The organism is Ruegeria sp. THAF57, from assembly GCF_903914075.1.
GTDB lineage: Bacteria > Pseudomonadota > Alphaproteobacteria > Rhodobacterales > Rhodobacteraceae > Ruegeria.
Map to the genome: position 1 here is coordinate 55749 of NZ_CAIWNQ010000003.1, position 113233 is coordinate 168981.

The 113233-nt window shown below is 58.0% G+C and carries 109 protein-coding genes and 1 riboswitch (1 of these 110 running past the window's edge); of the genes, 67 read left to right on the plus strand and 42 right to left on the minus strand.

Annotated features, from left to right (window positions below; translation table 11 throughout):
* Positions 1-17 precede the first annotated feature (17 nt).
* The 17 genes from miaB (at position 18) to trpB (ending at position 17977) form a co-directional block, all read left to right on the plus strand.
* Positions 18-1337, plus strand: a complete 1320-nt coding sequence (miaB, locus tag RUESEDTHA_RS08195; protein WP_180886061.1) for a tRNA (N6-isopentenyl adenosine(37)-C2)-methylthiotransferase MiaB — start codon at positions 18-20, stop codon at positions 1335-1337.
* Between the two features lie 179 nt (positions 1338-1516).
* Entirely contained in the window at positions 1517-2281 is a 765-nt protein-coding gene (locus RUESEDTHA_RS08200) for an outer membrane protein (RefSeq protein ID WP_255431658.1), read from the plus strand.
* Between the two features lie 160 nt (positions 2282-2441).
* Positions 2442-3464, plus strand: a complete 1023-nt coding sequence (locus RUESEDTHA_RS08205) for a PhoH family protein (RefSeq protein ID WP_171121773.1) — start codon at positions 2442-2444, stop codon at positions 3462-3464.
* Between the two features lie 36 nt (positions 3465-3500).
* On the plus strand, positions 3501-3995 hold the full coding sequence (gene ybeY / locus RUESEDTHA_RS08210; protein ID WP_180886063.1) for an rRNA maturation RNase YbeY: 495 nt from the start codon (positions 3501-3503) through the stop codon (positions 3993-3995).
* 37 nt (positions 3996-4032) lie between these two features.
* The gene (locus RUESEDTHA_RS08215) at positions 4033-4920 is read left to right on the plus strand and encodes a hemolysin family protein (protein ID WP_180886065.1); all 888 of its coding nucleotides are present in this window, start codon (positions 4033-4035) and stop codon (positions 4918-4920) included.
* The gene (gene lnt, locus RUESEDTHA_RS08220) at positions 4917-6413 is read left to right on the plus strand and encodes an apolipoprotein N-acyltransferase (protein WP_180886067.1); all 1497 of its coding nucleotides are present in this window, start codon (positions 4917-4919) and stop codon (positions 6411-6413) included. The genes RUESEDTHA_RS08215 and lnt overlap by 4 nt, the downstream gene beginning before the upstream one ends.
* Positions 6414-6455: 42 nt before the next feature.
* Positions 6456-6504: riboswitch (SAM-SAH riboswitch) on the plus strand.
* A 5-nt stretch (positions 6505-6509) separates the two neighbouring features.
* Entirely contained in the window at positions 6510-7691 is a 1182-nt protein-coding gene (gene metK / locus RUESEDTHA_RS08225) for a methionine adenosyltransferase (RefSeq protein ID WP_180886069.1), read from the plus strand.
* A 126-nt stretch (positions 7692-7817) separates the two neighbouring features.
* Positions 7818-8528 (plus strand): tRNA (guanosine(46)-N(7))-methyltransferase TrmB, encoded by a 711-nt coding sequence (locus RUESEDTHA_RS08230; protein ID WP_180886071.1) that lies wholly within the window; start codon positions 7818-7820, stop codon positions 8526-8528.
* Between the two features lie 69 nt (positions 8529-8597).
* The gene (gene aroA, locus RUESEDTHA_RS08235; RefSeq protein ID WP_180886073.1) at positions 8598-9944 is read left to right on the plus strand and encodes a 3-phosphoshikimate 1-carboxyvinyltransferase; all 1347 of its coding nucleotides are present in this window, start codon (positions 8598-8600) and stop codon (positions 9942-9944) included.
* Entirely contained in the window at positions 9941-10558 is a 618-nt protein-coding gene (gene cmk, locus RUESEDTHA_RS08240) for a (d)CMP kinase (protein ID WP_180886075.1), read from the plus strand. The genes aroA and cmk overlap by 4 nt, the downstream gene beginning before the upstream one ends.
* Positions 10559-10664: 106 nt before the next feature.
* Positions 10665-11180: a hypothetical protein gene (locus RUESEDTHA_RS08245; protein WP_180886077.1), complete on the plus strand. Its 516-nt coding sequence runs from the start codon at positions 10665-10667 to the stop codon at positions 11178-11180.
* A 238-nt stretch (positions 11181-11418) separates the two neighbouring features.
* Positions 11419-13104, plus strand: a complete 1686-nt coding sequence (locus RUESEDTHA_RS08250) for a tryptophan halogenase family protein (RefSeq protein ID WP_180886079.1) — start codon at positions 11419-11421, stop codon at positions 13102-13104.
* Positions 13105-13398: 294 nt separating this feature from the next.
* On the plus strand, positions 13399-15075 hold the full coding sequence (gene rpsA, locus RUESEDTHA_RS08255; protein ID WP_170462358.1) for a 30S ribosomal protein S1: 1677 nt from the start codon (positions 13399-13401) through the stop codon (positions 15073-15075).
* A gap of 272 nt (positions 15076-15347) precedes the next feature.
* Complete coding sequence (ihfB, locus tag RUESEDTHA_RS08260) at positions 15348-15632, plus strand: integration host factor subunit beta (RefSeq protein ID WP_037310872.1); 285 nt, start codon at positions 15348-15350, stop codon at positions 15630-15632.
* Between the two features lie 6 nt (positions 15633-15638).
* Positions 15639-15989, plus strand: coding sequence for a lipopolysaccharide assembly protein LapA domain-containing protein (locus RUESEDTHA_RS08265; protein WP_180886856.1), 351 nt, complete (start codon positions 15639-15641; stop codon positions 15987-15989).
* Positions 15990-15998: 9 nt separating this feature from the next.
* On the plus strand, positions 15999-16640 hold the full coding sequence (locus RUESEDTHA_RS08270) for a phosphoribosylanthranilate isomerase (protein ID WP_180886081.1): 642 nt from the start codon (positions 15999-16001) through the stop codon (positions 16638-16640).
* A gap of 89 nt (positions 16641-16729) precedes the next feature.
* The gene (gene trpB / locus RUESEDTHA_RS08275; RefSeq protein WP_180886083.1) at positions 16730-17977 is read left to right on the plus strand and encodes a tryptophan synthase subunit beta; all 1248 of its coding nucleotides are present in this window, start codon (positions 16730-16732) and stop codon (positions 17975-17977) included.
* Positions 17978-18074: 97 nt separating this feature from the next.
* Here the strand turns inward: trpB and RUESEDTHA_RS08280 are convergent, their stop codons facing one another.
* The 7 genes from RUESEDTHA_RS08280 to RUESEDTHA_RS08310 form a co-directional block, all read right to left on the minus strand.
* Complete coding sequence (locus tag RUESEDTHA_RS08280) at positions 18075-18449, minus strand: DUF2237 family protein (protein WP_180886085.1); 375 nt, start codon at positions 18447-18449, stop codon at positions 18075-18077.
* Between the two features lie 9 nt (positions 18450-18458).
* Positions 18459-19622: a serine hydrolase gene (locus RUESEDTHA_RS08285; protein WP_180886087.1), complete on the minus strand. Its 1164-nt coding sequence runs from the start codon at positions 19620-19622 to the stop codon at positions 18459-18461.
* Between the two features lie 82 nt (positions 19623-19704).
* Positions 19705-20397 carry an aminoacyl-tRNA hydrolase gene (gene pth, locus RUESEDTHA_RS08290; protein WP_180886089.1) on the minus strand — a complete coding sequence of 231 codons (693 nt, stop codon included), beginning with the start codon at positions 20395-20397 and terminating at the stop codon, positions 19705-19707.
* A gap of 139 nt (positions 20398-20536) precedes the next feature.
* A complete protein-coding gene (locus RUESEDTHA_RS08295; protein WP_171125779.1) occupies positions 20537-21196 on the minus strand; it encodes a 50S ribosomal protein L25/general stress protein Ctc in 660 nt (219 codons plus the stop codon).
* 246 nt (positions 21197-21442) lie between these two features.
* A complete protein-coding gene (locus tag RUESEDTHA_RS08300; RefSeq protein WP_180886091.1) occupies positions 21443-22609 on the minus strand; it encodes an alpha-hydroxy acid oxidase in 1167 nt (388 codons plus the stop codon).
* 161 nt (positions 22610-22770) lie between these two features.
* Positions 22771-23562, minus strand: coding sequence for a tryptophan synthase subunit alpha (gene trpA / locus RUESEDTHA_RS08305; protein WP_180886093.1), 792 nt, complete (start codon positions 23560-23562; stop codon positions 22771-22773).
* A 79-nt stretch (positions 23563-23641) separates the two neighbouring features.
* A complete protein-coding gene (locus RUESEDTHA_RS08310; RefSeq protein WP_180886095.1) occupies positions 23642-24127 on the minus strand; it encodes an acyloxyacyl hydrolase in 486 nt (161 codons plus the stop codon).
* 197 nt (positions 24128-24324) lie between these two features.
* On the opposite strand from RUESEDTHA_RS08310, the gene ychF reads away from it, so the two are divergent.
* Positions 24325-25422, plus strand: coding sequence for a redox-regulated ATPase YchF (ychF, locus tag RUESEDTHA_RS08315; RefSeq protein WP_180886097.1), 1098 nt, complete (start codon positions 24325-24327; stop codon positions 25420-25422).
* Positions 25423-25502: 80 nt separating this feature from the next.
* Here the strand turns inward: ychF and RUESEDTHA_RS08320 are convergent, their stop codons facing one another.
* Positions 25503-25721, minus strand: a complete 219-nt coding sequence (locus tag RUESEDTHA_RS08320) for a tautomerase family protein (protein WP_180886099.1) — start codon at positions 25719-25721, stop codon at positions 25503-25505.
* A 313-nt stretch (positions 25722-26034) separates the two neighbouring features.
* Between RUESEDTHA_RS08320 and RUESEDTHA_RS08325 the strand changes: the two genes are divergently transcribed.
* The 5 genes from RUESEDTHA_RS08325 to RUESEDTHA_RS08345 all read left to right on the plus strand — a co-directional run bounded on the left by RUESEDTHA_RS08325 (position 26035) and on the right by RUESEDTHA_RS08345 (position 32892).
* On the plus strand, positions 26035-26916 hold the full coding sequence (locus tag RUESEDTHA_RS08325) for a LysR family transcriptional regulator (protein WP_180886101.1): 882 nt from the start codon (positions 26035-26037) through the stop codon (positions 26914-26916).
* Between the two features lie 85 nt (positions 26917-27001).
* Complete coding sequence (locus RUESEDTHA_RS08330) at positions 27002-28705, plus strand: NAD(P)H-dependent oxidoreductase subunit E (protein WP_180886103.1); 1704 nt, start codon at positions 27002-27004, stop codon at positions 28703-28705.
* A gap of 14 nt (positions 28706-28719) precedes the next feature.
* Positions 28720-31503 (plus strand): formate dehydrogenase subunit alpha, encoded by a 2784-nt coding sequence (fdhF, locus tag RUESEDTHA_RS08335; RefSeq protein WP_180886105.1) that lies wholly within the window; start codon positions 28720-28722, stop codon positions 31501-31503.
* A 95-nt stretch (positions 31504-31598) separates the two neighbouring features.
* Positions 31599-32387, plus strand: coding sequence for a cyclase family protein (locus tag RUESEDTHA_RS08340; protein WP_180886107.1), 789 nt, complete (start codon positions 31599-31601; stop codon positions 32385-32387).
* Positions 32380-32892 carry a thioesterase family protein gene (locus RUESEDTHA_RS08345; RefSeq protein WP_180886111.1) on the plus strand — a complete coding sequence of 171 codons (513 nt, stop codon included), beginning with the start codon at positions 32380-32382 and terminating at the stop codon, positions 32890-32892. Before RUESEDTHA_RS08340 ends, RUESEDTHA_RS08345 begins: the two co-directional genes overlap by 8 nt.
* On the opposite strand, the gene RUESEDTHA_RS08350 is transcribed toward RUESEDTHA_RS08345, so the two are convergent.
* The 3 genes from RUESEDTHA_RS08350 to RUESEDTHA_RS08360 all read right to left on the minus strand — a co-directional run bounded on the left by RUESEDTHA_RS08350 (position 32889) and on the right by RUESEDTHA_RS08360 (position 40152).
* The gene (locus RUESEDTHA_RS08350; protein ID WP_255431659.1) at positions 32889-36878 is read right to left on the minus strand and encodes a translocation/assembly module TamB domain-containing protein; all 3990 of its coding nucleotides are present in this window, start codon (positions 36876-36878) and stop codon (positions 32889-32891) included. The genes RUESEDTHA_RS08345 and RUESEDTHA_RS08350 overlap by 4 nt on opposite strands.
* An 86-nt stretch (positions 36879-36964) precedes the next feature.
* Entirely contained in the window at positions 36965-38707 is a 1743-nt protein-coding gene (locus tag RUESEDTHA_RS08355) for an autotransporter assembly complex family protein (RefSeq protein WP_370456775.1), read from the minus strand.
* 221 nt (positions 38708-38928) lie between these two features.
* Positions 38929-40152 carry a urate hydroxylase PuuD gene (locus RUESEDTHA_RS08360; RefSeq protein ID WP_180886117.1) on the minus strand — a complete coding sequence of 408 codons (1224 nt, stop codon included), beginning with the start codon at positions 40150-40152 and terminating at the stop codon, positions 38929-38931.
* A 96-nt stretch (positions 40153-40248) separates the two neighbouring features.
* Between RUESEDTHA_RS08360 and RUESEDTHA_RS08365 the strand changes: the two genes are divergently transcribed.
* Positions 40249-41163, plus strand: coding sequence for a LysR family transcriptional regulator (locus RUESEDTHA_RS08365; protein WP_171125758.1), 915 nt, complete (start codon positions 40249-40251; stop codon positions 41161-41163).
* A 4-nt stretch (positions 41164-41167) separates the two neighbouring features.
* Here RUESEDTHA_RS08365 and uraH read toward each other — a convergent pair whose 3' ends face one another.
* Positions 41168-41524: a hydroxyisourate hydrolase gene (gene uraH / locus RUESEDTHA_RS08370; protein WP_180886119.1), complete on the minus strand. Its 357-nt coding sequence runs from the start codon at positions 41522-41524 to the stop codon at positions 41168-41170.
* 209 nt (positions 41525-41733) lie between these two features.
* Between uraH and puuE the strand changes: the two genes are divergently transcribed.
* From puuE to RUESEDTHA_RS08385, 3 genes are all read left to right on the plus strand, one after another.
* Positions 41734-43152: an allantoinase PuuE gene (gene puuE / locus RUESEDTHA_RS08375; protein ID WP_180886123.1), complete on the plus strand. Its 1419-nt coding sequence runs from the start codon at positions 41734-41736 to the stop codon at positions 43150-43152.
* The gene (locus tag RUESEDTHA_RS08380) at positions 43149-43631 is read left to right on the plus strand and encodes an ureidoglycolate lyase (RefSeq protein ID WP_180886126.1); all 483 of its coding nucleotides are present in this window, start codon (positions 43149-43151) and stop codon (positions 43629-43631) included. The genes puuE and RUESEDTHA_RS08380 overlap by 4 nt, the downstream gene beginning before the upstream one ends.
* Positions 43632-43693: 62 nt before the next feature.
* A complete protein-coding gene (locus tag RUESEDTHA_RS08385) occupies positions 43694-45121 on the plus strand; it encodes a nucleobase:cation symporter-2 family protein (protein ID WP_180886129.1) in 1428 nt (475 codons plus the stop codon).
* Between the two features lie 36 nt (positions 45122-45157).
* On the opposite strand, the gene RUESEDTHA_RS08390 is transcribed toward RUESEDTHA_RS08385, so the two are convergent.
* The 3 genes from RUESEDTHA_RS08390 to RUESEDTHA_RS08400 form a co-directional block, all read right to left on the minus strand.
* Positions 45158-46144, minus strand: coding sequence for a type I glyceraldehyde-3-phosphate dehydrogenase (locus RUESEDTHA_RS08390; RefSeq protein ID WP_180886131.1), 987 nt, complete (start codon positions 46142-46144; stop codon positions 45158-45160).
* A 54-nt stretch (positions 46145-46198) separates the two neighbouring features.
* Positions 46199-46522 (minus strand): hypothetical protein, encoded by a 324-nt coding sequence (locus RUESEDTHA_RS08395; protein ID WP_171121807.1) that lies wholly within the window; start codon positions 46520-46522, stop codon positions 46199-46201.
* Between the two features lie 89 nt (positions 46523-46611).
* Positions 46612-47445, minus strand: coding sequence for a bifunctional allantoicase/(S)-ureidoglycine aminohydrolase (locus RUESEDTHA_RS08400; RefSeq protein ID WP_180886134.1), 834 nt, complete (start codon positions 47443-47445; stop codon positions 46612-46614).
* A gap of 173 nt (positions 47446-47618) precedes the next feature.
* On the opposite strand from RUESEDTHA_RS08400, the gene RUESEDTHA_RS08405 reads away from it, so the two are divergent.
* On the plus strand, positions 47619-47975 hold the full coding sequence (locus tag RUESEDTHA_RS08405) for a hypothetical protein (protein ID WP_171125921.1): 357 nt from the start codon (positions 47619-47621) through the stop codon (positions 47973-47975).
* A 7-nt stretch (positions 47976-47982) separates the two neighbouring features.
* Here RUESEDTHA_RS08405 and RUESEDTHA_RS08410 read toward each other — a convergent pair whose 3' ends face one another.
* Positions 47983-48918 carry a glyoxylate/hydroxypyruvate reductase A gene (locus tag RUESEDTHA_RS08410; protein WP_180886137.1) on the minus strand — a complete coding sequence of 312 codons (936 nt, stop codon included), beginning with the start codon at positions 48916-48918 and terminating at the stop codon, positions 47983-47985.
* Positions 48919-49158: 240 nt separating this feature from the next.
* On the opposite strand from RUESEDTHA_RS08410, the gene RUESEDTHA_RS08415 reads away from it, so the two are divergent.
* The 3 genes from RUESEDTHA_RS08415 (at position 49159) to RUESEDTHA_RS08425 (ending at position 51614) form a co-directional block, all read left to right on the plus strand.
* Positions 49159-49965, plus strand: coding sequence for a thioesterase family protein (locus RUESEDTHA_RS08415; protein WP_180886139.1), 807 nt, complete (start codon positions 49159-49161; stop codon positions 49963-49965).
* Positions 49966-50037: 72 nt separating this feature from the next.
* On the plus strand, positions 50038-50685 hold the full coding sequence (locus tag RUESEDTHA_RS08420) for a DUF1007 family protein (RefSeq protein WP_180886141.1): 648 nt from the start codon (positions 50038-50040) through the stop codon (positions 50683-50685).
* Entirely contained in the window at positions 50670-51614 is a 945-nt protein-coding gene (locus tag RUESEDTHA_RS08425; protein ID WP_180886143.1) for a nickel/cobalt transporter, read from the plus strand. The genes RUESEDTHA_RS08420 and RUESEDTHA_RS08425 overlap by 16 nt, the downstream gene beginning before the upstream one ends.
* Here RUESEDTHA_RS08425 and truA read toward each other — a convergent pair.
* A complete protein-coding gene (truA, locus tag RUESEDTHA_RS08430; protein ID WP_180886145.1) occupies positions 51607-52383 on the minus strand; it encodes a tRNA pseudouridine(38-40) synthase TruA in 777 nt (258 codons plus the stop codon). The two genes, RUESEDTHA_RS08425 and truA, sit on opposite strands and share 8 nt — an antisense overlap.
* A gap of 107 nt (positions 52384-52490) precedes the next feature.
* On the opposite strand from truA, the gene RUESEDTHA_RS08435 reads away from it, so the two are divergent.
* The 7 genes from RUESEDTHA_RS08435 to RUESEDTHA_RS08465 all read left to right on the plus strand — a co-directional run bounded on the left by RUESEDTHA_RS08435 (position 52491) and on the right by RUESEDTHA_RS08465 (position 60357).
* Positions 52491-53903: a YcjX family protein gene (locus RUESEDTHA_RS08435; protein ID WP_180886148.1), complete on the plus strand. Its 1413-nt coding sequence runs from the start codon at positions 52491-52493 to the stop codon at positions 53901-53903.
* Positions 53900-54355, plus strand: coding sequence for a GNAT family N-acetyltransferase (locus RUESEDTHA_RS08440; protein ID WP_180886150.1), 456 nt, complete (start codon positions 53900-53902; stop codon positions 54353-54355). Before RUESEDTHA_RS08435 ends, RUESEDTHA_RS08440 begins: the two co-directional genes overlap by 4 nt.
* Positions 54348-55337, plus strand: a complete 990-nt coding sequence (locus tag RUESEDTHA_RS08445) for a YcjF family protein (protein WP_180886152.1) — start codon at positions 54348-54350, stop codon at positions 55335-55337. Before RUESEDTHA_RS08440 ends, RUESEDTHA_RS08445 begins: the two co-directional genes overlap by 8 nt.
* A 54-nt stretch (positions 55338-55391) precedes the next feature.
* On the plus strand, positions 55392-56102 hold the full coding sequence (locus RUESEDTHA_RS08450; RefSeq protein ID WP_180886154.1) for a VIT1/CCC1 transporter family protein: 711 nt from the start codon (positions 55392-55394) through the stop codon (positions 56100-56102).
* A gap of 235 nt (positions 56103-56337) precedes the next feature.
* Positions 56338-59241: an isoleucine--tRNA ligase gene (gene ileS / locus RUESEDTHA_RS08455; protein ID WP_180886156.1), complete on the plus strand. Its 2904-nt coding sequence runs from the start codon at positions 56338-56340 to the stop codon at positions 59239-59241.
* 117 nt (positions 59242-59358) lie between these two features.
* Entirely contained in the window at positions 59359-59814 is a 456-nt protein-coding gene (locus RUESEDTHA_RS08460) for a methylated-DNA--[protein]-cysteine S-methyltransferase (RefSeq protein WP_180886158.1), read from the plus strand.
* Between the two features lie 75 nt (positions 59815-59889).
* A complete protein-coding gene (locus RUESEDTHA_RS08465) occupies positions 59890-60357 on the plus strand; it encodes a hypothetical protein (RefSeq protein ID WP_170386204.1) in 468 nt (155 codons plus the stop codon).
* Here RUESEDTHA_RS08465 and RUESEDTHA_RS08470 read toward each other — a convergent pair.
* The 4 genes from RUESEDTHA_RS08470 to fsa all read right to left on the minus strand — a co-directional run bounded on the left by RUESEDTHA_RS08470 (position 60342) and on the right by fsa (position 63602).
* On the minus strand, positions 60342-61055 hold the full coding sequence (locus tag RUESEDTHA_RS08470; RefSeq protein ID WP_180886160.1) for a phosphatidylcholine/phosphatidylserine synthase: 714 nt from the start codon (positions 61053-61055) through the stop codon (positions 60342-60344). The two genes, RUESEDTHA_RS08465 and RUESEDTHA_RS08470, sit on opposite strands and share 16 nt — an antisense overlap.
* A 70-nt stretch (positions 61056-61125) precedes the next feature.
* Positions 61126-62046 (minus strand): tyrosine recombinase XerC, encoded by a 921-nt coding sequence (locus RUESEDTHA_RS08475; RefSeq protein WP_180886162.1) that lies wholly within the window; start codon positions 62044-62046, stop codon positions 61126-61128.
* Positions 62043-62750, minus strand: coding sequence for a DUF484 family protein (locus tag RUESEDTHA_RS08480; RefSeq protein WP_171121823.1), 708 nt, complete (start codon positions 62748-62750; stop codon positions 62043-62045). The genes RUESEDTHA_RS08475 and RUESEDTHA_RS08480 overlap by 4 nt, the downstream gene beginning before the upstream one ends.
* A 198-nt stretch (positions 62751-62948) precedes the next feature.
* Positions 62949-63602, minus strand: a complete 654-nt coding sequence (gene fsa / locus RUESEDTHA_RS08485) for a fructose-6-phosphate aldolase (RefSeq protein ID WP_170332816.1) — start codon at positions 63600-63602, stop codon at positions 62949-62951.
* Between the two features lie 59 nt (positions 63603-63661).
* Here fsa and RUESEDTHA_RS08490 point away from each other — a divergent pair, with 59 nt between their 5' ends.
* From RUESEDTHA_RS08490 to RUESEDTHA_RS08505, 4 genes are all read left to right on the plus strand, one after another.
* Positions 63662-65887 carry a primosomal protein N' gene (locus tag RUESEDTHA_RS08490; protein WP_180886164.1) on the plus strand — a complete coding sequence of 742 codons (2226 nt, stop codon included), beginning with the start codon at positions 63662-63664 and terminating at the stop codon, positions 65885-65887.
* A gap of 73 nt (positions 65888-65960) precedes the next feature.
* Entirely contained in the window at positions 65961-67193 is a 1233-nt protein-coding gene (locus RUESEDTHA_RS08495) for an MFS transporter (RefSeq protein ID WP_180886166.1), read from the plus strand.
* A gap of 64 nt (positions 67194-67257) precedes the next feature.
* Positions 67258-68130 (plus strand): 50S ribosomal protein L11 methyltransferase, encoded by an 873-nt coding sequence (locus RUESEDTHA_RS08500; RefSeq protein WP_180886168.1) that lies wholly within the window; start codon positions 67258-67260, stop codon positions 68128-68130.
* A 104-nt stretch (positions 68131-68234) separates the two neighbouring features.
* Positions 68235-68579: a hypothetical protein gene (locus RUESEDTHA_RS08505; protein ID WP_180886170.1), complete on the plus strand. Its 345-nt coding sequence runs from the start codon at positions 68235-68237 to the stop codon at positions 68577-68579.
* A gap of 112 nt (positions 68580-68691) precedes the next feature.
* Here the strand turns inward: RUESEDTHA_RS08505 and RUESEDTHA_RS08510 are convergent, their stop codons facing one another.
* Positions 68692-68904, minus strand: coding sequence for a DUF1127 domain-containing protein (locus RUESEDTHA_RS08510; protein WP_171121827.1), 213 nt, complete (start codon positions 68902-68904; stop codon positions 68692-68694).
* Between the two features lie 334 nt (positions 68905-69238).
* Here RUESEDTHA_RS08510 and ruvC point away from each other — a divergent pair, with 334 nt between their 5' ends.
* From ruvC to RUESEDTHA_RS08600, 18 genes are all read left to right on the plus strand, one after another.
* Positions 69239-69736: a crossover junction endodeoxyribonuclease RuvC gene (gene ruvC / locus RUESEDTHA_RS08515; protein ID WP_171121828.1), complete on the plus strand. Its 498-nt coding sequence runs from the start codon at positions 69239-69241 to the stop codon at positions 69734-69736.
* Positions 69733-70404, plus strand: coding sequence for a Holliday junction branch migration protein RuvA (ruvA, locus tag RUESEDTHA_RS08520; protein WP_180886172.1), 672 nt, complete (start codon positions 69733-69735; stop codon positions 70402-70404). Before ruvC ends, ruvA begins: the two co-directional genes overlap by 4 nt.
* Before the next feature lie 4 nt (positions 70405-70408).
* Positions 70409-71428 carry a Holliday junction branch migration DNA helicase RuvB gene (gene ruvB, locus RUESEDTHA_RS08525; RefSeq protein WP_180886174.1) on the plus strand — a complete coding sequence of 340 codons (1020 nt, stop codon included), beginning with the start codon at positions 70409-70411 and terminating at the stop codon, positions 71426-71428.
* A gap of 61 nt (positions 71429-71489) precedes the next feature.
* Positions 71490-72113 carry a hypothetical protein gene (locus RUESEDTHA_RS08530; protein ID WP_180886176.1) on the plus strand — a complete coding sequence of 208 codons (624 nt, stop codon included), beginning with the start codon at positions 71490-71492 and terminating at the stop codon, positions 72111-72113.
* Complete coding sequence (gene ybgC / locus RUESEDTHA_RS08535; RefSeq protein WP_180886178.1) at positions 72110-72493, plus strand: tol-pal system-associated acyl-CoA thioesterase; 384 nt, start codon at positions 72110-72112, stop codon at positions 72491-72493. Before RUESEDTHA_RS08530 ends, ybgC begins: the two co-directional genes overlap by 4 nt.
* 110 nt (positions 72494-72603) lie before the next feature.
* A complete protein-coding gene (gene tolQ, locus RUESEDTHA_RS08540; protein WP_180886180.1) occupies positions 72604-73299 on the plus strand; it encodes a protein TolQ in 696 nt (231 codons plus the stop codon).
* Between the two features lies 1 nt (position 73300).
* Positions 73301-73777, plus strand: coding sequence for a protein TolR (gene tolR, locus RUESEDTHA_RS08545; RefSeq protein WP_180886182.1), 477 nt, complete (start codon positions 73301-73303; stop codon positions 73775-73777).
* A 9-nt stretch (positions 73778-73786) separates the two neighbouring features.
* Positions 73787-74872, plus strand: a complete 1086-nt coding sequence (locus tag RUESEDTHA_RS08550; RefSeq protein WP_180886184.1) for an energy transducer TonB — start codon at positions 73787-73789, stop codon at positions 74870-74872.
* Positions 74869-76188 (plus strand): Tol-Pal system beta propeller repeat protein TolB, encoded by a 1320-nt coding sequence (gene tolB / locus RUESEDTHA_RS08555; RefSeq protein ID WP_180886187.1) that lies wholly within the window; start codon positions 74869-74871, stop codon positions 76186-76188. Before RUESEDTHA_RS08550 ends, tolB begins: the two co-directional genes overlap by 4 nt.
* A gap of 88 nt (positions 76189-76276) precedes the next feature.
* Positions 76277-76786, plus strand: a complete 510-nt coding sequence (gene pal, locus RUESEDTHA_RS08560; protein WP_180886189.1) for a peptidoglycan-associated lipoprotein Pal — start codon at positions 76277-76279, stop codon at positions 76784-76786.
* 4 nt (positions 76787-76790) lie between these two features.
* Positions 76791-77618 carry a tol-pal system protein YbgF gene (gene ybgF, locus RUESEDTHA_RS08565; RefSeq protein WP_180886191.1) on the plus strand — a complete coding sequence of 276 codons (828 nt, stop codon included), beginning with the start codon at positions 76791-76793 and terminating at the stop codon, positions 77616-77618.
* Complete coding sequence (gene tilS / locus RUESEDTHA_RS08570; RefSeq protein ID WP_180886193.1) at positions 77615-78868, plus strand: tRNA lysidine(34) synthetase TilS; 1254 nt, start codon at positions 77615-77617, stop codon at positions 78866-78868. The genes ybgF and tilS overlap by 4 nt, the downstream gene beginning before the upstream one ends.
* A gap of 76 nt (positions 78869-78944) precedes the next feature.
* Positions 78945-80861, plus strand: coding sequence for an ATP-dependent zinc metalloprotease FtsH (ftsH, locus tag RUESEDTHA_RS08575; protein WP_171121839.1), 1917 nt, complete (start codon positions 78945-78947; stop codon positions 80859-80861).
* Between the two features lie 96 nt (positions 80862-80957).
* Positions 80958-81533, plus strand: coding sequence for a sulfurase (locus tag RUESEDTHA_RS08580; RefSeq protein WP_180886195.1), 576 nt, complete (start codon positions 80958-80960; stop codon positions 81531-81533).
* Positions 81534-81719: 186 nt separating this feature from the next.
* The gene (locus RUESEDTHA_RS08585) at positions 81720-83396 is read left to right on the plus strand and encodes a formate--tetrahydrofolate ligase (protein WP_180886197.1); all 1677 of its coding nucleotides are present in this window, start codon (positions 81720-81722) and stop codon (positions 83394-83396) included.
* A 58-nt stretch (positions 83397-83454) separates the two neighbouring features.
* Positions 83455-83760: a chorismate mutase gene (locus tag RUESEDTHA_RS08590; RefSeq protein ID WP_180886199.1), complete on the plus strand. Its 306-nt coding sequence runs from the start codon at positions 83455-83457 to the stop codon at positions 83758-83760.
* Positions 83761-83807: 47 nt separating this feature from the next.
* Entirely contained in the window at positions 83808-84698 is an 891-nt protein-coding gene (gene folD, locus RUESEDTHA_RS08595) for a bifunctional methylenetetrahydrofolate dehydrogenase/methenyltetrahydrofolate cyclohydrolase FolD (RefSeq protein ID WP_180886201.1), read from the plus strand.
* Between the two features lie 215 nt (positions 84699-84913).
* Entirely contained in the window at positions 84914-85663 is a 750-nt protein-coding gene (locus RUESEDTHA_RS08600; RefSeq protein ID WP_180886203.1) for a LytTR family DNA-binding domain-containing protein, read from the plus strand.
* 4 nt (positions 85664-85667) lie between these two features.
* Here RUESEDTHA_RS08600 and pdeM read toward each other — a convergent pair whose 3' ends face one another.
* The 15 genes from pdeM to RUESEDTHA_RS08675 form a co-directional block, all read right to left on the minus strand.
* A complete protein-coding gene (gene pdeM, locus RUESEDTHA_RS08605) occupies positions 85668-86330 on the minus strand; it encodes a ligase-associated DNA damage response endonuclease PdeM (protein ID WP_180886205.1) in 663 nt (220 codons plus the stop codon).
* A gap of 41 nt (positions 86331-86371) precedes the next feature.
* On the minus strand, positions 86372-88783 hold the full coding sequence (locus tag RUESEDTHA_RS08610) for a ligase-associated DNA damage response DEXH box helicase (RefSeq protein ID WP_180886207.1): 2412 nt from the start codon (positions 88781-88783) through the stop codon (positions 86372-86374).
* A gap of 40 nt (positions 88784-88823) precedes the next feature.
* Positions 88824-90131: an ATPase gene (locus RUESEDTHA_RS08615; protein WP_180886209.1), complete on the minus strand. Its 1308-nt coding sequence runs from the start codon at positions 90129-90131 to the stop codon at positions 88824-88826.
* 118 nt (positions 90132-90249) lie between these two features.
* The gene (locus RUESEDTHA_RS08620) at positions 90250-90795 is read right to left on the minus strand and encodes a prepilin peptidase (protein WP_180886211.1); all 546 of its coding nucleotides are present in this window, start codon (positions 90793-90795) and stop codon (positions 90250-90252) included.
* A 3-nt stretch (positions 90796-90798) separates the two neighbouring features.
* The gene (locus RUESEDTHA_RS08625; protein ID WP_180886213.1) at positions 90799-91650 is read right to left on the minus strand and encodes a lipopolysaccharide assembly protein LapB; all 852 of its coding nucleotides are present in this window, start codon (positions 91648-91650) and stop codon (positions 90799-90801) included.
* 28 nt (positions 91651-91678) lie between these two features.
* Positions 91679-92191, minus strand: a complete 513-nt coding sequence (locus RUESEDTHA_RS08630) for a tetratricopeptide repeat protein (protein WP_255431660.1) — start codon at positions 92189-92191, stop codon at positions 91679-91681.
* Between the two features lie 85 nt (positions 92192-92276).
* Positions 92277-93257, minus strand: a complete 981-nt coding sequence (locus RUESEDTHA_RS08635; RefSeq protein WP_180886217.1) for a type II secretion system F family protein — start codon at positions 93255-93257, stop codon at positions 92277-92279.
* Positions 93258-93267: 10 nt separating this feature from the next.
* Entirely contained in the window at positions 93268-94236 is a 969-nt protein-coding gene (locus tag RUESEDTHA_RS08640; protein WP_171121852.1) for a type II secretion system F family protein, read from the minus strand.
* A gap of 12 nt (positions 94237-94248) precedes the next feature.
* Positions 94249-95694, minus strand: coding sequence for a CpaF family protein (locus RUESEDTHA_RS08645; RefSeq protein WP_180886219.1), 1446 nt, complete (start codon positions 95692-95694; stop codon positions 94249-94251).
* A 24-nt stretch (positions 95695-95718) separates the two neighbouring features.
* Entirely contained in the window at positions 95719-96954 is a 1236-nt protein-coding gene (locus tag RUESEDTHA_RS08650; RefSeq protein WP_180886221.1) for an AAA family ATPase, read from the minus strand.
* Between the two features lie 195 nt (positions 96955-97149).
* Positions 97150-97773 (minus strand): OmpA family protein, encoded by a 624-nt coding sequence (locus RUESEDTHA_RS08655; RefSeq protein WP_171121855.1) that lies wholly within the window; start codon positions 97771-97773, stop codon positions 97150-97152.
* A gap of 17 nt (positions 97774-97790) precedes the next feature.
* Positions 97791-99197: a type II and III secretion system protein family protein gene (locus RUESEDTHA_RS08660; RefSeq protein ID WP_180886223.1), complete on the minus strand. Its 1407-nt coding sequence runs from the start codon at positions 99195-99197 to the stop codon at positions 97791-97793.
* Positions 99198-99388: 191 nt separating this feature from the next.
* Complete coding sequence (gene cpaB, locus RUESEDTHA_RS08665) at positions 99389-100264, minus strand: Flp pilus assembly protein CpaB (protein ID WP_180886225.1); 876 nt, start codon at positions 100262-100264, stop codon at positions 99389-99391.
* Positions 100265-100411: 147 nt separating this feature from the next.
* Positions 100412-100618 carry a hypothetical protein gene (locus tag RUESEDTHA_RS08670; protein ID WP_171125691.1) on the minus strand — a complete coding sequence of 69 codons (207 nt, stop codon included), beginning with the start codon at positions 100616-100618 and terminating at the stop codon, positions 100412-100414.
* A 79-nt stretch (positions 100619-100697) separates the two neighbouring features.
* Positions 100698-100907: a Flp family type IVb pilin gene (locus RUESEDTHA_RS08675; protein WP_180886228.1), complete on the minus strand. Its 210-nt coding sequence runs from the start codon at positions 100905-100907 to the stop codon at positions 100698-100700.
* A 355-nt stretch (positions 100908-101262) separates the two neighbouring features.
* Here RUESEDTHA_RS08675 and RUESEDTHA_RS08680 point away from each other — a divergent pair, with 355 nt between their 5' ends.
* A complete protein-coding gene (locus tag RUESEDTHA_RS08680; RefSeq protein WP_171121860.1) occupies positions 101263-102123 on the plus strand; it encodes a lytic transglycosylase domain-containing protein in 861 nt (286 codons plus the stop codon).
* Positions 102124-102164: 41 nt separating this feature from the next.
* On the opposite strand, the gene RUESEDTHA_RS08685 is transcribed toward RUESEDTHA_RS08680, so the two are convergent.
* From RUESEDTHA_RS08685 to tldD, 5 genes are all read right to left on the minus strand, one after another.
* On the minus strand, positions 102165-102791 hold the full coding sequence (locus RUESEDTHA_RS08685) for a CoA transferase subunit B (protein ID WP_180886230.1): 627 nt from the start codon (positions 102789-102791) through the stop codon (positions 102165-102167).
* Positions 102791-103495 (minus strand): CoA transferase subunit A, encoded by a 705-nt coding sequence (locus RUESEDTHA_RS08690; RefSeq protein ID WP_180886232.1) that lies wholly within the window; start codon positions 103493-103495, stop codon positions 102791-102793. The genes RUESEDTHA_RS08685 and RUESEDTHA_RS08690 overlap by 1 nt, the downstream gene beginning before the upstream one ends.
* A 92-nt stretch (positions 103496-103587) precedes the next feature.
* Complete coding sequence (topA, locus tag RUESEDTHA_RS08695) at positions 103588-106206, minus strand: type I DNA topoisomerase (RefSeq protein ID WP_180886234.1); 2619 nt, start codon at positions 106204-106206, stop codon at positions 103588-103590.
* A 152-nt stretch (positions 106207-106358) separates the two neighbouring features.
* A complete protein-coding gene (dprA, locus tag RUESEDTHA_RS08700) occupies positions 106359-107489 on the minus strand; it encodes a DNA-processing protein DprA (RefSeq protein ID WP_180886236.1) in 1131 nt (376 codons plus the stop codon).
* Between the two features lie 240 nt (positions 107490-107729).
* A complete protein-coding gene (gene tldD, locus RUESEDTHA_RS08705; RefSeq protein WP_180886238.1) occupies positions 107730-109151 on the minus strand; it encodes a metalloprotease TldD in 1422 nt (473 codons plus the stop codon).
* A gap of 175 nt (positions 109152-109326) precedes the next feature.
* Between tldD and coxB the strand changes: the two genes are divergently transcribed.
* The 6 genes from coxB to RUESEDTHA_RS08735 form a co-directional block, all read left to right on the plus strand.
* Positions 109327-110238 (plus strand): cytochrome c oxidase subunit II, encoded by a 912-nt coding sequence (coxB, locus tag RUESEDTHA_RS08710; protein ID WP_171121865.1) that lies wholly within the window; start codon positions 109327-109329, stop codon positions 110236-110238.
* A 73-nt stretch (positions 110239-110311) separates the two neighbouring features.
* The gene (gene cyoE / locus RUESEDTHA_RS08715; protein ID WP_180886240.1) at positions 110312-111268 is read left to right on the plus strand and encodes a heme o synthase; all 957 of its coding nucleotides are present in this window, start codon (positions 110312-110314) and stop codon (positions 111266-111268) included.
* A complete protein-coding gene (locus RUESEDTHA_RS08720; protein WP_162896804.1) occupies positions 111265-111426 on the plus strand; it encodes a hypothetical protein in 162 nt (53 codons plus the stop codon). The genes cyoE and RUESEDTHA_RS08720 overlap by 4 nt, the downstream gene beginning before the upstream one ends.
* Positions 111426-112001 carry a cytochrome c oxidase assembly protein gene (locus RUESEDTHA_RS08725; RefSeq protein ID WP_180886242.1) on the plus strand — a complete coding sequence of 192 codons (576 nt, stop codon included), beginning with the start codon at positions 111426-111428 and terminating at the stop codon, positions 111999-112001. The genes RUESEDTHA_RS08720 and RUESEDTHA_RS08725 overlap by 1 nt, the downstream gene beginning before the upstream one ends.
* Before the next feature lie 22 nt (positions 112002-112023).
* Positions 112024-112839 carry a cytochrome c oxidase subunit 3 gene (locus RUESEDTHA_RS08730; RefSeq protein ID WP_171121868.1) on the plus strand — a complete coding sequence of 272 codons (816 nt, stop codon included), beginning with the start codon at positions 112024-112026 and terminating at the stop codon, positions 112837-112839.
* A 156-nt stretch (positions 112840-112995) separates the two neighbouring features.
* Positions 112996-113233, plus strand: partial view of an SURF1 family protein gene (locus RUESEDTHA_RS08735; RefSeq protein ID WP_180886244.1) — the start only. Its footprint extends 440 nt past the window's final position; only the first 238 of its 678 coding nucleotides appear in the window; its start codon is at positions 112996-112998; its stop codon lies off the right edge, out of view.

Here is a 113233-nt window from a genome sequence, read left to right on the forward strand (position 1 = left end):
ACGCAAAGGCCACACCCATGTCGGAACCCAAAAAGCTGTACATCAAGACCTATGGTTGTCAGATGAACGTCTACGACAGCGAGCGTATGGCCGAGACGATGGGCGGTCAGGGGTATGTCGAAACCAAGACACCTGACGATGCAGATATGATTCTGCTGAACACCTGCCACATCCGTGAAAAGGCGGCTGAAAAGGTTTATTCCGAACTTGGCCGTTTCAAGGGGCTGAAGGCGGAAAAGCCTGATCTGAAGATCGGTGTCGCCGGTTGTGTTGCGCAGGCTGAGGGCGAAGAGATCATGCGCCGGCAACCTCTGGTCGATTTGGTGGTGGGACCGCAAAGCTATCACCGTCTGCCCGAGATGGAGGCCAAGACCCGCGAAGGCGCCAAGGCGCTGGACACGGATTTCCCCGAGGAAGACAAGTTTGAGAAACTGAAAAACCGCCCCAAGGCCAAGCGCGGCCCGACGGCGTTTTTGACGGTGCAGGAAGGCTGTGACAAGTTCTGTGCTTTTTGCGTGGTGCCCTATACCCGCGGAGCCGAAGTCAGCCGCCCCGCCGATCGCATCATCCGCGAAGCGCAGGACCTGGTAGAACGTGGCGTGCGCGAAATCACTCTGCTAGGTCAGAACGTTAACGCCTATCACGGTGCCGGACCGAATGGGGACATGACGCTGGCGGGTCTGATCTGGGAATTGAACAAGGTCGATGGGCTGGAGCGTATCCGGTTCACCACCTCGCACCCCAATGACATGGCCGATGACCTGATCGAGGCGCATGGAACTTGCGACAAGCTGATGCCTTATCTGCATCTGCCGGTCCAGTCAGGCTCGGACCGGATTTTGAAACGGATGAACCGCAGTCATACCGCCGAAAGCTATCTGCGTCTGATCGAACGCATTCGCGCAGCGCGGCCTGATATCATGATGTCTGGTGACTTCATTGTCGGCTTCCCCGAGGAAACGGACGCAGATTTCCAGGCCACGCTGGATCTGGTGGAAAAGGTCAAATATGGATATGCGTATTCGTTCAAGTATTCCACGCGCCCCGGAACCCCTGCCGCCGAACGGTCTCAGGTTGATCCTGAAGTGGCGGATGACCGCCTACAGCGCCTGCAGACCATGATCACGCAGCATCAGCGCGAAATTCAGGATGCGATGGTCGGGCGAAATGTCCGCGTGCTGTTTGAAAAACCCGGCCGGCTGCCCGGGCAGATGGTCGGAAAATCCGAGTATCTTCATTCGGTTCACGTCTCGGATGCCGATGTCGAAGTGGGTGAGTTGAAAGACGTTCGCATCACCAGTTCAGGTTCGAATTCGCTGGCTGGCAGGTTGCTTTGACGCGACATTTTTTGTGTCGTTGCGTCATGGTTGAATCTTATAGAAAAATTTACCCTTGATTTATGTCTTAGAACTATGCTCCGAGAAAAGTCATAGTTTTTAGGGGTATACGGCCCTCGCCGTCCCTGAGGTCGTTTTTGCGTCGCCCAGTATCAAGGGCGTGGCCATGGAGAGTGCGAGTGAAGGTTCTGAATCTTATCAATATACCCAAGTTCAAGCTGCCACTTTCTGTTTTGGTTGCATTTGTGTTTCTTTCCGGCGCGGTAACGGCTGGCAACCTTGAAGAAGGTGTTTCAGATCCTCCTATCGTCAGCCCCAAGCGTTTCGACAGCGACGTCAGTGCGTTTTACCTGGGCTTGACCGGTGGATACGCGACCAGTGGAACGGATCGCTTTGGCCTGACAACACCCACCGACACATTTGCGATCGGTGAATTGGATCTAAGCGGTTCCTATGGTGGTGTACGGGCAGGATGGCGGGGTATTCTACCGGCCAGGCAAGGCCGCGACTACGTCTACGGGTTTGAAATCGGATATGACTTCGGCTCGCTCGATGATGATGTCACGACGCAAATTGGGGGCATCACTGTAAACGGTGGATCCGAAGTCTCGGACGTCGTGTCGATTCGCTTCCGAAATGGCCTTACCAACAAAAGCGGCACGGTGCTGTACTTCCTCTCGGTGGGTTATGTGAACGGTGACGTTGAAACCACGAACAGCTTGTCCCTTGGGCCTACGGTTCAAAGCTTTGCAGAAAGCGACTCGCGCAACGGGTTTTCCGCCAGCATTGGTGCGGAACACAATTTGAACGCCAATTGGTCGATTACAGGCGAATATGAATACGTTCAGTTTGATTCCAAGGACATCGTCTTTGAAAACGGATTTTCCACCAAGTCGACACCGCGGTATCGGGGTTTGCGATTTGGCTTGAATTACCGATTCTGAACAACCGGCTTTTTGCCAGTTTTTTATACCTGCGCTGGTTTTCAGACCGGGCTGTGATCGGCGGTTTCGACATCAGTTACGGAAAATTTGAAACTGTGACTTGCACCCACCAAGATTTGTTGTCTACGCTCAAGGTGAAACGCCAAGACAGGAGAACGTATTGGCCATCGGTGCCCTGAACCCACCGCAAAATGAAATGCCCCAGCGTGAGGCGTTTGTTGAATTCCCAGACAACCGGTTGTTGATTGATCTGTGCGGCGAATATGACCGCAATCTGACTGATATTGAGCATAAATTATCCGTTCAGATCGTGCGACGCGGAAACCAGTTGGTTGTGATGGGCGAGGAAGATGCCCAGAAACAGGCAATTGAGGTCCTTCAGGCCCTGTACACCCGCCTTGAGGGTGGGCGCGAGGTCGAAGCAGCGGACGTGGATCGTGAGCTTCGTATGGGCGGATCTGAAAAAGGCACCGGAAGCCGCGACGGTGACCAGCTTGAAATGTTCAAGGGTGGCACGGTCGAAATCAAGACCCGCAAAAAGCTGGTTGAACCGCGTACCGATGCGCAAAAGGCTTATGTGCAATCCCTGTTCAATAACGAACTGGCCTTTGGGATCGGTCCTGCAGGGACAGGGAAAACCTATCTGGCCGTCGCGGTGGGAGTGTCGATGTTCATTGGCGGCCATGTGGATCGCATCATCCTTAGCCGTCCTGCGGTCGAAGCAGGTGAGAAGCTGGGCTACTTGCCCGGTGACATGAAGGACAAGGTCGATCCGTATATGCAGCCGCTTTATGATGCGCTGAACGACTTTCTTCCCGGCAAGCAATTGGCCAAGCTGATCGAAGAAAAACGAATCGAAATTGCTCCGCTTGCCTTTATGCGCGGTCGAACGCTGGCAAATGCCTTTGTTGTTCTGGATGAGGCGCAGAACGCTACGACCATGCAGATGAAAATGTTCCTGACCCGGTTGGGTGAAGGCAGCCGGATGGTAATCACGGGCGACCGCTCGCAGGTCGATCTGCCGCGCGGGGTTCAATCGGGGCTTGCCGATGCCGAACGTTTGCTGAAGACGATCCCGAACATCAGCTTCAACTATTTCACCTCGAAGGATGTGGTGCGGCACCCGCTTGTCGCTGCGATTATCGAAGCGTATGAGGCTGACTCGGGTCGTGAAACCGGATAGTTTCAAAGGCCCTTCGGGGACTTTGGAAGTGACAGAATGAATCTTGAACTAACGGTTGAGGACACGCGCTGGCAGGGGTTGGAGCCCGTGGCCACGCGTGCTGTGGCCGCTGTGCTGGCCCATCAGGGCGTGGATTCCGAATTGTGTGAGATAAGCCTTCTTGCCTGCGGCGACACTCGTATCGCCGAGTTGAACGCCGAATTTCGAGAAAAACCCACTCCGACTAATGTTCTGAGTTGGCCAGCCGATGATCTGGCGGCTGAGATCGCTGGTCAGGAACCCGCTTGTCCAAGCCCGGATTTCACCGGAGAAATCGCACTGGGCGACATCGCAATTTCCTATGATACCTGCGCACGCGAAGCCAATGAGGCGGGGAAACCATTCGAAGATCACGTGACACATCTGCTTGTTCACGGAACATTGCATTTGCTGGGATACGATCACATTCGTGACCCCGACGCCACTTTGATGGAGGGTGTCGAGGTCGAGATACTTGGCAAACTGGGTATTGATAACCCATATATAGTTTAATACGGGCCCATTCGGGCCGATCATTTGGAATGGGAAAATGGGCGATACAGACGGCAGTTCTATGGCGGCGCAGGGCGCGCAACCAAAGGACGGCGACAATGACATAAGAGAGAAAACGGGTTTCTTTTCTCGAATAGTGGACGCGTTCTCGACCCAGAACGTCGAAGAGGTTGCTGCGGCCAACGGACACGAGGTCGACAAGAGCCAGCCACGGGGCATGATCAACCTGCGGCGTATGCGCGTCGAAGATGTGGCCATCCCAACAGCAGAGATCGTGTCTGTATCCTCGACCATCACCAAAGACGAATTGGCGCAGGTTTTTCGTGACAGCGGGCTGTCGCGGATACCGGTATACGAGGGGACGCTTGATACACCGCTTGGGTTTGTGCACCTCAAGGATTTTGCCCTGACGCATGGGTTCAACGGAACGTCCTCTGAATTTGATCTGGTGTCGATGCTGCGGACCCTGTTGTTTGTGCCGCCGTCAATGCCGATTGGGGTCTTGTTGACCAAAATGCAGACGGAACGCCGGCACATGGCGCTTGTGATAGACGAGTATGGCGGCGTTGACGGATTGCTGACGATCGAGGACCTGATTGAACAGGTGGTCGGTGAGATTGCTGATGAACATGACGCCGACGAAAGCCAGCTCTGGGTTGAAGAAAAGCCAGGTTGCTATGTGGTTCAGGCCCGTGTCCCGCTTGAAGAATTCGAAGCTGAGATCGGGCGCTCGCTGACCAGCCACGAGGATGTAGACGAAGAAGAGATCGACACGCTGGGCGGTTTGGTCTTCATGCTGTCGGGGCGTGTCCCTGCACGTGGCGAAGTTGTTCTGCACCCCGAGGGGCCAGAGTTCGAAGTCTTGGATGCCGATCCGCGCAGGATCAAACGCTTGCGTGTCATGTTGCCGGATATCGTTGCATGAACCCTGCCCAGGGCTTGCCTATTTGGTTGAGATTCTTGTTAGCGGCCATATTGGGCGCGGTAGCTGCGTTTGGTCTGGCGCCATTCGGGTTTTGGGTTGCATCCATTGCAGCGTTACTTGCTTTGGCGCCTCTGTATTTGGCAACGGAAACGCGGGCACAGGCGGCTTGGCTGGGGTGGGCCTTTGCGACGGGCTATTTCGCTCATGCGTTAAGTTGGATCATTGAACCGTTCCTTGTGGACGCGGAACGGCATGCCTGGATGGCACCCTTTGCGCTTGTGTTCATGGCCGGAGGGCTGGCGCTGTTCTGGGCGCTGGCTTTTTGGTTGGCGCGCCGCCCGGCGCAAGGTGCAGTTGATCAGGCTGTGTTTCTGGCCATCGCGATATCCTTGGCAGAGTGCGCGCGCGGTTACGTACTGACCGGATTTCCATGGGCTGGGTTGGCGCAGATTTGGGTCGCCACGCCCTTCGCTCAGGTTTTGGCGCTGGTTGGTCCATATGGGGTAGGCGCTCTGACGCTGTTGGCAACATTGCCTATGGGAGCCGCTCTGACGCAACGATCCTCGTTTGCGTTGCCTGCGTGCCTTTCTGTGGGGGTGGTGTGTTTGGCCCTTGGTTATGTTGCGTTTCGTCCTGATGTTGCCGAAACCGGGCATATCGTGCGTCTTATTCAGCCCAACGCCCCGCAACACCAGAAATGGGATCCGGACTATGCGCCGTTGTTTTTTGCGCGTCAGATTGAGTTCACGGCCGCGCAGCCAAAACCCGATTTGATTGTCTGGCCGGAAACTTCGGTGCCGGCGTGGTTGGGCAGCGCGCAACCTTATCTGGATGTCGTCGCGGATGCGGCACAGGGGACGCCGGTCTTTTTGGGTATTCAACGCGGGGACGGGCCTCGGATCTACAACTCGATGATTTATCTGAACGAGGACGGTCAACAACAAGGGCTGTACGATAAACATCACCTTGCCCCGTTCGGAGAATACGTGCCGCTTGGCGATCTCATGGCGCGACTTGGTATCTATGGCATGGCTGCAACCACCGGCAGTGGCTTCAGCGCCGGGCCGGGTGCTGCCTTGATGGATGCGGGCGCGCTGGGTAAGGCGCTGCCTTTGATTTGCTATGAAGCAGTCTTTACCCAGGATGTTCTGTCCGCTCCGGGACGTGCCGATTTCTTATTGCAGATTACCAATGATGCTTGGTTTGGAACGCGATCAGGCCCCTATCAACATCTGGCTCAAGCCCAAATGCGGGCCATTGAGCAGGGATTGCCCATGATGCGGTCAGCCAATACCGGCGTGTCGGCAATGATTGATCCGCTGGGCCGTATTACTCGGTCGCTTGCTTTGGGTGAGGCAGGGTATGTCGACGCAAACCTGCCAAAGCCTTTTGCGGTCACACTTTATTCAAGGATTGGTGACATACCCATCTTTTTACTGCTGGTCGGGGCGTCTACTCTGCTTTGGCGCAACGCTCGGAGAGAGGGCGCGTAATTTCGGATTGACCCGGTGATTTTGCGGGCGTATCTCATCGAATGCCTGTCACAACGGCTTCCTGGCGTGATGGGGAAATCTTAATGGAGCACTTTCATGTCCCGACAGAACTACACTTTCACTTCGGAATCAGTATCCGAAGGGCACCCGGATAAGGTTTGTGACCGGATTTCCGATGCCGTCCTAGACGCTTTTCTGAATGAAGAACCCGAAGCGCGCGTCGCGTGCGAAACCTTTGCCACGACTGACCGCGTTGTCATCGGCGGAGAAGTAGGTCTGTCTGATCAGGAAAAACTGCACGATTACATGGGCCGTATCGACGAGATCGCGCGCGCCTGTATCAAGGATATCGGCTATGAGCAGGACAAGTTCCACCACGAAACCGTCGAGGTGACGAACCTGCTGCACGAACAATCCGCGCATATCGCGCAGGGTGTTGATGCCTCGGGCGACAAGGACGAGGGCGCGGGCGATCAGGGGATCATGTTTGGCTACGCCACGACTGAAACTCCTGCGCTGATGCCAGCCCCGATCCAGTATTCCCACGCGATCCTGCGCCGTCTGGCCGAGGTTCGCAAAAACGGCACCGAGCCCGCGCTGGGCCCGGACGCGAAATCGCAACTGTCCGTCGTGTACCGTGACGGCAAGCCTGTGGGCGTCAGCTCGGTCGTGCTGTCGACACAGCATCTGGATGAGTCGCTGTCCTCTGACGATATCCGCGCGATTGTTGAGCCCTACATTACCGAAACCCTGCCCGAAGGCTGGCTGTCGACAGAAACCGAGTGGCACGTGAACCCGACCGGTAAGTTCGTGATCGGCGGCCCCGATGGCGATGCGGGCCTGACCGGGCGCAAAATCATCGTAGACACCTATGGCGGTGCCGCGCCTCATGGCGGCGGTGCGTTCTCGGGCAAAGACCCAACAAAGGTGGATCGTTCGGCTGCTTACGCCGCACGCTATCTGGCCAAGAACGTGGTGGCTGCGGGTATGGCGGAACGCTGCACGATCCAGCTCAGCTATGCGATTGGCGTGTCCAAACCTTTGTCGATCTATGCGGATACGCATGGTACTGGCCAGATTTCGGATGCCGAGATCGAAAAAGCCGTCGGTCAGGTGATGGACCTGACGCCGCGCGGCATTCGCCAGCACCTGCAGATGAACAAGCCGATCTACCAGCGCACGGCGGCCTACGGCCATTTCGGTCGTGAACCCGACGCGGATGGCGGTTTCAGTTGGGAACGAACCGATCTGGTGGATGCCCTGAAATCGGCTGTCTGATTGTTATCCAAAGGTGCGCCCTGACGGGCGCGCTCTATTCTGGTGCTTTTTGAGGGTGGCAGGTCTGTTGAGTGGACCGGGCCGCCCTCTTGTGTCCGTGGTGTCTGCGCAGTATGGGCTTCGCCCATGAGCAACCAGACGCCCCAACGCCCCCGCAGAAACTTTTATGGCCGCTTCAAGGGCAAGACCCTGAAGCCCAGTCAAAAGACTTATCTAAGTGAAGACCTCGAGGCGCTGTCACCCGGCGCGGTCGATTGGGAGAGTAACCCCGAACGCGCGCCGCTGGATTTGCAGGCGCTGTTTGGCGGACGGGATGTCTGGCTTGAGGTCGGTTTTGGCGGCGGTGAGCATCTGGTGCATCAGGCTGCCTGCAACCCAGATATCGGCATCATCGGGGCCGAGCCTTACATCAATGGCGTCGCCATGTTGCTGGGCAAGATCCGGCAGGCGGGGGTTGAGAATCTTGCCGTTCATCCCGGTGATGCACGTGATCTGTTTGACGTGTTGCCCGAGGCCAGTATCTCGCGCGCCTTCCTTCTCTATCCTGACCCATGGCCCAAAACGCGGCACCATCGCCGCCGGTTCGTGACGCCGGAACATCTGGAACCGCTGGCGCGGGTCTTGAAGCCGGGCTCGATTTTTCGGGTGGCGACGGATATTCCTGATTACGTCCGCCAGACGCTTGAGGAAGTGCCGCGCGCGGGTTTTGAGTGGTTGGCCGAGGGTCCTGCCGATTGGCGTGAGCCTTGGGGCGATTGGATTTCCACCCGCTATGAACAGAAAGCTCTGCGTGAAGGCCGCACGCCGCATTACCTGACCTTCCGCCGCAAGGGCTGATTGTCGCTGGACCATCTGGCCCCAATTCGCTAAGCGGCTAAGGCACTGATAGCGAAAACAGGAGCCCCCATGTCCGGACACGGTACGCCCATCCCGATGACCTCGCATCCCTGCGGCCCGTTGACCGGTACGGCAGAGGTGCCCGGCGACAAGTCGATCTCGCACCGTTCGCTGATTTTGGGTGCGATGGCGGTGGGTGAGACGAAGATCTCTGGTTTGCTGGAAGGTGAGGACGTTCTGGACACCGCCAAAGCGATGCGCGCCTTTGGGGCTGAGGTCATGGATCACGGCGGAGGAGAATGGACGGTGCATGGCGTGGGTGTCGGCGGCTTTGCTGAACCTGATCAGGTGATTGACTGCGGCAACTCTGGCACCGGGGTGCGGCTGATCATGGGCGCGATGGCGACCTGTCCGATCTCGGCCACGTTTACCGGCGATGCCAGCCTGAACAAGCGTCCGATGGCCCGAGTGACGGATCCGTTGGCTCTGTTTGGGGCGCAGGCCGTTGGGCGCTCGGGCGGGCGTTTGCCGATGACCATCGTGGGCGCGGCTGAACCTGTTCCGGTGCGATATGAAGTTCCGGTTCCGTCGGCGCAGGTGAAATCCGCCGTGCTGCTGGCCGGTCTTAACGCGCCGGGCAAAACCGTGGTGATCGAGAAAGAGGCCACCCGCGACCATTCCGAACGGATGCTGGCCGGGTTTGGCGCGGAAATCACCGTCGAGGATACGGATGAAGGGCGGGTGATCACTCTGACCGGGCGCCCCGAATTGAAACCGCAGGTGATTGCCGTGCCGCGTGACCCGTCCAGCGCGGCCTTTCCTGTTTGTGCCGCGCTGATCACGCCCGGCTCGGATGTGTTGGTGCCGGGCATTGGCCTGAACCCGACCCGCGCAGGACTGTTCACCACGCTGCGCGAGATGGGCGCGGACCTGACCTATGAAAACGAACGCGAGGAAGGCGGCGAACCGGTCGCTGACCTGCGCGCGAAATACTCGCCTAACATGAAGGGCATCAACGTGCCGCCGGAACGCGCGGCCTCGATGATCGACGAATATCCAGTGCTGTCCGTGGTTGCCGCGAATGCGACCGGAACGACGATGATGGGCGGCGTGAAAGAGCTGCGCGTCAAGGAAAGCGACCGGATCGACGCCATGGCCCGCGGGTTGCGCGCCAATGGCGTGACCGTGGAAGAGGGTGACGACTGGTGGTCGGTCGACGGGCTGGGCATTGGCAATGTCCCCGGCGGTGGTACCTGTGAAAGCTTTCTGGATCACCGCATTGCGATGTCCTTCATGGTGATGGGCATGGGCGCGAAAACGCCGGTTTCGGTGGATGATGGCGGCCCTATCGCGACCTCGTTCCCGATCTTTGAACCGTTGATGGCGGCGCTGGGTGCCAAGGTGGACCGCACGTGAGCTTCACGGTTGCCATAGACGGGCCAGCGGCGGCGGGGAAAGGCACGATCTCGAAAGGGGTATCCGCTCATTTCGGGTTCGCGCATCTGGACACCGGCCTGCTGTACCGTGCAGTTGGCCGCAGGACACTGGATGGGATGGAACCGGTCGCAGCCGCTCAGGCTTTGACTGCTGAAGAGTTAGGGCAGGGCGATCTGCGCACCGCCGAAATCGCGCAGGCCGCGTCAAAAGTGGCTGTGATCCCCGAGGTTCGGTCAGCACTTGTGGACTTTCAGCGCAGTTTCGCAACCCGCCCCGGAGGCGCCGTTCTGGATGGGCGCGATATCGGAACGGTGATCTGCCCGGACGCCGAGGTGAAGCTGTTTGTTACCGCCAGCGCCGAGGTTCGGGCAGAACGGCGGTATCTGGAACTTAAGGGCAAAGGATCCGATATGACGCGGGCGCAGGTTCTGGAAGATGTCCGCGAACGCGACGCCCGCGACGCCGAGCGCAGCACGGCCCCTATGAAACCTGCGGAGGATGCTGTGCTGCTGGATACGTCGAACCTGAGTATCGATGCCGCGTTGGCCGAGGCGATTGCCATAGTTGAAGACGCCAAACGCAAGGTGTCCTAGAACCTTGGCAGCTCTCACGATTTTGGGAACGCTCCTCACCAAGCTTTGTTTGGTCAGACGCCTCAAGGCTGCGTAGGGTGAATTGGTAATCCGCAGGAGCGATACCATGATCCGATTGACCTTAGCTCTGATTTTTCTGGCCGGAAGTCTGGCTGCGCAAGAAGTCGAGCCACCCATGACCTATGAGCGTCTTGGGAAGATAATTTTTGCGCTGGATCCTGAAGCGCAACCCCAAGGGCCGGGTTTCCAAATGACTGTCTCGGATGTTTCAGTCTTGGTGATCACGGATATCAACGCGGATCGGATGCGTGCGATGGTTTCCATCAGCAGCGCCGCTGATCTGTCGGCCGCGGACCTTCAACGCATGATGCAGGCGAATTTCGACAGCACTCTGGACGCGCGTTATGCCATCGCCAACGGCACGTTGTGGGCCGCATTTATTCACCCCCTGTCCAAACTGGACAAGGACCAGCTGATTTCGGGGCTGGCCCAGACCGTGAATATCGCCAAGACATATGGCACCCTGTATTCAGGTGGTGCCGCCGAGTTCGGAGGGGGCGATAGCCAGGATCTTCAGCGTGAGCTGATTGATGAACTGCTGAAGAAGGGCGAGGAAATCTAATCCATCTAGGGATTTGTGCTATTCGTAACGCTGGGATTGCCAATAGTTGCCAGCCCGCAATAACGGTTGAAACCGGGGCATGTTTGATGAATTTCACCGGGATCATAGCGGTGATGGGATGGGGGCATCCTCACGGATTGTCACAGCTTTGAACATGCTGGCAACCAAGGCGTCCTAGGCCCTAGCGAGGTATCGGAAAGCTGGTATAGTCCCCTGAATATTGAGGGGGGAGAGCTAAATGAATAACCGTTTGCGTAAAATCACTATCGTCGGCGGCGGCACCGCAGGTTGGATGACCGCGCTGATCCTTGAGATGGTGTTTTCTCGCACGTCAACTCCAAAGGACCGACCGCGTATCTGCCTGATCGAAAGCCCGAATATTTCGACTGTGGGGGTGGGCGAGGCCACCGTGCCCCGCATGCCGGTTACGCTCCGGCAGGCGGGGATTGCCGAGCGGGACTTTTTCCGCGAGACGAACGCGTCGTTCAAACTGGGTGTGAAGTTCTGTAACTGGAACAACGACGCCAAGGGCAATCGCGTCGACTATATGAACCCTTTTGCCCATGGCCAGATGCTGGAAGGGTTGGAGGCGGCCGAGTATTTCCTGCGCTTTGGCAATGGGGATCGGGACTTTACGCAGTCTATCTCGCCGCATGACGATCTGGCCCGCCTGTGTAAAGGCGCGCGGCCACTGGGTGCACCGGAATTCGAACAACGGTTCGGCTTTGCATACCACCTCGACGCGGTGAAGTTCGCTGGGATGCTGACGAAGGTCTGCACCAAGCGCGGTGTCGAACACATTCAGGATGAGGTCCAGTCGGTCGAGCTGGATGAACAGGGCAATGTCAGCCATCTGATGCTGCAGCGCAAAGGCCGCCACGATATCGAGATGGTTGTGGATTGCACCGGGTTCCGGGGATTGATTATCAATCAGGCTCTGGGTGAGCCGTTCATGGATTATTCGGACTACCTGCCCAATGACCGGGCCATGGCCTTGCAGGTCGAACATCCTGACCCCGAAAAGATCGAAAGCGCAACGCGGTCTACGGCACTTGGGGCTGGTTGGACGTGGCGAGTGCCGTTGTTCAATCGTGTGGGCACGGGCTATGTGTATTCCTCTGCGCACCGCACGGATGATCAAGCGGCGGATGAATACCTTGAATGGCTGGGCGACAGCGGCAAAGGATTGACGCCGCGTGTGATCCCAATGCGGGTTGGGCGGGTGCGCAATGCCTGGGTCAAGAACTGCGTGGCCATCGGTTTGTCCGGCGGATTTATCGAGCCGTTGGAAAGCACCGCGATTCATATGATCGACCACGCGGTGCGCTGGTTCGCCGAACATCTGCCGACGCAGGCGATCGAACCGTCCTTGCGGGCGCGGTACAACCGGCAGATGGACAAGCTTTATGACGAGGTGCTCGAATTCATCTGTCTGCACTACCGCTTGGGCAACCGCACGGATGATCAATATTGGATCGACGCCCGGACCGAGATGAAAATTCCCGACCGGTTAGCCGAGAATCTTGAACTGTGGCAGCACCGCTTGCCGATGCAGCACGATGTTGAGTTCGCGACGCTGTTTGATCACCGCGTTTACCAGACGGTGCTTTTGGGCAAACAAGTCTACGATACAGGCTATGGCACCGGCATTCGTGATCGGGTGCGGCCTTTAAAAAAGCCGATCTGGTTCCAGTGGTGGAAGGGCGCGAAAGTAGACCTTGCGCAAATTCTCAAGTCTATGCCGGATCACAAGACTCTTTTGCGTGATATCCGAGGAGAGTTGGAAAAGCCCGCCTTTGGCAAAGCAGTGGCTGCGAAGCCGACGGTCGCGATGCCGGGTGCGAAACCTGCGCCGGTGGCCGTTCAGAACATGCCCAATTTTGCTGAAATCCAAAGCGGCGCAAAGGATTTGCAGTTGTTCTAGATTTTTCCTGTGAGCCGGGCGGTGAAATTCGCCCGGTCGCTGGGCCATTTTTCAGCAGGTATTGCAGGTTATGGCGCCTATCGCCCGTTATAACTTGCGGTGCCTTGGCGAACCCGCTATAGAGCGCGCGTCGACAAGGCGATTTGAGCCATAAAACAATGAGACGAGCAGGGTCGGAAACAACCGGCCCTCTTTGTTTTGCGGCATATGTCAGGTCGTCTGACCAATCCACTAAGACCGGCGGAGACAACCGCTCGGCCAGCAAAAACGTACTGTAAAGGAAAACAACGCCACATGGCTAACGCATCCATGGAGGAATTCGAAGCCCTCCTTAATGAAAGCTTCGAAATGGACACACCCGAAGAGGGTTCTGTTGTCAAAGGCAAGGTTCTGGCGATCGAAGCCGGCCAAGCAATCATCGACGTAGGCTACAAAATGGAAGGCCGCGTTGATCTGAAAGAATTCGCAAATCCCGGCGAAGCCCCTGAAATCGCTGTAGGTGACGAGGTCGAAGTTTACCTGCGTGCCGCAGAAAACGCCCGTGGCGAAGCTGTCATCTCGCGCGAGATGGCCCGCCGTGAAGAGGCATGGGACCGTCTGGAAAAAGCATATGCCGACGACCAGCGCGTCGAAGGTGCAATCTTTGGTCGCGTCAAAGGTGGCTTCACCGTCGATCTGGGTGGCGCAGTTGCGTTCCTGCCCGGTTCGCAGGTTGATGTTCGCCCTGTGCGCGACGCCGGCCCGCTGATGGGTCTGAAGCAGCCGTTCCAGATTCTGAAAATGGACCGCCGCCGTGGCAACATCGTTGTGTCGCGTCGCGCAATCCTGGAAGAATCGCGTGCCGAACAGCGCGCCGAAGTGATCGGCAACCTGTCCGAAGGTCAGACCGTCGAGGGTGTTGTCAAGAACATCACCGAATACGGTGCATTCGTTGACCTGGGCGGCGTTGACGGCCTGCTGCACGTCACCGACATGGCATGGCGTCGTGTGAACCACCCGTCCGAGATCCTGACGATCGGCGAAACCATCAAGGTTCAGGTCATCAAGATCAACAAAGAGACCCACCGCATTAGCTTGGGCATGAAGCAGCTGCAAGAAGATCCGTGGGATCTGGTTGCTGCCAAGTACCCACTGGGCTCGGTTCATCAGGGTCGCGTCACCAACATCACCGACTACGGCGCGTTCGTCGAGCTGGAAGCCGGTGTCGAAGGTCTGGTGCACGTGTCCGAGATGTCCTGGACCAAGAAAAACGTCCACCCCGGCAAGATCGTTTCGACCAGCCAGGAAGTCGACGTCATGGTTCTGGAAATCGACGGCGCCAAGCGTCGCGTGTCTCTGGGCCTGAAGCAGACCATGCGCAACCCGTGGGAAGTGTTTGCAGAAACACACCCCGAGGGCACCGAGGTCGAAGGCGAAGTCAAGAACATCACCGAATTCGGTCTGTTCATTGGCCTCGAAGGCGACATCGACGGCATGGTACACCTGTCCGACCTGTCTTGGGACGAGCGTGGCGAAGATGCGATCCAGAACTACCGCAAAGGCGACATGGTTTCGGCCGTCGTTTCGGAAGTTGATGTCGAGAAAGAGCGTATCTCGCTGTCGATCAAAGCCCTGGGCGGTGACAAGTTCGCCGAAGCCGTGGGCGGCGTGAAGCGCGGTTCGGTCATCACCGTTGAAGTGACCGCGATCGAAGATGGCGGCATCGAGGTCGAATACGAAGGCATGAAGTCGTTCATCCGTCGTTCCGACCTGAGCCGTGACCGCGCAGAGCAGCGCCCCGAGCGTTTCAACACTGGCGACAAGGTCGACGTCCGCGTCACCAATGTCGACAGCAAGACCCGCCGTCTGGGCCTGTCGATCAAAGCACGCGAGATCGCCGAAGAGAAAGAGGCCGTGGAACAGTACGGTTCTTCCGACTCGGGCGCATCGCTGGGCGACATCCTGGGTGCAGCGCTGAAGTCCGGCGACTAAGCCCCGGCCATCAGCCAAAACCTAATTCACGGCCTCGCGCATATGCGCGGGGCCGTTTTTGTTGCGAATCAATATGTTCCAAAATTTGCGGTCAGTTTCCGCATCACGCTCTCATTTCCGGTTCATTTCCCTTAAACCGGCAAAAAATCGTGCGAGTTTTCAGTAAAATTAAGGCTTTGCGCCCAGAGTCAACATTCCCCCAATCAGGGTTTCTTTCTATACTGCCCGGAATGATTGACATGGTTAACCGGTCGCCTGGGAGGGTAGCGCACATGATCCGTTCAGAACTGATTCAGAAAATTGCCGACGAAAATCCGCATCTCTATCAGCGTGATGTTGAGCGTATCGTGAATACCGTGTTCGAAGAAGTTACGGATGCCATGGCGCGTGGTGATCGTGTTGAACTGCGCGGATTCGGCGCATTTTCGGTCAAGCAGCGCGATGCCCGCGTGGGCCGAAATCCCAGAACGGGTGAAACTGTTCAGGTTGAAGAAAAATGTGTTCCATTTTTCAAGACGGGCAAGTTGCTAAGGGATCGTTTGAACGGTAAAGCCTAGGCCATGATGCGCTACCTTCGATATGCTTTTCTGGCGATCCTCGGGATCGTTCTGATTTCGGTTTCTCTTGCCAACCGCGAAACCGTGGAATTGACGCTGATGCCGCAGGCTTTGGCCGATCTGCTTGGGTTCAATTTCAGTGCGTCGCTGCCTTTGTTCCTTGTGGTTCTGGGCGGCGTGGTTGCTGGCCTTGTCATCGGTTTCCTGTGGGAATGGCTGCGTGAGCATAAGCACCGCCGTGATGCGACCGCCAAGACAAGCGAAGTCCGCAAGCTTGAGCGTGAGGTCAAGAAGCTCAAGAAAAAGCAGAACGAAGGTAAAGACGAAGTTCTTGCGCTGCTGGACGAAGCCAGCTGAGGCCATCTGATGCCGGAAATTTCCGTCAAAATCTGCGGCCTGACCGCACCGGATCACGTACGCGCCGCGGCCGAGGCCGGGGCGCGGTACCTTGGGTTCAATTTTTTCCCGAAGTCCCCCCGCTATGTCTCGCCCGCGCAAGCGGCAGCGTTGATGCAGGCCGTGCCGGTTGGGGTGGCTAAAGTGGCCTTGGTGGTGAACGCTTCGGACGAAGAATTGGACAGTATCACCGGGGCGGCCCCGTTTGATATGTTGCAGTTGCACGGGTCCGAAAGCGTTGACCGTGTGCGTGAAATCAAAGCGCGCTATGGTTTGCCTGTGATTAAGGTGATCGGGGTAGCCGATGCCGAAGATTTAGCCGCAATCGACGAATACAGCGACGTTGCCGATCAGCTTTTGATTGACGCCAAGCCACCCAAGAATGCGGTCTTGCCGGGCGGCAATGGGCTGGCCTTTGATTGGCGGTTGTTGGCCGGACGCAAGTATTGGCGCAAACCGTGGATGCTGGCAGGTGGTCTGAACCCGGACAACGTGGCCGAAGCGATCCGCATGACGGGTGCGCGTCAGGTCGATGTGGCCTCTGGCGTGGAAAGCGCGCCGGGTGTCAAGGACCCTGCCCTGATCAGCGCGTTCATCAAGGCCGCTCAATAGCGCCGCTCTGGGTGCCTTGACGTACGTTTTGCCATGGCAAATCCCGCAGCTACCTCCTATGAACAACGGGTACGACGATGGAGACAGCCATGGCCAACGATCTTTTCAATTCCTTTATGTCCGGCCCCGACGAACAGGGACGTTTCGGCATTTTCGGCGGGCGATTTGTCAGCGAGACGCTGATGCCTCTGATCCTGTCGCTGGAAGAGGAATATGAGAAGGCCAAGGATGATCCGACCTTCTGGGCCGAGATGGACGATTTGTGGGCCAACTATGTGGGCCGACCCTCGCCGCTGTATTACGCGGAACGTCTGACCGAACATCTGGGCGGCGCAAAGATTTACCTGAAACGTGATGAGCTGAACCACACTGGCGCGCACAAGATCAACAACGTGTTGGGCCAGATCATTCTGGCGCGCCGCATGGGCAAGACCCGGATCATCGCCGAAACCGGGGCAGGGCAGCACGGCGTGGCCACTGCCACCGTCTGCGCCAAATTCGGCTTGAAATGCGTGGTTTATATGGGCGCCCATGACGTGCAGCGTCAGGCGCCAAACGTGTTCCGTATGCGCCTGCTGGGGGCCGAGGTGATTCCGGTGACTTCAGGCCGTGGTACGTTGAAAGACGCGATGAATGACGCGCTGCGCGACTGGGTGACCAATGTGCGCGACACGTTCTATTGCATCGGCACCGTAGCCGGTCCGCACCCGTATCCGGCGATGGTGCGTGATTTTCAGTCGATAATCGGCAAGGAAGCCAAGGAACAGATGCACAAGGCCGAAGGCCGTCTGCCCGACACGATCATCGCCGCCATCGGCGGTGGGTCGAACGCGATGGGGCTGTTCTACCCGTTCCTTGACGACAAATCCGTCAACATCATTGGCGTTGAAGCCGGCGGTAAAGGCGTGAATGAAAAGATGGAGCATTGCGCGTCGCTGACCGGCGGTCGTCCCGGTGTGCTGCATGGCAACCGCACCTATCTGCTGCAGGATGATGACGGGCAGATTCTTGAGGGCTATTCGATTTCGGCCGGTTTGGATTACCCCGGTATCGGGCCGGAACATTCGTGGTTGAATGACGTTGGCCGCGCCAACTATGTCTCGATCACCGATAAAGAGGCGTTGGAGGCGTTCCAACTGTGCTGCGCGACCGAAGGCATTATTCCCGCGCTCGAGCCCAGCCACGCGCTTGCCCATGTGATGAAGATTGCGCCGGAACTGCCCAAAGATCATCTGATCTGCATGAACATGTGCGGACGCGGCGACAAGGATGTGCAGACCGTGGCGAAATATCTAAACTTCGATATGTCGGATACCGAAGGACGCACGGCAGACTAACCTTTTAGTTCGACTAAGAAACGGCGCGCCATTTGGCCGCGCCGTTTTTTGAATCTGGAATTCATAAAAGTTGGGCAGGCGATCCTTGCCTGACCCGTTAGTCCGGTGCCGCCTGTTCCTGTAAGACGCGCAGCGGCACAACGTCCAACGCCCTTTGATGTGTTGCTTCAAGATGCACCATGGGCGCGCAACCTTCGTCATAGGCTTGAAGAAACCGCCCGGCGCACAGGCACCAGCTATCGCCCGGTTTGAGGCCTGCAAAGTCGAACTCGGGGCGTGGTGTGCTCAGATCGTTACCAACATATTTCGAGTAGGCCAGGAATTCGGCTGTCATGACCGCGCAAACAGTATGGCTGCCCTGGTCCTCGGGGCAGGTGTTGCACGCCCCATCCCGAAAAAAACCGGTCAGGGGATCGCGCGAGCAGGGGGCAAGAACACCCCCAAGCACATTTATACTGCCCTGCTTCTGCATAGCGCCATCTTACAGGCTTTGCGCAATTTTGCGGAACATTTCGATATTTTCTTCGTTCACACCTGGATCGCGGAAGTTACGGTCCGCCCCGGTTGAAACGATCAGGACATCGCGGGCTTGGTCAAAATAGATATATTGGCCATAAACGCCGCGCGCCAGAAACTCTCCTTCATGCGCGCCGACCGGAATCCACCATTGATAGCCATATCCGATTTTCCCGGTCTCAGTCGGTGCGCTGGGCGCGACCGCTTCGGCGATCCATTCGGCAGGGATAAGTTGCTGCCCGTTATGTGACCCATTCTGTAATACAACCTGCCCAAATCGGGCAAAGTCGCGGGTGGTGAAATTCAGCCCACCCAACACGAACGCGACCCCAGCGCCATCCGTCACGTAATAGCCATCCTGCTCCAGCCCAAGCGGTTGCAAGATCCGATCTGTCAGTAATTCGGCGACGCTGCGCCCGGTCGCGCCACGGATCACCATGCCAATGACATGCGTGTCAATCGAAACATACTGCCAGGTTTCCCCGGGGGCGGTGAAGCTGTCCTGAAGCGAGGCTGCAAAGTCGTCCAGCTCGCCACCCAGCGCAAGCACCCGGCCCATCCGGTTAATGTCGGAATCGTAATCCAGATAGTCCTCGTTGAACGTCACGCCGCTGGCCATGTTCAACACATTGCGGATCGTGGCGCCGTCATAAGCCGAGCCCTCCAATTCCGGTGCGTATTTTGTGACCGGGTCATCAAGCGAGTCGATCGCACCTTCGGCCAGAAGGATACCCAACAGGGAAGAGAGATAGCTTTTGGCGACCGACCACGAAATGCGCCGATCATCAGGTCCGGTGTCCAGATAATATTCCTCGAACCGGATCTGCCCATTCTGCATCACCAGCAAAGACGTTACGGTCCGGTCCTCGATCCAGCCGTCGGTGCCTTCGGGCAGATCGAAGCCCGGTCCGTAAGGCAGCTCCCAAGTTGGTCCGTCCCCACGCGGCAAGTCCACTTTTAGAAAAGCTTCGTCCATATGAGAAAAATTGTGGACGATCTTGTCCTCAGCGAACAAGGAGTTGACGGCCATAAGGCGTTGGATTTCTTCGCGTTTCCAGAAGCCAACAACAACCGCCGCCAGCACTAACATCAAAACGATGCGCAGCACCCATTTCAAAAAAGTTCTCATCCAATTCCTCCCATATTCGGGTGGTATTGGAACGCGATTGGGTGGGAACCGCAAATGATACGTTGCGGCAATGTTGGTGTGTCTATTTGAATTTGTCCAACAGCCGCTGCATGGCCGATCGGTCGTCGGGTGTTGGCTGTGATTCTGGTTGCGAAATTGGTTTTGCAGTCGGCTTGGCAGGCCCAGAGGGGGACTTTGAAGACCGTGGCGGGGCTGTGCGCAAGGCGACAGCGTTCATAAACTTGCCGCCCTCTCCGTCAGCCAGATGTCCGGCACCGTCGGATACACCATGCAGGACGTCGTCAAGCCAGTCGCTGTCGGCCTTGGCAAAATCACCCAAAACATAGGGTGAGACCATTTCCTTGCGCCCGGGATGGCCGATCCCGAGCCGCACCCGGTCATAAGCCGGGCTGATATGTTCGTGGATCGAGCGCAGCCCATTATGGCCAGCATGCCCTCCACCTGCTTTGACCCGCACTTTGCCCGGCGCAAGGTCCAGCTCATCATGGAAAACGGTCACGTCGGTCGAGTCGAGCTTGTAAAAGCGCATCGCCTCGCCAACGGACTGGCCCGAGCGGTTCATGAAAGTCTGTGGTTTAATCACAAGAACCTTTTCGCCGCCCAGCCGCCCTTCGGCAATTTCGGCCTGGAACTTTGATTTCCACGGTCCGAAGCCGTGATCATCCGCGATCCTGTCGACAGCCATAAAGCCAATATTATGCCGGTTTCGGGCATATTTTGATCCCGGGTTTCCCAAGCCGACAAACAGCTTCATTCCTACGTCCTTACTTTGCGCACCGATCTGCAATTGGTTGATGGCATGGATCAGGGGCAGTTTTCCAGCCCGATCAGACCAAAAGAAAAGACGGGACCCAAGGGCCCCGTCCGAAAAATCTGGAACTTCGTGTCCGGATTTATTCTTCGGCTTCTTCCTTGCCGACGACTTCGACCTCATCAGGTGCCACTTCGCCCTCTTCACCTTCTTCGTCGTCGCTGGACGACAGACCAGTCGGTGCCGAGATGTTGGCGATCACGAAGTCACGGTCGATGGTCGGCTTGGTGCCTGCAGGCAGGTCAACCGACGAGATGGTGACAACGTCGTTGATGTTCAAACCGGTCAGATCAACAGTGATCTTCTCGGGAATTTCACCAGCGGTACACATCAGCTCGACCTCAGGACGGACAACGGTCAGAACGCCGCCCTTCTTGATGCCGGGCGCTTCTTCTTCGTTGACGAACTCAACGGGGATGAACAGCGCGATCTTGGTGGTCCGACGCAGGCGCATCAGGTCCAGATGGGTCGGCAGGTCTTTGACAACGTCACGCTGTACGTCACGGCAAATGACGCGCACGTCTTCGTGTCCTTCAACCTTCAGGTTCCAAAGAGTTGACTTGAACCGGCCCGCTTTCAGGCGCTTGAACAGAACGTTGAACGGGATGTTGATCGGCAGCGGTTCTTTATCGCCACCAAATACAATGCCCGGAACCATGCCGTCGCGGCGTGCTTGACGAGCGGCGCCCTTGCCTGTCCCCGTCCGTTCCAGAGCTACGAGATCAGGAATCTCACCAGCCATGATATATTCTCCAATGTTAGGGCGGGCATCCTCCAAGGCTGTATGCCCGCGTGAAGCCGCGTCCATAGCTTGATTCACTACAATTGGAAAGGGCTTTTTACGGGATCAGGTTCATTGCGAGGCTCTGCCTCGCGCTCCGGGATATTTAAGGCCAGATGAATGAAGGATCCCTGCTTCATCTGGCTAAAAATATCCCGGGGGAGTCGCCCAAAGGGCGACGGGGGCAGAGCCCCCTAAACCCGATGGTCAGACTTGCCAGCGACCGCCAAAATCCTCGGGGACCAAAAGGTTGTGGCGACCCAAGTCGCCAACGTGGCGCTCGCCGCACAGCGCCATAGTGGTATCAAGCTCTTTATGAATGACATCCAGCGCGGTCGTAACGCCTTTTTGCCCCATTGCGCCCAGCCCATAGACAAAGGCGCGGCCGATATAAGTGCCTTTTGCGCCCAGAGCCAGTGCCTTGAGCACGTCTTGGCCTGAACGAATGCCGCTGTCCAGGTGAACCTCGACATCTCCACCGACCGCATCCATGATTTCGGGCAAAACGCGGATTGAGCTAAGTGCCCCATCCAACTGGCGCCCGCCGTGATTTGACACGACGATTGCGTCGGCCCCCAACTTGGCCGCCATCTTTGCATCCTCGGCGTCCAGTATGCCCTTGAGGATCACTTTGCCGCCCCACTGCTCCATCAGCTTTTCGACTTTTTTCCAGTCAAGGCTGGGGTCAAACTGTTCCGCTGTCCAAGCGCCGAGCGAGGAAGCATCCGACACCCCTTCGGCGTGGCCGACGATATTGCCGAATTCTCGCCGATGTGCGCCCAGCATTTCAATGCCCCATGCCCATTTGGTCATGAGGTTTGCGACGGTTTTCGCAGTCAGTTTTGGTGGAGCAGACAGGCCGTTTTTCAGGTCCTTGTGCCGCTGGCCAAGAATTTGCAAGTCCAGAGTGATGACAAGGGCCGAGCAGTTCGCGTCTTTTGCGCGTTGGATCAGGCGTCCGACATAATCCTGATCTTTCATTGTATAAAGTTGGAACCAGAATGGTTTTGTCGTGTGTTCAGCCACATCTTCGATCGAGTTGATTGACATGGTGGACAGCGTGAAGGGAACGCCGAATTCTTCGGCGGCTTTGGCAGCCTTCATCTCTCCGTCGGCGTGTTGCATCCCGGTCAATCCGACGGGGGCCAGTGCAACCGGCATCGCAACGTCTTGGCCAATCATTTGTGATGCGGTCGAGCGCCCGGCCATGTCCACGGCGACGCGTTGGCGTAGGCGAATATCTTCGAAATCCGAGCTGTTTTCGCGAAACGTTTGTTCTGTCCAGCTTCCGCTTTCGGCGTAGTCGAAAAACATCCGCGGGACGCGTCGTTCGTAGATCCGTTTAAGGTCTTCTATGTTTGTGATGACTGGCATTTGGCTTTGGCCTTTTGAATTGGTTCTTTTTTCTTACCAATTATACGGAGGTGCCGCAACGTCCCAAGTCTGCGGTCTGTTGCCGCGCCGAAGGAACGCAAAAAACCGCGGGTGGAAGAGGCCAGCCGCGGTTGATCATATTTTTGGGTCTGTCAGTGTTTTCAGGCCGAATGGGCCCCGTCGGCCAGCGTTTTTACAAAGCTCAGTACGTCGGAAACCGGTTTGCCAGCGGCGATCTGGCTGACGATCGCGGACCCGACTACCGCGCCGTCTGCCACAGAAGCGATCGCGCGGGATTTTTCGGGTGTGTTGATTCCAAAGCCGACAATGACAGGCAGGTCCGTTGCCGCCTTGATCCGGGCGACCTCGGGACCGACATTCGTTGCTTGGGCTTCGGCGGCGCCGGTGATCCCCGTGATCGAGACGTAGTATACAAAGCCCGACGTATTTTGCAGAACGCGGGGCAGACGCTTGTCGTCGGTTGTCGGGGTTGCAAGGCGGATAAAGTTCAGACCCGCCGCCTGAGCAGGCAGGCAAAGCTCTTCGTCTTCTTCGGGGGGAAGGTCTACGACGATCAGCCCGTCAATACCCGCAGCTTTGGCATCGGCCAGAAACGTGTCGACCCCGCGACTGTAAATCGGGTTGTAGTACCCCATCAGGACGATGGGTGTCGTATCATCCGTCTCGCGGAAGGCGCGCGCCAGATCCAAGGTTCTTTGCAAGGTCATACCGCCGTCCAGGGCACGCTGTCCGGCGGCCTGAATCGTCGGGCCGTCGGCCATGGGATCGGTGAATGGCAGACCAAGTTCGATCACATCGACACCTGCACCCGGCAGTCCCTTCACGATTTCGAGCGAAGTATCGAAATCAGGGTCTCCGGCCATGATGTAGGCGACAAAGGCTTTCTTGTTTTCGGCCTTCAGAGCGGCAAACTTGGCGTCGATACGGGTCATCAGCAGTCCTTGCAAACAGGTTTGAACCTGATGTGCAGAAACTTTGCGCGGAAATCAATCCCGCCGGGGCCAGATTGGCTTAGAACCCGTAGTGATATCGCAGGAACAGGGCATTCACACCGGGGTTGAAGCTTTCGGTGCTGGCATTGGACTTGTGCGTTACAGCCAGAGAAATAGCGTTGCCGCTGTTCAAATTGTAGCCAACCCCCAGAAGGCTGCGAATTTGGAAGCTGCCGCCCAAGTCGTTGTTGTCATTAGATGCGTTGTAGTAGCCGGGCATGACACTGAGTTCGGCAAACCAGCGGTCCGAGAATGAGTAGACGCCAATCAAACCCGCACCGATATGCGTGTCGCCATCGACATCAACCGTCAGTGCTGCCCCCCAGCCCGCACTAAACCGGGTGGCTTGGTGAAACGGACTGTGCTGGTATTCCAGCGAAAAGATGGCCTGATCCTCGCCATTGCTATCGGAAAAATCAGCGTAGCCTGCTCCGAAAATTACGGATTGAGCGTGTGCTGTAGCCGCTGAAAGCAAGAAAGCAGTGAAAATAAGAAGGAATTTCATAAGGCATCTTCGTCAATCTGTTCGCGATAGGTCTGAGAGTGATTACGTTTGGTCAACAAAATCAAGTCGAGATCGAGACACACGCTTTGACAGGGTTGTGATGTTGCAGATCGGACTCGAACCAAGTTGAGCGGTTGGGTTGCGCATTTGCCCTTACCTGAATAGAAGACGCCGTCGTATCGCTTCAGGAGGCCGAGATGGGCTTTAAAATGGGAATCGTGGGTCTGCCGAATGTGGGCAAGTCGACCCTGTTCAACGCGCTGACCAAGACCGCAGCTGCGCAGGCGGCGAATTTCCCGTTCTGTACGATTGAACCCAATGTGGGCGACGTTGCGGTTCCTGATGACCGGCTGGATAAACTGGCGGCGATTGCTTCATCAAAGCAAATCATACCGACACGGATGACTTTTGTGGACATTGCCGGTCTGGTCAAAGGCGCCTCGAAAGGCGAAGGGCTGGGCAACCAGTTTCTGGCCAATATCCGCGAAACCGACGCGATTGCCCACGTGCTGCGCTGTTTCGAAGACGGTGACGTAACCCACGTGGATGGCCGTGTGGACCCGGTGGCCGATGCTGACACGATCGAAACCGAGTTGATGCTGGCCGATCTGGAAAGCATCGAAAAGCGCCGCGCCAATCTGGTGCGCAAGCTGAAGGGCAATGACAAAGAGGCCGCGCAGCAGGATCGTCTGCTGGCGACCGCGCAAGAGATGCTGGAAAACGGCAAACCCGCGCGTCTGGTCGAGGTCTCGGACGAAGACGCCAAGGCGTGGAAGATGCTGCAACTGCTGACCACCAAGCCGGTTCTCTATGTCTGCAACGTGTCCGAGGAAGAAGCGGCCGAGGGCAACGAATACTCGGCCAAGGTCGCTGAAATGGCCGCGGCGCAGGGCAATTCCCACGTCATCATCAGCGCCAAAATCGAAGAAGAGATCAGCCTGTTGGAAGACGACGAAGCCCAGATGTTCCTTGAGGAAATGGGGCTGGAAGAGCCGGGCCTGGATCGTCTGATCCGCGCCGGTTACGACCTGCTGCACCTGGAAACCTATTTCACCGTCGGCCCGAAAGAGGCCCGTGCCTGGACCATTCGCACCGGCACCGCCGCACCGCAGGCCGCTGGTGTGATCCATGGGGATTTCGAAAAAGGCTTCATCCGCGCCGAGACCATCGCCTATGACGACTACATCGCCGCCAGTGGCGAGCAGGGCGCGAAAGAGGCAGGCAAGATGCGGGCTGAGGGTAAGGGCTACATCGTCAAGGACGGCGACGTGATGCACTTTTTGTTTAATACGTAAGGCGGGGCTTTGCGGCAGGTGTCTTTCATAACGATTAGGGCGTACACACATTGTGCGAACGCCCTAAACAGAGCACCTGCTTAGCCTTTTGCACGCATCTTCAATGCGTCTTCTGTTGTCAGCACATTTCCCGCATATCCCCACGACCCACTGCCGACCTCCAGGATGCGGACAGAGGTTCCCGCTTTGATCGTTTGACCGGCGACATCGCCGAAAGCTTCAGTTACGTTCCGAATGATTTTTTCTTTCTCCTCTTTGGAAAACACCCCTTCGAGCACCTGAATCTCTATTGAAGGCATCGTAATCTCCACGCTTTATCTTCTGACAATAACTGACCGGCAATCGAGTTCCGTTGCGTCAGGATGACATACACATACGTCGCGCGTTAATCCTTTGCTAATTGGAAAGCAGATTTGATACGCCAGCACTGGTATCATTTTGTTCAGTTGTTGACCCGTCTGATTATGATTTTCTGGGTCATATGAATGTTCTGGGACACTTCGAAGCCTGTTCGGACGGCGCATTCTGTCTTTAACGGGCAAAGCTGACTTTCTACTGGAGCGAAAAACCGAATAGTGTAGGGATCGTCTTGCCACTCGGGAAAGATCCCAAATGATCGAAATCCGCGACCTGCAACTCCTCAGCGCTTTGGCGCGGCATCAACACTTTGCCAAAGCGGCCGAGGAATGCGGAATTTCTCAGCCTGCATTCTCGATGCGTATCCGCAATCTTGAGGATCGGCTGGGTGTCTCGATCGTTCGGCGGGCCAATCGGTTTCAGGGCCTGACCGAAGAGGGCGAGATGATCGTCCAGCGCGCGCGGCGTATTCTGGATGAGACCAAGGCGCTGGAACAACAGGTGCAGGCATCCAAGGGTGAGATTACGGGGACGTTGATCCTGGGCGTGATCCCCACCGCGATTGCCTTTACCGGACGTTTGGTCAAACGCTTGCAGCAGGCCCATCCGCGCATCCTGTCGCGGATCGAAACCATGTCGGCGACCGCCATTCAGCACCGTTTGGACGAAGGCAGTCTGGATGCGGGCATCACCTATGGTGACAGTATCGGCACCGATCTGCGGCAGGTACAGCCCTTGTACGAAGAAACCTATGTGCTGTTGATCCCAGCGCATATGACCGAGGATTCCGGCCCGATCCCATGGGCGCAGGTGGCCGAGTTTCCCCTGAGCCTACTTGAGCCGCAGATGCAGAACCGGCGTATTCTGGATCGCATTTTTGCCGAGCAGGGACTGCACCCGCATGTGGTGGCTGAAACCAGTGGATTCACCGCCTCGATGGTCATGGCGCGCGAAGGGCTGGCGGCAACGGTTGTTCCCCGCGTGTTGGTCCGGGCATTGGGTGATCTGAAGGGGACGAAGGTGCTGCCCCTGGTCGATCCGGTGGTCAGCAAACCGATTTGTCTGGCAACCCTTAGCCGTGATCCCGAACTGCCGACGGTGGAGGCGCTGAGGACAGTGGTCGCCTCATTGCGGTGATAATCTGTCGTTATCGTGCGATTAAAATATGCGATTTGACGATATGTTAGTCTGATGAGACACGAGGCCTTAATCGGAGGGCATCATGGCACCATTAGACACCAAGCCATCAGGCGCACCCAAGGGCGTCTGGAAGTCAGGTAAAGGCAAGGGGCGGCATACGCCCAAAGGTCGTCAGTTCACGGATGAAGCGCAGGCCGAGATCACGCGCCTGCTGGGGGATCGCCCCCGTCGCCGTGATCTGCTGATCGAATTCCTGCATTTGATTCAGGACGCGCACGGCCATATCAGCGCCGACCACATCGCTGCGCTGGCCGTCGAGATGCGCATCGGTCAGGCCGAGATTTATGAAACAGCCACCTTTTATGCCCATTTCGACGTGGTGAAAGAGGGCGAGACCCCTCCACCCGCGCTGACGATCCGTGTCTGTGATTCCCTGTCCTGTGAAATGGCCGGTGCCCAGCAGTTGCAAAAAGCGCTGGAGGACGGTCTGGACGCGTCCGAGGTTCGTGTGGTCCGCGCCCCTTGCATGGGCCGTTGCGATACCGCGCCTGTGCTTGAGATCGGTCACAACCACATCGACCATGCGACCCCCGAAAAGGTGCAGGCCGCGATTGCAGCGGGTGACACCCATGCGCACCTGCCGGACTATGAAACTCTTGCTGCGTATCAAGCGAACGGCGGCTACGCCAAGCTGAAAGAACTGCGCGACGGCGGCGATTGGGAGAAGGTGCAGGAAGACGTTCTGTCCTCGGGCTTGCGTGGTCTGGGCGGCGCTGGCTTCCCGTCGGGCAAGAAATGGGGCTTTGTTCGCATGAACGAAGGCACCCGTTATCTGGCCGTGAACGGCGATGAGGGCGAGCCCGGCACGTTCAAGGACCGCTACTATCTGGAGCGCACGCCGCATGTCTTCCTTGAGGGCATGCTGATCGCCGCATGGGCGGTCGAGGCAGAAACCTGCTTTATCTACATGCGCGACGAATACCCCGCCGTGCTGGAAATCCTGCGCCGTGAAATCGCCGCGCTGGAACGGGCCGGGATCGTTGCGCCCGGCTATATCGACCTGCGCCGGGGGGCCGGTGCCTATATCTGCGGCGAAGAATCCGCGATGATCGAGTCGATCGAAGGCAAAAAGGGCCTGCCGCGCCACCGTCCCCCGTTCGTGGCGCAGGTTGGTGTGTTCAACCGCCCGACCTTGGTCCACAATGTCGAGACGCTGTATTGGGTCACCAAGGTGTGTCGCGAGGGGCCGGAATGCCTCAACAGCACCGAAAAGAACGGGCGCAAGGGGCTGCGCAGCTATTCGGTCTCGGGTCGTGTGGCAAAGCCGGGGGTTTACCTGCTGCCTGCCGGATCGACCATTCTGGACGTGATCGAAGCGGCAGGCGGTATGGCCGACGGGCAGAGTTTCAAGGCATATCAGCCGGGCGGTCCGTCCTCGGGGCTTTTGCCTGCGTCGATGGATGATATCCCGCTGGATTTCGACACGTTGCAACCGCATGGCACCTTTATCGGCTCGGCCGCTGTGGTGGTTCTGTCCGATCAGGACACCGCCCGCGATGCGGCGCTCAACATGCTGCGCTTCTTCGAAGACGAAAGCTGCGGCCAGTGTACGCCCTGTCGTGCTGGCTGCGAAAAGGCGGTCAAGCTGATGCAGGCTGACAAGTGGGATCAGGACCTGCTGGAAGACTTGTGTCAGGTGATGGGTGATGCCTCGATCTGTGGTCTGGGACAGGCGGCCCCGAACCCGATCCGCCTTGTCATGAAACATTTCGCTGACGAAATTTGAAGGGAGACAGAGCCATGCTAGACGCAAGCCCAACCAAGACCGTCACCTTCAACCTGAACGGCGAAGATGTCACCGTGCCCGAGGGCTGGACCATCTGGGAAGCCGCCAAGGGCCAGGGGTTCACAATTCCGCACCTGTGCCACAAGCCGCAGCCGGGGTACCGCCCCGACGGCAACTGCCGCGCCTGTATGGTCGAGGTGGAAGGCGAGCGAACTCTGGTCGCCTCGTGCATCCGCCCTGCCGCCGACGGTATGGTGGTCAAGACCGACAGCGAACGCGCTGAGAAATCGCGCGCCATGGTCATGGAACTTCTGGTCGCGGATCAGCCGGAGCAAGCGCACGACGCCTCTAGCCATTTCTGGGACATGGCCAAGCTGAACGATGTCAGCGAGAGCCGTTTTCCGGCGAAAGAGGCCGAAAAGATCCCGCTGCTGGATGACAGCCACATTGCGATGCGTGTCAATCTGGACGCCTGCATCAACTGCAACCTCTGCGTCCGGGCCTGCCGTGAAGTGCAGGTAAATGACGTGATCGGCATGGCCGGTCGTGGTCATACAGCGCAGGTGGTGTTCGACCAGAACGACCCGATGGGCGATTCGACCTGTGTGGCCTGCGGCGAATGCGTGCAGGCTTGCCCGACTGGTGCGCTGATGCCCGCTACCGTGCTTGACGACCAGCAGAAAGGTGACAGCAAAGACTACGACTCTGAGACAGAAAGCGTTTGCCCGTTCTGCGGTGTGGGCTGCAAAGTCTCGCTGAAGGTCAAGGACGGTAAGGTCAAATATGTCGAGGGCATCAATGGCCCCGCCAACGAAGGCCGTCTGTGTGTCAAAGGCCGTTTTGGCTTTGACTACATCCACCACCCGCACCGCCTGACCACGCCACTGATCCGGCGTGAGGACGCGCCTGAAAAGGGTCTGAATGTCGACCCTGCGGACCTGTCCACCCACTTTCGCGAGGCGACATGGGACGAGGCGATGGGCCTTGCGGCGTCCAAGCTGAAAGCCCTGCGCGCCGAAGACCCGCGCAGCGTTGCGGGTTTTGGTTCGGCCAAATGCACCAACGAAGAAGCCTACCTGTTCCAGAAGTTCATCCGTCAGGGATTCAAGCACAACAACGTCGACCACTGCACCCGTCTGTGCCACGCGTCGTCGGTGGCCGCTCTGATCGAGAACGTGGGCTCGGGCGCGGTGACAGCGACCTTCAACGAGATCGAAAATGCGGATGTAGCGATCATCATCGGGGCCAACCCGATCGAAAACCACCCCGTTGCGGCGACCTATTTCAAGCAGTTCACCAAACGGGGCGGCAAGCTGATCGTGATGGACCCGCGCGGTGTGGGCATGCGCAAGTTTGCCGACGAGATGCTGCAATTCCGTCCGGGGGCCGATGTCTCGATGCTGAACGCGATCATGAACGTGATCGTCGAAGAGGAACTTTACGACAGCCAGTACATCCACCGCTGGACTGAGAACTGGGAGGCCGAGAAAGAGCACCTGCGCCAGTTCACGCCCGAGGCGATGTCGCCGATCTGTGGCATCGAACCGGATCAGTTGCGCCGTGTTGCGCGCACCTTTGCGCAGGCCAAGGCTGGTCTGATCTTCTGGGGTATGGGCGTCAGCCAGCACATTCACGGCACGGATAACTCGCGCTGCCTGATCAGCCTTGCTCTGATGACTGGCAACGTCGGTAAACCCGGCGCAGGTCTGCACCCGCTGCGCGGTCAGAACAACGTGCAGGGCGCGTCTGACGCGGGACTGATCCCGATGTTCCTGCCGGATTATCAGACCGTGACTGACGATGGCATTCGCGCCAAGTTCAACGAAGTGTGGAATTCGGACGATTTCTCGAACGAAAAGGGCCTGACGGTGACTGAGATCATTGATCAGGCCTATGCGGGCAACATCAAGGGCATGTATATCATGGGCGAAAACCCGGCCATGTCCGACCCTGATGTGAATCATGCCCGCGACGCGCTGGCCAAGCTGGACCTGATGATCGTGCAGGATATCTTCCTGACCGAAACGGCGAATTATGCCGACATCATCCTGCCTGCCTCGGCGCTTTATGAAAAGAACGGCACGGTGTCGAATACCAACCGTCAGGTACAGCGGGTGCGTCCCGCCGTGACCCCTCCGGGGGAGGCGCGTGAGGATTGGAAGATCACTGTCGAATTGGCGCAGCGCATCGGGTTGAACTGGGATTACACGGATGTGTCCCAGGTCTTTGCCGAGATGAAGCTGACCATGGCTTCGCTCGACAATATCACGTGGGACCGGTTGGAGAGTGAAACGATCACCTATCCGTCGCTATCGGAAACCGATCCGGGCCAGTCCATCGTGTTTGGTGACGGCTTCCCGCGCACCGATGGCAAGGCGAAATTCACCCCGGCCAGCGTCATCCCCCCCGATGAGGCCCCGGATGAGGAATATCCTATGATCGCCACCACGGGTCGCCAGTTGGAACATTGGCACACCGGGTCGATGACGCGACGCGCTACGGTTCTGGACGCCGTGGAACCAGAAGCAAACTGTTCGATGAACCCGCGGACGCTCAAGCTGATGGGGATCGAACCGGGCGAGACCATCCGCCTGACAACGCGCCGGGGATCCATCGAGATCATGGTGCGTGCCGACCGCGCGATCGCCGAGGACATGGTGTTCATCCCGTTCGCCTATGTCGAAGCGGCGGCGAATATCCTGACCAACTCGGCCATCGACCCTTACGGCAAAATCCCCGAGTTCAAGTTCTCGGCCATCCGCGTTGAAAAGATCGAAGACGCGATTGCGGCGGAATAAGCGGAAAAGGCGGCCCCAGTAGCCGCCTTTTTCTTTCCTTGACAGAAGGTTAGATGCGGCCAAACCTATCATCGCTTGGGGTGATGGAGGGTTTCATGCCGCGCCGTTTTGTCGATTTATCCGTTCCGCTGGAAACCGGGATCGTATCCGACCCGCCGATTATGCTGCCCGAAATCGAATACCTGACCCACGATCAGACCGCAGAACAGGTCATGTCCTTTTTTCCGGGCTTGCAAAAGGATGATTTGCCGGGGGGTGAGGGTTGGGCGATTGAGCGTCTTCAGATCGCGACCCATAACGGCACCCATCTGGACGCGCCGTATCACCACCACTCGACCATGAATAACGGCGAGCGTGCGATTACCATCGACGAGGTGCCGCTCGAATGGTGCATGAACCCCGGCGTGAAGCTGGACTTCCGGCATTTCGATGACGGCTATGTTGCAACCGCCGCCGACGTCGCAACAGAGCTGAAGCGCATAGGTCATGATCTGCAACCGCTGGACATCGTGATCGTCAATACGTCTGCGGGAACGCGCTATGGTCAGCCGGACTATTTGATTAAAGGTTGCGGGATGGGCCGTGAGGCGACGCTGTACCTGACGGAACGCGGCGTGCGCGTGACCGGTACGGACGCCTGGAGCTGGGATGCGCCCTTTGCCCTGACGGCGCAGGAATACGCTGAGACACAGGATGCCTCGATCATCTGGGAGGGGCATCGCGCCTCGATGGAAATCGGGTATTGCCACATGGAAAAGCTGACCAACCTCGAAAACCTGCCGCCGACGGGGTTTGAAATCTCGTGCTTTCCTTTCAAGATCAAGGGCGCGTCGGCAGGCTTTGTTCGGGCCGTTGCGATTTTTGAGGAGGACCCCGATGACTGAACCCCTAAGCGGGCATGACGGCCCCTATGATGCGCCGGTCGAAATTAGGGGGTTCCGGGTGCTGCCGGAATGGATTGACTACAATGGCCACATGAATGTGGGTTACTACGGAGTGGCCTTCGATCTGGCGCTGGAAAAGCTGATGGTCGAGCATTTGGGCCTTGGCGAAGTGCAAGTGGCGGCATTGGGGCAGGGGCCCTATGTCTTGCAATCGCATATGACTTTCCTGCGCGAAATACAGGAAAACGAACCCTTCTTTTACCGGATTCGCCTGCTGGATGCAGACCACAAGAGGGGCCATTATTTTGCGCAGATGCTGTCAGAAAACGACGGCGAAGTCTGTGCAACGCAAGAAGCATTGTTCATGAATGTCAGCCATAAGACCGGGCGTTCGGTCGCTTACCCGGATTGGGCCGCAGAACGGCTTGCCCAAATGGTGCGCGATCACGCGGGGTTGGACGCGGCCCCTCAGGCCGGACAGGCGATTGGGATACGGCGGGCTTAGTAGTCGCGCTCGAAAAACACACCGACACCTGTTTCCCCGCGCCCGTCAACTGTCCCGCGAACGGTAAAATTGTCGGTTACATCAAGGTTCAGGTTCACCTCGGTATCGCCTTCGGTGTTCACGGTGAAATCGGTGTAGAGATTGTCACTTAGGTAAGCCCCTGCACCCAATCGACCGGCGCCGCCTTCGGTCGCACCGATGTCCACCGAGTCTACACCGGTCGCATCCCGTAGCCCCTTGGTGGCGTCACCACCCGCACCGCTGAGTTGGGCAAGTGATGCAGCCATTTGCGCAATGACAAACGGCGACAATTCGGAAAAGCGGTTGCCGAACAGAAGCATCGCCAACGCCTCTTCTGCAGGGCGCTCGGGGTCGGAGAACACGTCTACTTCCGGTGCATCCAGCGGACCTGCGATTTCAATCGTGGCCGTGCCGTCTGACGTGCTGGCGGAAGACTCGAACTCGATATAGGGGGTCAGGTCGCCTTGCAGGGTCACGATGCCTTTGGTCAGCGCAAGCCTGCGACCCAGAATGTCCAGGTTACCACGGATCAGTTCGATCTGACCTGATGGCACCACCGAAGACGTTGTGCCGCCAATAAACAAACGACCACCAAGTTCCGCGTTCACACCGCGCCCGCGCACAAAGACCGCCTTTGGTGCCAAAAGCGCAATGTCGAGAGAAATGCGGGAATCGCTGGGTGTTGCTTCTTCGTCAACAACCAGCCCTGCACGTTCGCGGGTGATCAAGCTGGCCGAGCCTTCGCCAATATGTTGAATGTCGGGAATAGGCGCGGCCCCGACGGCTCCGGATGCGGCGGCCAGATTGATATTTGTTTCTTCGAACGTGATCTGTCCCGCAATCGAACTGTTGCCAGCCAAAGCGCCAGTCATCGCAATTTGGCCGTTCAGCGTTGTTTCATACAAAAGTTGGTCGGTCAGAACGAGACTGTTGAGCGTTGTCGTGATGTTTGCGTTGAAGGGCGGCGTCAGATCTACTGGCCCTGCCACGACAAAGTTGCCACCAGCGCGCGGTCCACCGCTGATGGAAATCGTTGCCCGGCTTTGGGCCAGTTCCACTGACCCGCTGATACCCGTGATGGTCTGCCCGGCACCGGGAATTGCCAAAGAGGTGCCCGAGGTGGTTATCGTTCCACTCAGCGCTTCCAAAGAGGGTTTCCCCTTTAAAGCCAGATCAAACCGTGCCGTACCGTCGATCTTGTTGGGGGTAATGAACAGGTTGGCGATACCGATATTGACCCCACCTGCGGCTTTCAGGTCGGCCTCACCCGATGCTTCGTCAAATGTGCCGGAAACTTGGCTGTTGATTTCTGCGGGGCCTTCAGCCGTTGTGTCGATCGTCCACACTCCGTTGTCACGCTTCGCCGTACCGTTCGCGGCGATTGTACCGGGAAATTCCGGGGCAAACCGCTCAATCCGGTTTAGTTTTGCATCAAAAACCAGATCAGCCGCGCCGTCTGAATCCACGGACCCTTCCAGTGTGGCGTAGGAACTGTCCGGACCACGCAAGTTTGCCGTTCCTTCCAGTCCGGACGACGTGGGTGCCACGTTCCCCTCCAGCGTCAGTGGACCGGACAGAGTTTGTGTGATCCGCGCGACGTCATCCAGTTGGACAAAATAGTTCAACCCTCCGCCTTCGCGCGCGACTTTTCCTGATGCATTGGCTGAAATGGCCGACCCCTGCAGGCGGAAATTTCGAACCTCCAGACCCTGATCCCCGTTTTGGGCGTCCACGGTCAGGGTTGTGCGGCCATTCACAAGCTTGTCGACAAATTCGATACCGACCTGGATGTCGTCGGCGTCCAGGTTGCCCTGAATATCAAAGGCGCGGGTCGCCAGATCGCCGCTGCCCTGGAAATTGGCGTTCACAGAACCGGTCAGGTCCCGACTCGCCAGCCCCGAGAATAGGGATAGGTCTGGCACATCAATGCGCGCCTCGCCTTCGCCGGATGGCTCTCCGGTCGGGTCGGTCACAGTGGCTTGTACCTGTGCGCTTAGGGCTTTGCCATTCACTGTCGCATTTCGAATTTCGATCTGATCGGCAGAGCGTGCACCGTCCCACTGAATGGTGGTTTGGCCGGTCAAAAGCGGGTCGATGTCAGCCATGCCGGTTTGCAGGTTCCTGCCGACCACACTTGCGGTGCCGTCAAACTCCAACGTCTGAACAGTACCGGTGCCGTCGACCTCGGCGCGAAGTGAGCCGCCAAGATCGCGCTGGGCCAGACCTGAGAAAACGGACAAGTCCGGTGCGTTGACCTGCGCTTGCCCGTCGATGGTCAGGTTTCCATTTGGCGTTGTGACCACACCGTTTGCCTGTGCCTGAGCCGCTTCACTGTTCAGTTCAAAAGACCGGATCGTGATGCCGTCAGATCCGCGTTTGCCGTCCAGTGAGATCGTGGTTTCACCTGTGATCACCGGATCAATATCGTCGCGCCCGGTGGCCAGATCGCTGCCGTCAACAAACAGCGTCCCGTCAAAACTGCCCTCAAGCGGTGACCCTTTCCCTTCTACTCGCGCCGACACCTGCCCCCTAAGGTCAAGCTTGGCGATATCCGAAAACCGCGCCAGATCGGTTGCCTCAAGCGTCGCTGATCCATCCACGGTCAATCCGCTTGTCAGACCGTCGATCAACGCGTCCAAAGCCAGTGCGTAGTCAGCCCCGATCAGTTCGAACCCGGACAGATTAAGAGATTGATCGCTGCCATAATCGAATTGCCCGTCTAACGTGATGCGCTGACCAACGGCCGCATTCAGGGCCGGATCGGTCAGGTCGATACCAGTGACACTGGCCTGAACATCCCCGCTGGCGGCCAGAGCCTCGCCCTGGTCCAGCACGCCCTGCGCGCTGATACGCGCGTTTTGCAGATTGGCCTGCGGTGATTTGAATGCGTTTGCAGTCAGGCTCAGATCCCAGAGGTTTCCGTTCTTGTGGTCGTACAGGGCGGAAATTTGCGCAGCTTCAATGGACGTTTCACCGCCGGCGACCGGCAACACGACCGCCTCTCCGTCGGGCGGTGTGATGCGGCCCTGAAGGGCAGCCAGTTGAAGTGAGCCGCCTTCAGCCAGTTCCAATTCCCCCTTTAGGTTCAGCGCCTGTGTGGTCAGTTCAAGATCTGACACCTCAAGCGCGCCTTCGGGTTTGGTTTGGCCGTCCACGAACAGGCGTGTGTCCGTCCCGAAGAACGGATCAATTTCTGGGGTCAGGAACGGGGTCAGATCGCCGCTCAGGTCTGTTGTAAAGGCGATCCCTTGTTGCGCGCCACCATCAGCCGCACGCAGGCGCACTTGCCCTGAAACGCGTTGTTGGTTGTCGCTGCTCAACCCGATATCGGCTGTGAAATCGGTAAGCGGCCCCGATCCGTTGGCAGTCAGGCCAATCGGGGGGCTGTCGGGGATTTTCAAGGCGGTCGAAATCAACCCGCCTGCAGCCTCGGTCACTTGCAGGTCCAGATTGATCTCGCTCGTGGCGTTTTCAAATCCAGCCGTCAGCTTGATCTCATCCCCTGCGCGGTCCAGACGGGTTACATCCAGCGATGTATCAAGCGTTCCGTCCGCCAGAGACAGGTTGCCGTTGATCGAAAGGTCCGCAGCGACCCCGATCAGAGGTTCACCCAAAGACACTTCGTCAATGCGGATTTCTCCGATTTCAATTGCGACGGGCAGTTCTGGCAGTTGGAAGGGCTGCGTTTCGACGGTTGCCGCTGGTTCGTCTGTCGTCGTCGCACCGGGTGCGCGGGCAATGTCGATCTCTTGCGCGGTTAGGGAGTTGACAGAAAACCGGCCGCGGATCAGCGCCAGACGGTTCCAGTCAAGCTGCGCGTCCTTGATGGTCAGCCAGACGCCTTCGTCGTCTGCGACGGTAATTTCCTCGATTGTCGCGCGCGCGCTAAGTGCACCCTGAAGGCCGGTCACGGTCACGTTCTGATTGTCGCCCGACAGCGTGTCCTGGAGAAAGTTCTCCAGCATGCTGCCGCTGCCATCTTCTTGCGCGACCACAGGCGGCGCGGTCAGGATAAGTGTCGCGGTTAGCACAGGATATGAATATCGCCGTATCAAAATGCCTGTCCGATCCCGATATAAAACTGCAGGCCGTCGCCTGTGTCGCCCTGAACAGGCACCGCTAGGTCCAGACGTAGCGGGCCAAATCCGCCCAAGTCATACCTGACCCCCAAACCCGCACCGGAATGAGAGGCCGCGGCACTGGTGACGAAGGACGACGAGTCCACAACACCATAGTCATAAAATCCGACAAGCGATATCGCCTCGGTTATTTTCCCACGCACCTCGCCGGACAGACCAAGAAAGGACTTGCCGCCAGCAACTTCGTTTCCAACCGGGATGCCGAGGCTTTCAAAAGGCTGCCCGCGTACAGAACCCGCCCCGCCCGAGAAAAACAGGAAGTCGGGCGTCACACCATCCAGCGAGGGGCCAAGGACCGACCCGACCTGAACCCGGCCGGCCAGGACGATGCGTCCTTCGGTGTTCAGGCTGGTGTAGCCGCGTCCGTCAAAGAAGAATCGAATGCCTGTTTCCGTGCCAGACAGCCCGACGAATGGCATGATCTGAGAATCCAGATAGAACCCGCGCGTCGCGCTGACCTTGCTGTCCCGTTGGTCCCACTCGGACCGTGTCGGAATAATGAAGTAACGGAACTTGCGACCGTCGCCAAATGCGTCATCGGCATTAGACCACTGAAAGCCAGCCGAAGCCTCGGCATAAAGACGGTCTGAGAATGTGCGCCGTGCACCATAGGCCAGTGACGTGATTGTCACGTTGTAATTGTCCGTGTTTCGACGTTCGATCAACGCGCTCCAGAATGTGTTGTCGTCCGGGCCCAGCCTGTCGGGTTGATCCAGACGAAGACCGATACGTCCGTCCAAATCCTCGGCCCCGCCAATATTGCGCAGCGCAGCTTCGAAACGCAGCCTTTCGGCACGCCGGAATACGTTACGATGCGTCCAGGTTGCGGTCACGTCGATCCCATCGCGTGACGCGATCTCGAACCCGAAAGTCAGGCGGCGTTTCGGCAAATCTTCAAAATAGGCGTCAAAATCCAGCGTCCCGTCCGGGTTCGGGGTTTCATGTTCTTCGATGGAAACCACGTTGAACGTTCCGGTCCGCCGCAGGCGTGTTCCGACTTTTTGAATTTGCTCGGGCGAGTAAACCTCGCCCGACGGGAATCCGGCAACTTTTTCGATGGACCTGTGGCGCACGTCCGAGTCGCCCTTGATGAACATTTTCCCGAAGGTCAGGCGTGGCCCCGGCGCTAGATCGACACGCGCATCCAGCCTGGCCTGCGCATGCCGCGCGATGACCTGTTCATCCTCAACCCCGGCCTTGGCGTGACCCGCGTTGCGCCAACCCTGCACACCGGCAGAGGCCGCGCGTTGAATGGCGCCGGTTGTGGCTAGCTGGCCTGTTGCAAAATCTTCGGGCAGTTCGGTTTCAGGGGCCAATGGCACAACGACGGCTTCGCCGAACTTGAAGGTAGGGCCCGTGTTTACCGTTATTACGGCGCGGTTGATTTGCGCCGGGACGCTGAGTGAACTGATTTCGGCCGCTTCCTGGCCGTCCAGCTTGATGCTGACGACCGGGCTGAAATACCCTTCGTCATAGAGAATTTGAACGATGGTCCGGTAATCTGACAATGCGGCTGACAGAATTTCCAGCGGCGTGTCCAGACCGCGCGATTCGGCCGTTGCAACCGAAGAGGTTTCTTCGATCCGTTCCACCAACTTACTTGGCGCACCCGACGCGGTTAGGGTCGTTTCAAGAGCCGCAACTGATGTGGGCAAGACAAGCGAGAGAGCACCAAAAAGGCAATTCCTAAAAACGGCGTGCCGCCCGTTTCCCTGCATCTTTTGGCTCCAACTGCCCCAAGTCGAGTTTTAGGTCACCGCCTTGTGCAATGCGACGGTTCGTTAAAGCCATGTTAGAGCATCAATTTTCGCGCAGGGAAGAGAATTTTTCGCCGGACCTGTCGAATTCGCATTTGTGTGGTCGGTCAGTCTCGGGCCTATGATCCCACGTTGCGGAACCAACGGATGATAGCTTCGCGATCTTCTGGTTCCATATAGGTCACGTTGGCCGGGGGCATGGCGTGGCTGACACCCGATTGCAGGTATATCTGTTTTGCGTTTCGGGCGATGTCACCTTCGGTTTCCAGCAGCACGCCCTTTGGTGCCCATTGGATGCCCTCCCACACAGGTTCACGAGCGTGACACATCGAGCATCGACCCAAGACGACATCATGGGCCTCTTCAAACCCTTCGGCGGCTGCAAACTTCTGCTCGTAAGGGGTAAGAGGTTGCGCCTCGGCCTCTTCCAGCGGTTTATACATTGGTGCCGTGGACAGCCACATGATCGCGATGAACAGCAATGCTGTGACCAGCCATGTCCACGTAGGATCACCCGCGCGTGCGTGGTGTGTATTGAAATAATGGCGGATCGTGACACCCATCAAGAAGACCAGTGCAGCGATGATCCAATTGTATTCCGTCGCAAAGGCCAGCGGGTAGTGGTTCGACAGCATCAGGAAAACGACTGGCAGCGTCAGATAGTTGTTGTGGGTCGAGCGCAGCTTGGCGATTTTTCCGTATTTCGGGTCCGGCGTGCGGCCGTTCTTCAGGTCATCCACCACGATGCGCTGGTTCGGCATGATGATAAAAAACACATTGGCGGTCATGATCGTCGCCGTGAATGCGCCCAGATGCAGCATCATCGCCCGACCGGTGAAAATCTGGTTGTACCCCCAGCCCATCGCCACAAGCAGGACGAACAGAAGCACCATCAGCAGCGTTGGCCGCTCACCCAGTCCAGACTTGCAGAGAAAATCGTAGATCAGCCAGCCGACGGTCAGGGACACGGCCGAGATCGCAATACCCTGCCACAAGGCGAGATCCGCCTTTTCCGCGTCGATCAGATACAGCTCTCCGCCGACCCAGTAGACGATCATCAGCAATCCGGCACCGCTGAGCCAGGTCGCGTAGCTTTCCCATTTGAACCAGGTCAGATGGTCCGGCATCCGTTCGGGCGCGACCAAGTACTTCTGGATGTGGTAGAAACCACCGCCATGGACCTGCCATTCCTCACCATCCGCAGGTCCGGGGATATTGCGGTTCAGGCCAAGGTCCAGCGCGATGAAATAAAAGGATGATCCGATCCAGGCGATTGCGGTGATTACGTGCAGCCAGCGCACGGCAAATGCCATCCAGTCCCAGAACACGGCGAATTCGAACATGAGAGGTCTCTCCGATTGGTTGCCGCCACACTAGGCAAACGCGGTTTTCTTCGGTATTCCCGTATATTGTCAAACTGTATCAAAAAAAACGATAAGATGTCCTATCTCGACAATATCCGAACCTTCGTCAGGGTCTACGATTTGGGCAGCATGTCCGCCGCAGGGCGCGACCTGCGCATTTCGCCTGCGGTCACCTCGGCGCGGATTTCCCAGCTTGAGGATCATCTGGGTGTCCGCCTGTTCCAACGCACGACGCGCAACCTCAGCCCGACTGAGCAGGGGCGAGCATTTTATCCCGGCGCGGTAGCGGTTCTGGATGCGGTTGACGAGGCTGAGGCGCAAGTGGTTCACCTGACCGAAGCGCCGCGTGGGTCGTTGTTCGTCGCGGCACCGCTGGGCGTAGGACGCAGGCTGCTTGCCCCGCATGTGCCTGATTTTCTTGCAGCATACCCCGAGATCGACGTTCGGCTGCGTCTGACGGACCGGTCCGTTGACCTGACGACTGAAGGGTTGGATTTGGCGTTTTTCATAGGTCAGCCAGAAGACAGCACCTTGCGCATCCGAAAGATCGCGGATTGTCAGCGGGTCCTGTGTGCTGCCCCGGAATACATAAAACGTCGGGGCATGCCAAAAACCGGATCGGACCTGATTTCGGAAAAGCACGAATGCCTGAACTTGCGGTTTCCGGGTGCTGCTGAATTTCAATGGCAACTGGAAACACCCGAGGGGGCGAAACGCTTTGCGGTGACCGGTCGGTTTGAATGTGATGATGGGGACGTTCTGACGGACTGGGCCTTGTCAGGGCAAGGCATCGCAATGAAGCCCGTTTTTGAGGTGACGGACCACCTGAAGGCCGGGCGTCTTGTCCCCGTTGCCACAGACACGCCACCGGTTTCCGTCCAGATGGCGTGTCTTTATACGCACCGCAGGCATCAGGATCCAAAGGCGCGCTTGTTCATGGATTTCATGATTGCCCGGATCGGGGACGTTGTCCGCAATTCAGAGGTTTGAGCCCTCAACTGCCGCGATAGGTTGAGTACCCGTAAGGCGACAGCAAAAGCGGCACGTGGTAGTGGGCTTCTGCATCGGACATGCCGAACCGGATGGGAACTTCGTCCAGAAACAGCGGTTCTTCTGCGGACTGACCGGTTGCGCGCAAATAGTCACCGGCAAAGAAAACCAGTTCATAGGAGCCGGTTTTAAAGTCGTTCTGTGGCAGGATCGGGCTGTTTGTGCGCCCGTCCTCGTTGGTTTTGGTCTCGGCCAGTTTGCGGCGATTTCCGTCCGTGATTTCGAACAGCTCAATTTTCAGCCCCTCTGCCGGGCAGCCGCGCGCGGTGTCCAGAACATGGGTTGTCAGATAACCTGCCACGGGAATCTCCTAATTTCTAATCGTCTCATTGGTTTGCTGATGCTTATCACATAAAGCGCACATGTTTTGTTTGACACAGTCTGGTTTGAATTCCGAAACTTTGGGAATGCCGAAAGAAATGGAAACAGCGTTCGGATTGATTTGATAATCATCGCTCCGTTTCTGCGGTAAAGCGTAGGTAATGTGACAAAGACAAGACGGAAAATATCATGCAGCCCCCTCGTTACCCCCGCGACATGATCGGATACGGAGCCAACCCACCAGACGCCAAATGGCCGGGTGGGGCGAAACTCGCGGTTCAGATCGTGCTGAATTATGAAGAGGGCGGAGAGAACTGCGTGCTGCACGGGGACGCCGCGTCCGAGGCGTTCCTGTCCGAGATCGTCGGAGCCGCCCAATGGCCGGGCCAACGCCATTGGAACATGGAATCGATCTATGAATACGGATCGCGTGCCGGGTTCTGGCGCTTGCACCGGTTGATGAAGGACTTGCCGATCACTGTCTACGGTGTCGCAACGGCCTTGGCCCGTTCCCCGGATCAGGTTGCAGCGATGAAATCCGCAGGGTGGGAGATTGCGAGCCACGGCCTCAAGTGGGTTGAACATAAGGACATGCCCGAGGGTGAGGAACGCGCCCAGATTGCCGAGGCGATCCGCCTGCATACCGAGGTTGTCGGTGAACGCCCGGTGGGGTGGTATACCGGACGGTGTTCCGAAAATACCGTGCGGCTGGTCGCCGAAGAAGGCGGCTTTTCCTACGTGGCTGACACCTATGCTGACGATCTGCCTTATTGGATGAATGCCGGTGGGCGGGATCAGTTGATCGTCCCCTACACGCTGGACTGCAACGATATGCGTTTTGCCACGCCGCAGGGGTTTAACTCGGGCGATCAGTTCTATGCGTATCTCAAGGACAGTTTCGATGCGCTTTATGCAGAAGGCGAGGCGGGTGCGCCAAAGATGCTGTCGATCGGCCTGCATTGCCGCCTGATCGGTCGTCCGGGCCGGGTCGTGGCCCTGAAGCGGTTCTTGGACTACGCGCAGGGGCATTCGGATGTCTGGTTCGCGACCCGCCAGCAAATCGCCGCGCATTGGGCGGAACAGCATCCTCCTGTTTCACGGCCCAAACCGTCCGAGATGGACCGGGACGCCTTTGTCACAGCCTATGGCGGGATATTCGAACACTCTGCCTGGATCGCTGAGCGTGCCTATGATCTGGAACTGGGTCCGGCCCACGACACGGCTGGTGGGTTGCACAATGCGCTGGCGCGCATGTTCCGATCCGCATCGGAACCAGAGCGGCTGGGCGTACTGACGGCGCACCCGGATCTTGCGGGAAAACTGGCGCAGGCCAAGCGGTTGACGCAGGAAAGTACGTCCGAGCAGGCATCAGCCGGATTGGATGCGCTGACGGATGCTGAGCGCGACGCTTTTACGGATCTGAACACGCGCTATACGCAGAAGTTCGGATTTCCCTTCATCATTGCGGTGCGTGATCACAACAAGGCTTCGATTCTGGACGCGTTCCAACGCCGGATTGATCAGGACCGAGACACAGAGTTTGCCGAAGCCTGTCGTCAGGTTGAACGTATTGCCGAGTTCCGGTTGCAGGACGTTTTGCCCTCATGAAGCGGATTGCGGCAACCCCTCTGACGCCCGCCGCGTTTGCGCCTTTTGGGGATGTGATCGAAGTCGCAGGCGACCCGGACAAGATCATCAATCAGGGGCAATGCGGCCGGTTCCATGATCGCGCTGAGCTGGATTTTTCGGACGGCCGTGCAGGGATCAGCCTGTTCAACGCCAACCCGCGTGCCCTGCCATATCAGCTTGATATGGTCGAGCGGCATCCGGATGGCAGCCAAGCCTTTATCCCCATGACCCATCGGCCCTTTCTGGTCATCGTTGCCCTGGACGAGAATGGCAAGCCGGGCGAGCCGGAGGCGTTCATTACCTCTCCGGGGCAGGCGGTGAACTATCACAGGGGCACGTGGCATGGCGTTCTGACTCCACTGCACGGCCCCGGCCTGTTCGCGGTTGTCGATCGGATCGGCGCAGGCCCCAACCTTGAGGAATTTTGGTTCGACACGCCCTATGAAGTCGTGTCGTGACCGTTGAAGCCGCAGGATAAGCGGCAAGACCCCCGTGAACCTGACAGAGAGGACAGTAACTCATGGCTGACACTTCCATAGGGGCCCCCGAACAGCTTCGGGACCCGAACTATACTCCGGCTTTGCATAAGGCGGTTCCGCTGGGCATCCAGCACGTCTTGGCGATGTTCGTATCCAACGTCACCCCTGCGATCATCGTGGCAGGGGCAGCTGGGTTCGGATTTGGGTCCAACTCACCGGACTTTCCTGAATTGTTGTACCTGATCCAGATGTCGATGCTGTTCGCGGGTGTCGCCACCTTGTTGCAGACAGTAACGCTTGGGCCGGTCGGTGCCGCTTTGCCCATCGTGCAAGGCACTAGTTTTGCCTTTCTGCCCATCATGATTCCGCTGGTCGCGGGTAAAGGCGTCGATGGTTTAGCGGCCTTGTTCGGCGGGGTGATCGTCGGCGGTTTGTTCCATGCTTTGCTGGGGACTGTGATCGGAAAAATCCGCTTTGCGCTGCCGCCTCTGGTGACCGGGCTGGTGGTCACAATGATCGGTCTGGCATTGGTCAAGGTCGGCATTCAATACGCCGCAGGAGGTGTTCCGGCCATCGGGACGCCTGAATATGGGTCGGCCCTGAACTGGTCGGCGGCTCTGGTCGTGATCATCGTTACGCTGGCGCTAAAGTTCTTCACGCGCGGGATGCTGTCAGTCTCGGCAGTCTTGATTGGCCTTGTTGCTGGCTATGGGTACGCCCTGATGGTTGGAATGATCACGTTCGAAGCGATTGGCACAAGTTGGGATCGCGCGGCTTCCTTTGCGTTGCCGGTGCCGTTCAAATACGGGTTCGAGTTCTCGTTCGCGGCGATCATCGGTTTCTGCCTGATGGCCTTTGTGTCGGCGATTGAAACCGTGGGCGATGTGTCCGGCGTAACCAAGGGTGGGGCAGGGCGCGAAGCCACTGACAAGGAAATCGCCGGGGCAACCTATGCGGACGGTTTCGGGTCAGCCTTGGCTGGTGTATTTGGTGGCTTGCCAAATACCTCCTTCAGCCAGAATGTCGGGCTGATTGCCATGACCGGAGTCATGAGCCGCAACGTGGTTACGATTGGCGCGCTGTTCCTGATCCTGTGCGGTCTTGTTCCCAAGGTCGGGGCGATCATCCGTACCGTTCCCATCGAAGTGCTGGGCGGTGGTGTGATCGTCATGTTCGGGATGGTCGTCGCAGCCGGTGTTTCGATGCTGTCAGATGTAGACTGGAACCGGCGCAACATGGTGATCTTTGCGATCTCGTTGTCGATCGGGTTTGGTTTACAGCTTGAGCCCAACGCGGTTCAGCACCTGCCTGACACGTTGGGCATCCTGATGAAAAGCGGCCTGTTGCCTGCGGCACTGATCGCTATCGTTCTGAACCTGATCCTGCCGCACGAACTGGCAGATGAGGCGACCGAAGAAGTCTCGGGCGGGATGTCCGGGCATGGGTCGGGCAGCCTGCCGGGCGAATAATCAAAAGAAAGCGGATCGCAGTGTTCTGCGGTCCGCTTACCCTCGGGCCATTAACCGTGCCACGTCCAGCATCCGGGCTGAAAAGCCCCATTCGTTATCGTACCATCCGAAAACGCGAACCTGACGCTCTCCGATCTGGCGTGTTTCGGGGCCTGCGATAACCAGAGACTCGGGGCGCGTGCGCAGGTCGGACGAGACCAACGGTTCGTCCGTCCAGCCCAATACTGGCGAGGATGACACCGCCATGCGTAATTCCGCATCGAACGCCTTGGGCGTCATACCTCGTTCCAGTGTCACAACCAGATCAACCGCTGAAACACTGGCTGTCGGAACCCGAACAGCGGCACCGGAAATGCGACCTGCGAGGTGGGGCAGAACCTCATCAATCAGATGGGTGGCACTTGTGGTGGTCGGCACCATTGACATCGCCCCCGCGCGAGAACGGGCCAGATCGCCGCGCGGCGCGTCGACCATCGGCTGGCTGTTGGTATAGCAGTGGATGGTGGTCATATGCGCCGAGGCCACGCCCCCGATTTGATCCAGAACCTTGACCAAGGGCGCAAGCCCGTTGGTCGTGCAGGATGCGTTTGAAACGATCCGCGCGGCACCCAGTTGATCTTCGTTCGCGCCTAGAACAATCGTGATTTCGGTTGCGGGGGATGGGCCAGAGATTAGCACCTTGCTGGCCCCGGCGGTCAGGCCCTGGCTGGCCACATCCGACGTTCTGGCAACTCCGGTGCAGTCCATAAGGACATCAACGCCGGTCAGGTCCACCTGCGACAAGTCCGAACTATGCGTGACCGGGATTGCGCGTCCGTCTACCATCAGCTCTGCATCACCTTGCGCGACCGTGCCGGTGTAGGGGCCAAACGTGCTGTCGTATTTGAACAGATAAGCGCAGGTCTCAAGCGGTGCGATATCGTTGATCAGCACCAGCTCAACGTCGTTGTCCTGCGGCTGTGCCAGAAGCTGCCGCAGGATCGTGCGGCCGATCCGACCGAATCCGTTAATCGCGAGTTTCATGCGCAAGCTATGGCAGCGCGTTGCGCTGACCTCAATGCCCGTTTGGGGCCAGGGTCAGTTGCAGCTGACTTGCGAGAAGAACTGCCCCGAGATGTTTTGATACATGCTGCCAACAATTGGTCTGCATCCCGTGGCCTGCTGAATCGCGGTGGCGGCCTGAAGCGTCCGCAGGCGCGGCGGCGGGCCAAAGGGATTCAGATTGTTGTTGTCCCGCGTCGCGCGATACACGACCGGTGCATCCGATACCTGCGTCACCGCCCAAGTGCGGCTCATGACGAAAACCTGTTTGGTTTCTTCCTTGGCTACAACAGGGGTTGCCTGAAAAGCAGTCAGGCCAACTGTTGCCGCCAGTGCCAGCATTGATCCGCGCAGTACCATTGAACAATCTCCAGTGCTAAAAACAGGTGTTATTTCACCAGATTCAAGCGCTTCTGTGAAGCCCTGCGCGGCAAAAAGCCGATTTGCCGTCAACGCTTGGTTAACGACAGGGGCATGTGCCGGTTTACGTCCTTGTAAAGCAGATAGCGGAATTTGCCCGGCCCACCGGCGTAACAGGCCTGAGGGCAGAAGGCGCGCAGCCACATATAATCGCCCGCCTCGACCTCGACCCAGTCCTGATTTAACCGGTAGACGGCTTTGCCCTCTAATACATACAGGCCATGTTCCATAACGTGTGTCTCGGCAAACGGGATGACGCCGCCGGGTTCGAACGTCACGATGTTGACGTGCATGTCATGGCGCAAGTCCTGAGGGTCCGCGAACCGGGTGGTCGCCCAGCGCCCGTCGGTTCCGGGCATGGGGATCGGCGCGACGTCGCGCTCGTTCGTGATGATCGGGTCGGGGGCTGGCAGGCCGGAGACAGCTTCGTAGGCTTTGCGAACCCAGTGAAAACGCGCGGTTTCATCGGCGCGGTTGTGCAGGGTCCAGTCTGATCCGGCCGGAATGTAGGCGTACCCGCCGGTCTCAAGGACGTGGACAGCCCCGTCCAAGGTCAACGTCACGGCCCCTTCGACCACGAACAGAACACCTTGTGCGTTCGCGTCGGTCTCGGGATGATCGCTGCCGCCGCCGGGCTGAACTTCCATGATGTACTGTGAGAACGTCTCGGCAAATCCGCTGAGGGGGCGGGATAGAACCCAAAGGCGGGTGTTTTCCCAGAACGGCAAATTGCTGGTTACGATATCCCGCATCGTGCCCTTGGGGATCACGGCATATGCGTCGGTGAACATGGCGCGGTCAGTCAAAAGCTGATCCTGCCCCGGGTGACCCCCGGTTGGCGCATAGTATGTTGGCTGTGCCATTTCGTGCCTCTAACTCGTGTTTCGGGCACTATGCTGGGATTGCACTTTCGCCTCTAGCGGCAGAGTTGCGATAGGTTTGTTCGGATTTATTTGAAGGTCGCAAGGGGACTTGGCCGCCTATTGCAGGCGGTATAGTCTGAATGACGAAGTCATTTTTGAAAGGCGAGGTATTCATGAAACCTCTGGCGGTCACGGCATTTGTTTTTGCAGCTATGGTGGGTTTTGGAACGGGTAGTCACGCCAAGCCTTTGTCGAGAATCATTGCTGAAATGGGGCTAAGCCCAGCAGACTTCAACGTGGTGAACGCGACAGCGGATTCGATGCTGGAAAATGGCGCGCCTCCGGTCGGTACAGAACGCAATTGGACCAGTCAGGATTCGGGATCAAAGGGAACCATTCGTGTGCGCGATGTGCGGGACAATTGCGTGCATTTCCAACACTTGATCCAGCCTGAAGGCACCGAGCAGGTGCGCGAGGTCAGAACCCGCAGATGTCAGGACGCCGGTGGCGCCTGGATTCTGACCCCCTGATCTGACCTCAGTACCCCCGCGCGCGGTCCACTTCATGCAGCAGGGGCTGTCCGTCGGTCAGACGCTGATAGTTTTCAGCCACATCCCCAAGGGCCTCGCCCAGATGCCAACCTGAAACATGCGGGGTGATCATCACGTTAGGATGGGCCCAGAGCGGGCTTTGCGGCGGCAGCGGTTCAGTGGATGTGACATCAAGAACGGCGTGCCCCAATGCGCCCTTGTCCAAAGCAGAGATCAGCGCCGTTTCGTCAATCAGATCTCCGCGTCCAGCATTCAGCAGTTGACTGCCCGGCTTCATGGCCGCCAGCATTTCGGCATCGAACAATCCGATGGTCTGCGGGGTCGACGGCAGGATCGCGCAGACATGGTCGCATTGGCCCAATAGGTCGGGCAAGGCTGTGTCCCCGTGCACGCAGGTCACCCCGTCAAGTTGTTTGGGTGATCTGCTCCAGCCCATGACGTTGAACCCAATCGCACGCAGCATCAGGGCGCTGCGTGCACCGATATGTCCCAAACCCAGTACCCCGACAGTTTTCTCGGGTGTATAGCCCGGTGCCTTGGGCAGCCACTCCGCCTTGCGCTGGGCTGCCTCGTAGAAAGAAACGTTTCTTTGGCGATGCAGGATGTAGGTCACGAACCACTCGGCAATGCCCTGTGCCGGGGCATCCGGTTTCAGGCGCGCCACCCGAACGTGGTCAGGCAGGTTGGGATTACTGATAATCGTCTCAACCCCTGCACCCAGTTTCTGAACGAGTTTCAGATTGGGAAGTTGCGTTGGGTGGGTGTCGTTCAGGCCGACGACGGCAATCATCGTTATGTCGGAGGGGTCGCCGATGGTGTCTGGCGTCCTGACGTCCATACCGGGGCGCAAACGCTTAATTTCACGAACTATGTCGCCATCACTCATCCAGTCGGACAGTCCTGTTTCGATCAGCAAGGCCATTTTGCGCTCCGTATGTTTCGCTCCGGATGTGGTGGCTTTCTGACCACCAACCGGACAGTGTGCCGGCAGCTAAGTCTTTCTCTTAGGGAACGTAAAGACTGGTCTCGGGGTTCGAGCGGAAATTTTCTTCACACTTTGTGCAAACTCAGTGCTTGGCTGGTGGGCCGTATGCGATACACAGATGTCAGGCCGCACGGACCGGCCTGAGAATTGCTATGGGGAATAGGTATTAACAAGAGCATGAGCGGCAACCCTGATCTTAGCCAGCAGTCGTTTTTTCACATTCGTTCAGATGGGGCATTTGTCGGCAACGAAGCCGCGCGCGGGCCCTGGTCGCCAGATCATTGTCATGCCGGGCCAGTCACGGGCCTTGTTGCGCGGGCCGCTGAAACCGAAGTTGGGCCGGAAAAGATGCTGACCCGCTTGACCATCGACATGCTGCGCCCGATGCCCTTGGCGGGGCTGCGCGTGGCGGCGGAAACCACGCGCCATACCAAGACGATGGCAACGACCCGGGTCACCGTGCATGATTTGGACGACACGCTTTGTGCCACAGCAACGACCATGCACCTGGTTCGTCGAAATCTTGGGCCTGTTCCAAATGTAGCTGTGCCACCGCCCCAACTTGAAGATGCGGTAATCGGCCCTTTCCCGATAGGCGAGACACGTCACAACCTTGGCGGTTTTGCCAACCACACTGAGATTCTGTATCCCAAGGGCGTCAGTTTTGGACCCGGGCCAAAGGCGATTTGGATGCGCGCGCCGTCCTTGTTGTCCGATGAGGTTCAGTCGCCGATTCAGGCGCTGTGCCCTTTGGCCGATTGCGCCAACGGCTTGTCGTGGAATGCGCCCACGACTGAAATGGGGTTTATGAACACGGACCTGACCGTGCAGATTCACCGCGAACCGGTATCGGATTGGCTGGCGTCCGATTCAATTTGCCACTGGCAGCCGTCTGGAATCGGTATGTCTCAGGCGGTGCTTTATGACACCGAAGGTCCGGTCGGTGCGGCGTTGCAGACGCTGGTTCTGTTCCCGCAGTCCTGATTGATGGCCGAAAACCGCGCTCATGCTACGAAACGCATTGCCGGGCGCAGATGGTCATCCTATCTTTCGAGCATGCGTTGGTTATTGACCCTATTGGCCTGTTGCGCCCCGATTCCGGCCCTGACTCACCCGCATGTCTTTATCGACACGGGGTTAGAGTTCATCGTGGATGAAACCGGAAACCTGACACATGTCCGCGTCACATGGGCCTATGATGAATTCTATTCGCTTCTGATCCTTGAAGACATGAAGCTGGATCAGGACGCGGATGGCATACTGACCCCAGCCGAAGAAGGTTTTCTTGCAGGGTTCGATGCGCAATGGGTCGAAGGATACAACGGCGATCTTTTGGTTTGGGCGGATGGGAAGCCAGTTGCCCTGTCCGGCCCGGCAGAGGCGTCTGCCACGACCGAAGATGGTCGCATCGTCACATCTCATCTGAGGGCGGTCGAGGATGCGGCGGCACCGTCGGCGAACCTGACGGCGAAAGCCTTTGATGAAACCTATTACACCGCTTACGAAGTAACGCGACCCGTTACCGTTTCCGGCCCGCTTTCATGCCAGATTGACCGGATTGAGCCGGATATTGACGGGCAGTTGGCCCAGATGCAGGCGTTCTTGCGCACATTGGACGCCGACTATGACCTTGAGGAAAATGATATCCCGCTTGTCGGTGAAAACTTTGCGACCGAGATCCGTATTTCATGTCCAAATACCTGATTGTACCGGTCGCTCTGGCCATTGGATTGCTGCTTTGGTTCTGGGGCAGCGGGGGGTTCGATCAGCTTGCGGCTTGGGCGGCTGGTGAACAGCGCGCTTTCCAGAACCAGATCGCTCGCTCTTTAAGGGCCGCCCGAGCCGAGCAGCCCGAGGCCGTTGCGACATTGCTGACCGTTTGTTTCGCCTATGGTTTTTTCCATGCCATCGGTCCGGGGCATGGCAAGGTGTTGATCGGGGGGTACGGCTTGGGGCGCCGCGTTGCGTTCTGGCGCTTGTCAGCAATCAGCGTTTTGTCCAGCTTGGGACAGGCTGTAACCGCGATCGTGCTTGTCTATGCGGGTGTTCTGGTGTTCCAGATGTCACGGGAAAATCTTGTGGGGACGACCGAACAGGTCATGGCACCTATAAGCTATGGCGCCATTGCGGCAATTGGGCTGTGGCTGGTTTTCCGAGCCTTGCGGAGCTTTGCAAGGCGGCACAAGTCCCATACAGCCCATCACGATCACCATCATCACGACCATGGCGACCACCATCACGACCATCATCACCATGAAGGCGAAGTCTGTTCGGATTGTGGCCACCGCCACGGCCCCACCGCCGAGGAAGTTGCCAATGTCGGTAGCTTACGCGAGGCGTTGATCCTAATCGCCGGCATCGCGGCGCGCCCCTGCACCGGCGCGTTGTTTGTGCTGATCCTGACGTGGCAGATGGGTATCGCGATGGTGGGGATTGCGGGTGCGTTTGCAATGGCACTGGGGACGGCGATGGTCACGACTTTGGTCGGTTGGACCTCTTTGGGACTACGCGGTGGTTTGCTTGCCTCGGCCTCGGCAACGCGGTTCGCGCAAGTGTTGGCCCCGACCATCGAACTGGTCGCTGGGCTGATGATTGCAGTGATTGCCAGCGGGCTGTTGCTGCGCGCTATCTGACCCTATCAAAAACTGGCTGGGGATAACCGACCCGCGCCAGATAGAGCCCCTGCGGAGGGCACACCGGGCCACAAGCCGCACGGTCAGCCGCCTGCAGCGCGGCGCGCACATCTTCGGGCGTCCAAGCCCCCGAACCAACACGTTCCAGCGTGCCGACAAAGCTGCGCACCTGATTGTGCAGGAAAGACCGGGCGCGGACGTGAAAGTGGATTTCGGGGCCGGAAAAGCCCTGAACCTGTTCAACGCGCAATTCGTCCAGAGTTTTGATCGGACTGGCAGCCTGACAGATCGAGGATCGGAATGTCGTAAAGTCATGTCGTCCGATCAGTGTATCTGCGCCTGCTTGCATGGCGTCCACATCCAGCCTGTGGTTGATCTGCCAGACCTGCCCGGCGTCATGGGTCGCGGGCGCACGGCGCATCAGGATGCGAAACAGGTACTGACGCTCCACGGCGGAAAACCGGGCGTGCCAGTCATCCTCGACCCGTGCGGCTTTCACGATCGCAACAGGCTGCGGTTTCAGATGATAATTCAACGCCTCTGACAGGCGGAATGGGTCCCATTCTTTAGCCATGTCGCAATGGGCAACCTGTCCCAGCGCGTGCACCCCGGCATCCGTCCGACCGGCTGCGGCAATCGTATGCGCGCCGGGCTGGATACGCGACAACGCCTGTTCGATGGCGCCCTGAACGGAAGGCAGCTCTTTCTGCCGTTGCCACCCGGCGAACGGCTCTCCTTGGTATTCGACTTTCAGTGCGTATCTGGGCATGAGCTGCAGGTAACGTCCTGCAACGCAACGGGCAAGGGTGGGAAAGCGCTGGTATGTCAGGTCCGCGCTGCCTATTTTGAAAGAAACGAAAACAGCGGGGCGACAATTTGGTCATCTCTTCCCTGTCAGACAGTCTGGTGCGTGGGTTTGAAACTGTCGGCGACAGCGTGTCCGAAGCCCTGTTCGAGCCGGTCATACGTCTGGGCGTTACAGGACTGGCGCGATCTGGCAAAACGGTGTTCATCACCTCGCTTGTTTCCAATTTGCAGGACCGTGGCCGCATGACTGGTCTGGTGGCCCAGCGCGAGGGGCGGATCAACGCCGCCTATCTTCAGCCGCAGCCCGACGACACAGTGCCCCGGTTCGACTATGAAAACCATCTGGCGGCCCTGACCGGACCGCAACCACATTGGCCGGACAGCACCCGTGCCGTGTCGGAACTGCGCTTGTCGTTCAAGGTGCGCCCCGCTGGTCTTTTGTCGGGGCTGCAAGGGCCACGAACTGTTCATCTGGATATCGTTGACTATCCGGGCGAGTGGCTTTTGGACCTGGCCCTGTTGGACAAGTCTTATGAGGAGTGGTCGACCGAGACATTGAACCGCATCGCAGGGCGCGCCGAGGCTGACGCGTTTCTGGCGTTGGCTAAGGCGGCAGAGCCCGGAGCGGATCACGACGAGCCCACCGCGCTATCGTTGGCCAAAGCGTTTTCGGATTACCTGAACGCGGCGCGGGATGCAGGATACTATGACTGCACGCCCGGGCGCTTCCTGTTGCCCGGTGATTTGTCGGGTTCTCCGGTTCTGACCTTTGCGCCTGTACCGGTCGAGGGAAAACCCCATCGGCGCAGTCTACATTACGAGATGGCGCGCCGGTACGCGGCCTATAAATCTCAGGTCGTGAAGCCGTTCTTTCGCGACCATTTTTCCCGAATTGACCGACAGGTCGTGTTGGTCGACACGCTGGGCGCTATCCACAAGGGGCCGCAGGCGGTCGAAGATATGCGCCGTGCCATGGCCGATATCCTGTCGGCGTTCAGACCGGGCCGCAATGCGTGGTTGAGCCAACTGCTTTTGGGAAAACGGGTCGAGCGTATCCTTTTTGCCGCGACCAAGGCCGATCACCTGCATCATCTGCAGCACCCCCGCCTGACCAATATCATGGAGGCCTTAACGCGCGACGCCCGCGACCGGGCGAACTTTGCTGGAGCGCAAACGGCAGCCTTGTCACTGGCGGCGCTGCGCGCGACAACCGAAGAAATCCGGCCCCATCAGGGGGCAGACCTTCCTTGCGTGCGCGGCACTTTGCCTGATGGCAAGCACGCGGCTTTCTATCCCGGTGAATTGCCCGAAGACCCTGCCCGCCTGTTGGGGCCGGCCCGCGACGGGGCAGGCGCATGGCTGGACGCCGACTATGGTTTCATGGCGTTTGAGCCAGCCCAACTGACATTGCGGCCGGGCGACGGCCCACCCCATATCCGGTTGGACCGGGCGGCGCAGTTCCTGATAGGAGACCGCCTATGATCGTGATCCTTCGCCCAGCCCGCAGTACAGACGCCGGGGCGACCGGTGAAATTCTGCACGGTTTCGCTCTTGAGCATGACTGGATGCCGGAATTGCACTCGCGCGCTGAGACAATAGCCTTTTGTGGCCGGATGATTGATCAGGACTGGGTGACTGTGGCGGAAACCGATGACAGCGTCGTAGGTTTTCTGGCTTTGAACCAATGCGAAGTTCATTCCCTGTATCTTGCACCCAAGGCCCGCGGGCGCGGCATCGGGCAGCGCCTGCTGGACCACGCCAAGTCCATGCGGTCAGAACTGTCCCTGTTCGCGTTTCAGTCAAACCACCGGGCCTGCCGATTTTATGAAAGCAACGGGTTTTCCGAAGTCGCTCGAAGCGACGGAGCGGGCAACGACGAACACTTGCCGGACATCAAATACGTCTGGAAGAGAAGCGAGGCTGTTGATGGCTAAAGGTCCCGTTGTTTTCGATCTCGATGCCGAAGAGCCCACGGTTGACGTGTCCGCTGCGCCGCCGGTGCCTGATGTCGCGCCAATGCAGGGGCAGGCCATGCAAACGGCGGCCAGGTTGGCGGCCAGAAAGCCCTCGGTCTTGTCCCGGTGGTTTTGGGGGCTGGCTACGGCAGCAGTTGGTGCCGTCGTTTCCATAGCTGCGTGGGATTTTGTCACTTCACTGATGCTACGCGCGCCTGTTCTGGGATGGATCGTAACCGGGCTGTTTGGTGCGCTGGCTCTGGTCGCGCTGCTTGTTGCCCTGCGCGAGCTGGCCGCGATTGGGCGGTTGTCTCGTATCGACGGCCTGCGCCGGGCCGCTGACGAGGCGCTGGCTGATGAAGACTTGAAAAAGGCCCGCGACGTTACCCAAAAACTGATCAATTTCTACAAAGGCCGCGACGATACGAAATGGGGGCGAGACCGATTGAACGAACGTATGGCCGAGCAATTCGACGCTTCGGGCTTGTTTGAGCTGGTCGAAGATGAACTGCTTGCCCCGCTGGATGCCGCCGTCAGCCGCGAGGTCGAGGCGGCGGCGCGTCAGGTCGCAACCGTGACAGCTCTGGTCCCGCTGGCCTTGGCGGACGTTGTGACGGCGCTAGCAGCGTCGCTTCGGATGATCCGGCGCATTGCTGAAATCTATGGCGGACGTTCCGGGTTTCTGGGAGGGTGGCGGCTGACACGAGCCGTATTCGTGCATTTGGTGGCCACTGGCGCCGTGGCCGTGGGCGACGATCTGCTAGAGCCGGTTTTGGGTGGCTCGGTTCTTAGCAAACTGTCCCGCCGATTTGGCGAAGGGTTGGTGAACGGAGCCCTGAGCGCCCGTGTCGGTGTTGCCGCAATGGATGTCTGCCGTCCTTTGCCGTTCTCGGACCGTCATAAACCGTCGACGCGCACTATGATAAAACGGGCTTTGACAGGGTTGTTCTCCAAGACTTGACCTAACGCAAAGATTTCCTGTCTGCTGGTCCGCATAAAAGCGCCGGAGCCAGCCATGACCGAGCACGGACACAGCCAGCAGGAAATTTCCGAGAGGATCAATGCCCCTCCGGGCCGCGGCGTGCTGCGTGATGTTGTCTATGGCGGTATTGACGGTTCGGTCACGACATTTGCGATCATTGCCGGCGTGGCTGGGGCGGGTTTGTCACCGTTTGTCATTGTTGTTCTGGGATTGGCCAATGTTCTGGCCGACGGGTTTTCCATGGCAGCAGGCAATTATTCTGGCACCAAGGCTGAACTGGATAACATCCGCCGTATTCGGGCCATCGAAGAGCGTCATATTGACCTTTACCCCGACGGAGAACGTCAGGAAGTCCGTGAAATTCTTGCCCAGAAAGGCTTGTCCGGGCGCGTGCTGGACGAGGCGACCGATGCGATCACGGACAACCACGAAAACTGGATAAACCTAATGATCGAGGGCGAATATGGCCTCGGAACCGTTGATCCAAACCCATTCAAGGCTGCGATGGCCACGTTCATGGCCTTTTTGGTTGCGGGGATGATTCCGCTCTTGCCGTTTTTGCTGTCGGTCGAGAACGCGTTCACGGTGTCTGTCTGGATGACGATGGGTGTGTTCTTCGCGATAGGCGCGTTGAAAAGCCGATGGTCGCTGGCCCCTTGGTGGCGGTCAGGGATGGAAACGCTGTTGATTGGTGGTGCGGCCGCGTTGATCGCGTATCTGGTGGGGTCGTTGTTCCACCCATAAGGGGAGCTTGTGCATCGACAGGTAATGGAACCCGCGCCATTCGCCGCAGGCGGCGGAACCTCTGGACCATCCGAAGCGGGCGTCCTATAAGCGCGGCCATGTATGACCGGATGGCCATCATTATTCGAATTATATCCCCGGCGCTCTGATATCCTGAGACGCCGGGCAAAGGTGTTTGAGACTTCGCACCGACCGCTTCGATCCACACGACCAGATCATCCAAAGGACGCCCCCAATGTGCGCCGAAACACCTGATTACAAAGATACGCTGAACCTGCCCAAAACCGATTTCCCCATGCGCGCCGGATTGCCGAAACGCGAACCCGCATGGTTGGACCGGTGGGAGAAAATCGGCGTCTACGACCGCCTGCGTGAAAAACAGGGCCGCACGCCCTTTACCCTGCACGACGGCCCCCCCTATGCGAACGGCCACCTGCATATCGGTCACGCGCTGAACAAGACCATCAAGGATATGATCGTGCGGTCCCATCAGATGATGGGTTTCGACGCGCGTTACGTGCCCGGCTGGGACTGCCACGGCCTGCCGATCGAGTGGAAGATCGAGGAACAGTACCGCAAGAAGGGCAAGAACAAGGACGAGGTGAACGTCGTCGACTTCCGTCAGGAATGTCGCAAGTTCGCCGAAGGCTGGATCGACATCCAGCGGGACGAGTTCAAGCGTCTTGGCATCACCGGCAACTGGGCCGATCCCTATATCACCATGGACTATCACGCCGAGGCCGTGATCGCCGATGAGTTCATGAAGTTCCTGATGAACGGCACTCTCTATCAGGGATCCAAGCCCGTGATGTGGTCGCCCATCGAGAAAACCGCCTTGGCTGAAGCCGAGGTTGAGTATCACGACAAGGAAAGCTTCACCATCTGGGTGAAGTTCAAGGTCGTGAATGCGGGCGATCTGGATGATGCGTTTGTCGTAATCTGGACCACGACCCCTTGGACCATGCCGTCGAACAAGGCGGTCGTGTATGGTAAGGACATTTCGTATGGCCTCTACGAAGTCACCGGCGCGCCCGAAGAGTGCTGGGCCAATGTGGGCGATAAGTTCCTGCTGGCCGACAATCTGGCCGCTGACGTGCTGGGCCGTGCCCGTCTGAACGACGACCAGTGGACTCGCGTCCGTGACGTGACCACGGATGAGCTGGCAGGCGTTCAACTGACGCACCCGTTGGCCGGGGCCGAGGGTGGCAACGGCGAATGGGACGACATCCGCGACTTCCGCGCCGCCGAGTTCGTGACCGATACCGAAGGCACCGGTTTCGTCCACTGTGCGCCCTCGCACGGGATGGAGGAATTCGAACTCTATCGCGATCTGGGCATGCTCGAGCAGGTCATCACTTACAATGTGATGGACGACGGCTCGTTCCGCGCTGATCTGCCGTTCTTTGGTGGCAAATACATCCTGTCCCGCAAGGGTGGCGAGGGTGATGCGAACAAAGCGGTCATCGACAAGCTGGTCGAGGTCGGCGGGCTGCTGGCGCGTGGCAAGATCAAGCACAGCTATCCGCATTCGTGGCGCTCGAAGGCGCCGATCATCTATCGCAACACGCCGCAGTGGTTTGCATCTGTTGATCGCAAGCTGGACGACGGCATGGGCGAGATGGGGGACACTATCCGTGAACGTGCCCTGCGGTCGATTGATGAGCTGGTGAAGTGGACCCCTCAGACCGGTCGGAACCGGCTGTATTCCATGATCGAAGCCCGCCCGGATTGGGTTCTGTCACGCCAGCGCGCCTGGGGTGTGCCGCTGACGTGTTTCACCAAGAAGGGCGCTCTGCCGACCGACGCCGATTACCTGCTGCGCAACGCAGACCTGAACGCGCGCATCAAGGCGGCGTTCGAAGAAAATGGCGCGGATATCTGGTACACCGACGGTTTCAAGGAACAGATGCTGGACGGCATTGCCAACCCCGACGACTATGATCAGGTGTTCGACGTTCTGGACGTGTGGTTCGATAGTGGCTCGACCCACGCTTTCGTTCTGCGCGACCGTGAGGACGGGACCGAGGACGGCATTGCCGATGTCTACATGGAAGGCACCGACCAGCACCGCGGGTGGTTCCATTCGTCCATGTTGCAAGCCTGCGGCACCAAGGGCCGCGCGCCTTACCGGAACGTGGTGACCCATGGCTTCACGCTGGATGCCAAGGGCAACAAGATGTCCAAATCGCTGGGCAACACCATCGTGCCGGAAGAGGTCATCAAGCAATATGGTGCCGATATCCTGCGTCTGTGGGTGGCTCAGACCGACTATACCGCCGACCAACGGATTGGGCCGGAAATCCTGAAAGGCACCGCAGACAGCTATCGCCGCCTGCGAAACACGATGCGCTTTATGTTGGGATCGCTGGCTGATTTCACCGAAGCTGACCGGGTGGACCCTGCGGATATGCCGCGTCTGGAGCGTTGGGTGCTGAGCCGTCTGGCCGATCTGGATGAACAGGTGCGCAAAGGCTATGCCGCGTTCGATTTCCAGGGTGTGTTCAGTGCCGTGTTCACCTTTGCCACGGTCGATCTATCCTCGTTCTATTTCGACGTGCGCAAGGATGCGCTGTATTGCGACGGCGACAACCTGCGCCGCCGCGCTGCGCGGACTGTTCTGGACATCCTATTCCACCGTCTGACCACATGGTTGGCCCCGGTTCTGGTCTTCACTATGGAAGAGGTCTGGCTGGAGCGGTTCCCGGGCGATGACAGCTCGGTTCATCTGGTGGACTTTCCTGACACGCCAGCCGACTGGCGCGATGCTGATCTTGAATCCAGCATGGCCAAAATCCGCCGCGTCCGCCGCGCCGTGACTGCCGCGCTGGAGGTTCAGCGCCAAGAGAAAGTCATCGGTTCCAGCCTTGAGGCCGCGCCGATCGTGTATGTCGAAGACACCGAGGTTCGTCACCTGCTGGCGACTTTCGACGTGGATGATCTGTGCATCACCTCGGGCCTGACTGTCACCGGCGATCCAGCCCCGGCCGAGGCGTTTCGCGTGCCCGAGATCGAAGGGGTCGCGGTGGTGTTTGAAAAAGCCGAGGGCGAAAAGTGCCAACGCTGCTGGAAAATCCTGCCGGATGTGGGGCGCCATGCGCATGACGGCGTGTGCGGACGCTGCAACGAGGCGTTGGGATAAGCTTCGGGATTTTGCGAGGCTCTGCCTCGCGCTCCGAAGTATTTTTGAACAGAAGAAGCAAGGGGCGCGACCTGATTGGGGTTGCGCCCTTTGTCAAAACGCTGTCAGCATTTCGTTATGCCGATGATTACTGTTGAAACTCAATTTGGATGCCTCGGGGTCGAAGAGACGGACGGGGCGATTACGCGTCTGGTTTGGAATGGGCGAAGCGCGGGCGAGGCGACGCCAGTGCTGAAGGAGGCAGCGGCGCAACTGAAGGCTTATGATCAAGGGCGGTTGGAGCGGTTTGATCTGCCCTATTGCGTTGCGGGATCCGAGTTCCAGCGGCAGGTCTGTGATCTGATGTTTGCGATACCCTTGGGTGAGACCAGAACTTATGGCGAGATCGCGAAAGAGTTGGGGCAACCACCGCAACCGGTTGGACAAGCCTGCGGTGCGAATCCGATTCCGGTGATCATCCCCTGTCATCGTGTGCTGGCGGCAAACGGGCTTGGTGGGTTCTCAGGTGAGGGTGGAGTTGAGACCAAGGTCGCTTTGCTGCGCCATGAACGGGCCGCCGGTTTGCTGATCTAAGGGACGGATTTCTGTTGCAATCCCGGTGCTTGAGGCCCAACTTGTATCAGATAGAGATTCAAAGGACCGAATGGCATGACTGCTCAATCAGACTCGGCTGCCCGCAAGAAGGCAATTATCGACCGCCTGATGTCGCTGGAAGCGCAGGAGCTTGCGACTGCGCAGGCGCATTATGACGCGTTTCTGAAAGATTCGCAGTTGGACGACCGCGAAGGGCACGACAAGGATGATATTGCGGCATCGCGAGAGAATGCGGATTTGGCCGCGGCTTTTGACGCGCCGGTGCATGCCCATCATGCCAAGATTGATGTGATCGAAAATACCGATTTCAGCGTGACGGATACGGTGCAACCCGGCGCTGTTGTCAAATTCAACAACCGTCGTTTCGTGGTGTGCGTCTCAACCACCCGGTTTGATGTCGATGGCAAGACTTATATGGGGATTTCGACCCAAAGCCCGATTTATCTGGCAATGACCGGGCTTCAGCAGGGCGATGTGTTCACCCATAACGGGACTGAATTCGAGGTTCAGGAAGTCTTGTAATCTCGACTCCTGCGCGGCGGGACCACCTGCTGCGCAATGCCCGCTGAAACCAGATACAAGCTTGTTACGACCAGCCCCCAGTGCGCCCAGCTTTCGGGGTGGAAGTCTACCCATGCGGCCCAGCCGGCAAAGAACGTCCACGCAAAGGCCATTGGCAGGGTCACGCTGCGCCAGCGCTCGGTCCTGACGGGGTGCACGAATTTGAGCGGTAGGAACATCGCCAGTGACAGCAGTGAAACCATGAGGAGGATGACCCAGAAATTGGGTTCGAGCGCGAAGATCACGATGACGAACATGTTCCAGCAGCCCGGGAACCCCGAGAACGAATTGTCCTTGGTCTTCATCCGCGTATCTGCAAAATACATGGCGCTGGCAAAGGTTATGACAATGATCGCGAACCAGCCGGTCCAGCCGTCCATCAGGCCGGATTTGAATAGGGCAAAGGCCGGGATGAATACGTAAGTCAGGTAGTCGATGATCAGATCCAGCAGCACGCCGTCAAACTCGGGGGCGTTTTTCTTGACGTGGTAGTGTCGGGCCAGTGGGCCGTCGATGCCATCGACGATGAAGGACACCACCAGCCACAGATACATCAGGCTCCATTTTTCTTCGACGGCGGCCAACATGGCCAACATTGCGAAAACGGCACCGGTTGCTGTGAACAGATGGACGGATAGAGCTTTGAATCTGAGTGTCATGCGCGTGTCATGTACGATGCGTGCAGAAGATGCAAAGCAAAACGCCCCATTTGTTGAAATTGCATTTGTGTCAGGCTTTGGGGTGCGTCCGGTCGTAGACTTCCATCAACCGGGCGGTGTCAACTGCCGTATAGGTCTGTGTGGTCGATAACGAGGCGTGCCCCAGCAATTCTTGTATTGCCCGCAGATCGCCGCCCGCTGACAGCAGGTGGGTTGCGAAGCTATGGCGCAACGCATGAGGGGTTGCGGTCGCGGGTAGGCCCAGTTGTTGGCGGGCCTTGGCCATGACAGCCTGAATGGCGCGCGGGTTCAGTGCCCCGCCGCGCATGCCACGAAACAGCGGCTTGTCTTTGGCGCGCGGATGGGGGCAGAGCGTTAGGTAACGATCAACGGCGGCGCGGGCGGCGGGCAGGACTGGGACGATGCGTTCCTTATTGCCTTTACCGACGATCCGCAGGGATTGCGGCAAGGGCGCATCTGCGCCGGTTAGTGAAAGCGCCTCGGATATCCGCAGCCCGCAGCCATAAAGCAATGTCACTACGGCGACGTCGCGGGCCGAGACCCAATCATCGGTCGATTGAAGGTCAACCGTTTCTATCAGGGCGCGCGCAGCGTCTTCGGCGACTGGACGCGGGAGTTTCTTAGTGAATTTGGGCGCGCGGGTGGACAGGACTGCGGTCGGTTCGAACCCTTCCCGCTCGGCCAGCCAACGGTAGAAGCTTTTTACCGCCGACAATTTTCGTGCCAGAGATCGAGCGCCGACACCAGAGCCGCGTTGATCCGCCATCCAGGCCCGCATGTCCGACACACTGATAAGTGCCAGTGCCGTCAGCCCCTGAGACTGATTATGATGCAGGGTCATGAAGGACAGGAATTCGGTCACGTCGCTGCGATAGGCGGCCTGGGTGTTTTCTGAACGCCCCGATAGTGCCACGAGACCCTCCAGCCAGTGCTGCAACGCGTCGCGGCAGGCCGGAGAGATCAGGCTCATGACAGCCAGTTGCGCATGGACCGTTCAAAAACACCGGCGAAGAAGGTCAGCAGATCGGTGCCCAGTTGTGGTGAGAAATGATTTGGGTCCTTGGCGCTCATGATGATCATGCCGGGTAGTCGGCCTTCGCCCAAATCCAGCCTTAGACATGCCTCAGATCGCAGGTGGTCGGCTTGTTCGCCAAAAATGCGGTGCGTGGGATGAATGATCTCACGCAGGACCACTTCGCGGGCAGGGCCGCTGCGATCAAAGGTTAGGTAGTTGTCTACAAAGCCGGGTTCAACGACAGTGAGAACGCCCCCCAGCTTTTCGATTGCCGGGTCTTGCTGGACCACGGTGGTTTCCAAAATCAAGGTGATGCGATCAACGCGCAATATCTCGGCGACTTCGGTGCCAAGCGCCTTGAGAAAATCCTCGAAATCCACTGGCTCCAGAAGGCGCAGGATGGCGCGGTGAACCTGATTGGTGCCTGCCAGATTCTCATAGGCTGCGGCGATGACAGACCTGTGCGTGTCCTCAAGCCTGTCCAGTCGCGCCTCGAGCCTTTGCATGGCAATGCCGCGCAGGTCGATGATGTTGTCTCCGCGCGCTTCCTCGTTGGCGGCGACGAGGGCCTGCATCAGGTCCTTGTCATCCAGCACGGCGTAAGGCTCGGCCAGAATTGCCTCGCGGAGAGTGTCCTTGAGTTTGGTGTTACTGCTCATGTCCTGTCCGGTCGTTTTTTATGTTTTGCCGCGTTATAACACGGCTTGGCGAATTTGCCTTGGGAAAAATGGCGACGTGACCGGATTTCGTATGTTTGGGGGAGGAAGCTCCCGTCTGCCGGGTCCTGATCAAAGATCAGGTCCAAGGCAGTTGGGCCGGGCGCGGCGCCTGTCGGCACCGCGCGGTCGTGCAAAGGATCAGAGGATTTTCTGACCGGTTTTAGCCCAGTCAGCAAGGAACGTTTCAAGCCCCTTGTCGGTCAGCGGGTGATCGGCCAGCTTCTTGATCACGCCCGGAGGCGCGGTGATCACGTCGGCACCGATGCGGGCGCTGTCAGTCACGTGGTTCACGGTGCGGATCGAGGCAGCAAGGATTTCGGTCTCAAACCCGTAGTTGTCATAGATCTGGCGGATGTCTGCGATCAGATCCATGCCGTCGAGGTTGATATCGTCCAGACGGCCAATGAAGGGCGAGATGAAGGTTGCGCCCGCTTTGGCGGCCAGCAGCGCCTGATTGGCCGAGAAGCACAGGGTCACGTTGACCATCTGGCCTTCGTCGCTGAGCGTTTTACAGGTTTTCAGGCCGGCCCAGGTCAACGGAACCTTGACGGCGATGTTGGGGGCAATCTTGGCCAGCTTGCGGCCTTCGGCGATCATGTCGTCGGCCTCGGTGGCGACAACTTCGGCGGATACCGGGCCGTCGACCAGATCACAGATCTCTTTGGTGACTTCCAGAATGTCGCGACCCGACTTCAGGATCAGCGAGGGGTTGGTGGTCACACCGTCCACCATGCCCAGATCGTTCAGTTCGGCGATGGCGTCGATCTCGGCTGTGTCTACGAAGAATTTCATGAGGGCAGTCCTTTGATGGGTTGGCCTTGGTCGCGGATGCCTTTACCCCAATAACACCGATGCTGAAACCCCCGACCCGAGGAGATGCGGTGAGCGCACAGGAGTATTTCGACCATGGTGAGCTGGTGGCGGTTCTGACCACGCAGCCCTTGGACCGGACGCTGGATTACAAAGCGCCCGAGGGCGGGTGTTTTCTGGGTGCGTTTGTCGAAGTGCCTTTAGGCCCGCGCAAGGTTCTGGGTGTGATCTGGGGACCGGGGCAGGGCGGATTTGATCTGGCCAAGGCGCGATCGGTGATCCGGGTGCTTGAGGTTGCGCCGATGCGCGAAGAGATGCGGCTGTTTCTGGGCAAGGTGGCCGATTATACGCTGACGCCGATGCCTGCGATGCTGCGGCTGGCAACCCGCGCGCCGGGGTTGGGCGATCCGCCGTCGATGCGCAAGGTGTATCGGTTGGGAAGTGCAGAGCCCGACCGCATGACCGATGCGCGGTCCCGTGTGTTGGAGGTGCTGCGTGAATACGGTGGCTTGGCTTTTACCCTGAAGGAACTGGCCGAGCAGGCGGGGGTCACGTCCTCGGTCGTCAAAGGGCTGGTCAAGCAAGGCGCTGTGCGCGAGGAGGACAGCCCGCGTGATCTGCCTTATCCGCGTTTGGACCCTGACCTGCCGGGCAAGCAACTGACCGGGGATCAGGCGGCGGCGGTGGCGCGGTTGCAGGCCGGGCAGCAGACCGGGGATTACGGGACAACGTTATTGAAGGGTGTGACCGGTTCGGGCAAGACCGAGGTCTATCTGGAAGCCGTGGCAGAAGCTTTGCGTATGGGGCGGCAGGCGCTGGTCTTGTTGCCCGAGATCGCTCTGACAGCCGAATTCCTGACGCGGGTTGAGGCGCGTTTTGGCGCGCGCCCGGCGGAATGGCATTCGGGCGCGACAATGACCGAGCGTCGCCGGGTTTGGCGGATGGTTGGGCAGGGGGATGCGCAATTGGTCGTCGGCGCACGCTCGGCCTTGTTTCTGCCGTTCCGAGACCTGGGGCTGGTGGTCGTCGATGAGGAACACGATACGTCCTACAAACAAGAAGACGGCGTGCATTACAGCGCGCGGGATATGGCGGTGCTTCGAGCGTCGATCTGTGGCGCGCAGGTGATTCTGGCCAGCGCGACGCCCTCGCTGGAAAGCTGGGCCAATTCCGAGGCTGGGAAGTATGAACGGGTGGATTTGACTGCGCGTTTTGGATCGGCGGTGCTGCCCGAGATGAAGCCCATCGACATGCGGGCCGAGCAGATGCAGCCGGGGACATGGATTTCTCCGTCATTGCGGCAGGCGGTGCGGCAGAGGATCGAACGGGGCGAGCAGTCGTTGCTGTTCATCAACCGCCGAGGCTATGCGCCAGTGACGCTGTGCCGCGCGTGTGGCGAGCAGATCGCCTGTGACCATTGCGACGCGCGGATGGTCGAACATCGGTTTCTCAAGCGCCTGATGTGCCATCAATGTGGCGAGACGAAGCCGATGCCCGATACCTGCCCGTCCTGCGGGGTCGAAGGCAAGCTGGCTCCGGTCGGCCCCGGGATCGAACGGCTGGCCGAAGAGGCCGAGGCGACCTTCCCCGAGGCCAAGATCGCCATGCTCAGTTCCGACCTGTTTGGCTCGGCCCGCGCGCTGAAAGCGAAGATCGAGGAGATTGCGGAAGGGGATGCCGATATCGTTATCGGTACGCAATTGGTGGCCAAGGGCCACAATTTTCCGAAGCTGACGCTGGTCGGGGTGATTGATGCGGACCTCTCATTACATGGTGCCGACCTGCGCGCGGCGGAGCGCACATTCCAACTGATGCGGCAGGTGGCGGGACGTGCGGGGCGCGCGGATAAACCGGGGCAGGCGCTGTTGCAGACGTTCCAGCCCGAACACCCGGTGATCCGCGCCATTCTGTCGGGCGATGAGGAAGGGTTCTGGAAGGCCGAGGCCGCTGGGCGTCAGGCCGTAGGTGTCCCGCCCTATGGGCGCATGGCCGGCATTGTGCTGTCAGGCCCCGAGGTTGGGCCGGTCTTTGACATCGGAAACGCGATGGCGCGCAACGATGCGCCTTTGCGCGCAATAGGCGCGCAGGTCTTTGGCCCTGCACCAGCCCCCATTGCGCGCATCAGAGGGCGGCATCGCATTCGCCTTCTGGTCAAGGCGCCCAAGGGTGCGCCGATTCAGGATGCCATCGCCCGATGGATCGCACCATTGCGTCTGAAGGGAGATATTCGCCTCACTGTCGACATCGACCCCCAGAGTTTTTATTGACTTCTGCATTCGTGCAGGTCGGTTGTGCATCTGCCCTCTCGCCAAACGCTCAAAATGGGCGTAGAGCGATCCTATGCTGAAACCCATGCCGCTATCCGAGGCGCAGAAACTTCCGTTCTGGCGCCGCCCGATAACCCTGTTGTTCATGATGGCATTGACCATGCCCATCGCGTTCAACGGGTGGAGCGCGCTGCTCAACAACTTCGTCATCGAAGTGGCAGATTTCGACGGCGCGGATATCGGACTGCTGCATACAGTCCGTGAAATCCCCGGCTTTCTGGCCGTGGGGGTGATCGCGGTGATCATTTTCGTCCGCGAGCAGGTTCTGGCAATGATCTCTCTGATCATGCTGGGTGTCGCTACCGCGGTGACGGCGTGGTTCCCCAGCCTTGGCGGGTTGCTGTTCGTGACGCTGTTTAGCTCAATCGGGTTTCATTATTACGAAACGGTCAACCAGTCGCTACAACTGCAATGGCTACCAAAGGACCGCGCTCCGCAAATCCTGGGCTGGCTGGTGGCCATGGGGTCGGCGGCCACAGCCGTTGTCTATGGGCTGATCGTTCTGACGTGGGATCGGTTCGGGCTGTCCTACAACATGGTTTTCATGGTCACTGGGGGGGTAACCGCATCGTTGGCGGCGTTCTGTCTGTTCGCTTACCCGCAGTTCGATGCACCCACACCGCAAACCAAGAAGTTGATCCTGCGCCGTCGTTATTGGCTGTATTATGCCCTGCAATTCATGGCGGGCGCCCGCCGACAGATTTTTGTTGTCTTTGCAGGCTTCATGATGGTTGAGAAGTTCGGGTTTGAAGTTCACGAACTCACCGGGCTTTATCTGATTAACCTGATGATCAACATGGCCGCCGCACCGATGCTGGGCAAAGCAGTGTCGGTTTTCGGCGAACGTCGCACGCTAATTTTCGAGTATGCAGGCCTCGCCATCGTCTTCGCGGCCTATGGCGGAATCTACTGGTTTGGGTGGGGTGTGGTGCTGGCCGCGATCCTCTATGTTATCGACCATGTTCTGTTCGCTCTGGCGCTTGCGTTGAAGACCTATTTCCAAAAGATTGCAGACCCGGCTGACATCGCGCCCACTGCAGCGGTGGCCTTTACGATCAACCATATCGCGGCGGTTTTTCTGCCTGCGCTTCTGGGATTGCTGTGGGTTGTCTCGCCCGGTGCCGTGTTCGGGCTGGCGGCTGCGATGGCCATGATCTCGCTTGCGCTTTCATTGTTGATCCCACGCCACCCGGAGCCTGGAAACGAAACGATCCTGTCGAAATACACTCCGGCCCCGGCGGAATAAGCCGGCGCTTGACCTTGGCGGCCTGTCGCCCTAGGCGCTGTGGCAACTGACACAGGAGGCCAAGATGCCCACATTCACTGCGCTGACCACTCTGACGGGAAAGAAAGCTGCCGAAGGGTTGGGCGAAGCCATGGAGCGTCTGGTGCCAGAACCCACTGGCGTCGGCGTGTTCGAGGTCGAAGACGGTTCGGGCCTGTGGGAAGTCGGCGGTTACTTCACCGAAACCCCGGATGAAACCGCATTGGCTGTGCTCGCCGTCGCGTTCGAAGCCAAGCCTTTCGTGGTGTCAGAATTGCCGGAAACCGATTGGGTTGCCCATGTGCGCCGCGAGTTGGCCCCCGTCGAGGCCGGACGCTTCTTTGTCTATGGAAGCCACGACGCAGACAAGCTGCCCGAAGGCCGCATCCCGCTGTTGATCGAGGCGGCGATGGCGTTCGGCACCGGTCATCACGGAACCACTCTGGGCTGCCTAAAGGCTTTGGATTACTTGCTGGACGATGGGTTTTCGGCCAACAAAGTGGCGGATATCGGTTGTGGCACGGCAGTGTTGGCCATGGCTGCCGCACGGGTCTGGGACGGGGACATCATCGCAAGCGATATTGACCAAGTCGCCGTGGACGTCGCCGAGGCCAACCTTAAGGCCAATGGCATGTCCGGACAGGTTCAATGTGTCGAGGCGGCGGGTTTCGACCATCCCGATCTGAATTCCCTTGCGCCCTACGATTTGATTTTTGCGAATATTCTAAAAGGACCGTTGGTCGCCCTGTCGCCGGAAATTGCCGCGAATCTGCGTGCCGGCGGTTATGCAATTCTTTCGGGAATCCTCAACGAACAGGCAGATGACGTCGTTAATGTTTATCTCCAAAACGGATTTAATCTGGCCAATCGTTCGGAATTTGGTGAGTGGACGACGCTAATCTTAAGCAAACAGGGCTAAATTCGGGCCATTTACAGGAGTTTTCTAGATTTTCGCCACTTTTTTGGCGCAATCTCTTTCTACCTTGAAAAGATGCAACCTGGGGGCGGTTTTTGGAGGCTGCCATGACTGGAAAACAACTGGAATTTGATCAGCGCATTCATCGCCTGAACAAAAAACATGCCAAGCTTAGCCGCGGCTATCGCGCGACCATGCGTAAAGATGGTCTTGTCGTGATGCGGCCGCAGCGCGTGCAGTCGGCCGTGCCTGCAAAGGTTCTGCTGCTTTGTCTCGTGGGCTTGTTTGCCTTCAAGACGTTCCTGCTGACCAGCTTGGGCGCGTCTGCTTATCAATATCGGGTCGATAGCTTGGCTGAAGGCACAGCGGTGGAAAAAGCTGGTGCCTGGGTGATGCAAGTTGATCCCATCTCGGAACGTCTCTCTGTTCAGTTGGGCAAGTTCCTGCACTGAGCATTTGTCCGCTTTGACTAAAAAAACGCCGCGCATTGAAAGATGCGCGGCGTTTTTCTTTGCCCCCGAGGGAGGAGGAAGGGGCGAGTGAGTGGCAGGGGTGTGCTAATCCCTACCGGCGACCTTCCGCGACGACGTCAATGTCGCCCCGGCAAAGACCAATGTCTTCGAGTTCGCGGTTCGTTAGACGATTCAGCACGTTACGAGTAACGCGGGCATCGTTCCATTCAACAACGGCGGTCACTGCCGATGCAAAAAATGCGCCGATACGGCCAGCAAGGCCGAACGAGCCAGTGGTGGCGCGGGTGGTATCCAGTGCAGCCATATCCTGTTTCCTTCTGGTTAAATTTCATGTCTCGATCATTCGATCTGATCGGCATTTAGTTAGGGTGATCGGGTTCCGCAAGCGCAGAAATTGCATGTGTCCTATGCGTTTTTTGCAAGGCTATTGGATTATGAAAAACCCTTAATTTTAAGGTCATTAACCGGTAATTTCCGTGTCGAAAACAGACGCTTTGGCGTCGCAAACTGGCAGGTTTGTCGGCCCCGGAACATAAGTGTCGTTTTTAGACTTTCGGTCAATTCGCTTGGAAAATGTTCACGCTTCGTGCTAATCGAAGGGAAAGAGCACAAAAACCCGAGCAGGCCGAGGCAAAAAGATGCGGATATTGGGCATTGATCCGGGGCTCAGGACCCTGGGATGGGGCGTCATCGAATCGCGTGGCAGCCGCCTGAGCCACGTCGCCAATGGTTTGTGCAAGTCAGATGGCGATGATCTGGGCGAACGGCTGCTGTCTTTGCACAATCAGATTGTCGAGGTTATCGCGGAATACCGGCCCGAACAGGCGGCAATCGAACAGACTTTTGTGAACAAGGACGGTGCGGGCACGCTTAAGCTGGGTCAGGCGCGCGGGGTGGCTTTGCTGACCCTTGCGCAGGCTGGGCTTGCAGTGGGTGAATATGCGCCCAACAGGGTGAAGAAAACAGTGGTGGGCGTCGGCCACGCCGAGAAAGAGCAAGTTCTGCATATGGTCAAACTTCAACTGCCGGGGTGCGAACCCAAAGGCGCGGATGCGGCGGATGCACTGGCTATTGCGATCTGTCACTCATATTACGGCGCAGCGCCTCAGGCGAGGATGAAAGAGGTTCGGGCATGATCGGCAAACTGACAGGGCGTCTGGACTACCGCGCGGCGGATCATGTTCTGATCGATGTGCGCGGGGTGGGGTATATCGTCTATTGCTCGGATCGGACAATGGCGGCGCTGCCAGGTGTGGGCGAGGCGGTGTCGATCTACACTGACATGGTCGTGCGCGAGGACCTGATGCAGCTTTATGGGTTTCTGTCGCTGGTCGAGAAGGAATGGCATCGCCTGCTGTGCTCGGTTCAGGGGGTCGGGGCCAAGGTGTCGTTGGCTATCCTGTCGGCGCTGGGGCCTGATGGGGTAAGCCGAGCCATTGCTCTGGGCGATTGGGGCGCGGTCAAATCCGCCAAAGGTGTCGGCCCGAAGACGGCGCAGCGCGTCGTTCTGGACCTTAAGGACAAAGCGCCCGGTGTGATGGCGATGGGCGGTACGGTGACCGAGGCGATGGACGGCCCTGATCTTGAGGTTGTTGAGGCGGTCGAACCTGCGCCCAAACGGGTTGTTAAACCTGCACCGGGTAACGCCGCGGCCTCTGCCGGTGCGTTGTCGGCTTTGTCAAACTTGGGGTACGGCCCGTCCGAAGCTGCATCCGCTGTGGCCGAAGCCGCAGCCAGTCAGCCCGAAGCTGGCGAGGCGGAGCTGATCCGTGCGGCGTTGAAACTACTGGCTCCGAAAGGCTGAGTGAATGGTAGACGCCGATCCTACCCTGCGCCCTGATCCCCTGCCCGAGGACAATGACCGCGCCCTGCGTCCGCAGGGGTTGGATGAATTCATCGGTCAGGCCGAGGCGCGCGCAAACCTGCGCATCTTTATCCAATCGGCCCGCCAGCGGGGCGAGGCGATGGACCACACGCTGTTTCATGGCCCTCCGGGGCTTGGGAAAACCACTCTGGCGCAGATCATGGCGCGCGAGTTGGGGGTGAATTTCCGCATGACCTCTGGCCCCGTGTTGGCCAAGGCGGGGGATCTGGCGGCGATCCTGACCAATCTGGAATCGCGCGATGTGCTGTTCATTGACGAGATTCACCGCCTGAACCCGGCAGTCGAAGAGGTTCTGTACCCCGCGATGGAGGATTTCGAGCTGGATCTGGTGATCGGCGAAGGCCCGGCGGCGCGCACGGTACGGATCGAGCTTCAGCCCTTTACCCTGGTCGGTGCGACAACACGGATGGGCCTGCTGACCACACCGCTGCGCGACAGGTTCGGTATCCCGACACGGTTGCAGTTCTACACCGTGGATGAATTGCACGAGATCGTCACCCGAAATGCTCGCAAACTGGGTGCCCCCGCTGATGACGACGGCGCGCGGGAAATCGCCCGAAGGTCACGCGGAACACCGCGTATTGCAGGTCGTTTGCTGCGGCGCGTTGTGGACTTTGCCATTGTCGAAGGTGACGGTCACATTACGCGCGATCTGGCCGACGGTGCCTTGACCCGGCTGGGGGTCGATAATCTTGGATTGGATGGCGCGGACCGTAGGTATCTGACGTTGATTGCCGAGAACTACGCAGGTGGACCCGTTGGCATCGAAACCCTGTCTGCTGCGTTGTCGGAAAGCCGCGACTCGCTTGAGGAAGTCATCGAGCCCTATCTGCTGCAACAGGGTTTGATCCAACGCACACCTCGTGGTCGAATGCTGGCGCAGAAGGCGTGGACTCATCTTGGGATGGCCGCCCCCAAGGGGCAAAGCGATCTGTTTGGTTGAAGCTGGGCGTCATAGCTTTTAAGGGTTCGAACGACCCTTTTGTGACCACCGAGGATTGCGCGTGACACCCGAAGACATCCAAGCGTTGTTCACCCGTGAAAGCGGCGAGTTCCTGTTTGCACGCTGGGGTCGCCCTATCGTGCCCATTGTTTTCGGCGTGGAAGACGAAACGCTGGCGACCGTCAAAGGCGCGTTTGAAGCGGTCGTCACGCTTGCCGGTCACAACATGGCTGAAACCGACCCGGAGTTGGGTGCAAACTGCATGGTCTTTTTCTTCCGTGATTGGAAGGAATTGCTCGAGGTTCCGGATCTGGACCGTTTGGTGCCCGATCTGGCCCCGTTGGTCGAGCGGCTGGTTGCGGCAGATGCCAATCAGTACCGTATTTTCAGGTTTGAAGAGGACGGGTCGATCAGGGCGGCGTTTGTGTTTCTTCGGATGGACAAGGAACTGTCCAAGGTTCCGGCAGAAACTTTGGCGCTAAGTCAGGTGGTGCAGACGATCTTGCTGTGGTCTGACGCCGCATTTCGCAGCGCGTCGCCGCTGGCGATCGCGGGCGGCGCGACGATCCTGCGGCCGGATATTGCCGGACTGATCCGTGCGGCCTACGATCCGGTTCTGCCGGGCGTCGCACAGGATCCATCACACGCTCTGCGATTGTATGCGAGGATGGAGCAGCCGCAATGAAACACGTGTACCCTGTTCAGGTATTCTACGAAGACACCGATATGGGTGGTGTCGTGTATCACGCAAACTACCTGAAGTTTATCGAGCGAGCGCGATCTGATTATGTGCGTAAACTCGGCAACGACCAAAACGCCATGCGCGATGCCGGTATTGTCTGGGTCGTCCGCAGGATCGAGGCGGACTATCTGGCGCCAGCCAAGTTTGAGGACGACCTGATCGTCGAAACTACGGTTGCTTCTGTGTCCGGGGTGCGCCTGACCATGGATCAGGTCGTAAAACGGGACGAGACTGAGGTTTTTCGCGCCACGGTGACCGCCGTTTGCATGAATGCGCAGGGCAAGCCGGTGCGGCTTCCGGCAGAGATTCGCGCATTGTTGTAACAATTTGCAGGGTAGGGGTGGTTCTGTTGGCTTTTCATAACCAACTGCGTTAGCGTTTGGCAAAACAAGGCCAAAAGAACGGCCGTCAGGCAAAAACAAAGAGCAGGTTCATGGAAGCTGAAACGCTGGCGCTGGCGCAGGAGATCGACTTCTCCATGTGGGGGCTGTATGCCCGCGCGACCTTTGTCGTAAAACTGGTGATGCTGATGCTGATTGGTGCATCTATCTGGTCATGGGGCATCATTATCCAGAAAATCATCAACTATCGGGCGGCACGGCGCGAGGCGCAGGTTTTTGATGAATCTTTCTGGTCGGGCAATCCGCTGGATGAGCTGTTCGAACAGATTGGCGCGCAGCCCGACGGAAGTTCGGAAAAGATCTTTGCGGCTGGCATGATCGAATGGCGCAGGTCCCATCGCACGGATGGGGGGCTGATTGCCGGGGCAACCGCGCGCATCGACAGGTCGATGGATGTGGCGATCGCGAAGGAAGCTGAAACGCTGCAAAAGGGGCTGCCGATCCTTGCGACGGTTGGCTCGACCGCGCCGTTTATCGGTTTGTTCGGCACCGTCTGGGGTATCATGAACGCCTTTATCGAGATTGCCGAGCAGCAGAACACCAACCTTGCCGTTGTTGCCCCCGGTATTGCCGAGGCGTTGCTGGCCACGGGGCTGGGTCTGTTGGCCGCGATCCCGGCGGTTATTTTCTATAACAAACTCAGCGCCGATAGTGACCGGATCGTAGGCGGTTACGAGGCGTTCGCTGACGAATTCGCGACCATACTGTCGCGCCAGTTGGATAGCTGACATGGGGGCTGCGGTTCAGCAACCCTCGGGTGGGAACGGGCGTCGGCGCGGGCGGCGTCGAGGCCGTGCGCAGCCGATGGCCGAAATCAACGTGACGCCCTTTGTCGACGTCATGCTGGTGTTGCTGATCATCTTCATGGTGGCCGCGCCTCTGCTGACCGTGGGTGTTCCGGTTGATCTGCCCAAAACTGCCGCCAGCGCATTGCCCGGCGACAACGAAGAACCGCTGACCGTGACGTTAACGGCTGACGGGCGGGTGCAAATCCAGACCACGGATGTTTTGCGCGAAGAGTTGATTGGCAAACTGCGCGCAATCGCGGCAGAACGAAGCAGTGACCGCGTGTTCCTGCGCGCAGATGGCGCGATCCCTTACGCGCAGGTGATGCAGGTCATGGGGGCGCTAAATGCGGGCGGTTTTTCCAATGTGGGGCTGGTGACGGATACCGGCGGCCCGACACTGGACGAAGGTGGAGAGTGAGGCCGCGCGGTGGATACCGGCACCAAGATCTCGGCGATCGCCCATGTGACTCTGATCGGATGGGCCTTGTTTGGCGGCACCTTTCGGTCCGAGCCTTTGCCTATGGCCGTTCAGGATGTCTCTGTGATTTCGGCTGAGCAGTTCGCGGCGATGACCGCCCAACGCGAAGCGCCCGAGGTGCCGACGCCATCATCCTTGCAGCAGCCTGAAGAACCGCAAGATAACACGGCCACCCCAGAACCCGTTGAAGAGGAACAGCCAACCTCAGAGGTATCGGAGGCGGTTGAGCCTGAACCGGACCCCGAGCCAGAGGCGGTCGAGCCCTTGCCTGAGCCTGTTGAAGTGGAACAGCCCCCAGCGCTGGATCCTCCGCCTGACACTGAAATTGCGGCATTGCCGGTCCCGCCCGGCCCCGAGGCGCAGCCGCGCCCCGCAGACAAAGTCGCGCCCGAGCCGGTTGCCCCGCCGCCGCCCGAAGCAGCGCCGGATGACATCGAAACACCTGCCGTGTCCCTGGATGAAGGCGCAGAAATCCAGCAAGAGCAGCAAGATCAAACCGCCCCGGAAGAGGCCACAGATGAGATCGTGACCGAGGCCGAAGAGGCCAAGGAATACGCGCCCCGGTCGTCCCCGCGCCCTCAGGTCCGTCCGAACCGGCCAGCACCGCCCGAAGTCGCTGAAACCTCAGAGCCCGAGCCCCCGGCAGCTGACGAAAGCGCCATCCAGGATGCTTTGGCCGAAGCATTGGGTCAAGGCAGCGAACCCTCTGGTCCTCCATTGACCAGCGGCGAAAGGGACGCGATGCGATTGGCCGTTTCGCGGTGCTGGAATGTTGGCTCTTTGTCAACGGATGCGCTGCAGACTGTTGTTGTCGTGGCGTTTTCACTGACGCCGGATGGTAAGGTGGTGGGCGGCAGTTTGCGCATGATCGACAGTTCCGGCGGGTCTGCCGGGTCTGCGAGCCAGGCATATGAGGCCGCCAGACGCGCAATTCTGCGCTGCGGGGCAAAAGGATACGACCTGCCTGCTGACAAATACGCGCAATGGCAGGATATTGAGATTACATTCAATCCCGAGAGGATGCGGATCAAATGATGAAATTTCTGACCAGCCTGTTGCTGGGCCTGACGATACTGACGGCGCCTGCATATGCCCAGAACGGACCGCTGCGTCTGGAACTGGATCAGGGGATCATCGAGCCCTTGCCCTTTGCCGTTCCCAGTTTTGTCCCCGACAACGCGGCTGCGGCCCAATTCGCGCAGGACATCTCGCGCGTGGTTGCGGCTGATTTGACGGGAACTGGGCTGTTTCGTGAGATTTCATCGGATGCGTTCATCAGCCGGGTCAGCAGTTTTGATGCCCCGGTTCAGTTTGCCGACTGGAAGGCCATCAACGCCGAGGCGTTGGTGACCGGCGCTGTGAATGTCTCAGGCAATCGCTTAACTGTTCGGTTTCGGGTGTGGGATGTATTTTCGGGTCAGGAACTGGGTACTGGCCTGCAGTTTGCAGGCACCACCGACGGCTGGCGGCGGATGGCGCATAAGGTTGCCGATCAGGTCTACAGCCGGGTGACTGGTGAGGGCGCCTATTTTGATAGCCGTGTCGCCTTTGTGTCCGAGAGCGGACCCAAGGACCAGCGCCTGAAACGTCTGGCGATCATGGATTATGACGGCGCTAATGTTCAGTACCTGACCGACAGCGCAGCCATCGTTCTGGCGCCGCGTTTTTCGCCCACGGGCGACCGGCTGCTCTATACCAGCTATGAAACCGGCCAGCCACGCATCTATGTGCTGGACGTGGACCGCGTCCGCAGGACCGAGCTGAATACACCGGGCGGCACCATGAGCTTTTCGCCCCGTTTCTCGCCCGATGGACGCTCGATCGTGTATTCGCTGATTCAGGGTGGCAACACGGACCTGTGGAAGATGGATCTGGCGTCAGGGCAAAGTGTCCGACTGACGAACACACCTGCCATCGAAACCGCACCCAGCTATTCGCCCGATGGGTCACAGATCGTGTTCGAAAGCGACCGCTCGGGTACGCCGCAGCTTTATATCATGCCCGCCAATGGTGGCGAAGCGACGCGGATCAGCTTTGGTCAGGGTCGCTATGGCACACCTGTCTGGTCGCCGCGTGGGGATCTGGTTGCCTTCACTAAGCAGAACAAAGGCCGGTTCCATATCGGCGTAATGCGCACGGATGGCAGCGAAGAACGCCTGCTGACCTCGTCCTTCCTGGACGAAGGACCAACGTGGTCGCCCAACGGTCGGGTTATCATGTTTACCCGCGAAACGCAGGGCGCAAGTGGTCGGGCGACGCTGTACTCGGTGGATATATCGGGACGGAATCTGCGCCCGGTACGGACCCCAGATGGCGGAAGTGACCCGTCATGGGGGCCATTGCAGAATTGATCAGGGCAGGGGGTTGGAAAAGTTCACAAAAAACCTGCACTGTGATACAGAGACGGCAATAAACAGATAATATGACGAGGCACCTGAAATGAACGTATTGAGCAAAGTTTTGGCTTTGGGCGCGCTGAGTGTGATGGCCGCCTGTACCAGTAACGATCCTTCCGCACTGGGCGGTGGATTTGGCAGCGGCGCAAACGGGACGATCGCGCCCGGTTCGCCAAGCGATCCGCGATCCCCGGCGTATTTCCAGCAAACCGTGGGCGACCGAGTGCTGTTCTCGGTTGACCAGTCCACGCTGACACCGCAGGCACAAACGGTCCTGCAAGGGCAGGCGGACTGGCTGTTGGCAAACCCCGATTTTGTCGCAACCATCGAAGGACATGCGGATGAACAGGGCACACGTGAGTACAACCTTGCCCTTGGCGCACGCCGGGCAAATGCGGCCCGCGAGTATTTGATTTCGCGGGGTGTTGCGGGTAATCGCCTAACGACGGTGAGCTTCGGCAAGGAACGCCCGATCGAGATTTGCAGCACCGAGGATTGCTATTCCAAGAACCGCCGCGCGGTGACGGTGCTGACCGGTTCAACCTTGGGGTAAGACGATGAGAATTGCAGGATGGGTTCTGGCCGCGGTGGTAGCGACCGCCGGAGTGGCACAAGCGCAGGATCAGCAGACTTTGGCCGATATCCGGCAAGAGCTAACGGTGCTGCACGTGGAAATTCAGCGCCTCAAGCGCGAGTTTTCCACAACGGGTTCCCCCGCGCCAAACCTGTCTGGTAGTTCAATTCTGGAACGTGTCGACGCGATCGAGGCTGAATTGCAACGCCTGACGCGGCAGACCGAGCAATTGAATCAACGGGTCCAGAATGTCGTCACCGACGGTACCAACCGGATTGGTGATCTTGAGTTTCGTCTGGTTGAACTTGAAGGCGGCGATCTGAGTACGCTGGGCGAAACATCGACCCTGGGCGGGGACACCGAGATCACCGCAGCGGCTCCGACTGTGACAACAGAGACACCGCTGATCGCCGAACAAGGCGAACTTGCCATTGGTGAACGCGCCGATTTTGACGCCGCTGCACAATCTTTGGCCGACGGTAACTTTCAGGCGGCGGCCGATCAGTTCGCGCTGTTTGAAACGTCCTACCCCGGAAGCCCCCTCGCACCAGAGGCCCACCTGAAGCGTGGACATGCGTTGCAGGGGCTGGGCGACACCCGCGAGGCTGCGCGTGCGTTCCTGGCCAGCTTTACGGGCGATTCCGAAGGTACGTTTGCGCCTGAAGCCCTGTTCGAACTGGGGGTGGCCCTGGGTCGGTTGGAGCAGATTGATCAGGCCTGCATAACTCTTAGCGAGGTTGGCGTGCGTTTTCCGGGTTCGGCTGCGGCCTCGGCTGCGACGCAGGAAATGGCCTCGCTGGGCTGTTCTTGACCGAAATTTCAGACATTTTGCAATCCGAGATCAGGGCGCGGCTGAAAACGGATTTTCCAGCCCGTTTGGGCATTGCGGTGTCGGGCGGAGGCGACTCGGTCGCGTTGCTGCATCTTTTGAAGGATATCGCCGGGCAAGAGCAGGTGGCGTTGTTTGCTGCGACGGTTGACCATGGGCTTCGCCCCGAGTCCGCAACAGAGGCGAACAAGGTGGCACAGCAGGCAGAAACGCTTGGTGTCCCGCACGAAACTCTGATCTGGGAAAACTGGGACGGTCGCGGAAACCTTCAGGACCGCGCGCGACAGGAGCGTTATCGGTTGCTGGCGGACTGGGCCCGTAGAAACGACTTAGGCGCGATTGCGCTGGGCCATACCGCAGATGATCAGGCCGAAACCACGCTGATGCGTCTGGGGCGGGCCGCGGGGGTAACTGGCTTGTCTGGAATGGCTGATTCAATCAAGCGGAACAGCGTAACCTTCCTGCGTCCGATGCTGGGCGTCACGCGCCTTCAGTTGCGCGACTATCTGACGGAAATCGGTGTGGACTGGATAGAAGACCCATCGAATCACGACATGAGATTCGACCGGATTAAGGCACGGGACGCGCTGAAATCGCTTGGGGGCTTGGGAATTTCGGCCCGGTCTCTGACACGTGTTGCACAAAATCTGGCGCGGGCGGATGAAGCTTTGGCGCAATATACGCAAGACTCGGCACAGCAAGTTCTTGTTGCGGATACGGGGGGCGTGTGCTGCGACCGTGCTGGATTCGCGGCTTTGCCTGCAGAGGTTCAGCGCCGGTTGGTGCTGGGCTGTTTGGCGTGGATTGCCGGACCGGGCTATCCCCCACGACACACAGCCACCGAACAGGCAATCGAGGCGATTAAGCACGCAAAACCGGGCACGGTTGGGGGCTGCATTCTGATCCCAAAGGGCAATAAAACGTGGATTTGCAGAGAGCTAAACGCCGTGAAGGAAATGCGCTGCGAAATTGGACAAGACTGGGATGACCGTTGGGTTTTGACCGGTCCTTCTGCGCCCAATGCAACGATTGCGCCGTTGGGCGACGCAGGGCTATGTTCAGTGTCAGAGTGGAGAGCTCTTGGAAAACCCCGCGAGGTGCTGGTATCATCACCCGCAGTATGGGAGGGCGAAACCCTTTTGTCCGCGCCTTTGGCAGGTTTTCCGAACGGTTGGCAGGCAGAATTGGCGGCGGAAAGGTCCGACTTTCATTCTTCGTTTTTATCGCATTGAACCTGCTTGAATCATCTCTATTTTATAGAGCAACCCGGCAGACCCCCACCTGCCGAAATCTTTTGGGAGATTTTCCTTGGGCAACGCTCGTAACATCGCCTTCTGGGTCGTTCTGTTTCTGCTGATCCTTGCACTGTTTAATTTGTTCAGCGGACCAGGCGGAACGCTTCAGAGCAATGAAAGAACTTATTCCGATTTCGTGACTGCTGTTGAAGGCGGCGAGGTCAAGAATGTGACGCTGGATGGTGAACAGATTCGCTATACCACGCAAAGCGGCGCAAATTATGTGACGATCAAACCGGGTGACGCCGAAGTCACCAAGCTGTTGATCGACGAAAACATTCCGGTGCGCGCTGAAAAGCAGCAGCAATCCGGGTTCCAGTCCTTCCTGATCACGCTTCTGCCCTTCCTGCTGCTGATCGGTGTCTGGGTCTATTTCATGAACCGGATGCAGGGCGGCGGCAAAGGCGGTGCGATGGGCTTTGGCAAGTCCAAGGCCAAGATGCTGACCGAAAAGCATGGCCGGGTCACCTTTGACGACGTCGCCGGTATTGACGAGGCCAAGGAAGAGCTGGAAGAGATCGTCGAATTCCTGCGCAACCCGCAGAAATTCAGCCGTCTGGGTGGCAAGATTCCCAAAGGCGCGCTGCTGGTTGGCCCTCCGGGCACTGGTAAGACGCTGCTGGCCCGCGCTATTGCCGGTGAGGCTGGCGTGCCCTTCTTCACCATCTCAGGCTCCGACTTTGTCGAGATGTTCGTGGGTGTAGGTGCATCCCGTGTGCGCGACATGTTCGAGCAGGCCAAGAAAAACGCGCCGTGCATCGTGTTCATTGACGAGATCGACGCCGTCGGTCGCCATCGTGGTGCCGGTTACGGCGGTGGCAACGATGAGCGCGAACAAACGCTCAACCAGTTGCTGGTCGAGATGGACGGGTTCGAAGCAAACGAAGGCGTGATCATTCTGGCCGCGACCAACCGTAAGGACGTTCTGGACCCTGCGCTGCTGCGTCCGGGCCGGTTTGACCGTAACGTGACCGTCGGCAACCCCGACATCAAAGGCCGCGAGAAAATTCTGGGCGTGCATGCACGCAAGACGCCTTTGGGCCCCGATGTCGACCTGCGCATCATCGCGCGGGGGACACCGGGCTTCTCGGGTGCTGATCTGGCGAACCTCGTGAACGAGGCGGCGTTGATGGCCGCGCGCGTAGGTCGCCGTTTTGTCACCATGGAAGACTTTGAAAACGCCAAAGACAAAGTGATGATGGGGGCCGAGCGCCGTAGCATGGTGCTGACTCAGGATCAGAAGGAAAAGACCGCCTATCACGAGGCCGGTCATGCCGTGGTTGGTCTTGAGCTGCCGCTGTGCGACCCGGTCTATAAGGCAACGATTATTCCGCGCGGTGGTGCGCTGGGTATGGTTGTGTCTTTGCCTGAAATGGACCGCCTGAACTATCACCGGGACGAATGTGAGCAAAAGCTGGCCATGACGATGGCAGGTAAGGCTGCCGAAGTCATCAAATACGGTGAAGACCATGTGTCGAACGGCCCAGCTGGTGATATCATGCAGGCCAGCCAGTTGGCGCGCGCCATGGTTATGCGCTGGGGCATGTCGGACAAGGTCGGCAATATCGACTATGCCGAGGCGCATGAGGGCTATCAGGGCAACACCGCTGGTTTCTCGGTCTCGGCTCATACAAAAGAGCTGATCGAGGAAGAGGTGAAACGCCTGATCCAGCAAGGATATGAGCGTGCGCACAAGATCCTCACCGATAAGAACGAGGCGTGGGAACGTCTGGCGCAAGGTCTGCTGGAGTATGAGACGCTGACGGGCGACGAGATCAAGCGCGTTATGAACGGTGAATCGCCCAGCGAAGGTGACGACGAAGGCGGTAGCCCGGATGAGGGCGGCGCGCCAAGCGTCACGGCGATCCCGAAAACCAAGGTCAAGAAATCTCCGCCCGATGGTGGCATGGAGCCGGAACCGACCACTTAACGCTAAAACCCGAGCCAAGGCTCGGGTTTTTCTTTTCTTTCCGGTAAACCTGCCGTCTAGTTGCCCGAAGATTGTGGCGGTTAAAGGGGGCAGAACATGCCGGTCCTGCGAGAAACAGAATTCACGGGTGAAATCGTTTGGCTGGGTCACGTTCCGGCGGGGCAGTCGATCCGCGCATCTGGCGTCCGTGAGATGTCTTTGGGTTTTGCAGGTGCAGCGGGCGAGCGGCATGAGGGCGTGAACCGTTCCTCATGCGTGCGGATGAAGAATCTCTACCCACAGGGCACTGAGATCCGAAATGTGCGGCAATTGTCCGTGTTGTCTGAAGATGAGATGCAGGCGACGGCGGCAGAGATGGGGCTGGACGCGCTGGACCCCTCTTATCTGGGGGTCAGCATCCTGTTGCGTGGAATACCGGACTTTACGCATGTTCCGCCATCCTCGCGGCTTCAGGGACCCGATGGCGTCACGATCACGGTAGATATGGAAAACCGCCCCTGCGTGATCCCCGGTCGCGAGGTCGAAGCTGATCTGCCCGGCCACGGTGCAGCCTTCAAGCCCGCAGCGAAGGGCAGGCGGGGCGTGACCGCATGGGTCGAGCGGCCCGGCGTGTTGAAGCTGGGCGATCGTTTGAAGCTATTCGTTCCCGATCAGCGCGCCTGGGCACCTTAAGTCACAGGTTTTCCGATGGGAAACGATCAAAGTTACGTGACGCCACCGTGTAAGTGACGCTACGCCGTTTCGGGGCTTGATTATGTCGGAATCCACATTCATTGCGGGGGTTCACAACTGTATGGGTTGATCAGCGCCGACGCCCTGCGTTGGTTTTGCACGGCATTCAATCAGGGACCCTGCCCAATGAGCTACAAATCCGACATCGAAATCGCCCGCGAAGCGAACAAGAAGCCGATTCAGGAAATCGGCGCCAAGATCGGCATCGAATCCGCCGATCTGCTGCCCTTTGGCCACGACAAGGCGAAAGTCAGTCAGGACTTCATCAACTCGGTTCAGGACCGGGAAGACGGCAAGCTGATCCTTGTCACCGCGATCAACCCGACCCCTGCGGGTGAAGGCAAGACCACCACAACCGTTGGTCTGGGCGACGGTCTGAACCGCATTGGCAAGAACGCGATGATCTGTATCCGCGAAGCCTCGCTCGGCCCTAACTTCGGTATGAAGGGTGGCGCTGCAGGTGGCGGTTATGCGCAGGTTGTTCCGATGGAGGAAATGAACCTGCACTTCACTGGCGATTTCCACGCCATCACTTCGGCCCACTCTCTGCTGTCGGCGATGATCGACAACCACATCTATTGGGGCAACGAGTGCGACATCGACATCCGTCGCGTAGCATGGCGTCGTGTGGTCGACATGAATGACCGCGCGCTGCGCCAGATCACTGCTTCGCTGGGCGGCGTGTCGAACGGCTTCCCGCGTGAGGCTGGCTTTGACATCACTGTTGCGTCCGAAGTCATGGCGATCCTGTGTTTGGCCAACGACCTGAAAGATCTGGAACAGCGACTGGGCGATATCATCGTGGCCTATCGCCGCGACAGGACTCCGGTCTATTGCCGCGATATCAAGGCCGAGGGCGCAATGACCGTTCTGCTGAAGGATGCGATGCAGCCGAACTTGGTGCAAACGCTGGAAAACAACCCGGCCTTTGTGCACGGCGGTCCATTTGCAAACATTGCCCACGGCTGTAACTCGGTCATCGCAACCAAGACCGCGCTGAAAGTGGCGGATTATGTTGTGACCGAAGCGGGCTTTGGGGCCGATCTGGGTGCCGAAAAGTTCATGAACATCAAGTGCCGCAAGGCGGGCATTGCTCCGTCGGCTGTGGTGCTGGTTGCCACCGTGCGTGCGATGAAGATGAACGGCGGCGTGGCCAAGGCCGATCTGGGCGCCGAAAACGTCGATGCGGTTCAGGCGGGCTGTGCCAACCTGGGTCGTCACATCGAGAACGTGAAGTCGTTCGGCGTACCGGTTGTGGTTGCCATTAACCACTTTGTCACCGACACCGACGCTGAAGTACAGGCTGTCAAAGACTATTGCGGTGAACACGGTGTCGAAGCGATCCTGTCACGTCACTGGGAACTGGGTTCAGAAGGCTCTGCACCGCTGGCTGAAAAAGTTGTCGAGATCGTCGAAGGCGGTTCTGCGAACTTCGCGCCGATCTATCCCGATGAAATGCCTTTGTTCGAAAAGATCGAAACCATCGCCAAACGCATTTACCGCGCGGACGAGGTTCTGGCCGACAACAAGATCCGCAACCAGCTTCGCGATTGGGAAGAGGCGGGTTATGGCAATCTGCCGGTCTGCATGGCGAAAACGCAATATTCCTTCTCGACCGATCCGACCCTACGCGGTGCGCCCAATGGTCACTCGGTCCCGGTACGTGAGGTTCGCCTGTCCGCAGGTGCCGGCTTCATCGTGGTTGTCTGCGGCGAGATCATGACCATGCCCGGTCTGCCCCGCAAACCGGCTGCGGAAACCATCTGCCTAAACGACGCAGGTGAGATCGAGGGCTTGTTCTAAGCCCCCAAATGAGACATCTCGTGGTCCGGGGACATCCCCGGGCCATGAGGAGACGAACATGCCCACTCTGACACCACCGCAGGACTGCAATTCAATGCAGGAACTGCGGGCTCAGATCGACAAACTGGACCGTCAACTGATCGAGAAGTTGGTGGCGCGCGCGGGATATATCGACCGCGCCTCGCAGTTGAAACCGGCCGAGGGGCTGCCCGCCCGCATCCCGGACCGTGTCGAAGAAGTGGTGCAGCGCGTGCGCGCAAGTTCGGACGATCTGGGCATGGACCCGGATCTGGCCGAGCAGATGTGGCGCATACTGATAGATTGGTCGATTGCACGCGAGGAACGTGTTCTCGGCTCTGACTGACCGGGCGTTTCAAGCGCCCGCTCCGTTTTCAAGGAAGGGATGACAGGATGGTAGCCCAAGTTATTGACGGCAAGGCGTTCGCAGCAAAGGTTCGCGCGCAGGTGGCTGATCAGGTCACGAAGTTGAAAGAAGAAAACGGAATTACACCCGGTCTGGCGGTGGTTCTTGTGGGTGAAGACCCAGCGAGTCAGGTTTATGTCCGTTCGAAAGGCAAGCAGACGGTCGAGGTCGGCATGAACTCGTACGAGCATAAGCTAGACCCCGAAACCTCGGAAGACGACCTGCTGGCCCTCATCGACAAGCTGAACAACGATCCGGCGGTACACGGCATTCTGGTCCAGTTGCCGCTTCCCAAACATCTGAACGAAGACTTGGTGATCAACTCGATCGACCCGGCCAAGGACGTCGACGGGTTCCACATCTCGAACGTGGGTCTGTTGGGCACAGGCCAAAAGTCGATGGTGCCTTGCACCCCGCTGGGCTGCCTGATGATGCTGCGCGACCATCACGGTTCACTGTCCGGAATGGACGCGGTGGTGATTGGCCGTTCGAACATCGTGGGCAAACCGATGGCGCAACTGTTGCTGGGGGATAGCTGCACCGTGACCATTGCGCATTCGCGCACCAAGGATCTTCCGGACGTTGTCCGCCGCGCCGATATCGTTGTGGCCGCCGTGGGCCGCCCCGAGATGGTGCCGGGCGATTGGATCAAAGAAGGCGCAACCGTCATCGACGTGGGCATCAACCGGATCGAACGTGACGGCAAGAACAAGCTGGTGGGTGACGTAGATTATGCCAGCGCCGCGGAACGCGCGGGTGCGATCACTCCGGTTCCGGGCGGTGTTGGTCCAATGACGATTGCCTGCCTGCTGGCCAACACTGTGACGGCCTGCTGCCGTGCCAATGGATTGTCGGAACCCGAAGGCCTGACGGCCTGACGACCGGGCCTCGGCAGTTTAGAATCCAAGCATTTAGGCCGGTGAGCATGACGCTCATCGGCCTAAATGTTTCATTAGGATAAATTAAGTTTGTTCCCTCGGGGTTTGAATGTTCTTCGATCGGTGATATTTCATTATTCCCAGCCAGTTACGATCTGATCTTGTTGTGGCATGGTGTGTTGTGAAATGTGACTGTAGGTTTTGTTCGAACAAGCATGAAGACGACGCTTCGCTCAATTCTGGCCGAATTTACCTTGCAACGGGGCGTGGCAGGTTTGGTGTTCCTTCCCTTGTTAGCAATCGCATTTCAACCGTTTCCGGGCATATCCCTGTCTTTCGTGCCGCGTCTCCTGTTTTGGTGTGGTGCTATGGCCCTTGCGTTGGCATTGACGTGGTTCGTTAGAAGGCTGTTTTTCGAATACCTGTCATTTGTCGAGTTCCGAGGGCGCGATGTTGTCCAGATTGCCTTGGTATTCGCCCTGTTCGTGCCGTCAGTCTGGTCGTTTGCCTGGCTTCTGCTTGCTGCCCAAGGGGAACAGGCGCCGGGAATTCTTTCGGTTGCGTCCTATGGAGGTTTGTTCGCAGCCGGCCTTGTATTGGTGCGCAGCAAGCCTTTGGAAACCGGCGCGGATCATGCCCCTGAACCTCAGAAACCACGACTGCTGAACAGGTTGCCACATTCTTTCCAAGGTCAGGTGTTTCGGCTGGCGGTAAGGGACCATTCGGTTGACGTCGTAACGTCCGAGGGCACATTTACCATTCGGTCCCGGTTTGCTGACGCAATTGCCGAGATGGAGCCTGTAAATGGCCATTGCACGCATCGCTCGCATTGGGTGGTCGACGCGGCCGTGTCTGGCGTTGAACGGCAGGGCGGCAAGATTTTCCTGCGGCTCAAGAACGGCGAGCTTGTTCCAGTAAGCAGGAAATATAAGCCTGAGTTGGAATGTGACGGTATCATCCAATAGGGCGTCACCGTGGCATCGGGATCATCCGCGGTTGGGTGCCTGTCAAAATTGCTATCGCATCATCTTGCATCAGGTCACGCAGAACCTCAGCAGTACTGTAAAGCCCACCGGTATAGGTTCCGTAAGCGGGTAAAATCAGCCGCTCACTGTCGGCTAGAAAGGCTGGTCTGGTGATGGAACTGCCGCGCGCCCGAAGACGCGCTTTGGGGTGGTAGTGGCCGGAAACTTCGGCCTTGGCGTTGGGCTGCGCGATATGGCGAAAGACCAAAGGCCCAACCTCGAACTCGGCCAGATGGCTGCCACCCAGATCGACGGGACCGGGGTCGTGGTTTCCTTCGATCCAAATCCAGCGCCGCCCCGCCTGCAACGTTGTAATCCGGATCTTTTCCTCGGGGTCCAAGCCATTCAAAGACTCCAGATCGTCAAAGCTGTCGCCGAGGCAGACAACGCTTTGGGCGTTGGTCTGCGCGATATCTGCGGCCAATCGTGATAGTGTGTCCCGACTGTCATAAGGCGGCAGAGATGGCCCGCCACGACGCGCCAAACGCTCTGATTTTCCAAGATGCAGGTCAGAGACGCATAACAGGCCTTGATCCGGCCACCACAAGGCCCCGGACCCCATCGCACAAAGGCTTTGACCGGCGAAGGAAAATGTAAGGTCGTTCATGCTGTGTTCTTTGCGAGTTTAAACCTGTTGTGCAAGAGGGTTTATGCAGGGTCCAACCCCGCCTCGTGTAACAGGCGCAGGCTTTCTTCCTCCAACAGGCGCTCTTCGGCGGAACCTTTGACAGGTACTTTTCCAACCTCCAGAAACAGAGGTGCCGCCAGTGGCGAAACACGATCCAGACGCAAAAGGTCGATCCGGTTGCCGATGCGTTCGATCATTGCTTCGATCCGTCCAAAATCCACCAGACCGCGCATGGCTTCTTCCCGGGTGATCTGCATCAGCAGGTGTTCAGGATCGTATTTCAGAAGCGTGTCATAGAGGATATCCGAGGAAAACGTCGCTTGCCGCCCGCTTTTGCGCTGGCCGCCTGTATTGCGTTCGATCAGCCCGGCAATCGTTGCTGACGCCCGAAAGGTTCGTTTCATGACGGCGTTTCCGGCCAACCAGACGTCTAACCCTTGTCGCAAGGCCTCAAGTTGGAACAAGGGGCTGGGGTCGGTCACCGCGTCCAGCCCCCAAATCAACGTCGCGTAGTCGGTGGCGACAAAACCCAGAGGGGCAAGGCCCGTTTCCTCCATCCTTTTTGTCAGCAGAAGCCCGAGGGTTTGTTGCGCGTTCCGGCCCGCAAAACCGTAGACACAAAGATGTTCGCGCCCGTCACTGGGAAAGCTTTCGATCAACAATCGGTCGCGCTGTGGCAATCTGGATAGGTCGCGCTGCAAGGCCAACCAGTCGGCTGTATGTGCAGGCAATTGCGGCCAGTCCGGTTGGGCGAACATGCGCAGTATGCGGTCGCTCAACTGCGTGGATGTGGCAAATTTGGTTCCGGAAAATGTTGCGATTTTTGGCTTGCGGTTTGCTTGGCGGCTGACTTCGACCGTCATGTCGCGTAACCCTTCGTACCGCACGATCTGCCCACCGATCAGGAACGTATCACCGGGGGTCAATGAGGCGGCAAATGCTTCTTCAACCTCACCCAGTGGTTTTCCGCCGCGATTGCGCCTGAGCCGTACTTTCAGCGTGTCGGTGTCCTGAATCGTGCCTAGGTTCATGCGAATACGCTGCGCGGAACGCGGGTCACGCAGTTGCCACTTACCGTCAGGCCTTTGTTGTAGTCGTTGCCAGCGATCATATGCACGCAGGGCATAGCCTCCGGTCGCGCAGAAATCCAAACAGGCATCGAACTCAGTTCTTGTAAGCCGGGCATAGGGGCAAGCCGACGTCAGCTCCTGAAAAAGCGCGTCCGCCTCAAATGGGGCAGCGGCCGCAGCGATCAGGATATGCTGGCACAACACGTCCCGCGGCCCAGCCCCCCGAGGCTCTCCATCCAGATCATGCGCTTTGGCGGCTTCCAGCGCAGCGATGCATTCGACCACTTCAAAGCGGTTGGCGGGTACAAGCAGGGCCTTGGACGGTGCGTTATACCGGTGATTTGCCCGCCCGATCCGCTGCACCAGCCGTTTCACGTTCTTGGGTGCACCGATCTGGATCACCAAATCGACATCCCCCCAGTCGATCCCCAGATCAAGGCTGCCCGTACATACAATTGCGCGCAGATCGCCGCGTACCATCGCAGCCTCGACCCGTTCACGCTGTTGTCGGTCAAGGCTGCCGTGGTGAATGCCAATTGGAAAGGCGTCTTCGTTGGCGAGCCACAGGTTGTGGAAAAATATCTCGGCCTGCGCGCGGGTGTTGTGAAAGATCAGCGTCGTCTTGTGCTGTTTGATCTGCTCAAGCACAGCTGGGATGGAATAGGCTGCGCCACCGCCTGACCACGGGGGCATTTCCTGTGTTTCAAGCATTCGGATGTCAGGATCCGGGCCGGGGTCGGCCTGAACAACAGGGCAGGGATCAGGGTGACGTGCCAGAAATCGCGCGATGGCGTCCGGGTCTTCAACGGTGGCGGACAGTCCCACGCGGCTCAAATCTGGGCAGAAGCTTTGCAGTCGCGCCAACGCCAACATTAACTGGTCCCCGCGCTTGCTTTCGGCTAACGCATGGATTTCGTCAACGATTACGCGCTGCACGCCTTGGAACATCCTTGGCGCATCTTCATAGGACGTCAGCAGAGCCAGACTCTCTGGGGTGGTCAGCAGAATATGCGGCGGGTCGACACGCTGGCGCTTTTTCTGTGTGGCCGACGTGTCTCCTGTCCGGTCTTCGATGCGAATTGACAACCCGATCTCATCTGCCGGGCCGCGCAGGTTGCGTCGGATATCAGCGGCCAGCGCCTTGAGTGGCGAGACATAAATCGTGTGAAGGCCGGCATGATCCTGCGCCGCCAGATCGGACAGGGTCGGCAGGAAGCCAGCCATGGTCTTGCCACCACCCGTGGGCGCGATCAGCAGGGTTGCCGGATCAGCGGCCCGGTCGAACATCTCTTGCTGATGCGGATGGATGGACCAGCCTTTTGCGGTGAACCAGTCGGTGATCCGGGCGGGAATCTGCGTCATACGCGCAGATTACTCGGCCCGGCCCCGAAATGGCACGGCGTTATTTGACGATTTTCTCGTCCTTGACGAACATGTTGGCCCAGGCGCGGTCGATTAGGTCGGGGCTCATCTGATAGGGGATGCCCTCGAATTCACAGATTGAGATCATCTGGTCGATCAAGAAGATGGGCTGATAGTTCGCGTAAATATTGTTGATGGTCGGGTATCTGACCTTCAGCAGGTGCACTAGGGCGGCCTCATCCAACGGCATACCGCGCTTACGGGCAACCATGGCAAAGATCTTCAGGAAGTTCTCCTGGTTTGGACCGTCGATCTTGATCTTGAAGAAAATCCGGCGCAGGGCCGCTTGGTCGAAGATTTCATTCGGGTGGAAGTTGGTCGAGAAGATAACCAGCGTGTCAAAAGGGACTTCGAATTTCTCACCCGATTGCAGGCCGAGGATGTCCTTGTTTTCTTCCAACGGAACAATCCAGCGGTTGATCAGCGCCTGTGGCGGTTCAGCCTGTCGCCCAAGGTCGTCCACGATAAAGATGCCACCGGTCGATTTGAGCTGCAGCGGAGCCTGATAAGTTCGCGCGGTGGGGTTGTAGACCAAGTCCAGCATGCTGAGCGAGAGTTCACCGCCAGTGACAACAGTCGGGCGTTCGCATTGAACATAGCGCGTGTCGAACCGTTTGCGGCGGCGCAGGCTATTTGGATCGTCGGCCTCTTGTTCGATCGCAGTGTGCACGATCGGGTCGTAGACGGTGATCACCTGACCGGCATATTCAATGGCGCGCGGGACATACACGCTGTCCCCCAAAGCATCACGAATACCGTTCGAGATTGACGACTTACCGTTACCGGGGGGGCCATACATCAGGATCGACCGACCCGCGCTGACCGCAGGGCCCAGATGATCCAGAAGGCTGTCGGGAAGAACCAGATGCCCCATGGCTCCGGTCAGTTGATCACGCGTGACCTGAATGTTCCGGATCGACTGACGCTTGACCTGTTCGCGGTACACATCCAGCGGGACCGGCATTGCGCCGAAATATTCCGACTGGCTTAGCGCGTCCAGAGCACGTGCCTTGCCCGCATCCGTCAGTTGGTATCCCATCTCGTTGCCACTGTTCGCGTTCAGCGTACCGGTTGCCTCAAGAAGCTTTTGTTCGCGCGCGATGTCGATCAATTCCTGCGTTACCGAACCGGGCAAACACACGGCCGCGGCAACCTCGGACACAGTATCCACGTTTTTGCGGAAAATTGTCTTCAGCAGGATGTCCCGCATCATGACGATGGGAAGCTGCATTTCACCCAACCCTTTGGGGGTAGGAGGGGCCATTACCGTAGTCGTCTGCATATTCATGAGCGTCGCCCGTCTTATCCAGTATTCACGCCAATTGCCCGATACCGGGCCACTTGCGGAAAATCTGGTCCTGCTTTGTGTCATCACCAAGGCAGGGAAAAGGCGGTCTGATGATAGTTTACGACCCGTAAACAGTTCCCAACATCAGATAGATGGCCAATCCGCCGCCCAGCGAAAAGCCCATTGGGAACTGCTTGGGGCGGTTCCAACTCTCCCAATCAGGGGCAATGGTTCTAAGGGCGGTGTTTCTGGCAAGCCGGTGGGTTACAAATGCGGCCAGAGTCGTGGATACCAGGATCATGGTCGCTGTCATGTAATCCCCTGGCCAGATAAACGCAGAAGCCGCCGCCAGAAATTTGGCGTCACCGGCCCCCATAAGGCCCGCCGCGTTGAAGAAGATTCCAAGGATCAGGACAACCACGATATGCAGCAATTGCCAAACATACGGGGGCAAAGTGATGGTAAACGGGCCGACCCAGCCAGTGGTCCATTCGGTTGACCAAGGCGGCAGAACAAACAGCCCTACGACAACAAAAACCAAGGCCAGCGTGATCACCGCGTGGTTCTTGATCAGCATGTCACGCAAGTCTGTGAAGGCCACGTAAAAGCAGATCGGCAGAACAAACGGTAAGAACCAGCCCGCGGCAAGTGCGGGAATGCTCATCAATCAGGCTTCCTCGAGCGCCCGGAGCGAGCGGACAGCTTCTTCGAAATGCTGCGGATGCGTCGCGATCGCTTCACGGAACAGGTTCTTGGCCGTCGTAACGTCACCCTGCTTGACTGCAGAAATACCCATCGTATTCAGTAACATAGCACGTTCTGCCTGCGTCAGGGGGACAACAGGCATGCTGTAGTTTCCCTGTGCCGCACGCGCCAGAACAAGGTTGTTCTTGGCGGTAAACAAAGTGTTGTCCTGACGAATGGCTTCTGTGAACAGACGCTCGGCCTCTTCGAATTCGCCACGAGACAGCTTGGAGTATCCCCAGTTGTTCATGACGCTTCCGGGGCGCGTGGTCAGCCCGACAGCAGTTTCATAGAAATGATCCGCGCGTTTCCAATCTTGTTTGGAATCCGCAACGACAGCCTCGAGGCGGTAGCGCTTGAAGCTTTCATACGTTGGCGGGATGGAATCCAGAACCGTTTTTGCCTGTGTCCAGTTGCCCGAACGCACAAGCGCGTCGGCATATTCGACCTTGTCGACGTTGCCCGCACCTTTCATGGTTGTCACTTTTTTCCATGCGGCGGCTGCTTCGGTCGTGCGTTTGGCGCGTGCCAGCGAAATTGCCAAACCGCGCTGCAGGTCGATACGACCGGGATTCTTGGCAGCTGCACCCTGGAAATAGGTCACAGCCTCATTCGGGTCGGCCGCCGTCAGCAGAACTTCGTTCAGGTTTGTCTCGTCGATGACGTTCACTTCCTGAAACGTCTTCGCGACCTTTTCCTCTTCGGTTTCTTTTTCACAGGCAGACAGTGTCAGCCCGCACAGAACCATTGCCGGAATCAAGAATTGTTGGCGCATTTTGCGTCCCTTACTGCTCTTGCCTAAGTTACGGGAGCTTGCGCAGCTTGAATTGCCCGTCGCCTTGCTGCTCCAGTGTGTATTCTTGTTCTTCGGGTGTAGTATTAACAGGATTTTCCATTTTTGCGAGTGCTAAGCGAAGATTGTCGCGAATTGCGTCACTTTCGCCATTGTCCAATGCAAAGGCGCGCCGAAAGACCTGCGCTGCTTCGGGGTATTCGCCTTTTTCCACCAGAATAACGCCCAGATTATTCCACGCCACCGGCCAGTCTGGTTCGTCGGCGACGGCACGACGTAGCAGGGTTTCAGCCGGCTTGAGCTGCCTGAGGCCAAGGTTTGCGGTACCCATTGCCGCCATGATTTCCGGTGTCATACCTTGACCCAAGGCCGCGCGGGCAAATGAATCCAGCGCCAGATCATATTCTCCGGCCACCAGCAGGCGATTGCCCACAACCAACGGGTCTTCAACTTGCCCCTTCGGATCAATACCCGGTGGATCCAACTGGTCCGAAACGCTGGTTTCCGTGCAAGAGGCCACCATGGTCATCACCATAGCGGCCCCAAACGCGCGGCGAATCCCGAGTCGGACGCACCTGCTTGTTGAAATCATAGGGCTGAAGGCTCCCCTAGTTGCCACCTGCGAAGTCTGCGATGCCCTTTGCCGAAGGTCCAACAAGAATGACCAGCAACGGCGGCACCGTCAGCATCATTGTGGCAAGTGTCATTTTGGTTGGCAACTTGTTAGCGGCCTCTTCCGCGCGCATCACGCGTTTGTCACGCATTTCGCTGGCGTAAACCCGCAAAGCCTCGGCAATCGACGTACCAAACGTTGCAGATTGGATCATCACCGTAACGAAAGAGCTGACATCCTGCACCCCGCAGCGCGTGCCAAAGTCGCGCAGGACGGTGTCTTTGTCCTTACCAGCTTTAAGCTCGTAGGCAACGACTTCGAATTCCTGTGCAATATCAGGGTAGGAGGCTTTCATTTCAGTCGCCACCCGGACGATTGCCTGGTCCAGAGACTGTCCGGCTTCAACGCAAACCAGCATGAGGTCCAGCGTATCGGGGAAGCCGGCGACGATCGCCTCTTCCCGCTCGGCGACGCGGCGTGTGATCCAGTAGCGCGGCAGGAAATAGGCGGCGGTTGCTGGAATGATTACGCGCATTGCCATTTGCGAGGGTGTGAATTCCTGGTCCCCGGCCAGAACCGTCACCAGCATCACACCGATCAGGATACCGACGATCCCCAACGCGAATTGAGCAAAGTGAAAGAACCGGACGGCATCCTTTGAGTGATACCCGGCCTGACGCAGCTTAAGCTGCATGGCCGACAGCTCATCTTCGTTTTGCGGTTCAAGAAATGTCGCAAACTTTTCAAGCTGTTCGTTGCGGCTTGCGTTGCGCAACTTGTCCCGCTTTTCCTTTTTGCCCTTCTTCGGAGCCGCGTTAGAACGCTGAAGCTTTTTAAGAGGATCTTCGGGCTGATTGATCATCAGTGGAACCGCAACCAGGATCATAAAGACCCCCAGCACGCCGACGACAATCAAGGGTCCGAATTCACCCAGGTTTTCTTTAAGTAGGTCGTTAATTTGAGCCAAGAACTCCATGATACTTACCTCAGACCTTAATGTTTGTGAGAATGCGCATGACGATCAGGTTCAGCGTCAGCATGATCCCAACGAAGAAACAGCCGGGAATGAACCATGCGTGGTCCAGAACATCGTCATAGTAACCCGGATCTTTCACCAGAATGAAAATCAGACAGAAGACCGGGAAACCGGACAGGAATTTGCCGGACCATTTTGCCTCGGCAGTGATTGCCTTAACGCGGCGGAACAGGCGAAAGCGCGCCCGGATCACCTGGGCCAGACCAGCCAGAATTTCGGCAAGGTTACCACCTGATTGCTGCTGAATTCCCACGGCCACAGACAAGAAGCGCAAGTCCTGCATATCCAGACGCTCGGCCAGGTCCTTCAGGGCTTCGCCGACGTCGCGACCATAGGCACACTCGTCTGCAATCACGCCGAATTCCGTGGCCAGAGGATCCTGAACTTCGTTTGCAACGATCTGGATCGTAGACACAAAAGGGTTACCAACGCGCAGCGAACGTACCATCAATTCAACGGCGTCAGGCAACTGTTCTTCCAGCAGGGCCATCCGTTTCGACGCCTTGTGGTTCACCCATGCATAGACGCCACCGACACCGATTGCGATCGAGATGGCGATGCGAAGGTAAGTGTCTGTTGCTGTGCCGATACTCAGCCCAACAAACGCGAAACCTGACAGCAATGCCATTATCACGATCAACTGATGGGGCGAAAATGCAATCGCAGCTTTCTGCGCCTTGTCAGCCAGCAGAGAGTAGAGCGGGATGCTCTGGGTTTTCATGTGCTGCTGCATTTCTTTCCGCAGCTGCTCAAGAACCTGTTCGCGCCCGACACCCTTGTCCAGCATGTCGAGGCGCCGGTTGACCCGACTGTTCAGACTGATGGATTTGCCGAATGCGACAAGATAGATACCTTCGACCAACGCCAGAACAGCGACGAAGATAACAACATAGATAAGGGCCTCTAACGGCAGTTGCATATCTTGTTCTCCTTACATCGTCGTTGGTTCGTAAATGGACGCGGGCAGGTCAAAGCCCCACAAACGGAAGCGTTCGGAATAGTGGCTGCGAACGCCGGTTGCTGTGAAATGACCAATGATCTTGTTATCCGGAGTCAGTCCAACACGTTGAAATTTAAAGATTTCCTGCATCGAGATTACATCGCCTTCCATGCCGGTGATCTCGGTGATCGAAGTCATCCGCCTCGAGCCGTCCTGTAGACGGCTGGCCTGTACGATCAGGTTCACAGCAGATGAGATCTGGCTGCGGACCGCCTTGATGGGCATTTCGATACCGGCCATTGCGATCATGTTTTCCAAACGTGAAATACCGTCGCGGGCCGAGTTGGCGTGGATCGTAGTCATCGAGCCGTCGTGGCCGGTGTTCATGGCCTGCAGCATGTCGATGACCTCGGCGCCACGCGTCTCGCCCACGATGATGCGGTCGGGGCGCATACGAAGGGCGTTTTTCAGACAGTCGCGCGGGCTGACTTCGCCTTTGCCTTCCACGTTTGGTGGGCGGCTTTCCATCCGGCCCACGTGGGTCTGTTGCAACTGAAGTTCCGCCGTATCCTCGATGGTCAGGATACGTTCAGCATCGTCGATAAAGCTGGACAGTGCGTTCAGCGTTGTCGTTTTACCGGAACCCGTACCGCCAGAAACGATGATATTCAAGCGGGTTGAAACCGCAGCCTGCAGATAGGCGGCCATTTCTTCGGTGAACGCACCGAAATTGACTAGATCGTCAATCCCCAGCTTGTCCTTTTTGAACTTACGAATGGAAACCAAAGAGCCATCGACGGCAATTGGCGGAACCATTGCGTTGAAACGCGAACCATCGGCAAGACGGGCGTCAACATAAGGGTTGGATTCATCTACGCGACGACCCACAGCGGAAACGATCTTGTCGATAATCCGCATCAGGTGCTTTTCATCTTTGAACGTGATGTCGCTGATTTCCAGCTTGCCCGCACGCTCAACAAAAATCTGCTGAGGTCCGTTTACCAGGATATCGTTGACCGTATCATCTTGCAGCAAAGCCTCTAAAGGACCAAGACCTGTAACTTCGTCGTACAGTTCTTTGTTGAGCTGCGATCTGTCCTCGCGGTTTAGAACGATGTTCTTGAGTTCCAGAACTTCGCTGGCAATTGCGCTAATTTCAGCGCGCAGTTCGGATTCGCCTGCGTTTTCAAGCGCCGCGAGGTTGAGGTTTTCCAGAAGTTCGCGGTGTAACTCGATCTTGATCTCGCCCAGACGCTCTTTGCGTTTGCGCTCGCGATCAGAGGCCGCAGGCTCCGCCGCCTTCTTTTGCACGGGTCGACGCGCGACGGCGTTCGCGGAGGGGACCTGTTCAGCAGCGGGTTTGGGCGCTGCGGCTTGCGCTTGTTCCGCCGGTTGAACCGGCTGCGCTTCGGGCTGTTTCTTGTATCTTGAAAACACGGCGGCTCTCCCTTTGGGATTGTGTTACGCGGCCTCGGCGCTGCTGCTGCCCAGGCTGTGAAGAGATTTCGCAAGCTTCGCAATTTCACGACGCAGCGGGTTCTTGGCGGCAGAACTGGCCAGCGGCAGGCCGTGGTCGCCACTTTGCATCACCGGCTTGCCGCCATCAGGCAACAGCAGGTCGATCGAAATGCCCAGGCTCTCGCCCATGCGTTTGATCCTGCTTTTTCCGTTCAAATCCGTGAATTTCGGTGCGCGGTTCATCGCAAAGCGCAGCTTGTTGAACGGCAGCTCTTCGGCCTGAAGTGCTCGTTTCAGGCGCAAAGCGTTCTGCGCGGACCGCATATCCAGTTCAATTAATGCGAAATACACATGTGCAGCTTGCAGAACGGTTTCGGACCACTGGACCAGTGTTGTGGGCATGTCCACAACCACATAGTCAAAGTGCCGGCGTGCCGTATCAATGACGCGCTGAATATCCTCGGATGTGATCAGATCCAGCGGTACCATGTCAGACGGTGCCGTCAGGACCTGCATTTTTTCTTCATAAGTTTGAAGCGCTTGCGAGAACACGTCATCGTCCATTGACGCCGTGTCCGAGAGCATCTCAAAAACAGTTTCCCGGCGCGGCAGGTCCAGATAGGTTGAAACAGTGCCGTATTGCAGGTCCAGGTCGATCAGGCAGACAGACGGGGCCTCTTTTTCCGAAATCGAAGCCAGCTCCCAGGCCAGGTTTACCGCCAGAGTCGTCGATCCGACGCCACCGGCCAGACCGTGGGTCACGAACAAAGCGCCTTCTTTTGATTCTCCCTGCGCCAGAGAAACGGCCGCTTCCTGCGCCAAAACGACTGGGTCGGGCTTGTTCATACGCTCGATTGCTTCCTGCAACTCGCCTTCTGGCAAAGGGTAGGGGACAAATTCATCCGCGCCCTTGCGCAGCAACTGATGCAATGAAGTTGGCGTCACATCCTCAGCAATCAGGACAACTTTGATCTTCTTGTCCTTGGCTTGCGTGATAATCTCCCCCATCAGGGTAAGGTTGTCTTCGTCTTCGCCGTCGATTGCCAGGGCAACGAACTCAAGGTGATCGGCTTCAGGCTGGCCAAAAAAGGCCAAAGCCTCGGCAAATCCTAAGTCGCCCCAGCGCTCGCCCAAAGCGGCTTCCATGTCTTCAATCAGAAGATCAAAATTCTGGACATCCCGGCTTATTGTGCAGGCCAGAATAGCGGTTTTATCATCTTGCGTCGTTGCGCTGGTCATTAACACAGTCCTCGTCGAGAGGGCAGCAACCCTCGCGAACCAAATGGTCCGGTCAGGCTTCTGTTGCCCTGTTGCGGCCTTATCCGGTCGCAGTTCACCCAATTGTTGAAAATGTGGCTTGGAACTTAGGCAAGAATTAGGCGCAAAAGAACCAATTGTTGGGAATTGGGCGACGATGTCGCCCAATTCAAAAGATTATTCAGAGATGTCTGTCGCGTCTACATCAGTGATGTAGCTCAGGTTTGTCGCGCTCTCGACATACTCGCGATAGATGACTTCTGCGTACTTGCCATCCAACAGCTGAGGTGCGCGATCAACAAAGCCTGAAACCTCTGTAACCGTACGCCGGTTGCGGCGGTCTCTGTTCGGCGTGTCGATCAAGGGTCGAGTTTTACCAAAGGAAACAACGGCTTCCAGTCGCGACCGCGAGATGCCCTGACGTGTCAGGAAGGCAACCGCTGCGTCTGCACGACGCTGGCCGAGGCTTTGGTTGTAAGACTGCGACCCGACAGCATCCGTGTGACCGTAAACGCGGAAGCGCGCTTCGGGGAACTGTTTGATCCAATCTGCCTGCCGCAGCAGGATGCGCTGTGCGCTTGCATCCAACTGCGCGCTGTCAAAGGCAAAGTTGATCTGCGTCGGGACTTCGGCTGCGAACCTGCGGCCCAGGATTTGGGCATATGTCAATTCGCCAGTCATGACTTGCGAATTGTTCAGGGTCGCATTTCCGAACGCACCTTGGTCAACTTCATATCCGGCCTCACGCGTACATGCGGCGACAGCGACCGAAAGACCCAGTGTAATGATCCACTTCTGCATTGGTCCTATCCTCCTTATCATTCCAGCACGTAGCCGTATGAGCTACCGAAGTCTTGCTTGGCGACTTCAGACGCACCACCGGAACCCAGACGTTCGGTTCTTGCAGTCCGGCCGTTGATGAACAGATCGAACTCGCTTGGCGGTTTGACCCGATCCGTCGGCAGAGCAAGAGCTTCACCGCGAGTCGGCGACACCAGGTGTGCGGTTACGATGACGACGAGTTCGGTTTGCTGACGCTGATACTCGGCGCTGCGGAACAGGGCACCAAGAACGGGGACGTCGCCCAGCCACGGCACCTGGTTGTTCAGGTCCGCAAAGTCGTCTTGGATCAGGCCCGCGATTGCAAAGCTTTCACCGTCGCGCAGTTCGACCGTTGTCTTGGTCCGACGTGCAATGAACGAAGGAACATTGTTACCTGCAATCGTAAAGTCCGAGTTATTATCGATACTTGAAACAGATGTGCCCATCTCAAGGTTGATCAGATCACCGTCCACTACGCGCGGAGTAAAGATAATCTGAACACCGAATGCCCGATACTCGATCGCGATGTTGCCGTCATCGGCAGGGACCGGAATTGGTACTTCGCCACCCGCGAGGAACTCAGCTTCCTGCCCGGACAGGGCAGACAGGTTGGGTTCCGCCAAGCTGCGCGCCAGGCCCTTTGCCTCAAGTGCTTCCAACAACAGGCGAACTTGCGTCGAACCGGCACCAAAACCGAACAGGATTGCGCCTGTGTTGGTCTGAGTCACCGGAATGTTGTTGTTGATTGCGTTTTGCAGCGACAAGGAGTTGTTCAAGGTGTTGAAACCACCCGTTACGTCGCTTCCGCCAAAGCCCAGCGATGCTGTCAGGCTTTTTGCGACTGAACGGCTCATCTCGGCAAAGCGTACTTTCAGCATGACCTGCTGAACACCGCCAACCGACATCAGGTTCGATACACGCTCGGGCGCGTAGCGCTCTGCCAGTTCCAGTGCCCGCGCCAGTTTGGCCGAGCTGGAAACAGTGCCAGACAACACGATCCCATCATTTGCCGTGCGGACCTCGATCGGTTCGCTTGGCAGGATCTGCCGCAGACGCTCTTTAAACTCTGAAACGTCCGGAGATACACGGACGCGAACGTTGGCAAGCAAGTTGCCCGCACCGTCAAACAGCGTCAGGGTGGTCAAGCCGGGGGCTTTACCCAAAACATAAATCGTGCGGTCCGAAAGAGACGAAATATCAGCAATACCGGCGTTGGCGATGCTGAGTTCGGCAAACGGTTCCTCACTCTCTACGACAATGGCGCGGTTCATCGGGACATCGAGCGTTTCCGCCGTACCCTTCTTAACCACGCGCAAACTTTGAGCCCAGGCGGCATCGCCGACGGAACTCATTACAAGCGCCAACCCCAAAAGGGTCGCGCTAATCCAAGATTGTATTTTCATGTGACCTGCCTCTCCGATCACGCCTCGTTATAGGTCTAGTGCCTTATGCCTGTTAACACTGCGCGACTTGTGAATTTATTGCAATAATCAATGGTTTCTGGAATTTTCCTTATGTGGATAATGCGCAACATCCAAAATTACACAAGCCGCGCAAGATGCGCGGCTTGTACCTCTAAATTGCTGATTTGGCGTCAGTTTGTGCAGGGAATCACTGTTTTAACGATCTCAGCACCACGCCGGGTATTTACCGTGCAGACTTCTTCCTGGACTTGCACCGGAGCAGGGGCGGCTTCTTTGATTCCCAACAGCTTTCTCTGGTCCACTTCAACCGCGCTCGCGACGGTTTCGTCCTGAACTCCTACCAGTGCCAGAGACAGTCGACCTGTGTTCTGCGCCTGTGCCAGGGCAGCAATTTGTTCAGGCGTCGCCGCGACCGTGACGGTGCGGGCGATGGTTGCACCTGTCAGGTCGGAGCCCGCCTTTTGGTCAACCGCGATAAGTTCAATGTTGGTTTGAATCAGCCGCGTGATTTCACCGCTGTTGCCAGCGATTGCACCACTCACCGATCCGGTCCAGTAAACGTCGACATTGTCACCCGGACGCAGGAAGCCTGATACACCCGATGCAACATCAACACTGATTGCAAAGGCGCGTTTCCCTTTTTCAATACGCGAAGTCAGGCCAGCCGATTCTCCGGGCTTGGTCACCTTAACTTCCATCAGGGCTTCGTCTTTTTCCATTGCTCTCAGGACAAAGCGGTCGCCTTTTTTGTCTTCGGGAAACAATTCCGCCAATCCCAAAAAGGTGCCTTCGGGAATCGCATCTTCAGGCCATTGCACAACGCGGATGTCTTCCTCGGTCAGGCGCTCGCCGTATTTCAACGCGCGGTTCGAGACCAAGACGTCAATTGTTGTGATTGTCTTTACATTCGCAAGCGCGTCCTGCGCGGCGCGCTTCTCTTTTTCAAGTTGAGCCTGAGTTTTGGAGATGTAGTCTTGTGCCAAATAGACTGCGCCACCGGCCAGAGCCACCCCGATAATCAGGACTAGTCCAAATACTGCACGCATTCGCGTCCCCTCGCTTATTCTGTTTACTCATGACGTCGCAACGAATGCGCGTCAGCTCATCCCTCGCTAATCGTGAATTGTGTCGAAAAGGGGGACAATCCTTGATTTTTTTGGCGTCCGTGGATTTTCGGTCGATCCAGTCAAACGTTACTCGGATGCGGGTATCTGAAAACTGGGGTCTCGCACCTCGGCGCCTCTGAGCGCATTGCCGGTTTGATTGTCCACGTGTTGGATGGATGGAGAAAGGTTTACGAAGATAATTGCGCCAAAGCCGACCAGACCCGCCGTCAAAAGAACCCAGTCGGCGGTGATGGCCCCATCTTCACCAAATAGATATTTTGCGATTCTGTTCATTTTTAAATCCAGCTTTTTGAGATAAAAAAAGGGTCGCAATCTGACGAACGCGACCCCTCTTAAAATGCTGATCGGGCTATTAGCTGCTTCCTGAGCCGCCGATTGCCGGAACGCTTACGGATACACCCGACAGAGCCGTGTCGATTTCGCCGGCCAGGTCCGAAGTACCTGCACCAACCTGGGTGTATGCAACGGCTGCCAGGCCAACGATAGCTGCGGTCAGAACGACCCAGTCAACTGTTACGGCGCCGTCTTCGTCTTTGCGGAAGTTCTTGATGAACTTGATCATGTTACGTCCCTCCTAAAGGATCAAAATAGTCAATTAAACCTCGGCGTCTTACAGAGCTTCGTCTCTCAGTCCGCTCTTGACCGTCTCGGTATGGCATTATGTTTGACTGGCGTGCGTGGCAGGAATTGGGCCAAAACCAATTTTTTTTCGCCGAATGTTAACTTTCCGGTAATTTTTTTACCAAGTTACTGAAATGTATTGATAAAAAATTAGAAATTAGTTTGGGCGACCCTTTTGCCCGATGCAAAATTGCGCCAAATGAGGCGAAATTGCCCCAATTCCGGTGGTTTTTCTGGTTTTGGGGGCGGTTCTGGGGTTCAAATCAATCAAAAGATAAATGCATGAGGCGGGCAAAATGAATCTCAGGGACGCAATATTCTGCGTCGGTGTTGTGGCTGCGTTGTTTTTCAGCCCTGCACCTGTTGTTGCGCAATCCGTAGAACCAAGAGGCGTATATAAACGAGTCAAAGCGCCAAAGCCGGGCACGCGCCCCAAGATCACGGTTCAAATTTCGCCCGAGGAACATGCCACAGCGCCTTTCGCCCCAAGTACTGGGACCGAGATCGCTGTTCCCGAGATTATTGCGCGGACTCGTGTCGCGCCCCCCAGCCTGCCGGGAGGGGCCGAAAAGCCCACCGGTTCCTACAAGGAGTTCTGGGAAAAGATTTCGCCCGATTTGGCGCGATCTGGCGCGGGGCGCTTGGATGAGGCGATAAACGCGCTGGCTGCGATCAATGTCGCCTCGCCCCGATTGCAGACGCTTCAGAACATTGCGCAGCAGCAGGGGATTGAGATTCTTCGCTCCACCGTCGGCACGAATGTTTCACCCGCCTTGGTGCTGGCCGTGATTTCCGTGGAATCCGCGGGCCGTTCGGATGCGGTCAGTTCCGCCGGGGCGCAGGGCCTGATGCAGTTGATGCCTGCAACGGCCAGACGGTTTGGCGTGAAAGACAGCTTCCACCCGGGTCAAAACATCTCTGGCGGAGTGAAATACCTAAACTGGCTGATGGAAGAGTTCGGGAACGATCCCATCCTTGTTCTTGCTGGATACAACGCCGGTGAAGGCGCGGTACGCAAACACGGCGGAGTCCCACCTTATTCCGAGACGCGCAATTACGTTCCCAAAGTGCTGGCCGCGTTTCAGATAGCACGGGCTTTGTGTTCCACGCCGCCTGAGCTGATCTCGGACGGGTGCGTGTTCCAGACGCAGAACTAAAAAAGGCCCGCCGTTCTGGTGGGCCTTTTCCGTGATGCTTGTCAGTTGACGATGGTTGCTTCGGTGGCGCTTCGAATTTCGTCTTCTGTGACGCCTTCAGCGGTCTCGACGATCTTTAGACCACCGTCCGCGACATCCAGAACACCCAGATTGGTGATAATCCGGTTCACCACCTTTTTGCCGGTCAGGGGCAGGGTGCATTTCTTCAACAGCTTGGACTTGCCGTGCTTGTTGGTGTGATCCATCACCACGATCACCCGGCCAACGCCGGCCACAAGGTCCATCGCGCCGCCCATGCCTTTGACCAGCACGCCGGGGATCATCCAGTTGGCCAGATCGCCCTCTTCGTCAACCTCCATCGCGCCCAGTACGGCAGCGGCGATCTTGCCGCCCCGGATCATGCCAAAGGATGTAGCGCTGTCGAAATAGGAGGTGCGGGACAGCTCGGTGATCGTCTGCTTGCCTGCGTTGATCAGGTCGGGGTCTTCTTCGCCCTCGAACGGGAAGGGACCCATGCCCAGCATTCCGTTTTCCGATTGCAGAGTGATGTCCTTGTCACCCACATAGTTCGCCACCAGCGTCGGTATACCGATACCAAGGTTCACATACATACCGTCTTCCAGCTCTTGCGCTGCGCGGGCGGCCATCTGATTACGGTCCCAGGGCATTATGCGTCCTCCTTCTTGCGGGTGGTGCGCTGTTCGATGCGCTTTTCGTGGCTACCCTGAATGATGCGGTGCACATAGATGCCGGGCAGGTGGATCGCGTCCGGGTCCAGCGAACCACGGGGCACGATTTCCTCGACCTCGGCCACGCAGACTTTGCCGCAGGTCGCGGCGGGGACGTTGAAGTTGCGTGCGGTCTTGCGGAAGATCAGGTTGCCGGTGTCATCGGCCTTCCACGCTTTGACGATCGCTAGGTCGGCAAAGATGCCTTCCTCCATGATGTAAGTCTCGCCGTTGAAGTCTTTGTGCTCTTTCCCTTCGGCAATCACGGTGCCCACGCCGGTTTTGGTGTAGAAACCGGGGATACCAGCGCCACCAGCGCGCATACGCTCAGCCAGAGTACCCTGCGGGTTGAACTCCAGCTCAAGCTCTCCGGCCAGGTACTGACGCATGAACTCGGCGTTTTCGCCGACGTACGAGCTGATCATTTTCTTGACCTGCTTGGTTTGCAGCAGGATGCCGATGCCGAAATCATCAACACCCGCGTTATTTGAGGCAAATGTCAGGTCCTTCGCGCCGGACTCTTTGATTGCCTCTAGCAAAAGCTCGGGAATGCCGCACAGGCCAAACCCACCCGCCGCAATCAGCATGCCATCCGACAACACGCCATCAAGCGCATCGGTGGCATTGGCATAGACTTTTTTCATGAAGAAACTCCCCCAATGACATGGTGATGGGCAGGTTTTGCCGCCACGTCACGGGGAAGTCAACGAATCCAAGGGGGTGGTGGTATTTCTACCTATGAGGCCGCCTTTTTGGTCGTCTTTTTGGCCGCGGCCTTCTTCTTCGGTGCGGCTTTCTTTTTGGTGCCTTTCTTGGCAGCGCGTTCGTTGACCAGTTCGATGGCCATTTCCTGCGTCACATCTTCGGGCTTGATGTCCTTGGGGATGGTTGCATTGACCTTTTCCCATTTCACATATGGCCCATAGCGCCCGTCCAGCACCTGCATTGCGCCGCCATCGGGGTGATCGCCCAGTTCCTTGAGCGGTTTTGCTGCTGCGCGTCGTCCGCGCCCCGGATTGGCGCGTTTTTCGGCCAACAGTTCGACGGCACGGTTCATCCCGATCTCGAACACATCATTCGGATCCTTGAGATTGGCATAGACTGGTTTCGCCTCGTCCGGCAGTTGGTGCATGATATATGGCCCAAACCGTCCGAAATTCGTGCTGATCATGCCGCCGTCGGGGTGTTCACCGATCTGGCGAGGCAAAGACAACAGTGTCAGCGCCTTGTCCAGATCCATGTCATCCTTGCTCCACCCTCGGGGCAGCGACGCGCGTGGAGGCTTTTTGTTCTCGGGCGTGGGTTCGCCGCGCTGGACGTAGGGACCAAACCGACCGGACTTCAGCCAGATCTCATCGCCTGCATCTTCACCCAGCAGGCGTTCGTCGCCCTCGGCCCCTTCGCCCGCGATGGGTCGGGTATATGTGCATTCGGGGTAATTTCCGCAACCCACGAACCCGCCGGTGCGCGAGGTTTTCAGGTGTAGTTGCCCCACGCCGCATTTTGGGCAAACGCGTGGGTCAGAGCCATCCTCGCGCGGGGGATAAAGCTGAGGCGCAAGCGCCTCGTCCAGCTTGTCCAGCACTTCGGAAATGCGCAGTTCCGAGGTCTCTCCAATCGCGGCTGAGAAATCGCGCCAGAACTTGCCCAGCAGGTCTTTGTAGTCACGCTCACCCGCGCTGACATCGTCCAGCTCACCTTCCAGATTGGCGGTGAATTCGTATCCCACGTACTGTCGGAAGAAATTAAGCAAAAAGATCGTAACGATCCGGCCCTTTTCTTCGGGGATCAGCCGGTTCTTGTCCTTGCGCACATATTCACGGTCCTGAATCGTGGTGACGATGCTGGCATAGGTGGACGGACGCCCTATCCCCAGTTCTTCCATCCGTTTGACCAGCGTAGCCTCGGTGTAGCGTGGGGGGGGCTGCGTGTGGTGTTGCAGGGCCAGAACCGCCTCGTTTTCAGACAGAACCGCGGCCTTGTCCTCGGCCTTGGCGAACTGATCCTTGAGCGAGGTCTTGGCAAACCGCGCCGGATCGCCCTGCGTGATCTGGGGCAGGCGCTTGTCGTCGTCATCCGCCACGTCGTCGCGGCCTTCCTCATAGACGCGCATGAACCCGTCGAACATCACGACCTGACCGGTTGCGCGTAGGCCGACCTGACCATCATCGCTGCCGATCTCGACCGTGGTCCGCTCCAGCCGGGCGGCCGCCATCTGGCAGGCGATGGTGCGCTTCCAAATCAGGTCATACAGCTTTCGCTGATCCTCGTCCGTGACCTTCAGGTCGCTGGCATCGCGCGACATGTCCGTGGGGCGGATACACTCGTGCGCTTCCTGCGCGTTCTTGGCCTTATTCTTGTAGATGCGCGGGCTGTCAGGCACATATTCCGCGCCATAGCGGTCGGTGATGGTATCGCGGGTGGCGGCCACAGCCTCAGGTGCCATGTCGATGCCATCGGTCCGCATGTAGGTAATGTAGCCCGCCTCATACAGACGCTGCGCCACTTGCATCGCGTGGCGCGCGCCCATGCCGAATTTACGGCTGGCTTCCTGCTGAAGAGTCGAGGTCATGAACGGAGCGCTGGGGTTTCGTGCGGCGGGCTTCGCCTCGACCGAGGTCACACTCAGAGCGCGGCTGGTGATCGCCTGAACCGCTAGTTCCGCTTGGGTCGCGTTCTTCAGGTCGTGCTTGTCCAGCTTGTTCCCGGCCAGCGTAACCAGGCGCGCCTCATAGGTCTGACCACGCGGCGTTTCGAACAGTGCTTTGACCGACCAGTATTCGACCGGTTTGAACGCCTCGATCTCCATCTCACGCTCGACGATCAGGCGCAGGCAGACCGACTGCACCCGGCCCGCCGATTTCGCACCGGGCAGCTTGCGCCAAAGCACAGGCGACAGGTTGAAGCCCACCAGGTAATCCAGCGCGCGGCGGGCCAGATAGGCCTCGACCAGCGGCATGTCGACCTGACGCGGGTTTTGCATCGCCTCGGTCACGGCGTCCTTGGTGATGGCGTTGAAAGTCACGCGGCTGACCGGCGTGTCCTTCTTGATCGAGCGGCGTTTGGTCAGCGCCTCTTGCAGGTGCCAGCTGATCGCCTCGCCCTCACGGTCGGGGTCGGTGGCGAGGATCAGGGCGTTGTCCTCTTTCAGCGCGTCGGCGATCGCTTTGACATGCTTTCGGCTGTCATTGCCGACCTCCCATTTCATGTCGAATTCGTGGTCAGGATCGACCGATCCGTCCTTGGGCGGCAGGTCACGCACGTGACCATAAGACGCCAGAACCGTGTAGTCGTCGCCAAGATATTTGTTGATCGTTTTGGCCTTGGCAGGGGATTCTACAACAACTACAGGCATTTAAGGGAAAACCTCGCTCGACGAATTTAGCGCCTTCTATGATGGTGCAAAATGTGGAGGGCAAGAGCGAATTGTCAATGCGTTCCTTTTGCCAAAGCGATTTGGCGGTGATTTCAAAGTGATACGGGTGGAATAGTGGCGTTTTCGTTCGATCAGGCCGATAACGACAGAAGTCCGCCGGGTTGTCTTTGGATGCGCCCGTCCAATTCCAGATCTACCAGCACCGGACCGATTTCCCCAGCAGTGGCCGCGATATCGCGGATCAATTGATCTTCAGCAATGGGGGACGGCCCGAGGCGCGTCAGGATCGCCGCGTGCAGCGATTCTGCGCTAGCTTCCGAATTGTCGGTTCGGGGGGGCTGTGCGGCTTGAATGAGTGCAGGTATTTCACGTTTGGGCAGCGCTTCGATCACGTCTTCCGCAGATCGTATCAAAGTAGCGCCGTCGCGGATCAGCAGGTTGCAACCCGCGGCACGGGCGTCGAAGGGGTGGCCGGGCACGGCCAGAACTTCGCGCCCCTGATCCAGAGCGTCGCGCGCCGTGATCAGGCTGCCGGATTTGGCCGCGGCCTCGACCACCACAACCGCCTGCGAAAGGCCAGAGATGATCCGGTTGCGGCGCGGAAAATGACGGGCCTGAGGCGTCACGCCCATGGGTTGTTCCGATACCCGCAATCCGTTTTCGGCAATTTTATGGGCCAGATCGGTGTTTTCTGACGGATAGATCACATCGACCCCTCCGGCCATGACAGCCACAGTGCCAGCGTCCAGCGCCGCGATATGGGCCGCCGTGTCGATCCCGCGGGCAAGACCGGAGACAATCACATATCCATGCTTGCCCAGATCGGTAGCCAGCCCGCGCGCCATGCGCGCACCCAACGATGAACAATTTCGTGCACCGACCATTGCAACCGAAGGGTTTTGCAACAGTGACACATTGCCGACTGCCCACAACATCGGCGGCGCGTCGTTTAGGTCATTCAAAGCGGTCGGGAAGTCAGCGGCCCCAAGGCACAAAAGCCGCGCGTTGGCGGCTTTTGCGGCCTTGAGTTCCGCCTCAATCACACCGGGCGGGCATATTTCATACCCTTTTATTCCGGCAGCGCGCGCCATTTCAGGCAGCGCGGCCAGCGCGTTCTGCGCCGAGCCATGTTCCCGCAGCAGTCGACGAAACGTCGCCGGACCGACCTTGCGCGAGCGCAACAGACGAAGCCAGGAAAACCGATCCTCTTCCGTGGTGGGTGGGAGTGTGGGGTGATTGGAAGAAAGCTGCTCCTCGGTCATCCGTTGCTCCGCCTGATTGCAGAACTGGTTTACGGCTGGAGTGGTTAACAGCTTCTGAATCTGTTCAAATTTTTCTGGTATTTCTGAAAGTTGATCTAGTGGTTTTACGTAACGTACTGAAAATTAAATGTAAATTATAAGCGCGTCGCAAGCGTGGTCTGAGCGCCACTGGACAGCGCAAGCAGGAATTGAGGCGCAGTATTAACCCTGCGCCCCCCAAAAATACGCCGCGATTCTAGTTTATGCCGCCGATCCGCCTACAGTCAGGCCGTCCATCAGGACAGTCGGCTGCCCGACACCGACCGGCACCCATTGGCCGTCCTTGCCACAGGTGCCCATGCCGGGGTCCAGTGCCATGTCGTTGCCCAGCCCGCGGATACGCTTCAGGGCAGACGGGCCGTCCCCAATCAAGGTCGCGCCTTTGACCGGCGCACCGATCTTACCATTTTCGACCCGGTAGGCTTCGGTGCAGGAAAAGACGAATTTGCCGTTGGTGATATCCACCTGCCCGCCACCAAAGCCGACAGCCCAGATACCGTCCTTGATATCGGCGACCAGCGATGCGGGGTCCGCGTCGCCGGCTAGCATGACGGTGTTGGTCATACGCGGCATCGGTTTATGGGCATAGCTTTGACGGCGGCCATTTCCGGTGGGCGCAACCCCCATCAAGCGCGCATTCTGGCGATCCTGCATGTAACCGGTCAGGATGCCGTCCTCGATCAGAACGGTGCGCGAGCTTGGCGTACCCTCGTCATCAACCGAGATCGAGCCGCGCCGGTCCGGGATTGTGCCGTCATCCACCACGGTCACGCCCTTGGAGGCGATCTGCTGTCCCATCAGCCCTGCAAAGGCCGAGCTGCCCTTTCGGTTGAAATCCCCCTCCAACCCGTGTCCGATGGCTTCGTGCAGCAGAATACCGGGCCAGCCGGGGCCAAGCGCGACCTCCATCACACCCGCGGGCGCTGGGATGGCGTCCAGATTGACCAACGCGATCCGCAGCGCCTCTTGCGCCTTGTCCTGCCAGTCGGAAGGGTCGATCAGCCCGTCCAGACCTACACGACCGCCCCCGCCTGCCGAGCCGCTTTCGCGCCGGCCATTCTGCTCGACGATCACCGATATGTTCAGGCGGGTCATCGGGCGTACGTCACGGACGATCACGCCGTCTGGGCGCAGAATTTCGACCTCTTGCACGGCAGCCGCAATCGTTGCGCTGACCTGAACGACACGGGAATCAAGATCGCGGGCGAAGGCATCAATCTCGCGCAGGGTCTCGATCTTGACCGGGAAACTGGCGGATTCGATCGGGTCCTCGTCCGTATAAAGGCGTGTGTTGGTGGCGCGCGGCGCTTCGGCCAAGGTGCCGCCGCCATCACCGACGGCCAGGCGTGTTGTCTCTGCGGCGCGTTTAAGTGCAGGGATTGAGACGTCGGTGGAATGTGCGTAACCCGCCACCTCGCCTTGAACCGCGCGCAGGCCGAACCCTTCGGAGGCATCGTAAGATGCAGTGCGCAAACGCCCGTCGTCAAAGACCAGAGCTTCTGATTTTCGGCGTTCCACAAACAACTCTCCGTCCTCGGCCCCGGCGGTGGCAGATTGCAAAACCGCAAGCGCTTCGTCGTGGGGAAGGGCGCTTTCAAAGGGGCGAAACGGGTCATTCGTCATGGGTGGGACCTTTCGAGTTTGATCCAGATCAAAAATAGCGTCTGTTTGACGCAAGCATTTTGCTTTATCTACCACCCGGAATATGGTTTTTAACGCTGCCAAAGACAACGGGAGAGGTGCGACCGATTCACACCTTTTCGCCAGGGACGCAAAGATCAAACGATCAGGACAGAAAATGAAGAATGCTTTGATGCTTTCGGGGCTCATGACAGCCCTCTCCAGCCTGCCTGCCATGGCTCAGGAGCTTGAAATTATTGGCAAGCCGGTTGATGGCGGTTTGGGTTTCCAACCCGCCGCCACCAGCCTGGCCGAGGGGATTCACCGGCTGGACGGAATGATTTTGGTGATCATCACCGCCATCTGCCTGTTGGTTGCCGGACTGCTGGTCTACTGCATCGTGCGCTACAATAGCCGCGTAAACCCGACGCCGGCGCGATTCTCACACTACACTCCGGTTGAGATCGCTTGGACCTTGGGGCCGATCCTGATTCTGGTCTTCATCGGCGCCTTCTCACTTCCGGTTCTGTTCAAGCAGCAGGAAATTCCCGAAGGTGACGTGGTTATCAAGGTCGTCGGCAACCAGTGGTACTGGACCTACGAATACGTTGACCATGACTTTGCCTTCGACAGCTATCTGCTGGGCCACCCGGCCACCTTGGACGAGGGTGCGCGCCCGGCTGACGCAGATGTCACGCCGTTCGTTCTGGATGATGCGATGCGGGCCAAGCTTGCAGATTCCGGCTATGGTGAAGACGAGTGGCTGCTGGCCACGGACACTGCCGTCGTTGTTCCGGTTGGCAAGATCGTTGTGATGCAGGTGACCGCGTCAGACGTGATCCATTCGTGGACCATCCCGTCCTTCGGGGTAAAGCAGGACGGTGTTCCCGGTCGTCTGGCCGAGCTTTGGTTCCAGGCCGACAAAGAAGGCGTCTATTTCGGCCAGTGTTCGGAACTCTGCGGCAAGGACCACGCCTATATGCCGATCACCGTCAAAGTGGTTAGCGAAGAGGCCTATGAGGAATGGCTGCAGGGTGCTCTGGAAGAGTACGCGGGTCAGCCAGCCTCGTATCAGGTTGCCTCGAACTAAGCCGCAAACGGCCTAGATTGAAACAAGCAGGCTGCGCGGGGATCGCGCAGCTTTTGCCCCAAAAGGACCGGACATGAGCGACGCAAGCATCAATGCCAGCCAAGTGACCGCCACGGCGCACGCGGATGAGGCCAGCTTTGGCGATTATTTCGCTTTGCTGAAGCCACGTGTGATGTCTTTGGTGGTGTTCACGGCTTTGGTGGGGCTGGTGGCGGCGCCGGTATCGGTGCATCCGTTCGTCGGTTTCTGTGCAATCCTGTTCATCGCTATCGGTGGCGGCGCGTCTGGTGCGCTGAACATGTGGTGGGATGCAGATATCGACCGTGTGATGAAACGCACCAAGGGCCGCCCGATTCCGGCTGGAAAAGTGCAGGAACGCGAGGCGCTGTCACTGGGGCTGGCGCTGTCGGGCCTGTCTGTCATCATGCTGGGGCTGGCAACCAATTGGTTCGCAGGGGCATTCCTTGCGTTCACGATCTTCTTTTACGTTGTCGTCTATACGATGTGGCTTAAGCGCTTAACGCCCCAGAACATCGTGATCGGTGGCGCAGCAGGGGCGTTCCCGCCGGTAATCGGCTGGGTTGCTGCCACGGGTTCGATGTCGATCGAACCTTGGCTTATGTTCGCTCTGACCTTCATGTGGACACCGCCGCATTTCTGGGCCCTGGCCTTGTTCATGCGCTCGGATTATGACGATGCCGGTGTGCCGATGCTGACCGTAACGCATGGTCGTCGTGCAACCCGCTGGCACATTCTGATCTATACTGCGCTTTTGGCGCTGCTGGCCGTAGGTACAGCGTTTTCGGGCATTGGCGGCCCGATCTATCTGATCGTAGCCGTCGTGATGAATGCCTTGTTCCTGCGGGGCGCATGGGCAATCGCGCGCCGGACCGAAGACGACTCAGAAGCTGACAACTTCAAGGTTGAGCGGAGCTTCTTCAAGTTGTCGCTGCTGTACCTTTTCCTGCATTTCGGCGCGATTCTGATCGAGGCGTTACTGAGACCTTATGGGTTAGGAGGCTGGTCATGAGCTTGCGAAAAAGCCATGAACTGCATCAGCGCCGGTTCAGCCGCAATCTGGGGGTTGGCCTGACGTTGGCTGCGTTTATCGTGATCATCTTCGGTCTGACGATCGTCAAAGTCTCGGGAACCGATTTCAATATGGCAACGCAAGAGGTGCAGAACTGATGGCGTTGTCGGGTCCTCAGAAGACTGTTGCGCAGACCGTTGGCGTGGTGATCCTGATGGGAAGCCTCGCTTGGGCCGCGGTGCCATTTTATGACTGGTTCTGCCGTGTCACCGGGTTTGGCGGCACGACCGGTGTGGCCGAGGCCGCGCCTGAGGACATTCTGGACCGTACTGTCACCGTCCGCTTTGATGCGTCCAAAGCCAAAGATATGGCGTGGGAGTTCAAACCGGTCGAGCGCGAGATGGAAGTACGCATTGGCGAGACCGGACTGGCCTTTTACGAGGCATTTAATCCGACCGATCGCCCGATTGCGGGGCAGGCGTCTTACAATGTCGCACCGTATTCTGCGGGCGGCTATTTCCAGAAAATCGCCTGTTTCTGCTTTGAGGAACAGGTGCTCGAACCCGGCGAGCGGGTTCAGATGCCGGTAAGCTTTTTCGTCGACCCTGAAATGGTCGAGGATCTAGAAGCGAAATATGTGCATACGATCACTCTGTCGTATACATTCTACGAAATTGACCTGCCCGAGGGCTATGCCGCCCTCGATGCGCAGGCTGATACAACAACGAACTAATGCCTTTAGGTGAGGGACGCTGATGGCACACGCTAAAAACCATGATTATCACATTCTGGCCCCGTCGATCTGGCCGCTGATCGGCGCGATCGGTGGTTTTGTGATGCTATTCGGAGCTGTCCTGTGGATGCACGGCGTTACGTCGTTCATGTTCTGGATGGGTCTGGTGGCCGTTCTTTACACCATGTTTGCCTGGTGGTCCGAAGTGGTGGCTGAAAGCCGCGCCGGGGATCACACGCCGGTTGTGCGTATTGGCCTGCGCTATGGCTTCATCCTGTTCGTAATGTCCGAGGTGATGTTCTTCTTTGCCTGGTTCTGGTCGTTCTTCAAACATCGTATGTATCCGATGTACGATTATGCCGGCACCGAATACATTCAGCCGGATATCCACGCGGTTGATCCGTTCCACCTGCCGCTGATCAACACTCTGGTCCTGCTGCTGTCGGGTTGCGCGATTACCTGGGCGCACCACGCGCTGGTGCATGACAATGACCGCAAGGCTTTGATCAATGGCCTAGCGATCGGCATTGTACTGGGTATCGCATTTACCTTCCTGCAAGCGTTTGAATACTATGAACTGCTGGCCCACGAAGGCTGGGAATTCGGTGGCGATCAGTTCTACTCGAACTTCTTCATGGCGACTGGTTTCCATGGCGCGCATGTCATCATCGGGACGATCTTCCTGACGGTCTGTCTGATCCGCGCCCTTCGAGGTGACTTTACGCCCGAAAAGCACGTGGGTTTCGAGGCTGCCGCATGGTACTGGCACTTCGTTGACGTTGTCTGGCTGTTCCTGTTCTTTGCTGTCTACATCTGGGGACAAGCCCCATTGATGTGACGCCGATCAGGTGATCCAAATGAAAAAGCCGCCCGTTGGGGCGGCTTTTTCCTTACTTGGACGCAAGATTGCGCCCCATACAATTGCGCGGTTGCAATCGGGACCGCTCCGCCCTTAACAAGACGCCGGTTTCTGCAACAAGGTCACGACCCCGCCATGCGCCGCATTTTGTTCCTGCTGATCTTTGGTGTCGCCGGTCTGGGCGTGCTGATCTCGCTGGGCATCTGGCAGATGCAGCGGCTTGCCTGGAAAGAGGGTGTTCTGGCCGAAATCGACGCACGCATCGCGGCAGAACCCGTGAGCCTTCCGCAGACCGTTTCAGCAGATGCTGACAAATACCTTCCCGTGACCGTTTCAGGTGATATGGAGCCGGGGGAAATCCATGTTCTTGTCT

Excerpts from the sequence above, each read along its gene's own strand:
- miaB (WP_180886061.1), top strand. The coding sequence starts at position 18 with ATGTCGGAACCCAAAAAGCTGTACATCAAGACCTATGGTTGTCAGATG.
- ybeY (WP_180886063.1), top strand. The coding sequence starts at position 3,501 with ATGAATCTTGAACTAACGGTTGAGGACACGCGCTGGCAGGGGTTGGAG.
- RUESEDTHA_RS08215 (WP_180886065.1), top strand. The coding sequence starts at position 4,033 with ATGGGCGATACAGACGGCAGTTCTATGGCGGCGCAGGGCGCGCAACCA.
- lnt (WP_180886067.1), top strand. The coding sequence starts at position 4,917 with ATGAACCCTGCCCAGGGCTTGCCTATTTGGTTGAGATTCTTGTTAGCG.
- metK (WP_180886069.1), top strand. The coding sequence starts at position 6,510 with ATGTCCCGACAGAACTACACTTTCACTTCGGAATCAGTATCCGAAGGG.
- RUESEDTHA_RS08230 (WP_180886071.1), top strand. The coding sequence starts at position 7,818 with ATGAGCAACCAGACGCCCCAACGCCCCCGCAGAAACTTTTATGGCCGC.
- aroA (WP_180886073.1), top strand. The coding sequence starts at position 8,598 with ATGTCCGGACACGGTACGCCCATCCCGATGACCTCGCATCCCTGCGGC.
- RUESEDTHA_RS08245 (WP_180886077.1), top strand. The coding sequence starts at position 10,665 with ATGATCCGATTGACCTTAGCTCTGATTTTTCTGGCCGGAAGTCTGGCT.
- RUESEDTHA_RS08250 (WP_180886079.1), top strand. The coding sequence starts at position 11,419 with ATGAATAACCGTTTGCGTAAAATCACTATCGTCGGCGGCGGCACCGCA.
- rpsA (WP_170462358.1), top strand. The coding sequence starts at position 13,399 with ATGGCTAACGCATCCATGGAGGAATTCGAAGCCCTCCTTAATGAAAGC.
- ihfB (WP_037310872.1), top strand. The coding sequence starts at position 15,348 with ATGATCCGTTCAGAACTGATTCAGAAAATTGCCGACGAAAATCCGCAT.
- RUESEDTHA_RS08265 (WP_180886856.1), top strand. The coding sequence starts at position 15,639 with ATGCGCTACCTTCGATATGCTTTTCTGGCGATCCTCGGGATCGTTCTG.
- RUESEDTHA_RS08270 (WP_180886081.1), top strand. The coding sequence starts at position 15,999 with ATGCCGGAAATTTCCGTCAAAATCTGCGGCCTGACCGCACCGGATCAC.
- trpB (WP_180886083.1), top strand. The coding sequence starts at position 16,730 with ATGGCCAACGATCTTTTCAATTCCTTTATGTCCGGCCCCGACGAACAG.
- RUESEDTHA_RS08280 (WP_180886085.1), bottom strand. The coding sequence starts at position 18,449 with ATGCAGAAGCAGGGCAGTATAAATGTGCTTGGGGGTGTTCTTGCCCCC.
- RUESEDTHA_RS08285 (WP_180886087.1), bottom strand. The coding sequence starts at position 19,622 with ATGAGAACTTTTTTGAAATGGGTGCTGCGCATCGTTTTGATGTTAGTG.
- pth (WP_180886089.1), bottom strand. The coding sequence starts at position 20,397 with ATGAAGCTGTTTGTCGGCTTGGGAAACCCGGGATCAAAATATGCCCGA.
- RUESEDTHA_RS08295 (WP_171125779.1), bottom strand. The coding sequence starts at position 21,196 with ATGGCTGGTGAGATTCCTGATCTCGTAGCTCTGGAACGGACGGGGACA.
- RUESEDTHA_RS08300 (WP_180886091.1), bottom strand. The coding sequence starts at position 22,609 with ATGCCAGTCATCACAAACATAGAAGACCTTAAACGGATCTACGAACGA.
- trpA (WP_180886093.1), bottom strand. The coding sequence starts at position 23,562 with ATGACCCGTATCGACGCCAAGTTTGCCGCTCTGAAGGCCGAAAACAAG.
- RUESEDTHA_RS08310 (WP_180886095.1), bottom strand. The coding sequence starts at position 24,127 with ATGAAATTCCTTCTTATTTTCACTGCTTTCTTGCTTTCAGCGGCTACA.
- ychF (WP_180886097.1), top strand. The coding sequence starts at position 24,325 with ATGGGCTTTAAAATGGGAATCGTGGGTCTGCCGAATGTGGGCAAGTCG.
- RUESEDTHA_RS08320 (WP_180886099.1), bottom strand. The coding sequence starts at position 25,721 with ATGCCTTCAATAGAGATTCAGGTGCTCGAAGGGGTGTTTTCCAAAGAG.
- RUESEDTHA_RS08325 (WP_180886101.1), top strand. The coding sequence starts at position 26,035 with ATGATCGAAATCCGCGACCTGCAACTCCTCAGCGCTTTGGCGCGGCAT.
- RUESEDTHA_RS08330 (WP_180886103.1), top strand. The coding sequence starts at position 27,002 with ATGGCACCATTAGACACCAAGCCATCAGGCGCACCCAAGGGCGTCTGG.
- fdhF (WP_180886105.1), top strand. The coding sequence starts at position 28,720 with ATGCTAGACGCAAGCCCAACCAAGACCGTCACCTTCAACCTGAACGGC.
- RUESEDTHA_RS08340 (WP_180886107.1), top strand. The coding sequence starts at position 31,599 with ATGCCGCGCCGTTTTGTCGATTTATCCGTTCCGCTGGAAACCGGGATC.
- RUESEDTHA_RS08345 (WP_180886111.1), top strand. The coding sequence starts at position 32,380 with ATGACTGAACCCCTAAGCGGGCATGACGGCCCCTATGATGCGCCGGTC.
- RUESEDTHA_RS08350 (WP_255431659.1), bottom strand. The coding sequence starts at position 36,878 with ATGCTGGAGAACTTTCTCCAGGACACGCTGTCGGGCGACAATCAGAAC.
- RUESEDTHA_RS08360 (WP_180886117.1), bottom strand. The coding sequence starts at position 40,152 with ATGTTCGAATTCGCCGTGTTCTGGGACTGGATGGCATTTGCCGTGCGC.
- RUESEDTHA_RS08365 (WP_171125758.1), top strand. The coding sequence starts at position 40,249 with ATGTCCTATCTCGACAATATCCGAACCTTCGTCAGGGTCTACGATTTG.
- puuE (WP_180886123.1), top strand. The coding sequence starts at position 41,734 with ATGCAGCCCCCTCGTTACCCCCGCGACATGATCGGATACGGAGCCAAC.
- RUESEDTHA_RS08380 (WP_180886126.1), top strand. The coding sequence starts at position 43,149 with ATGAAGCGGATTGCGGCAACCCCTCTGACGCCCGCCGCGTTTGCGCCT.
- RUESEDTHA_RS08385 (WP_180886129.1), top strand. The coding sequence starts at position 43,694 with ATGGCTGACACTTCCATAGGGGCCCCCGAACAGCTTCGGGACCCGAAC.
- RUESEDTHA_RS08390 (WP_180886131.1), bottom strand. The coding sequence starts at position 46,144 with ATGAAACTCGCGATTAACGGATTCGGTCGGATCGGCCGCACGATCCTG.
- RUESEDTHA_RS08395 (WP_171121807.1), bottom strand. The coding sequence starts at position 46,522 with ATGGTACTGCGCGGATCAATGCTGGCACTGGCGGCAACAGTTGGCCTG.
- RUESEDTHA_RS08400 (WP_180886134.1), bottom strand. The coding sequence starts at position 47,445 with ATGGCACAGCCAACATACTATGCGCCAACCGGGGGTCACCCGGGGCAG.
- RUESEDTHA_RS08405 (WP_171125921.1), top strand. The coding sequence starts at position 47,619 with ATGAAACCTCTGGCGGTCACGGCATTTGTTTTTGCAGCTATGGTGGGT.
- RUESEDTHA_RS08410 (WP_180886137.1), bottom strand. The coding sequence starts at position 48,918 with ATGGCCTTGCTGATCGAAACAGGACTGTCCGACTGGATGAGTGATGGC.
- RUESEDTHA_RS08415 (WP_180886139.1), top strand. The coding sequence starts at position 49,159 with ATGAGCGGCAACCCTGATCTTAGCCAGCAGTCGTTTTTTCACATTCGT.
- RUESEDTHA_RS08420 (WP_180886141.1), top strand. The coding sequence starts at position 50,038 with ATGCGTTGGTTATTGACCCTATTGGCCTGTTGCGCCCCGATTCCGGCC.
- RUESEDTHA_RS08425 (WP_180886143.1), top strand. The coding sequence starts at position 50,670 with ATGTCCAAATACCTGATTGTACCGGTCGCTCTGGCCATTGGATTGCTG.
- truA (WP_180886145.1), bottom strand. The coding sequence starts at position 52,383 with ATGCCCAGATACGCACTGAAAGTCGAATACCAAGGAGAGCCGTTCGCC.
- RUESEDTHA_RS08440 (WP_180886150.1), top strand. The coding sequence starts at position 53,900 with ATGATCGTGATCCTTCGCCCAGCCCGCAGTACAGACGCCGGGGCGACC.
- RUESEDTHA_RS08445 (WP_180886152.1), top strand. The coding sequence starts at position 54,348 with ATGGCTAAAGGTCCCGTTGTTTTCGATCTCGATGCCGAAGAGCCCACG.
- RUESEDTHA_RS08450 (WP_180886154.1), top strand. The coding sequence starts at position 55,392 with ATGACCGAGCACGGACACAGCCAGCAGGAAATTTCCGAGAGGATCAAT.
- ileS (WP_180886156.1), top strand. The coding sequence starts at position 56,338 with ATGTGCGCCGAAACACCTGATTACAAAGATACGCTGAACCTGCCCAAA.
- RUESEDTHA_RS08460 (WP_180886158.1), top strand. The coding sequence starts at position 59,359 with ATGCCGATGATTACTGTTGAAACTCAATTTGGATGCCTCGGGGTCGAA.
- RUESEDTHA_RS08465 (WP_170386204.1), top strand. The coding sequence starts at position 59,890 with ATGACTGCTCAATCAGACTCGGCTGCCCGCAAGAAGGCAATTATCGAC.
- RUESEDTHA_RS08470 (WP_180886160.1), bottom strand. The coding sequence starts at position 61,055 with ATGACACTCAGATTCAAAGCTCTATCCGTCCATCTGTTCACAGCAACC.
- RUESEDTHA_RS08475 (WP_180886162.1), bottom strand. The coding sequence starts at position 62,046 with ATGAGCCTGATCTCTCCGGCCTGCCGCGACGCGTTGCAGCACTGGCTG.
- RUESEDTHA_RS08480 (WP_171121823.1), bottom strand. The coding sequence starts at position 62,750 with ATGAGCAGTAACACCAAACTCAAGGACACTCTCCGCGAGGCAATTCTG.
- fsa (WP_170332816.1), bottom strand. The coding sequence starts at position 63,602 with ATGAAATTCTTCGTAGACACAGCCGAGATCGACGCCATCGCCGAACTG.
- RUESEDTHA_RS08490 (WP_180886164.1), top strand. The coding sequence starts at position 63,662 with ATGCTGAAACCCCCGACCCGAGGAGATGCGGTGAGCGCACAGGAGTAT.
- RUESEDTHA_RS08495 (WP_180886166.1), top strand. The coding sequence starts at position 65,961 with ATGCTGAAACCCATGCCGCTATCCGAGGCGCAGAAACTTCCGTTCTGG.
- RUESEDTHA_RS08500 (WP_180886168.1), top strand. The coding sequence starts at position 67,258 with ATGCCCACATTCACTGCGCTGACCACTCTGACGGGAAAGAAAGCTGCC.
- RUESEDTHA_RS08505 (WP_180886170.1), top strand. The coding sequence starts at position 68,235 with ATGACTGGAAAACAACTGGAATTTGATCAGCGCATTCATCGCCTGAAC.
- RUESEDTHA_RS08510 (WP_171121827.1), bottom strand. The coding sequence starts at position 68,904 with ATGGCTGCACTGGATACCACCCGCGCCACCACTGGCTCGTTCGGCCTT.
- ruvC (WP_171121828.1), top strand. The coding sequence starts at position 69,239 with ATGCGGATATTGGGCATTGATCCGGGGCTCAGGACCCTGGGATGGGGC.
- ruvA (WP_180886172.1), top strand. The coding sequence starts at position 69,733 with ATGATCGGCAAACTGACAGGGCGTCTGGACTACCGCGCGGCGGATCAT.
- ruvB (WP_180886174.1), top strand. The coding sequence starts at position 70,409 with ATGGTAGACGCCGATCCTACCCTGCGCCCTGATCCCCTGCCCGAGGAC.
- ybgC (WP_180886178.1), top strand. The coding sequence starts at position 72,110 with ATGAAACACGTGTACCCTGTTCAGGTATTCTACGAAGACACCGATATG.
- tolQ (WP_180886180.1), top strand. The coding sequence starts at position 72,604 with ATGGAAGCTGAAACGCTGGCGCTGGCGCAGGAGATCGACTTCTCCATG.
- tolR (WP_180886182.1), top strand. The coding sequence starts at position 73,301 with ATGGGGGCTGCGGTTCAGCAACCCTCGGGTGGGAACGGGCGTCGGCGC.
- tolB (WP_180886187.1), top strand. The coding sequence starts at position 74,869 with ATGATGAAATTTCTGACCAGCCTGTTGCTGGGCCTGACGATACTGACG.
- pal (WP_180886189.1), top strand. The coding sequence starts at position 76,277 with ATGAACGTATTGAGCAAAGTTTTGGCTTTGGGCGCGCTGAGTGTGATG.
- ybgF (WP_180886191.1), top strand. The coding sequence starts at position 76,791 with ATGAGAATTGCAGGATGGGTTCTGGCCGCGGTGGTAGCGACCGCCGGA.
- RUESEDTHA_RS08580 (WP_180886195.1), top strand. The coding sequence starts at position 80,958 with ATGCCGGTCCTGCGAGAAACAGAATTCACGGGTGAAATCGTTTGGCTG.
- RUESEDTHA_RS08585 (WP_180886197.1), top strand. The coding sequence starts at position 81,720 with ATGAGCTACAAATCCGACATCGAAATCGCCCGCGAAGCGAACAAGAAG.
- RUESEDTHA_RS08590 (WP_180886199.1), top strand. The coding sequence starts at position 83,455 with ATGCCCACTCTGACACCACCGCAGGACTGCAATTCAATGCAGGAACTG.
- folD (WP_180886201.1), top strand. The coding sequence starts at position 83,808 with ATGGTAGCCCAAGTTATTGACGGCAAGGCGTTCGCAGCAAAGGTTCGC.
- RUESEDTHA_RS08600 (WP_180886203.1), top strand. The coding sequence starts at position 84,914 with ATGAAGACGACGCTTCGCTCAATTCTGGCCGAATTTACCTTGCAACGG.
- pdeM (WP_180886205.1), bottom strand. The coding sequence starts at position 86,330 with ATGAACGACCTTACATTTTCCTTCGCCGGTCAAAGCCTTTGTGCGATG.
- RUESEDTHA_RS08610 (WP_180886207.1), bottom strand. The coding sequence starts at position 88,783 with ATGACGCAGATTCCCGCCCGGATCACCGACTGGTTCACCGCAAAAGGC.
- RUESEDTHA_RS08615 (WP_180886209.1), bottom strand. The coding sequence starts at position 90,131 with ATGAATATGCAGACGACTACGGTAATGGCCCCTCCTACCCCCAAAGGG.
- RUESEDTHA_RS08620 (WP_180886211.1), bottom strand. The coding sequence starts at position 90,795 with ATGAGCATTCCCGCACTTGCCGCGGGCTGGTTCTTACCGTTTGTTCTG.
- RUESEDTHA_RS08625 (WP_180886213.1), bottom strand. The coding sequence starts at position 91,650 with ATGCGCCAACAATTCTTGATTCCGGCAATGGTTCTGTGCGGGCTGACA.
- RUESEDTHA_RS08630 (WP_255431660.1), bottom strand. The coding sequence starts at position 92,191 with ATGGTGGCCTCTTGCACGGAAACCAGCGTTTCGGACCAGTTGGATCCA.
- RUESEDTHA_RS08635 (WP_180886217.1), bottom strand. The coding sequence starts at position 93,257 with ATGGAGTTCTTGGCTCAAATTAACGACCTACTTAAAGAAAACCTGGGT.
- RUESEDTHA_RS08640 (WP_171121852.1), bottom strand. The coding sequence starts at position 94,236 with ATGCAACTGCCGTTAGAGGCCCTTATCTATGTTGTTATCTTCGTCGCT.
- RUESEDTHA_RS08650 (WP_180886221.1), bottom strand. The coding sequence starts at position 96,954 with ATGACCAGCGCAACGACGCAAGATGATAAAACCGCTATTCTGGCCTGC.
- RUESEDTHA_RS08655 (WP_171121855.1), bottom strand. The coding sequence starts at position 97,773 with ATGCAGAAGTGGATCATTACACTGGGTCTTTCGGTCGCTGTCGCCGCA.
- RUESEDTHA_RS08660 (WP_180886223.1), bottom strand. The coding sequence starts at position 99,197 with ATGAAAATACAATCTTGGATTAGCGCGACCCTTTTGGGGTTGGCGCTT.
- cpaB (WP_180886225.1), bottom strand. The coding sequence starts at position 100,264 with ATGCGTGCAGTATTTGGACTAGTCCTGATTATCGGGGTGGCTCTGGCC.
- RUESEDTHA_RS08670 (WP_171125691.1), bottom strand. The coding sequence starts at position 100,618 with ATGAACAGAATCGCAAAATATCTATTTGGTGAAGATGGGGCCATCACC.
- RUESEDTHA_RS08675 (WP_180886228.1), bottom strand. The coding sequence starts at position 100,907 with ATGATCAAGTTCATCAAGAACTTCCGCAAAGACGAAGACGGCGCCGTA.
- RUESEDTHA_RS08680 (WP_171121860.1), top strand. The coding sequence starts at position 101,263 with ATGAATCTCAGGGACGCAATATTCTGCGTCGGTGTTGTGGCTGCGTTG.
- RUESEDTHA_RS08685 (WP_180886230.1), bottom strand. The coding sequence starts at position 102,791 with ATGCCCTGGGACCGTAATCAGATGGCCGCCCGCGCAGCGCAAGAGCTG.
- RUESEDTHA_RS08690 (WP_180886232.1), bottom strand. The coding sequence starts at position 103,495 with ATGAAAAAAGTCTATGCCAATGCCACCGATGCGCTTGATGGCGTGTTG.
- topA (WP_180886234.1), bottom strand. The coding sequence starts at position 106,206 with ATGCCTGTAGTTGTTGTAGAATCCCCTGCCAAGGCCAAAACGATCAAC.
- dprA (WP_180886236.1), bottom strand. The coding sequence starts at position 107,489 with ATGACCGAGGAGCAGCTTTCTTCCAATCACCCCACACTCCCACCCACC.
- tldD (WP_180886238.1), bottom strand. The coding sequence starts at position 109,151 with ATGACGAATGACCCGTTTCGCCCCTTTGAAAGCGCCCTTCCCCACGAC.
- coxB (WP_171121865.1), top strand. The coding sequence starts at position 109,327 with ATGAAGAATGCTTTGATGCTTTCGGGGCTCATGACAGCCCTCTCCAGC.
- cyoE (WP_180886240.1), top strand. The coding sequence starts at position 110,312 with ATGAGCGACGCAAGCATCAATGCCAGCCAAGTGACCGCCACGGCGCAC.
- RUESEDTHA_RS08720 (WP_162896804.1), top strand. The coding sequence starts at position 111,265 with ATGAGCTTGCGAAAAAGCCATGAACTGCATCAGCGCCGGTTCAGCCGC.
- RUESEDTHA_RS08725 (WP_180886242.1), top strand. The coding sequence starts at position 111,426 with ATGGCGTTGTCGGGTCCTCAGAAGACTGTTGCGCAGACCGTTGGCGTG.
- RUESEDTHA_RS08730 (WP_171121868.1), top strand. The coding sequence starts at position 112,024 with ATGGCACACGCTAAAAACCATGATTATCACATTCTGGCCCCGTCGATC.